Raw genomic sequence first — 111,682 nt, 5'->3', positions numbered from 1 at the left:
ATCAGCTCGGCGTTCTTGCTGCGTAAGTTCCCGCGCATTCTCAAACCGCTGGAATTAAATGTTGTGCCATACAGTGTGACCAGATCCTGCGACGTCACGTCCTGAGTAACCAGGTTGATCTGGGCATTATCCGTCGTAATTTTTCGCAGTTGCGAGTCAGCGGTCAGGGCGTTGACTTCAACGTGGCCGTACAGATAAAGCATACGGTCATTTGTCAGTTTGGCCCGATCTGACTTAATTGACCACGTCGGCACTTTGTCTTTATCGAATGTGGTCATCACAGGTTGGGTAAACCACGAAATACCGTCATCTGAAAAATATTCAACATGCTGGGCAATCAGGCGATAGTTCAGCGCGCCTTCCGGGCTGTAGACCACTGTTTCGCTGTGATCGCTTTTATAGGTTGGATCGGTATTGTTAACCACTTCCGTTTGCGTATCGTCGCGATCGGCAAGGTTCACGCCAATCAATACCAGTGCGACTAGCGAAAGCAAAATGATAATCCAGCGTCTGGTTTTACTCATATCGATTGCCCTTTGGCCTCATCAAGCTTGCCCTGCGCCAGCAAAAGCAGATCGCAGACTTCACGGACGGCACCACGGCCCCCGTTGATGTGGGTAACGTAGTCAGCGCGCGGGATCAGCAGCGGATGCGCATCGGCAACGGCGATGCTCAGCCCGATTTCAGCCATCACGGGCCAGTCAATCAGATCGTCCCCAACGTAGGCCACGTTTTCCGGTGCGATAGCCAGTTTACCCAGTAAATCCTTAAACGCCGCCATCTTATCGGACTGCCCCTGATACAGATGGGTAATTCCTAAGGTTTCACAGCGGTCTTCTACCAGTTTAGCTTTTCGCCCGGTGATGATAGCCACCTCAATACCCGAGGTGAGCGCACAGCGGATTCCATAGCCGTCGCGGACGTTAAATGCTTTCAGCTCTTCACCATTATTGCCCATGTAAATCAGGCCATCGGAGAGTACGCCATCCACATCCAGGATGAGCAGACGAATGTTTTTCGCCTTTGCCATCATCTGGGTACTGACCGGGCCATAACAGGTTGCAAGGGATGCACCCGCATTACTCATTGTCTTATCCTTCATTACACTACGCCTGCGCGCAGCAGATCATGCATATGTACCACACCCAGCAACTGGTCGCCATCGGCAACCATAACTGAGGTGATATGGCGGGACTGCATCAGGTTCAGCACATCCACGGCCAGCGTACCCGGACGCACGCGGATACCGCCCGGCGTCATCACGTCGGCAATGCCCAGGGTACGGACATCAACACCCATGTCGAAGACGCGGCGCAGGTCGCCATCGGTGAAGATCCCCTGAATTTTCATCAGATCGTCGCACACGACCGTCATACCCAGATTCTTACGGGTGATTTCCAGCAGCGCATCACGTAGGGAGGCCTCTTTGCTGACGTGAGGGATCTCATCCCCGGTGTGCATAATATCGTTTACCCGAAGCAGCAGCTTGCGCCCCAGCGCGCCGCCCGGATGGGAAAGCGCGAAATCTTCCGGCGTAAAACCGCGGGCTTCAAGCAGTGCGACGGCAAGCGCATCCCCCATGACCAGCGCTGCGGTGGTGCTGGACGTTGGCGCCAGGCCGAGCGGACAGGCCTCCTTGGGAACCTTCACGCACAGGTGAATATCGGCCGCACGCGCCATGCTACTTTCCGGACGGCTGGTCATGCAAATAAGCGGAACCTGCAATCGTTTCAGTACCGGGATCAGCGCCAGAATTTCATTGGACTCACCGGAGTTAGACAGTGCGATGACGATATCCTGCGGCGTGACCATACCCAGGTCGCCGTGCGCGGCTTCCCCCGGGTGTACAAAGAAGGAAGAGGTTCCGGTGCTGGCAAATGTTGCCGCCATTTTACGGCCAATGTGGCCGGACTTACCCATCCCCATCACCACGACTTTGCCGGCACAGTAGAACATCTTCTCACATGCCAGACTAAAATCCTGATTAATGTACCGATCTAACTGCGCCAGACCTTCACGTTCAATCTCCAGAACCTCTTTGCCTGCTTTCTGAAAGTCAAAACCCGGCTGCAATTCTATTTGCGACATAATGCGTTTCCGTTTACCCAGAGAGAAGAGGCGAGAGCCAGTACAGCATCGCCATCCATACGATAAATCCACCCGTCAGTAGCGCGCCTGCGCCTTTGCCGATCTGTCGTTGCCGCCGCCAGCAGAGCAGGGCAAATATCACGCTGACCAATAACATCACGCCGTAGTCACGCGAGAACGCCAGGGGATTAAAGGGCCCTGGCGTAATGAGGGCCGGAAGGCCCATCACAATGGCGATATTAAATATGTTGGAACCGATGATATTACCAATGGCAATGTCATCTTCACCTTTACGTGCCCCCGCAATGGCCGTGGCCAGCTCCGGCAGGCTGGTACCGATGGCAATCACCGTCAGACCAATGGTAAGTTCACTGATGGCGAAATAGTTCGCCAGCACCGTCGCGTTATCCACGACCATACGCGTTGCCATCGGCATGATGATCAGCGCAACGCCAAGCCAGAGCAGGGCAACAGGCAGCGTGCCTTCTCGCGGAAGTTCGGCGACCTGCTCACGCGTGAGGCTATCCTGACCCTGTTTTTCCGCCTGACGGGCGATTTTAACACTATACAGCAACCAAATGACGGCCAGCGCCAGCAGGAAAATACCGTCGCTGTAGCTCAGTACGCCATCGTAAAATACGCAGCCTGCCAACAGGCTTACGATTAACATTAGCGGCAATTCACGGCGCAGAACATCAGAATGCACGCGAAATGGATGGAGCAGTGCGGCCAGGCCTAAAATCAAGAGTATATTGACGATGTTAGAGCCAATCGCGGTGCCTACTGCAAGGTCTAACTGACCATGCAGCGATGCCGAGACAGAGACGATGATTTCAGGAAGTGACGTTCCGACACTGACCACGGTCATCCCGATGACGACAGGCGGTACGCCCGTCAGGCGACACAGGATAGATGCAGCAAATACTAAACGGTCAGCACTGTAGACGACCAAAAGTAAACCAATTATTAACAGTGCTGTTGCTAAAAGCATCAAAAGTCCTTTCTTCAGGTATACTCGTCGGTCCATCGCGCGTGAACGGCTGGACTGCATACAGTCTGAGGCGTAACGAATTCCTAATTTTGACTTTATGCGCCGGAAAAGTAAAACAAATGCCAGCTTTCGCTAACCTCTACGGTTATTATTCTGTAAAAATGCTGAGTTTAGGGCTGATTCAGGCTACATGCCTTAACGTGAGCAGGATAAGAAAGGAACTATAAATGAGCCAAACCATGGCGAATTTAGTCGATGTCCGCGGGTTGAGTTTTTCTCGCGCCAACAGATTGATATTTGATGATATTTCGTTGACCGTTCCGCGTGGCAAGATCACTGCCATTATGGGGCCGTCCGGGATCGGTAAAACGACCCTGCTTCGCCTTATTGGTGGGCAGATCCCACCGGATAGCGGTGAAATCCTCTTTGATGGCGAAAACATCCCGGAGATGTCGCGCTCGCGCCTGTATACTGTCCGCAAACGCATGAGCATGCTCTTTCAGTCGGGCGCCTTGTTCACCGACATGAACGTCTTTGATAACGTGGCTTATCCGCTGCGCGAGCATACCAGTCTGCCACCTGAACTGCTGAAAAGCACGGTGATGATGAAGCTCGAAGCCGTTGGCTTGCGGGGTGCTGCGAAGCTGATGCCTTCGGAGCTGTCCGGCGGCATGGCGCGCCGCGCCGCGCTGGCGAGAGCCATTGCATTAGAGCCTGATTTAATCATGTTCGACGAACCGTTTGTTGGACAGGATCCCATTACGATGGGCGTGCTGGTGAAGCTCATCTCTGAACTGAACAGCGCGCTTGGTGTCACCTGCATTGTGGTGTCTCACGATGTACCGGAAGTATTGAGCATTGCCGATTACGCCTATATCGTGGCGGACAAAAAGATCGTCGCACACGGTAGCGCTCAGGCGCTGCAGGAAAATTGCGATCCGCGTGTTAGACAGTTCCTCGACGGTATTGCTGATGGCCCTGTGCCGTTCCGCTACCCGGCAGGCGACTATCGTGACGATTTACTGGGAATAGGGAGTTAAGCCACTCATGCTGTTAAATGCGTTGGCCGCTCTCGGACACCGTGGCATAAAAACCATCAGGACGTTCGGGCGTGCCGGATTGATGTTATTCAACGCCCTGGTTGGCAAGCCGGAATTCCGTAAGCACGCGCCGCTATTGGTGCGCCAGCTTTATAATGTCGGCGTGCTGTCGATGCTCATCATCATTGTCTCCGGTCTGTTTATCGGTATGGTGCTTGGGCTGCAGGGCTATCTTGTTCTGACAACCTACAGTGCGGAAACTAGCCTCGGGATGCTGGTGGCGCTCTCGCTGCTGCGCGAACTGGGGCCCGTCGTGGCGGCGCTGTTGTTCGCCGGGCGCGCGGGGTCGGCATTAACAGCTGAGATTGGCCTGATGCGTGCGACCGAGCAGCTTTCCAGCATGGAGATGATGGCGGTCGATCCGCTGCGTCGCGTGATCTCGCCGCGTTTCTGGGCTGGGGTGATCTCTTTACCGTTACTGACTATTCTGTTTGTCGCCGTGGGTATCTGGGGCGGCTCGCTGGTTGGCGTGCACTGGAAAGGCATCGATGCCGGTTTCTTCTGGTCCGCGATGCAGGACGCCATTGACCTGCGAATGGATCTGGTTAACTGCCTGATTAAAAGCGTGGTATTTGCCATTACGGTCACCTGGATTGCATTGTTCAATGGTTACGATGCCATCCCGACGTCGGCGGGCATTAGCCGCGCAACTACACGTACAGTCGTTCATTCGTCGCTGGCCGTACTGGGTCTGGATTTTGTGCTCACCGCACTGATGTTTGGGAATTGAGTTCATGCAAACGAGAAAAAATGAAATTTGGGTCGGTGTATTCCTGCTGCTGGCGCTGCTGGCCGCACTGTTTATCTGCCTGAGAGCGGCGGATATCACGTCTGTGCGCACCGAGCCGACGTATCGCATCTATGCCACCTTCGATAACATCGGCGGACTGAAGGCGCGTTCACCGGTCCGTATCGGCGGCGTGGTGATCGGGCGCGTATCCGATATTACGCTTGATGAGAAAACCTATCTGCCGCGCGTCGCGATGGATATCGAAGAGCGTTACAACCACATTCCGGACACCAGCTCCCTGTCTATCCGGACTTCCGGTCTGCTGGGCGAACAATATCTGGCGCTTAACGTTGGCTTTGAAGATCCCGAGCTGGGAACGACTATCCTTAAAGACGGTAGCGTCATTCAGGATACGAAATCCGCGATGGTGCTGGAGGATATGATTGGTCAGTTCCTTTACAACAGTAAAGGAGATGAGAAAAAATCTGACGCTGCCCCTGCGCAGAGCGAAGACCATACCAATGCCGCGCCGACCCCAGGTGCTGCGAATTAATATCAGGAGAAGTCATTCATGTTTAAACGACTGTTAATGGTTGCCATGCTGGTCATCGCCCCTCTTACCGCCGCCCACGCTGCGGATCAGAGTAACCCGTACAAACTGATGGACGAAGCGGCGAAGAAGACATTCGACCGTCTTAAAAACGAACAGCCTAAGATTCGTTCTAATCCTGATTACCTGCGTGATGTGGTTGACCAGGAGCTGCTGCCGTACGTGCAGATCAAATATGCGGGTGCGCTGGTGCTGGGCCGCTATTACAAAGACGCGACTCCTGCGCAGCGTGAGGCCTACTTTGCCGCGTTCCGTGAATACCTGAAACAGGCTTATGGCCAGGCGCTGGCGATGTACCACGGTCAGACCTATCAGATTGCGCCCGAGCAGCCGCTGGGCGATGCGACCATCGTCCCTATCCGTGTGACGATCAACGATCCTAACGGTCGTCCGCCGGTTCGTCTGGATTTCCAGTGGCGTAAAAACAGCCAGACCGGTCACTGGCAGGCGTATGACATGATCGCCGAAGGTGTAAGCATGATCACCACCAAACAGAACGAATGGAGCGATCTGCTGCGCACCAAAGGCATTGATGGCCTGACCGCTCAGCTGCAGTCCATTGCTCGTCAGAAAATCACGCTGGACGAGAAGAAGTAATGTCACAGCAACTCAGTTGGTCGCGTGAAGGCGAGACGTTAAAGCTGTCCGGTGAACTGGATCAGGATCTTCTGAACCCACTGTGGGACAAACGCCATGAAGTGATGCAGGGCGTGACGCTTATCGACTTAACCGAGGTCACGCGGGTGGATACGGCCGGGGTTGCGCTGCTTGCCCATCTGATTGCTGTAGGGAAAAAGCTGGGGGCTAGCGTCACGCTTCGCGGCGCGAGCGAGAATGTCGTGACCCTTGCTCAGCTCTACAATCTTCCTCAGGACGTATTGCCTCGTTAATATTTTCAGTGCGTTACTTCCGAAAGCCCTGACAGTTTCATCGTCAGGGCTTTTTGCTTGTTTAAGACAACGCCACTTTGCTCTAAGATGTTGGGCTTGTTTTCACTATCAGATGATTAAGAACCCATGGAAAATCATGAAATCCAGACAGTGCTGATGAATGCACTCTCCCTTCAGGAAGCCCACGTCACTGGCGATGGCAGTCACTTCCAGGTTATTGCTGTGGGTGAGATGTTCGACGGTATGAGCCGCGTGAAGAAACAGCAGGCTGTGTACGCGCCGCTGATGGAATATATTGCGGATAACCGCATCCACGCCCTGTCGATTAAAGCGTTCACCCCGCAAGAGTGGGCACGCGATCGCAAACTAAACGGTTTTTGAGCTGAGGGCGACAGGCCCGCAGCACGGTTGAATTTATAAGAGAGCACACAATGGATAAATTTCGTGTACAGGGGCCAACGCGTCTCCAGGGCGAAGTCACAATTTCTGGCGCGAAAAACGCCGCGCTGCCAATCCTCTTTGCTGCGCTGCTGGCTGAAGAGCCGGTAGAAATTCAGAACGTACCGAAGCTGAAAGATATCGACACCACCATGAAGCTGCTCACCCAGCTGGGCACGAAAGTTGAGCGTAACGGTTCCGTCTGGATCGACGCCAGCAAGGTGAACAACTTCTCAGCACCTTACGATCTGGTGAAAACCATGCGTGCATCCATCTGGGCGCTTGGCCCGCTGGTGGCGCGTTTTGGTCAGGGTCAGGTTTCTCTGCCGGGCGGTTGCGCCATCGGTGCGCGTCCGGTTGACCTGCACATCTTTGGTCTGGAAAAACTGGGCGCAGAGATCAAGCTGGAAGAAGGTTACGTTAAAGCGTCCGTTAATGGTCGTCTGAAAGGCGCGCACATTGTCATGGACAAAGTGAGCGTGGGCGCAACGGTCACCATTATGTCTGCGGCGACGCTGGCAGAAGGCACCACCATCATCGAAAACGCCGCGCGTGAACCGGAGATTGTGGATACCGCCAACTTCCTCGTGGCGCTGGGGGCGAAGATCTCCGGCCAGGGTACCGACCGTATCACCATCGAAGGCGTTGAGCGTCTGGGCGGTGGTGTCTATCGCGTTCTGCCGGACCGTATCGAAACCGGTACATTCCTGGTCGCAGCGGCGATTTCTGGCGGTAAGATTGTTTGTCGCAACGCGCAGCCAGATACCCTGGATGCGGTGGTGGCGAAACTGCGCGATGCGGGTGCGGATATTGAAGTCGGTGAAGACTGGATCAGCCTCGATATGCATGGCCAGCGTCCAAAGGCAGTCAATGTGCGTACGGCGCCACACCCGGCGTTCCCAACTGACATGCAGGCGCAGTTCACCCTGTTGAACCTGGTCGCCGAGGGTACTGGCTTCATCACAGAAACCATTTTCGAGAACCGCTTTATGCACGTACCGGAGCTGATCCGTATGGGTGCACGTGCTGAGATCGAAAGTAATACCGTGATTTGCCATGGCGTTGAGACGCTGTCCGGCGCTCAGGTGATGGCAACCGATCTGCGTGCGTCTGCAAGCCTGGTGCTGGCGGGTTGTATCGCGGAAGGTACAACGATTGTGGATCGTATCTATCACATCGATCGTGGCTATGAGCGTATCGAAGATAAACTGCGCGCGCTGGGTGCCAACATCGAGCGTGTGAAGGGCGAGTAATCGTTCCGGCAGCCCCCTGCCAGAAATGACCGGGGGGTTGCTGTTCCTGTCAAAAAACGCGTTATTCCTGCGGTTCTCTTTTTACTCTTCTCTGGCGAATCATGCGCGATCTGTCGATAAATTCATGGGTAATGGGATCGTGGTAGCGTGAAGGCCAAATCACCCACGGATGCGTATCCAGCGCCGTTGCGATAATTAATTCTCCTTTGGGCCAGGGGCGGGTGAGGGCGTTTGCCAGAGTTGAAGAACTCAGTCCATGGCGGCGGGACTCTGCTGCCAGTGAAGTGCCTTTTTTGCGCAGTGCGGCAATAATATCAGCCGTGTGCCAGTCGATAAATTTCGTATCCATAACGCTGTCCTTAAGTTCGGATTCACCTACGCCGTTTCTTCTGAAACGACGGGGTTTACTATACCCATTTCAACTTCTTGTTCTAAAAAGTTCGCGTTACTTGATGGGATATTCAGAATAAGACACGGCTTTATTCATGCGGTCTCTAAACCGATGAATTTACATGAACACGGAATTTACAGGCGTGTACAGGAACTCCCCGCTATCGCTGCGGGGAGATACAAGGGGATTAACGGTCGCGCTGGACGGCGATGTGGGCAAGACCAATCAGTGCCTCGCGCCACGGACTGTCTGGAATAACCTGAAGCGCTTCGATGGCTTTGTCGGCTTCTTCTTCCGCACGCTGACGCGTCCATTCCAGCGATCCGCAGATAGCCATGGTTTCCAGTACAGGTTCCAGAAGATGGCGACCATTTCCCTGCTCAATCGCTTCGCGGATCATTTTCGCCTGGTCGGCTGTTCCGTTCCGCATAGCATGAAGCAGCGGCAGGGTCGGTTTGCCTTCGTTCAGGTCATCGCCCACGTTTTTGCCGAGCGTCTCGCCGTCCGCACTGTAGTCCAGTAAATCATCGATCAGCTGGAATGCCGTACCCAGATAGCGGCCATAGTCCTGCAGGCCCTTTTCCTGTGCTTCGGTACAGTCAGCCAGAATGCCGGAACACTGGGCCGCCGCTTCAAACAGGCGCGCGGTTTTGCTGTAGATCACGCGCATGTAGTTTTCTTCGGTGATGTCAGGATCGTTCACGTTCATCAGCTGCAGCACTTCGCCTTCAGCAATGACGTTTACGGCTTCGGACATTACTTCCAGCACTTTAAGGGAGCCCAGACTGGTCATCATCTGGAAGGCGCGGGTATAAATAAAATCTCCCACCAGGACGCTGGCTGCGTTCCCGAAAGCGGCGTTTGCCGTGGCTTTGCCACGACGCATATCCGATTCATCCACCACATCGTCATGCAGAAGCGTCGCCGTGTGGATAAATTCGATGAGCGCTGCGATAGTGATGTGGGCATTTCCCTGATAGCCAACGGCTCTGGCAGCCAGAATGGCAATCATCGGACGAATGCGTTTACCGCCGCCGCTGACGATGTAATAACCCAACTGATTGATCAGTTGAACGTCAGAGTTGAGTTGCTCCAGGATTGCTGCATTCACACCCGCCATATCTTGCGCGGTTAACTCGTTGATTTTTTCTAAATTCATCGCAAAAGCCGGGCTTTTTATCCTGTTGATCCCATCTTCAATGGGGTAACGAAGGGTTTCGGTTTATCAATAGTAGTGCTGATTGTACTGAAAAAACGGCTCAGATAAACGTTACCGTACGTGTTGTGTTTTTTTTCTTCATGTATTGACGGTAGCACTTGTCAAAGGCTCGCGTTTTGCGTAATATTCGCGCCCTATTGTGAATATTTATAGCGCACTCTGATTCATACGAGGACGTGCGCGGAAGCGGAGTTTATATGTACGCGGTTTTCCAAAGTGGTGGTAAACAACACCGAGTAAGCGAAGGTCAGACCGTTCGCCTGGAAAAGCTGGACATCGCAACTGGCGAATCTGTTGAGTTCGCTGAAGTTCTGATGATCGCAAACGGTGAAGAAGTCAAAATCGGCGTTCCTTTCGTTGATGGCGGCGTTATCAAAGCTGAAGTTGTTGCACACGGTCGTGGCGAGAAAGTTAAAATCGTTAAGTTTCGTCGTCGTAAGCACTACCGTAAGCAGCAGGGCCACCGTCAGTGGTTCACTGATGTGAAAATTACTGGCATCAGCGCCTAAGACCTGAGGAGAGATTTAAATGGCACATAAAAAGGCTGGCGGCTCCACACGTAACGGTCGCGATTCAGAAGCTAAACGCCTGGGCGTTAAGCGTTTCGGTGGCGAATCCGTTCTGGCGGGTAGCATCATCGTTCGTCAACGTGGTACCAAATTCCACGCTGGCAACAACGTAGGTTGCGGTCGTGACCACACTCTGTTTGCTAAGGCAGACGGTAAAGTGAAATTTGAAGTTAAAGGCCCGAACAACCGTAAATATATCAGCATCGTTGCTGAGTAAGGTTTTCTCGGTCCGGTAACGGATTAAAGCCCCGCAACCTGTTGCGGGGCTTTTTACATTGGAAACCCGGTAATTTTTTCTGTAGGGAAAACGGGCATGAAGCAGCAGGCCGGCATTGGTATTCTTTTGGCGCTCACTACCGCAATGTGCTGGGGTGCGCTGCCAATTGCAATGAAGCAGGTACTGGAAGTGATGGAGCCGCCTACGGTGGTTTTTTATCGCTTTCTGATGGCAAGCATCGGCCTCGGGGCCATTCTGGCAATCAAAGGTAAGCTTCCACCCTTGCGGCTCTTCCGTAAACCGCGCTGGCTGGTATTGCTGGCTATCGCGACGGGCGGTCTGTTCGGTAACTTCATCCTGTTCAGCTCTTCCCTGCAATATCTCAGCCCCACGGCGTCGCAGGTGATAGGTCAGCTTTCACCGGTTGGCATGATGATCGCCAGCGTCTTTATCCTCAAGGAAAAGATGCGTGGTACGCAGATTATCGGGGCGAGCATGCTGCTGTGCGGTCTGGTGATGTTCTTCAACACCAGTCTGATTGAGATTTTCACTCGCCTGACGGATTACACATGGGGTGTAATTTTCGGTGTGGGGGCAGCAACGGTCTGGGTGAGCTATGGCGTCGCACAAAAGGTGTTATTGCGTCGTCTTGCCTCACAGCAGATCCTCTTTTTGCTGTACACTTTGTGTACAATAGCATTGCTGCCATTAGCAAAGCCGGGAGTGATTTCCCAGCTTAGCGACTGGCAACTGGCGTGCCTCATTTTTTGTGGGCTGAACACGCTGGTCGGTTATGGCGCGCTGGCCGAAGCGATGGCGCGCTGGCAGGCAGCACAGGTGAGCGCGTTAATTACGCTTACTCCGCTGTTTACGCTGTTATTTTCAGATTTGTTATCAATGGCCTGGCCCGATGTCTTCGTCAGACCGATGCTCAACCTGTTGGGTTATCTCGGTGCGTTTGTCGTGGTTGCGGGCGCGATGTATTCCGCCATTGGTCATCGTCTTTGGGGACGTTGGCGCAAAAATGAAGCGGTTGTAGTAGTCCCCCGCTCAGGCGAATGAGTTACGGAGAGTAAAATGAAGTTTGTTGATGAAGCGACGATCCTGGTCGTGGCTGGTGATGGCGGCAACGGTTGCGTGAGCTTCCGCCGTGAAAAGTATATCCCACGTGGCGGTCCTGATGGCGGCGACGGCGGGGATGGTGGTGACGTGTGGCTGGAGGCGGATGAGAACCTCAACACGCTGATCGACTACCGTTTCGAAAAATCCTTCCGCGCTGAACGTGGCCAAAACGGCCAGAGCCGTGACTGTACCGGGAAACGCGGTAAAGACGTCACCATTAAAGTTCCGGTCGGTACGCGCGTGATTGACCAGGGGACCGGTGAAACCATGGGTGACATGACCAAACACGGTCAGCGCCTGATGGTGGCGAAAGGCGGCTGGCACGGTCTGGGTAACAGCCGTTTCAAATCTTCCGTTAACCGTACGCCGCGTCAGAAAACGATGGGTACGCCGGGCGATAAGCGCGACCTGCAGCTGGAGCTGATGCTTCTGGCAGACGTGGGCATGCTGGGTATGCCAAACGCCGGTAAATCGACGTTCATTCGCGCCGTCTCTGCGGCCAAGCCAAAAGTGGCAGACTATCCGTTTACCACGCTGGTACCAAGCCTGGGTGTTGTCCGTATGGATAACGAGAAGAGCTTCGTGGTTGCCGATATCCCGGGTCTGATTGAAGGCGCCGCGGAAGGGGCCGGTCTGGGGATTCGCTTCCTGAAGCACCTTGAGCGCTGCCGCGTGCTGCTGCACCTTATCGATATCGATCCTATCGACGGTTCCGATCCGGTTGAAAACGCCCGTATCATCGTGGGCGAGCTGGAAAAATACAGCGAAAAACTGGCTAATAAACCGCGCTGGCTGGTCTTCAACAAGATCGACCTGATGGATAAAGCCGAAGCGGAAGCAAAAGCGAAAGCCATTGCTGAAGCGATGGGTTGGGAAGATAAGTATTACCTGATCTCTGCGGCAAGCCAGGTCGGCGTGAAGGATCTATGCTGGGATGTGATGACCTTCATCATTGAGAACCCAATTGTTCAGGCGGAAGAAGTCAAACAGCCAGAAAAAGTCGAATTCATGTGGGATGACTACCACCGCCAGCAGCTCGAAGAGCTGGAAGCGGAAGAAGACGATGAAGACTGGGACGATGACTGGGATGAAGACGACGAAGAAGGCGTCGAGTTCATCTACAAGCATTAATATCTGTTCAAAGCCCCCATTATGGGGGCTTTTTTATTGAAGCGTTGTGGGCAGCCAGCAGCTGGCGATTAAACCGCCTTCAGCGCCATTTTCAAGGGTCAGCCTGCCGTGGTGTAGCTGGACGATGCGCTGCACGATACTCAGGCCCAGACCGCTCCCTCCGTAGCGCTGGTCAAGACGGCGGAATGGCTCGGTGATTGACACTCGGTGCGCTTCATCAATCCCTGGACCCTGATCGATAACGCTGATCTGCGTCCCCCCGTCGACCTCGGTTAATGTCACTGTAATCGTTGTCCCTGCCGGGCTGTAGCGCCCTGCATTCTCCAGCAGGTTGCGCAGCATCAGGCGCAGGAGCACGGCATCTCCCTGAACCGTGAGCGCGCTTTTAGCGGGCCAAATCACCGTATGCTCTTTGGCTTCATGCCCCAGGCCGAGAGGTTCAATGATATTTTCCGTCCAGTTCACGGTTTCGTAGTGCCCGCTCGCCATTGCCTGTCCGGCACGGGCCAGCATTAGCAGCTGTTCGACGGTATGCATGAGCTGATCGATACGGCTAATTAACGTCGCGGCCTGTGGCGCGCCTGACTGCGCCATGAGCTCAAGATGGAGCCGGATGCCGGCCAGAGGCGTTCTCAGCTCGTGTGCGGCGTCTGCGGTGAAGAGACGCTCCTGCTGAATGGTGCTATCCAGTCGTGCCAATAGCTGGTTCAGGGAGGTCGTCACCGCGCCAATTTCTTCCATGTCGGAATACATAGGAAGCGGGGTTAAGTTATCGGCCGAACGGTTAGCGAGACTGTCGCGGAGTTTATTCAGCGGTCGGGTTATCCAGGTGACCGCCCAGAAGGAGAAGAGCAGGGTAAAGCCGACCATCACCAGGGAAGGAACCAGCAGCGAGGCAATCGCTTCACGGATCTCTTTCTCAACGTGATTATTGCGCGCTTTTGCTGACAGCGTTTCGTTGACCAGAAAACCAATCTGTTCACGGCTTTCATGCCATAGCCAGATAACGCTTATTAGCTGGAAAAACAGGAGAATCACCGCCAGCAGCACCATCAAACGCCGACGCATGCTGTTCATTTCTGGCTCTCCAGACGATAGCCGACGCCGCGAACGGTTTTGATCCTGTCTTTGCCGAGTTTACGCCGCAGGTTATGGATGTGGACCTCAAGGGTATTTGAGCCGGGATCGTCCTGCCAGGAGTAAATATCCTGCTGGAGCGTTTCTCTGTGTACCGTTTGCCCGCTCCGCATGATCAGACGCGTAAGCAAGGCGAACTCTTTTGGCGTCACCTCTACGGCCTGATCCTGGCGCAGCACCTGCTGGGTTTGCAAATTCAGCGTAATATCGCCGTCGGTCAATAAGTTATCACTATGGCCCTGATAGCGGCGAATTAACGCTCGCACCCGAGCCTGCAGCTCCGCGAGCGCAAAAGGCTTCACCAGGTAATCATCAGCGCCTGCATCGAGGCCAGTGATACGGTCTTCAATGGCATCTCGTGCCGTCAGGATCAATACCGGGTTGGCGATGCCGCGACGTCGCCACTGGCCGAGCAGCGTGGCGCCATCTTTATCAGGCAAGCCCAAATCGAGGATCACCAGGCTGTATTCGCCGCTCTGAATCAGAGAGTCCGCCTCCGCTGCGGTGCCAGCACAGTCGAGGGCGTACCCTTCATTGGCCAGACCTAGCGCCAGCCCTTCCTGCAATAACAGATCGTCTTCAACTATGAGTAGTTTCATCGCTAGTTATTCTGATAGATGTCCTTATAAAGCCTGCTTTCGAAGCGAACAAGCGGAATACGACGATTGCGCTGGTCGGTCGGTTCGACGGCATAGCCGGAAAGATACTGCACGAATGCCAGGCGTTGTCCGCTGGCGGTAGTGATGAAGCCTGCAAGGTTGTAAACCCCCTGCAGTGAGCCTGTTTTCGCAGAGACTTTGCCATCCACACCGGCAGCGTGAAGCCCGGCACGGTACTGCAGAGAACCGTCATGCCCGGCCAGCGGCAGCATTGAAATAAAGTTTAGCTCAGTGTCGTGCTGTGCAATGTACTGAAGCACCTGCATCATCGTGGCCGGAGAGATCAAATTATGACGAGATAGTCCGGAGCCATCGACGGCGATGGTATTACCCAGATCGATCCCGGCCTGCTGGCGCAGGATCTGCCGAACCGCGTCTGAACCCGCGCGCCAGGTTCCCGGCACGCCGAAACGCGCGTGACCAATCATGCGAAACACCGTATCGGCAATCATGTTGTCCGACTTTTTCAGCATGATTCGCAGTAAATCGTGCAGCGGAGGAGACTGTTTGCTGGCAATGACTGTGCCGGGCTGGTTGACCTGCGTCTGACGAAGCAGTGTGCCGGTATAAGTTATGCCCGCTTGCTTCAGTTCATCTTTCAGAATGGCACCCGCATAGCTTGCCCCATCCTGTATCGCAAAGGCCAGGGGCAGTGGATCGGCGCGCTGCGTCAGGCAGCCGGTAAGGGTGAAGCGGTTAAGATCGCCGGGCACGACGTCCAGCTCACAATATTGCGCATCCGGGGAGCCTTTCGCCAGCGTGCGAACCTGGCTAAACATGGTGACCGGGTAGTAGGATGCTATGCGGATAAATGCTAAATCATCTGGCTTTGGCGCGCTGTAAAGTGAAACCGAGAAGCAGTTACGGTCAACAATCGCGGCGGCGGGTGGGGCGCTAAAGCACTGGGTCATGTCGTTCCACGGCCAGCCAGGAGCTTTATCGTGGCTGGCAAAGATGGACGTGTCAATCAGTACATTGCCATCAATTTTCTGCACGCCAGATTTTTTCAGTACCGCAACCATATTGCGGATATCCTGGCGCTTAAAGGTCGGATCGCCGCCAAAACGGGCGATAAGATCGCCTTTCAGTTCGCCACCCTCGACGTTACCTTTGGTCTCGAGTGTGGTAGTAAAACGGAAGTCAGGACCGAGCTGGAGCAAGGCGGCGAGGGCAGTGATCACCTTTTGGGTACTGGCAGGCAGCGCCATCTGTTGACTGTGATAGTCAATCTCGGGAGCCTGTGCGCCAACCTTCTGCACCATCAGGGCAAGGTTCGCGCCTGCGGGGAGCTGATTAATGTACTCATCAACATTCGCGGCCTGGGCAGTGAACGTTAAACTGGTAGTCAATCCGATGATAAATCTGGAAAATCGCATAATCTCGCGCTAACAACCCGAAAACAAACCGTCATACTACGGTGCATAGCACTGCAAAGTAAACGATGACCCATAGTGAACTTCGCGGTAAAATGCATATCAAATTGAAAAATTGCTGCTGACCTGGGGCATTGCTCCCGGGTCGGTTTTCTTTTTGCTTCTTGCCCGCTTAGGTGGGCAGGAGCAGGGAACACTGCTCCCAACAGGAATGTTTAAGAGGTATAACAAATGCAAGCTATTCCGATGACCTTACGTGGTGCCGAAAAACTGCGCGAAGAGCTGGATTTCCTGAAATCCGTGCGTCGTCCTGAAATCATCGCCGCTATCGCGGATGCGCGCGAGCATGGCGACCTGAAAGAGAACGCTGAATACCACGCCGCGCGTGAGCAGCAGGGTTTCTGTGAAGGGCGTATTAAAGATATCGAGGCAAAACTGTCCAATGCACAGGTCATCGATATCACCAAAATGCCTAACAATGGGCGTGTGATCTTTGGTTCCACTGTGACCGTTCTGAACCTGGACAACGACGAAGAGCAGACCTATCGCATCGTCGGTGATGATGAAGCAGACTTTAAACAGAACCTGATTTCAGTAAACTCTCCGATTGCTCGCGGCCTGATTGGCAAAGAGCAGGACGATGTTGTCACCATCCGCACCCCTGGCGGTGAAGTGGAATACGAAATTATTAAGGTTGAATACCTGTAATTCGCTTCTCTACTAAGATGTTGATACATTGTAAAGAAAAGAAAAAGGCCGCATAGCGGCCTTTTATCAACTCAAGGAGCATGGCATTTTGCTCGCCTGCTGACAGAAATCCCTCGTTTCACACAGAAAATGTGTTTAATTCAGGATATCCTTAGCGTGGCAGCGAGATTTTACGCTCTTTAGATGGGCGGTAGAGCACCAGCGTTTTACCGATGACCTGTACATTACAGGCGCCGGTTTCGCGCACGATGGCTTCCACGATCAGGTTTTTAGTGTCTCTGTCTTCAGAGGCGATTTTCACCTTGATCAGCTCGTGGTGTTCCAGCGCTTGTTCAATCTCGGCAAGCACCCCTTCGGTCAAACCATTGTTGCCAAGCATCACTACAGGCTTGAGCGGATGTGCCAGACCTTTAAGGTGCTGTTTTTGTTTAGTACTAAGATTCATCGTATATTTTTGCTTACGTTGGGATTGAAAACGGTTCATTCTACCGCCATCTCCCTTATATCGCCAAATAGCTGCGTAGAAATTTACGTCACAGGCAGGTAACGATGAACCAGGACGGAAATGTTAAATGACAGGTAAAAAGCGTTCTGCCAGCTCCAGTCGCTGGCTTCAGGAACACTTTAGCGATAAATATGTTCAACAGGCACAGAAAAAGGGGTTGCGTTCCCGTGCCTGGTTTAAACTTGATGAAATACAGCAAAGTGACAAACTTTTTAAGCCGGGGATGACGGTTGTAGACCTCGGTGCGGCACCTGGCGGATGGTCCCAGTATGCGGTAACGCAGATCGGCGGAACGGGCCGAATCATCGCGTGCGATCTTTTACCAATGGATCCCATCGTCGGTGTCGACTTCCTTCAGGGCGACTTTCGTGATGAATTAGTGCTGAAAGCGTTACTTGAGCGTGTAGGTGACAGTAAGGTCCAGGTTGTCATGTCAGATATGGCACCAAATATGTGCGGAACACCGGCGGTGGATATCCCCCGCGCCATGTATCTGGTGGAGCTAGCGTTAGAAATGTGTCGTGATGTACTAGCGCCTGGTGGTAGTTTTGTTGTGAAGGTGTTTCAGGGCGAAGGTTTCGAGGAGTATCTTAAGGAAATTCGCTCCCTGTTTGCGAAGGTTAAAGTTCGTAAGCCGGACTCTTCCCGGGCCCGTTCCCGAGAAGTGTATATTGTAGCGACCGGGCGAAAATGATAACCGGTAGATTTCAGGCGAAAGTTTGAATGAAACTGGATATAGAGTATCCTGACGCTGTTTTTAACACAGTTGTAATATGAGGTTAATCCCTTGAGTGACATGGCGAAAAACCTAATACTCTGGCTGGTCATTGCCGTTGTGCTGATGTCAGTATTCCAGAGCTTTGGGCCCAGCGAGTCGAATGGCCGCAAGGTGGATTATTCTACCTTCCTGCAGGAGGTCAATCAGGACCAGGTTCGCGAAGCGCGTATCAACGGACGTGAGATCAACGTTACCAAGAAAGATAGTAACCGTTACACGACTTACATCCCGGTGAACGATCCTAAGCTGCTTGATAACCTTCTGACTAAAAACGTCAAGGTGGTAGGTGAGCCGCCAGAAGAACCAAGCCTGCTGGCTTCTATCTTCATTTCCTGGTTCCCGATGCTGCTTCTTATCGGCGTCTGGATCTTCTTTATGCGCCAGATGCAGGGCGGCGGTGGCAAAGGTGCCATGTCGTTCGGTAAGAGCAAGGCGCGTATGCTAACGGAAGACCAGATCAAGACCACGTTCGCTGACGTCGCCGGTTGTGACGAAGCGAAAGAAGAGGTCGGTGAACTGGTTGAATACCTGCGTGAACCGAGCCGTTTCCAGAAGCTGGGCGGTAAGATCCCGAAAGGGGTGCTGATGGTTGGCCCTCCGGGTACCGGTAAAACCCTGCTGGCGAAAGCCATCGCGGGCGAAGCGAAGGTGCCGTTCTTTACTATTTCAGGTTCTGACTTCGTTGAAATGTTCGTGGGTGTCGGTGCATCTCGTGTGCGTGACATGTTCGAGCAGGCCAAGAAGGCAGCACCGTGCATTATCTTCATCGATGAAATCGACGCCGTAGGCCGCCAGCGTGGCGCAGGTCTGGGCGGTGGTCACGATGAACGTGAACAGACGCTGAACCAGATGCTGGTTGAGATGGACGGCTTCGAAGGTAACGAAGGTATCATCGTTATTGCGGCGACTAACCGTCCGGACGTACTTGACCCTGCGCTGCTGCGTCCAGGCCGTTTCGACCGTCAGGTTGTTGTGGGTCTGCCGGACGTTCGCGGTCGTGAACAGATTCTGAAAGTTCACATGCGTCGCGTACCGCTGGCGCCAGATATCGATGCGGCAATCATTGCGCGCGGTACCCCAGGCTTCTCCGGTGCGGACCTGGCTAACCTGGTCAACGAAGCTGCTCTGTTTGCCGCTCGCGGTAACAAGCGCGTCGTATCGATGGTGGAGTTTGAGAAAGCGAAAGACAAAATCATGATGGGTGCGGAACGTCGCTCCATGGTGATGACGGAAGCGCAGAAAGAGTCCACGGCATACCACGAAGCGGGTCATGCGATTATTGGTCGCCTCGTGCCGGAACACGATCCGGTGCATAAAGTGACGATTATTCCGCGCGGTCGTGCGCTGGGTGTGACCTTCTTCCTGCCTGAAGGTGACGCGATCAGCGCCAGCCGTCAGAAACTGGAAAGCCAGATTTCTACCCTCTACGGTGGTCGTCTGGCAGAAGAGATTATCTACGGTGTGGAACATGTTTCTACCGGTGCGTCCAACGACATTAAAGTGGCGACAAACCTGGCGCGTAACATGGTGACTCAGTGGGGCTTCTCCGACAAACTCGGTCCGCTGCTGTATGCAGAAGAAGAGGGTGAAGTATTCCTGGGCCGTTCTGTGGCTAAAGCGAAACATATGTCCGATGAGACGGCACGTATCATCGACCAGGAAGTTAAATCTCTGGTAGAGCGTAACTATGCGCGTGCGCGCCAGATCCTGAACGACAATATGGACATCCTGCATTCGATGAAAGATGCGCTCATGAAATATGAGACCATCGATGCACCGCAGATTGACGACCTGATGGCGCGCCGCGAAGTACGTCCGCCAGCAGGCTGGGAAGACCCAGGCACTTCCAATAATTCTGACAACAATGGCACCCCGCGTGCGCCGCGTCCGGTTGATGAACCGCGTACGCCAAATCCGGGCAACACCATGTCAGAACAGTTGGGCGATAAGTAAGCCACTGCTGTTGACGCGTTTGTCTGTACCTCAAACCCTGGAGCTTGCTCCGGGGTTTTTCATTTCTGTTTAACCATATAGATACCAGGGATTTCGCCATGAAATTATTCGCTCAGGACTCGCATCTCGATCTTTCACATCCCCACGTGATGGGGATCCTGAATGTTACCCCTGACTCCTTCTCTGACGGCGGTGCGCATAACACGCTTATCGAGGCGGTTAAGCACGCGAATTTAATGATTAATGCGGGTGCCACCATCATTGACGTTGGCGGCGAATCGACGCGTCCAGGCGCGGCGGACGTGTCTGTGGAAGAAGAGCTGGCGCGCGTGGTGCCGGTCGTTGAAGCTATCGCGCAGCGGTTTGAAGTGTGGATCTCCGTTGATACTTCCAAACCGGAGGTGATCCGTGAAGTGGCGAGAGTAGGCGCTCACATTATCAATGATATCCGTTCACTTACCGAACCGGGGGCGATTGAGGCGGCTGCGGAAACGGGGCTGCCGGTTTGCCTGATGCATATGCAGGGCCAACCGAAAACTATGCAGGACGCGCCGAAGTATGACGATGTCTTTGCCGACGTAAATCGCTTCTTTATTGAGCATATCAAACGCTGTGAACGTGCAGGTATCCCAAAAGAGAAATTGCTGCTCGACCCGGGGTTCGGTTTCGGTAAAAATCTCTCACACAATTATGCGTTGCTTGCGCGCTTATCGGAATTCCATCATTTTGACCTGCCGTTACTGGTAGGGATGTCCAGAAAGTCGATGATTGGGCAGTTGCTGAACGTGGGGCCGAGCGAACGCCTGAGCGGCAGCCTGGCCTGCGCGGTGATTGCGGCGATGCAGGGCGCGCACATTATTCGTGTCCATGACGTTAAAGAAACAGTAGAAGCCATGCGTGTGGTGGAAGCCACACTGGCAGCGAAGGAAAACAAACGCTATGAGTAATCGTAAATATTTTGGTACCGACGGTATCCGTGGGCGCGTAGGCGATGCTCCCATCACCCCTGATTTTGTCCTGAAGCTCGGTTGGGCTGCTGGTAAAGTGCTTGCGCGTCATGGCTCACGTAAAATTATCATCGGTAAAGACACCCGTATTTCGGGCTATATGCTGGAGTCCGCGCTGGAAGCGGGGCTGGCGGCTGCGGGACTGTCCGCCTCCTTTACGGGCCCAATGCCAACGCCTGCGGTCGCGTATCTGACGCGCACCTTCCGTGCGGAAGCGGGAATTGTCATTTCAGCTTCTCACAACCCGTTCTACGACAACGGCATTAAATTCTTCTCCATTGATGGCACCAAGCTGCCGGATGACGTGGAAGAAGCTATTGAAGCTGAGATGGAAAAAGAGATTACCTGTGTTGATTCCGCAGAGCTGGGTAAAGCGAACCGCATCGTTGATGCGGCGGGTCGCTATATCGAATTCTGTAAAGGTACCTTCCCGAATGAGCTGAGCCTGGCCCACCTCAAAATTGTGGTGGACTGTGCGAATGGCGCGACCTATCACATCGCCCCGAATGTCTTCCGCGAACTGGGTGCGAAAGTAATCACCATTGGCTGCGAGCCGGATGGTCTGAACATTAACGAGCAGGTGGGGGCAACTGACGTTCGTGCCCTGCAGGCGCGTGTTCTGGCAGAAAAAGCCGATCTGGGTATTGCGCTGGACGGCGACGGTGACCGCGTGATCATGGTTGACCACGAAGGTAATAAGGTCGACGGCGATCAGATCCTCTACATCATTGCCCGTGAAGGCCTGCGTCAGGGCCAGCTGCGCGGCGGTGCGGTGGGCACGCTGATGAGTAACATGGGCCTGGAACTGGCCCTGAAACAGCTCGGTATTCCGTTTGTCCGCGCGAAGGTGGGTGACCGCTATGTGCTGGAAAAACTGCAGGAGAAGGGCTGGCGTATCGGTGCAGAAAACTCGGGTCACGTGATCCTGCTCGACAAAACCACCACCGGTGACGGTATCGTGGCCGCGCTGCAGGTGGTTGCCGCTATGGCGCGCAACCATATGAGCCTGCACGATCTGTGCAGCGGCATGAAAATGTTCCCACAGATCCTGGTAAACGTACGTTTCACTGCCGGCAAAGGCGATCCGCTGGAAAATGAGAACGTCAAAGCGGTGATGGCTGACGTTGAAGCGGCCCTCGGCAATCGTGGACGCGTGCTGTTGCGTAAGTCCGGTACTGAACCGCTGATCCGCGTGATGGTGGAAGGTGAAGACGAAGCGCAGGTAACCGAATTTGCGCACCGTATTGCGGATGCCGTAAAAGCTGCATAATCTTGCACGCTAAATGTTTAAAAAGGCGGCGTTTGCCGCCTTTGTTTTAAGCAATTAATGGCTTTTTGCTGTTTTTTTCCGCAGTTGATACAATGCGTCAAAAATGCCCTTGCGAAGGTGATTCGCTTTGGTTAGTATTCACACCCGCTTCAGTGGGAAACAAAAATCCTGCTAATTGGTCGAAGCATTGGTATGCGGCAAATCCGCAAGGAACAGGTTGATTATGTACGAAGCTCTTTTAGTTGTTTTCCTTATTGTAGCCATCGCTCTCGTAGCGCTGATTATGCTGCAGCAAGGTAAAGGCGCTGATATGGGAGCCTCCTTCGGAGCAGGCGCTTCCGGTACGCTGTTCGGTTCAAGTGGTTCTGCGAACTTCATGACCCGTACTACGGCAATTCTGGCTACGCTGTTCTTCATCATCAGCCTGGTGCTTGGCAATATCAACAGCAACAAGACCAGCAAAGGAAGCGAGTGGGAAAATCTGAGCGCGCCAGCGAAAACTGAGCAGACTCAGCCAGCTGCACCGGCTAAGCCAACCAGCGATATCCCGCACTAAGTATTCTGTACCGAGGTGGTGGAATTGGTAGACACGCTACCTTGAGGTGGTAGTGCCCTAACGGGCTTGTGGGTTCGAGTCCCATCCTCGGTACCAATATTCCAGAAAAAAGACGTCGAAAGACGTCTTTTTTTCGTCTGTATATTATGTGGTGATTTTGTAGGGCGGGTAGGGTAAACGCAGCGCCACCCGCCGTTTTGCCCGGTGGCGCTGCGCTTACCGGGCCTACGAAGACCATAAAAAAGGCACCCTTAGGGTGCCTTCTACATTTCTGAATAGCGATTACTTCTTATCGCTATGCTCCAGGTTTTCAACCTGAGGCAGGCCGTTACCGGAATTCGCGGAGAGCAGGCCATTCTCAACATAGTTGAACAGCTTCTCGCGGGTATCGGTAATGTCCAGATTACGCATGGTCAGCTGTCCAATACGATCGTCCGGTGAGAACACGGATTCACCTTTCTCCATGGTCAGACGCTCTGCTTTATAGGTCAGGTTGTCAGACACCGTATTCAGAATGGAGTAGTCGTTACCGCGACGCAGTTCCAGGGTCACCTCACCGGTGATCGCGCTTGCCACCCAACGCTGCAGGGCATCACGCAGCATCAGTGCCTGAGGATCGAACCAGCGGCCCTGATACAGCAGTTTACCCAGCTGACGGCCATGAGAGTGATACTGCTCAATGGTATCTTCGTTGTGGATACCGGTCAGCAGGCGCTCGTAAGCGATGTGCAGCAGTGCCATACCCGGGGCTTCATAGATGCCACGGCTTTTCGCTTCGATGATACGGTTTTCAATCTGATCGCTCATGCCCAGACCGTGACGACCGCCAATCCGGTTAGCTTCCAGCATCAGCTCAACATCGTCTGAGAAGGTTTTACCGTTCAGCGCAACCGGATGGCCGCGTTCGAAACGTACGGTAACTTCTTCAGCCTGGATTTTGACGTTCTCGTCCCAGAACTTCACGCCCATGATCGGGTTAACGATCTTCACGCTGGAGTTCAGGAATTCCAGGTCTTTCGCTTCGTGCGTCGCTCCCAGCATGTTGGAGTCGGTGGAGTAGGCTTTCTCGACTGACATCTTATAGTCAAAACCGCAGGCGATCATAAACTCGGACATCTCATGGCGTCCACCCAGCTCGTCGATGAAGTCGGTATCCAGCCACGGTTTGTAAATCTGCAGTTCGGCGTTGGTCAGCAGGCCATAACGATAGAAACGTTCGATATCGTTTCCTTTATAGGTGCTGCCGTCACCCCAGATGTTGACGCCGTCTTCTTTCATCGCCGCAACCAGCATGGTGCCGGTAACCGCACGGCCCAGCGGAGTTGTGTTGAAATAGGTCAGACCGCCGGTGGTGTTATGGAATGCACCACACTGAATAGCTGCGATACCTTCCGCGACCAGTTGCTTACGGCAGTCAATCAGGCGCGCGTTCTCTGCACCATACTCTTTAGCGCGACGAGGAATAGCATCATAGTCGTCCTCATCCGGCTGACCCAGGTTCGCAGTATAGGCATACGGAACCGCTCCCTTCTGGCGCATCCACAGCAGTGCAGCGCTGGTATCCAGGCCGCCTGAGAAAGCGATGCCAATACGTTGTCCTACCGGAAGATGCTTGAGAATCGTCGTCATAGAATAAAACCCTGCTTGATTGACTGATTAGAGACCGCTTTCGCTCTCTTGTGCATTTTTATGCAAAATAAGTGAGTATTCATTTAATCATCTTTTGGCGAAGACCGGAAGAGACTCGTGCGTTTTTTGTAAAAATTTTGGTCCGATTGATCTGGCTGAAGTCGCCTTGACAGGTAGGGTCAACTATCAATATACTAAACGCCGATTTTACGTCCCGTCTTCGGTACCAAATCCCAGCATTATTTGCAAATTCTGTCCAAAACGCGTAGAATTTGCCACGTTTCAGGCGCGGGGTGGAGCAGCCTGGTAGCTCGTCGGGCTCATAACCCGAAGGTCGTCGGTTCAAATCCGGCCCCCGCAACCACTTTCCCATAAAGTTCTTTTTCAAATATACTGTGAAGACTTAGAGCCTTCGTAGCTGGATTTGAAAAAATTCTTTAGGAAAGTGCTCCAGGCCACAGTTGTGGCTATAGGGTTCAGTTATCTAAAGCCCCGATTTATCGGGGTTTTTTGTTATCTGACTACAGAATAACTGGGCTTTACGCCCTTTTTTTATGTCTTGGGGGTGGGCTTGTCCACATTAGAGCAAAAATTAACAGAGATGATTACTGCACCGGTCGAAGCACTGGGCTACGAACTGGTCGGCATCGAATTCGTTCGCGGCCGTACATCGACGCTGCGCATCTATATTGATAGTGAAGATGGCATCAATGTTGATGATTGTGCTGATGTCAGCCACCAGGTGAGTGCGGTTCTTGATGTTGAAGACCCAATTACCGTTGCGTACAACCTGGAAGTTTCCTCACCTGGCCTCGATCGCCCGATGTTCACGGCCGAGCACTATGTGCGCTTTACCGGTGAAGAAGTGGCTCTCGTTCTGCGTATGGCCGTACAGAACCGCCGTAAATGGCAGGGAATTATCAAAGCCGTTGATGGTGAAATGATCACGGTGACAGTCGAAGGCAAAGATGAAGTGTTCGCGCTGAGTAATATCCAGAAGGCGAACCTGGTTCCCCACTTTTAACAGTCTGGATTGAGGTGAAAAGCCCGCGATGAACAAAGAAATTTTGGCTGTTGTTGAAGCCGTCTCCAATGAGAAATCACTGCCGCGTGAGAAGATTTTCGAAGCGCTGGAAAGTGCACTGGCTACAGCAACCAAGAAAAAATACGAACAAGAGATCGATGTTCGCGTAGAAATCGATCGTAAAAGCGGTGACTTCGATACATTCCGTCGTTGGGTAATCGTTGAAGAAGTGACCCAGCCGACCAAAGAGATCACGCTGGAAGCCGCCCGTTTTGAAGACGAAAGTCTGAACGTGGGTGACTACGTTGAAGATCAGATTGAATCTGTGACCTTCGACCGTATCACCACCCAGACCGCTAAACAGGTTATCGTGCAGAAAGTGCGCGAAGCCGAGCGCGCGCTGGTTGTCGATCAGTTCCGCGATCAGGAAGGCGAGATCATCACCGGTGTGGTGAAGAAAGTGAACCGCGACAACATCTCTCTGGAGATCAAATCCGAAGGGTTGCCGGGTAACGCTGAAGCCGTGATCCTGCGTGAAGATATGCTGCCACGTGAAAACTTCCGTCCAGGCGACCGTATTCGCGGTGTTCTGTACGCCGTTCGCCCTGAAGCGCGTGGTGCACAGCTCTTCGTGACCCGTTCTAAACCAGAAATGCTGGTAGAACTGTTCCGGATTGAAGTACCGGAAATCGGTGAAGAAGTTATTGAGATTAAAGCGGCGGCTCGCGATCCGGGCTCCCGTGCGAAAATTGCGGTGAAAACCAACGACAAGCGTATCGACCCGGTCGGTGCTTGCGTCGGTATGCGCGGTGCGCGTGTCCAGGCTGTTTCTACTGAGCTGGGCGGTGAACGAATTGATATCGTTCTGTGGGATGACAACCCGGCGCAGTTCGTGATCAACGCAATGGCTCCAGCTGATGTGGCGTCTATCGTTGTTGACGAAGACAAACACACCATGGATATCGCTGTTGAAGCGGGCAACCTGGCGCAGGCAATCGGCCGTAACGGTCAGAACGTACGCCTGGCGTCACAGCTGAGCGGCTGGGAACTCAACGTCATGACCGTTGATGACCTGCAGGCTAAGCATCAGGCTGAAGCCCATGCGGCGATCGATACCTTCACCAAATACCTGGATATTGACGAAGATTTCGCCACTGTTCTGGTAGAAGAAGGTTTCTCTACGCTGGAAGAACTGGCCTATGTGCCAATGAAAGAGCTGCTGGAAATTGACGGTCTGGATGAACCAACCGTTGAAGCCCTGCGTGAACGCGCTAAAAACGCACTGACCACCCTGGCACTGGCTCAGGAAGAAAGCCTTGGCGATAAGAAGCCGGCTGATGACCTGCTGAATCTGGAAGGTCTTGATCGTGCGATTGCGTTCAAGCTGGCTGCCCGTGGTGTTTGTACGCTGGAAGATCTCGCTGAGCAAGGCGTTGATGACCTGGCTGATATCGAAGGTTTAACCGACGAGAAAGCCGGCGAGCTCATCATGGCCGCACGTAATATTTGCTGGTTCGGCGACGAAGCGTAATAAACTGTAGCAGGAAGGAACAGCATGACTGATGTAACTGTAAAATCGCTGGCTGCTGAGATTCAGACCTCCGTGGACCGCCTGGTACAGCAATTTGCTGATGCAGGGATCCCGAAGTCCGCTGATGACTCGGTGACCGCGCAAGAAAAACAAACCTTGTTAACGCACCTGAACCGTGAACACGGTTCTACGCCTGACAAGTTAACGCTGCAGCGCAAAACGCGTAGCACGTTAAACATCCCTGGTACCGGTGGTAAAAGCAAATCGGTACAAATTGAAGTCCGCAAGACGCGCACCTTTGTAAAACGTGATCCGCAAGAGACAGAACGCCTTGCCGCGGAAGAGCAGGCACAGCGTGAAGCGGAAGAACAAGCTCAGCGTGAGGCGGAAGCAGCCGCCAAACGTGAAGCAGAATTAAAAGCTGAACGTGAGGCCGCAGAAAAAGCGAAACGCGACGCAAGTGATAAAGTGAAGCGTGACGCTGCGGAAAAAGACAAAGTGAGCAATCAACAGACAGACGAAATGACCAAAACCGCCCAGGCTGAAAAAGCCCGCCGTGAAAATGAAGCTGCCGAGCTGAAGCGTAAAGCGGAAGAAGAAGCCCGCCGTAAGCTGGAAGAAGAAGCTCGCCGCGTCGCCGAAGAAGCGCGTCGTATGGCTGAAGAAAATGAGAAGAACGGTGTTGATACCGTTGAGCAGTCTGAAGACACCAGCGACTATCACGTGACCACTTCTCAGCATGCGCGTCAGGCTGAAGATGATAACGATCGTGAAGTTGAAGGCGGTCGTGGCCGTGGTCGTAATGCAAAAGCAGCGCGTCCGGCGAAAAAAGGCAACAAGCACGCTGAATCTAAAGCTGACCGTGAAGAAGCACGCGCGGCTGTTCGCGGCGGTAAAGGCGGCAAGCGTAAAGGTTCCGCTCTGCAGCAGGGCTTCCAGAAGCCAGCTCAGGCCGTTAACCGTGACGTTGTGATCGGCGAAACCATTACCGTTGGCGAACTGGCGAACAAGATGGCGGTTAAAGGCTCTCAGGTCATCAAAGCGATGATGAAGCTGGGCGCTATGGCAACCATCAACCAGGTGATCGATCAGGAAACTGCACAGCTGGTTGCGGAAGAAATGGGTCACAAAGTTATCCTGCGTCGTGAAAACGAGCTGGAAGAAGCGGTAATGAGCGACCGTGACACAGGTGCTGCGGCAGAACCGCGCGCACCGGTAGTGACCATCATGGGTCACGTTGACCACGGTAAAACCTCTCTGCTTGACTACATTCGCTCTACCAAGGTTGCCTCTGGCGAAGCGGGTGGTATTACCCAGCACATCGGTGCATACCACGTAGAAACTGACAACGGTATGATCACCTTCCTGGATACCCCAGGTCACGCCGCGTTTACCTCAATGCGTGCTCGTGGTGCTCAGGCGACGGATATCGTTGTTCTGGTTGTTGCTGCAGACGACGGCGTCATGCCGCAGACCATCGAAGCTATCCAGCACGCGAAAGCAGCGGGTGTGCCGGTTGTGGTTGCAGTGAACAAGATCGATAAGCCAGAAGCGGATCCCGATCGTGTTAAAAACGAACTTTCCCAGTACGGTATTCTGCCGGAAGAGTGGGGCGGCGAAAGCCAGTTCGTACACGTGTCTGCGAAAGCGGGTACCGGTATCGACGAACTGCTGGACGCGATCCTGCTGCAGGCCGAAGTTCTGGAGCTGAAAGCCATCCGTAACGGTATGGCGAGCGGTGCGGTTATCGAATCCTTCCTGGATAAAGGACGTGGCCCGGTTGCTACCGTTCTGGTTCGCGAAGGTACGCTGCATAAAGGCGATATCGTTCTGTGCGGTTTCGAATACGGTCGCGTTCGTGCGATGCGTAACGAACTGGGTCAGGAAGTGCTGGAAGCAGGTCCGTCCATTCCAGTTGAAATCCTGGGTCTGTCCGGTGTTCCGGCTGCTGGTGACGAAGTGACCGTGGTGCGTGACGAGAAGAAAGCGCGTGAAGTGGCACTGTATCGTCAGGGTAAATTCCGTGAAGTTAAACTGGCTCGTCAGCAGAAATCTAAACTCGAGAACATGTTTGCCAACATGACCGATGGCGAAGTTCACGAAGTGAACATCGTTCTGAAAGCCGACGTTCAGGGTTCTGTGGAAGCGATCTCCGACTCCTTGCTGAAACTGTCTACCGACGAAGTGAAAGTGAAGATCATCGGTTCTGGCGTAGGTGGTATCACCGAAACCGACGCGACTTTGGCTGCTGCGTCCAACGCTATCCTGGTTGGCTTCAACGTTCGTGCGGATGCGTCTGCGCGTAAAGTGATTGAAGCCGAAAGCCTGGATCTGCGTTACTACTCCGTCATCTATAACCTGATCGACGAAGTGAAAGCAGCGATGAGCGGCATGCTGTCTCCTGAGCTGAAACAGCAGATCATCGGTCTGGCTGAAGTACGTGACGTGTTCAAATCACCGAAATTCGGTGCAATCGCGGGCTGTATGGTTACCGAAGGTAACATCAAGCGTCACAACCCAATCCGCGTACTGCGTGACAACGTGGTTATCTACGAAGGCGAGCTGGAATCCCTGCGCCGCTTCAAAGATGACGTTAACGAAGTCCGTAACGGCATGGAATGTGGTATCGGCGTGAAGAACTACAACGACGTTCGCGTTGGCGATATGATCGAAGTGTTCGAGATCATCGAAATTCAGCGTACCATCGCTTAATTTTCGATTGTAAGCTGGGATCGCCTCGCGCCACCCGGCAATAATTTCAAAAAGGGGCTTTAGCCCCTTTTTTGTCTGGAGAATTTATTATGGCGAAAGAATTTGGTCGCCCTCAGCGCGTAGCGCAGGAAATGCAGAAAGAGATCGCGCTCATTCTGCAACGTGAAATCAAAGACCCGCGCGTCGGCATGATGACCACCGTTTCCGGTGTCGAAATGTCCCGCGATTTGGCCTATGCAAAAGTGTTCGTTACTTTCCTGAACGATCAGGACGAAGCGGCAGTGAAAAACGGCATTAAAGCGCTGCAGGAAGCGTCTGGTTTCATCCGCTCTCTGCTCGGCAAGGCGATGCGCCTGCGTATCGTGCCTGAACTGACCTTCTTCTACGACAACTCGCTGGTTGAAGGTATGCGTATGTCCAACCTGGTGACCAGCGTGGTTAAACATGACGATGAGCGTCGTGTTAACCCGGCGGACGACAGCAAGGAGGACTGATGAGTCGTCCTCGTCGTCGTGGTCGCGACGTGCATGGTGTGCTGCTGCTGGATAAACCCCAGGGCGCTTCCAGCAACGACGTGCTGCAAAAAGTTAAGCGTATTTATAACGCCAACCGTGCGGGCCACACCGGCGCGCTCGATCCGCTGGCAACTGGCATGCTGCCGGTCTGCCTGGGAGAGGCGACAAAGTTTTCCCAGTACCTGCTCGACTCCGATAAGCGTTACCGCGTTATCGCTAAGCTGGGCCAGCGCACGGATACCTCCGACGCGGATGGTCAGGTAGTTGAAGAGCGACCGGTGACGTTCAGCGCGGAACAGCTTGATGCTGCGCTGGAGAGTTTCCGTGGTGACACGATGCAGGTGCCGTCGATGTATTCGGCGCTGAAGTATCAGGGAAAAAAACTCTACGAATATGCGCGCCAGGGCATTGAAGTCCCGCGTGAAGCCCGTCCGATTACCGTGTATGAGCTGCTGTTTATTCGCCACGAAGGTGATGAGCTGGAGCTGGAAGTACACTGTTCGAAAGGGACCTATATTCGCACCATCATTGACGACCTCGGTGAAAAGCTGGGCTGCGGCGCGCATGTGATTTACCTGCGCCGTCTGGCGGTGAGCAAGTACCCGGTGGAGCGGATGGTGACCCTGGAACATCTGCGCGAGCTGGTAGAACAGGCGGAAGCGCAGGGGATCGCGCCGGCAGATTTGCTGGATCCACTGCTAATGCCGATGGACAGTCCGGCAGCGGACTTCCCGGTCGTTAATCTTCCTTTAACATCGTCCGTTTACTTTAAGAACGGCAACCCGGTTCGTACGGCGGAAGCGCCGCTGGAAGGCCTGGTACGTGTGACCGAAGGTGACGAAGGGAAATTCATCGGTATGGGCGAAATGGATGGCGAAGGGCGCGTTGCGCCGCGTCGTCTGGTCGTCGAATATCCGGTCGACGCGTGACGGTGATAACGGCTCACCTTGCGATAAGCAGGGGAGACGAGTAGAATATTGCCGCTTAACGCCTGGTAAATTGTTTAACAATCTGCGGGGCGTACATGGGATCGCTGAATTAGAGATCGGCATCCTTACATTCTTTATACTTTGGAGTTTGAAAATGTCTCTAAGCGTTGAAGCTAAAGCTAAAATCGTTTCTGAGTTTGGTCGTGGTACTAACGACAGCGGTTCTACCGAAGTTCAGGTTGCACTGCTGACTGCACAGATTAACCACCTGCAGGGTCACTTTGCAGAGCACAAAAAAGATCACCACAGCCGTCGTGGTCTGCTGCGTATGGTTTCTCAGCGTCGTAAACTGCTCGACTACCTGAAACGTAAAGATGTTGCACGCTACACCGCGCTGATCGAGCGTCTGGGTCTGCGTCGCTAATTCTTGCGAGTTTCAGAAAAGGGGGCCTGATGGCCCCTTTTTTCAACCAGACGGCAGCAATTCACTGGAAACTATTGTATTGTTGCTATAAATGATCTTCATTGCAGAGGTTCGCGCGGCTAATGAGAGGCTTCACCCATGGGGGTGTTGGTTGTCATTAGTCGCGAGGATGCGAAGAAGGTCGGGTTAAAACGACAGCACACCGGTGGTGTGCTTTCAAACATTTAAGAAAGGACAGAACTTTGCTGAATCCGATCGTTCGTAAATTCCAGTATGGTCAACATACCGTCACGCTGGAAACCGGCATGATGGCTCGTCAGGCTACTGCTGCCGTTATGGTAAGCATGGATGACACTGCGGTATTCGTTACCGTTGTTGGCCAGAAAAAAGCTAAACCAGGTCAGGACTTCTTCCCGCTGACCGTTAACTACCAGGAGCGTACCTACGCTGCCGGTAAAATCCCGGGTGGCTTCTTCCGTCGTGAAGGCCGTCCAAGCGAAGGCGAAACCCTGATCGCGCGTCTGATTGACCGCCCGGTTCGTCCGCTGTTCCCGGAAGGCTTCGTTAACGAAGTACAGGTTATCGCGACCGTTGTTTCCGTTAACCCACAGGTTAACCCGGACATCGTTGCCATGATTGGCGCATCCGCTGCCCTGTCACTGTCTGGTATTCCATTCAATGGCCCAATCGGTGCCGCGCGCGTTGGCTACATCAACGACCAGTACGTGTTGAACCCAACTCAGGAAGAGCTGAAAGAAAGTAAGCTGGACCTGGTTGTTGCGGGTACTGAAGCAGCTGTGCTGATGGTTGAATCCGAAGCTGAACTGCTGAGCGAAGACCAGATGCTGGGTGCTGTGGTCTTCGGCCATGACCAGCAGCAGATCGTTATCCAGAACATCAACGATCTGGTGAAAGAAGCCGGTAAACCACGTTGGGACTGGCAGCCAGAAGCGGCAAACGACGCGCTGAACGCACGCGTTGCAGCTCTGGCAGAATCTCGTCTGAGCGATGCGTACCGCATCACTGACAAGCAGGAGCGTTACGCTCAGGTTGACGTGATAAAATCTGAAGTAACCGCGACCCTGGTTGCCGAAGACGAAACGCTGGACGCTAACGAAATTGGCGAAATCCTGCACGCAATCGAGAAAAACGTTGTTCGTAGCCGCGTTCTGGCAGGCGAGCCGCGTATCGATGGCCGTGAAAAAGACATGATCCGCGGCCTGGACGTGCGTACTGGCGTTCTGCCTCGTACTCACGGTTCCGCGCTGTTTACCCGTGGCGAAACGCAGGCACTGGTTACTGCGACCCTGGGTACTGCACGTGACGCACAGATCATCGACGAACTGATGGGCGAGCGCACTGACAGCTTCCTGTTCCACTACAACTTCCCTCCGTACTCCGTAGGCGAAACCGGTATGGTTGGCTCGCCGAAGCGTCGTGAAATTGGTCACGGTCGTCTGGCGAAGCGCGGCGTGCTGGCAGTAATGCCAGAAGCTGACAAATTCCCGTACACCGTACGTGTGGTGTCTGAAATCACCGAATCCAACGGTTCCTCTTCCATGGCTTCCGTATGTGGTGCTTCTCTGGCGCTGATGGATGCAGGCGTGCCAATCAAAGCCGCCGTTGCGGGTATCGCAATGGGCCTGGTGAAAGAAGGCGACAACTTCGTTGTTCTGTCTGACATTCTGGGTGACGAAGACCACCTGGGCGACATGGACTTCAAAGTGGCGGGTTCCCGCGACGGTATCTCTGCGCTGCAGATGGATATCAAAATTGAAGGTATCACCAAAGAGATCATGCAGGTTGCTCTGAACCAGGCTAAAGGTGCGCGTCTGCACATCCTGGGCGTGATGGAACAGGCGATTAACGCGCCGCGTGGCGACATTTCTCAGTTCGCTCCACGTATCCACACCATCAAGATCAATCCAGACAAGATCAAAGATGTTATCGGTAAGGGCGGTTCCGTAATCCGTGCGCTGACCGAAGAGACTGGCACCACCATCGAAATCGAAGATGACGGTACTGTGAAGATCGCAGCAACCGACGGCGAGAAAGCGAAATTCGCGATCCGTCGCATCGAAGAAATCACTGCAGAGATCGAAGTGGGCCGCGTCTACGCAGGTAAAGTGACCCGTATCGTTGACTTTGGCGCGTTCGTTGCCATCGGTGGCGGTAAAGAAGGTCTGGTTCACATTTCTCAGATCGCTGACAAGCGCGTTGAGAAAGTGACCGATTACCTGCAGATGGGTCAGGAAGTACCGGTTAAAGTTCTGGAAGTTGATCGCCAGGGCCGTATCCGTCTGAGCATTAAAGAAGCAACCGAGCAGTCTCAGCCAGCTGCTGCGCCAGAAGCACAGGCAGCAGAACAGCAAGGCGAGTAAGTTGCCATTTGCCCTCCGCTTTGCGGAGGGCCTATTATCAGGCAGGACGCCTTGTTAAGCCGCCGGGGGACAGGACGTTCATCCAATAGTTGTCTTCGGGAGTGGGAAATGAAGCCTTTTTTGCGCTGGTGTTTCGTTGCGACAGCTTTAACGCTGGCAGGATGCAGCAACTCTGCCTGGCGTAAGAGCGAAGTCCTCGCAGTGCCATTGCAACCGACTTTGCAGCAGGAAGTGATTCTGGCACGCATGGAACAAATACTTGCCAGTCGGGCTTTAACCGATGAAGAACGCGCACAGCTTTTATATGAGCGCGGAGTGTTGTATGATAGTCTTGGTCTGAGGGCACTGGCGCGAAATGATTTTTCACAAGCGCTGGCTATCCGACCTGATATGCCTGAAGTATTCAATTACTTAGGCATTTATTTAACGCAGGCAGGCAATTTTGATGCTGCCTATGAAGCGTTTGATTCTGTACTTGAGCTTGATCCAACTTACAACTACGCGCACTTGAATCGCGGTATCGCATTGTATTACGGCGGTCGTGATAAGTTAGCGCAAGATGATCTGCTGGCGTTTTATCAAGACGATCCTAATGATCCTTTCCGTAGCCTGTGGCTTTACATCGTTGAGCGGAAGCTCGATGAGAAGCAGGCAAAAGAGGCACTGAAACAGCGCTTCGATAAATCGGACAAGGAACAGTGGGGATGGAACATTGTCGAGTTCTACCTGGGCAACATTAGCGAAGCAACGCTGATGGAACGCCTCAAGGCGGACGCAACGGATAACACCTCGCTCGCTGAGCATCTCAGTGAAACCAACTTCTATTTAGGTAAGTACTACCTAAGTCTGGGGGATATGGACAGCGCTACGGCACTGTTCAAATTAGCGGTTGCTAACAACGTACACAACTTCGTTGAGCACCGTTATGCATTGTTGGAATTATCGCTCTTGGGCCAGGAGCATGACGACCTGGCAGAATCGGACCAGCAATAGCTGACGACATAAACATCAGCCCGTAATCTTTTGATTGCCATCACCTTAACTGGTGAGGGCGTTGTTGTTCGTCAATACACCTACTTTGAGCCGGTTCACACTTTTCAATGAAAATTGCTAATCATTTTCACGATGAGCTAAGTAGACTGGCCGCCATTGACATTGAGGCACTCGTACTACATGGCTGAATTCGAAACCACTTTTGCAGATCTGGGCCTGAAGGCTCCTATCCTTGAAGCCCTTAACGATCTGGGTTACGAAAAACCATCTCCGATCCAGGCTGAGTGTATCCCACACCTGCTTTCTGGTCGTGACGTGCTGGGCATGGCCCAGACTGGTAGCGGTAAAACTGCAGCATTCTCGCTGCCGCTGCTGAACAATATTGATCCGGACCTGCGTGCACCGCAGATCCTCGTCCTGGCTCCAACCCGTGAACTGGCTGTTCAGGTTGCAGAAGCAATGACGGAATTCTCTAAACATATGCGCGGCGTAAACGTGGTAGCCCTGTACGGCGGCCAGCGTTATGACGTGCAGTTACGCGCCCTGCGCCAGGGTCCACAGATTGTTGTCGGTACGCCGGGCCGTCTGCTGGATCACCTGAAGCGCGGTACTCTGGACCTCTCTAAACTGAGCGGCCTGGTGCTGGATGAAGCAGATGAAATGCTGCGTATGGGCTTCATCGAAGACGTCGAAACCATCATGGCGCAGATTCCGGACGGTCATCAGACCGCGCTGTTCTCTGCCACCATGCCAGAAGCGATTCGTCGTATCACCAAACGCTTCATGAAAGATCCGCAGGAAGTGCGTATTCAGTCCAGCGTAACCACTCGCCCGGACATCAGCCAGAGCTACTGGTCTGTGTACGGCATGCGCAAAAACGAAGCGCTGGTACGTTTCCTGGAAGCGGAAGATTTTGATGCGGCGATTATTTTCGTTCGTACCAAAAACGCGACCCTGGAAGTGGCTGAAGCCCTGGAGCGTAGCGGCTACAACAGCGCAGCGCTGAACGGCGACATGAATCAGGCTCTGCGTGAGCAGACTCTGGAGCGTCTGAAAGACGGTCGTCTGGATATCCTGATTGCAACCGACGTGGCAGCACGTGGTCTGGACGTTGAGCGTATCAGCCTGGTTGTTAACTATGACATCCCGATGGATTCCGAGTCTTACGTTCACCGTATCGGTCGTACCGGTCGTGCGGGTCGTGCTGGCCGTGCGCTGCTGTTCGTTGAGAACCGCGAGCGTCGTCTGCTGCGTAACATCGAACGCACCATGAAGCTGACCATTCCAGAAGCGGACCTGCCAAACGCAGAGCTGCTGGGCAAACGCCGTCTGGAAAAATTCGCCGCTAAAGTACAGCAGCAGCTGGAAAGCAGCGATCTGGATCAGTACCGTGCGCTGCTGTCGCAGATTCAGCCTGTTGCTGAAGGCGAAGAGCTGGACATGGAAACCCTGGCCGCAGCACTGCTGAAAATGGCTCAGGGCGAACGTAGCCTGATCGTGCCACCAGATGCACCGATGCGTCCTAAGCGTGAATTCCGTGACCGTGACGATCGCTTCGAACGTCGTGGCGACCGTAACGATCGTGGCCCACGTGGTGACCGTCCAGAGCGTGGTGGTGAAGACCGTCCACGTCGTGAACGTCGCGACGCAGGTGACATGGAACTGTACCGCATTGAAGTGGGCCGTGATGATGGCGTTGAAGTTCGTCACATCGTTGGCGCGATCGCTAACGAAGGCGACATCAGCAGCCGTTACATTGGTAACATTAAGCTGTTCGCATCCCACTCTACCATCGAGCTGCCAAAAGGCATGCCGGGCGAAGTGCTGCAGCACTTTACGCGTACCCGCATCCTGAACAAGCCGATGAACATGCAGCTGCTGGGTGATGCGCAGCCACGTCCTGATCGTGGCGGCGAACGTCGTGGCGGTGGTCGCGGTTTCGGCGGTGAACGTCGTGAAGGCGGTCGCAGCGAAGGTCGCGGAGGTGAAGGTCGTCGTTTCTCCGGCGAGCGCCGCGAAAGCCGTGGCCCGCGTCGTGAAGAAGGCACCAGCCGTCGTCGTTTCGGTGACGCGTAAGCCTTACGCTTCTGTTGTAAAGTAAAATATACAGCCCCGATTCATGCGATCGGGGCTTTTTTTATTCCTTTTGTACTCTTGTACTGGTACAGTGCGTCACATTAAAATGCAGAACCGTATGATTGACTGGAGAAAAGGCTGTATGGCGACACTAACCACCACCCAAACGTCACCTTCGCTGCTTGGCGGCGTGGTGATCATCGGCGGAACCATTATAGGTGCCGGGATGTTCTCCCTGCCCGTGGTCATGTCCGGTGCGTGGTTCTTCTGGTCGCTGGCCGCGCTGGTCTTTACCTGGTTCTGTATGCTCCATTCCGGGCTGATGATCCTCGAGGCGAACCTGAACTACAGGATTGGCTCCAGTTTCGACACCATCACCAAAGATCTGCTGGGCAAAGGCTGGAATCTGGTGAACGGGCTGTCCATCGCGTTTGTGCTGTATATCCTCACCTACGCGTATATTTCAGCGAGCGGCTCGATTCTGCATCACACCTTCTCGGAGATGTCGCTGAACGTTCCGGCGCGTCTGGCGGGGCTATGTTTCGCGCTGGCTGTGGCGTTTATCGTCTGGATGAGTACCAAAGCGGTGAGCCGCATGACGGCAATCGTGCTGGGCGCGAAGGTCATCACCTTCTTTCTGACCTTCGGCAGTCTGTTGGGGCACGTGACGCCCGCCACGCTGTTTAACGTCGCCGCAGTGAACACCTCCTACACGCCTTACCTGCTGATGACCCTGCCGTTCTGTCTGGCGTCGTTCGGCTACCACGGTAACGTGCCGAGCCTGATGAAGTACTACGGCAAAGATCCGCGCACCATTGTGAAGTGTCTGGTCTACGGCACGCTGCTGGCGCTGGGGCTGTATGTGATTTGGCTGCTGGGGACGATGGGCAACATCCCGCGTCCGGAATTTATCGGCATCGCCCAGAAGGGCGGTAACATTGACGTGCTGGTGCAGGCGCTGAGCGGCGTGCTGAACAGCCGCAGCCTGGATCTGCTGCTGGTTATCTTTTCTAACTTTGCGGTGGCGAGCTCTTTCCTCGGCGTGACGCTGGGCCTGTTTGACTACCTGGCGGATCTGTTTGGCTTTGATGATTCTGCGATGGGGCGCTTCAAAACCGCGCTGCTGACCTTCCTGCCGCCGATTGTGGGTGGCCTGCTGTGGCCGAACGGTTTCCTGTACGCCATCGGCTATGCAGGGCTGGCGGCAACCATCTGGGCGGCAATTGTGCCCGCGCTGCTGGCACGTAAATCACGTAAACGCTTCGGCAGCCCGAAATTCCGCGTCTGGGGCGGCAAGCCGATGATTGCGCTGATTCTGGTATTCGGCGTTGGTAACGCTCTGGTACACGTGCTGTCGAGTTTTAATCTGTTGCCCGTTTACCAGTAAAACGTGCTGTTTGAACCCCTCACCCCGGCCCTCTCCCATAGGGAGAGGGTGAAAAGCAAAAACTACCCCACCAACTCCTCTTTCACCTGCATCGCCAGCTCAAACGAGTGCAAACGCGCCTGGTGATCGAAAATCTGGCCGTTAACCATAATTTCATCCGCCTGCGTTTCGCGCAGCACCGCCTCCAGCCCGTGACGCACTTTCGCTTTATCGCCTACCAGCGACATGCTCAGCGCCTGCTGCACGCCATACTGTTCGGAGGCTGACCACAGCTGATGCATATTCTCCACCGGTGGCGGAAGCTGGCCCGTTTCACCGCGACGCAGCTTCACAAACGCCTGCTGTATGGAGGTAAACAGGAATTCCGCGTCGCGATTGCTGTCGGCGGCAACGATGTTGATACACACCATTGCGTACGGCTTCTCCAGACGCTCGGACGGTTTGAAGTTCGTGCGGTAGAGATGCAGCGCCTGATGCAGCATATCCGGCGCGAAGTGCGAGGCAAATGCAAACGGTAGCCCCAGTTGGGCGGCAAGCTGCGCGCTGTAGAGGCTCGAGCCCAGCAGCCACACCGGGATCTTCTCGCCGTAGCCCGGTACCGGACGCACGTGCGGGTTCGGATCGCGCGCGTCGAACCAGTCCACCAGTTCGGCCACGTCGCGCGGGAAGTTGTCGATATCGCCGCTCATATGGCGACGCAGGGCACGCATAGTCGGCTGGTCGCTGCCCGGCGCACGGCCAAGCCCTAAATCGATACGGCCCGGATAGAGGGTATTCAGGGTGCCAAACTGCTCGGCGATCACCAGAGGAGCGTGGTTTGGCAGCATCACGCCGCCGGATCCCAGGTGCAGTGTGGTAGTGTTTGCCGCCAGATAACCAATCAGTACCGAGGTGGCGGCACTGGCGATGCCCACCATGTTGTGGTGTTCGGCCAGCCAGTAGCGGTGATAGCCACGCTTTTCGGCCAGCTGAGCCAGATCCAGAGAGTGCGAAAAGGCTTCTCTTGCCGAGGAGCCTTGTGGGATCGGCGCCAGGTCCAGCACCGAAAACGGAATGGTTTTGTCAGTCATAACAGCTCACTTTGTCGACGGTGAATCTTTAATACTGCATTAAAAAATGATAACCGTTGTTAACAAAGTGAGCCTTTTTTAGGCCTGAAGTTCCAGTCCTGCGAGCCGTCGCCAGTAGCCGTTACAGTCGCTGTTTGCCGTAAGCGGCAGCGGAGCAGCACCGTTTTCGTTGGCGCGGAAGGCATCCAGCATCGCAAACACGCCGTTATCAAGCGGTGACAGGCGCACCATATCCACCAGCCCGTCCATCGACGCCAGCTCGTTGCCGAGGTTATAGACATAGCCGCTCATGGTCTGAATGCCGTTGAGAACAAACACCTGCTGGTTCTCCTGGGACAGCATGCTGCGTCCGTTTGGGTACTTAATACAGCAGGTTTCGCACTCGTCTTTTGGACGGTCTTCCGAGCGTGCGGTAAAGCAGCGGGCGGAATAGGCCAGCGGCAGATGCCCGTAGCTCAGCACTTCCACTTCAAACTTGTTACGAATGCCCAACTCTTCGCACTGGGTCAGCAGGTTTGCCAGCCAGTCGCGGGAGAGCTCAACAGGCATACACCAGCGCGTCATCCCCTGTTTGAGCAGCAGGCGCAGGGTCACGGCGTTATAACAGTTCAGGGCATGGCCCGCGACAAACGGCAGCCTGCGTTCGGCGCACATGTTCACCACGCCGAGATCGCTCGCCTCCAGCAGGAACTCGCCGTTCTCTACGTAGCGTTTCAGCTCGCCCAGTTCAGAAGAGGCCTGCACCAGCGCGAGCGTGGAGAGCACGACCTGTTTGCCGCTGCCGGCCAGGTTTTTCGCCATATCAAGCCAGTCGCCCACTTTGGTGGCGCGGCGTTTGCTACACACCGCTTCGCCGAGGTAAATCACATCGGCGCTGCTGGAGGCAGCCTGTTGGTAAAAATCTTCCAGCGTCTCTTTTGGCCAGTAATAAAGCACCGGCCCTAATGAATATTTCATGATTTTCTCACTGCCATTTACGGTGATACGCGCCCAGCGTGGTTTGCGTGCCTTCGGACATCGATCCGAGCGTTTCCATCCAGGCCTGCTGCGGGGCGTAGTTCTGCGGGTCCGCTATGCAGCGGTCGATGGCCTGACGCCACACTTTCGCCACCTGGCTCACGTAGGCCGGGCTGCGCTGGCGACCTTCGATTTTCACCGAGGCAATATTGGCCGCCAGCAGTTCAGGCAGCAGCTCGAGCGTATTAAGGCTGGTAGGCTCTTCGAGCGCGTGGTAGCGCTCGCCGTCGACCAGATAGCGGCCTTTACACAGCGTCGGATAACCGGCGTTTTCACCATCCTGATAGCGGTCAATCAGTACCTCATTCAGACGAGATTCCAGCCCCTGCGGCGTTTGCTGCCAGCGAACGAAGCGGGCAGGGGAGCAGGCCCCGACGGTATTCGGTGACTCTCCGGTCAAATACGAGGAAAGATAGCAACGGCCTTCGGCCATAATGCACAGGCTGCCAAAGGCAAAAACTTCCAGCGGCACTGGCGTGACGCGCGCGAGTTGCTTAACCTGATGAATAGAGAGCACGCGCGGCAGCACCACGCGGGCCACGTCAAAGTTTCGGTGATAAAAACGCACGGCCTCTTCGTTGGTGGCAGATGCCTGAACAGAGACGTGGCGCTCAATATGGGGATAGCGTTCTGCCGCATACTCAAGCATAGCGAGGTCGGCCAGAATCAGCGCATCGGCACCCAACTGTGCCGCCATATCCACCGCGCGCTGCCAGCGGGCGTAGCCGTCAGGATGAGCAAAGGTATTGATGGCGATATGCAGCTTGCGGCGGTGCTGGTGAACGAAGTTAACGGCTTCCTGAAGCTTTTTCTCCGTAAAGTTGAGGCCAGCAAAATGGCGGGCGTTGGTGTCATCTTTCAGCCCGATATAGACCGCATCGGCCCCATTTTCGATGGCCGCCTTAAGCGCCGGAAGATTTCCGGCTGGGCAGAGCAGCTCCATAATTTATCCTGATGTTGTCGATCGCAAAAATGTTAACGAGCTGGGATTTTAATTAACCCATACGCGACAATTTTTGATTTAAGGCAGCTAATGGCGTATTGATGGCACCAATAATGAGGTACGACGGACGATGGTTTGTTGATTTACGCCGCTATGTTGCGCTTCGGATATGGCAAAATAGCAGGACTATAGATATCAGGGAGTAAAGCTCGTGCTGGATAAACTGCGTTCACGTCTCGTACAATTTGGTCCATCAATGCTGAGCGTGCCGGTCAAGCTGGCGCCGTTCGCGCTTAAACGCCAGGTGCTGGAGCAGGTCCTGAGCTGGCAGTTCCGCCAGGCGCTGCAGGATGGTGAGCTGGAGTTCCTGGAAGGACGCTGGTTAAGCATTGAGGTGCGTGACATCGGGCTGCGCTGGTTTACCTCCGTTGAGAATGACCAGCTCATCGTCCGCGAAACCGCCGAGGCGGATGTGAGCTTTAGCGCCAATGCCAGCGATCTGCTGATGATCGCCGCGCGCAAGCAGGATCCGGACACGCTCTTCTTCCAGCGCCGTCTGGTGATTGAAGGCGACACGGAGCTGGGCCTGTACGTGAAGAATTTAATGGATGCCATTGAGCTGGAGCAGATGCCGAAAGCGCTGCGCGTGATGCTAATGCAAATGGCAGATTTCGTTGAGGCCGGGCTGAAAACCCCGCCGGACGGTAAACACACTTCAGTAGGTGAGCCATGCTGATTCGAGTCGAAATTGGGATTGATGCGCCGGGGATCGATGCGTTGTTGCGCCGAGCCTTTACGAGCGATGCCGAAGCCCAACTGGTCCACGATCTTCGCGAAGACGGCCTGATTACGCTGGGGCTGGTTGCCACCGATGATGAAGGTCAGGTGGTGGGCTATGTAGCCTTCAGTCCGGTAACCGTTCAGGGCGAAGAGCTGCAGTGGGTCGGTATGGCGCCGCTGGCGGTGGATGAAAACTATCGCGGGCAAGGGCTGGCGCGTCAGCTGGTCTATGAAGGGCTGGATTCGCTCAATGAGTTCGGCTATGCGGCCGTTGTAACGCTGGGCGATCCGGCGTTCTATGGCCGTTTAGGCTTCGAGCAGGCCGCGCGTTACGATCTGCGCTGCCGCTGGCCGGGTACGGAATCCGCTTTCCAGGTACACCGTCTGGCGGACGACGCGCTTAACGGCGTCAATGGGCTTGTCGAGTACCACGACCATTTCAACCGCTTTTAATCAGGCTCTCGCGTAGCGCCTCAAAGGAGCCGTCTCCGGTCACGAGGCGCTCTTTCTGGCGCTTCGTCAGCTGCTTGATGCGGTATTCCAGCCTGAGTGCCAGCGATCGGTCGCCGACCGCTGCTGAGAAGGCGAGCTGTAATTCTCCTTTTCCCCGCAGCGCTTTTGCCCCTTTCCCCGTTTGATGTTGTAAAAAACGCCGCCCCACATCGGTGGTGATCCCGGTGTAGAGTGCGTTATCAGCGGTTCGGACAAGATAGAGAAACCAGCACACGGTAAACAGATTCAGTATGTTAAGGTGAACGCACCATAGCATGAGAGAGAACGAAAATGGAAACACTGGCCGCCATTAACCGCTGGCTGGCGAAGCAGCACGTCGTCACCTGGTGCGTCTACAGCGAGGGTGAGATGTGGTGCGCAAACGCGTTTTACTACTACGATCCTGAGCGCGTCGCGTTTTATGTTATGAGCGAAGACAAAACGCGCCATGCGCAGATGACCGGCCAGCAGGCTAAGGTCGCGGGCACGGTGAACGGCCAGCCGAAAACGGTCGCGCTGATCCGCGGCGTGCAGTTTAAAGGGGAGATCCGTCGTCTGGACGGAGAAGAGAGCGACGCGCGTCGTAAGCATTACACGCGCCGCTTTCCGGTTGCCGCTGCGCTAAAAGCCCCGGTGTGGGAAATCCGCCTCGATGAGCTGAAATTTACCGACAACACCCTGGGCTTTGGCAAGAAGCTGCACTGGTTACGCGCCGAGCAGGCGTAGCGCTTCGCGGTTAAACGCCGGGAGATCGTCCGGGGTCCGGCTGGTGATCAGCTGGTCTTTGTCGTTGACCACCTCCTGATCGTAAAACTCAGCACCCGCGTTTTTGAGATCGATAACGATCGGTTTCACCGCCGTAAGCTTACGCCCTCGGACCACTTCTGCGCTGATGAGCAACTGCGGGCCGTGGCAGATGGCAAAGACCGGTTTGCCGGTAGAGACAAAGTCCCGGGTAAAGGTCACGAAACGCTCGTCCCCGCGCAGGGAATCCGGTGAGTGGCCGCCGGGTAACAGCAGGGCGTCGAAATCTGAGGGGCTAACGTTGTCGATGGTCTCGTCGATGGTCACGCTGGCCTCGCCCTTATGGCCTGTCACCGTTTTGCCCGCCTCTCTTTCAATGGTGATGACCTCATGTCCCGCCTTGCGGAACGCCTCTGCAGGAGAGGTGAATTCTGAATCTTCAAACTCGTCGGTAATCAAGACTGCGATTTTCTTGCCCATGCTTCCTCCGTTGTTTTGGCTTCAGACTGATTTTTCTCCGCTTGTGGTAAATACTTACCTGTAACAGACTTCTAAGTGTGGTCGACGACGCTGAGTTCGCAAACGGACAATTCTGTAAAGGGGATAAGATGAGTCAGGTATTGATTACGGGTGCTACCGGGTTAGTGGGCGATCACCTGCTGCGGCTGCTGATTCAGGATCGCCGCGTGAACTACATCGCCGCCCCGACGCGTCGACCGCTGGCGGACATTTCCGGCGTCTTTAACCCGCACGATCCTCAGCTGACGGATGCTCTGGCGCAGGTGCAGGATCCGATTGATATCGCCTTTTGCTGTCTGGGCACCACGCGGCGGGAGGCGGGGAGCAAAGAGGCATTTATCCACGCCGACTACACGCTGGTGGTAGACACCGCGCTCACGGCGAAAAAGCTGGGGGCCAGACATTTTCTGGTGGTCAGCGCGCTGGGCGCCAGTGCCGGATCGCCTTTCTTCTACAACAAGGTGAAGGGTAAGATGGAGGACGCGCTGATTGCGCAGAAATGGGAGCAGCTGACGATTGTGCGCCCCTCGATGCTGATCGGCCACCGGGACGAGCGCCGCTTTAACGAGTCGATCATGGCCCCGCTGTTTCGCATCCTTCCCGGCAACTGGAAAGCCATCGAGGCGCGGGACGTCGCGCGTGCGCTGTTAAAAGAGGGACTGGCCCCGTCGAAAGCGGGCGTAAACATTATCCCTTCGGCAAAACTGCGTGAAATCGCGCAGGGCGAGGCGTAAACTCCCCCGGCTAATAACTCATACTCTCCGGGGAATGCTATGACTGGTCAGTCTTCATCTCAGGCGGCAACACCTGTTCAATGGTGGAAGCCCGCACTCTTTTTTCTCGTGGTCATTGTTGGCCTCTGGTACGTGAAATGGCAGCCGTACTACGGTAAAGCCTTCACCGCCGCCGAAACGCACAGCATCGGTAAATCTATTCTCGCTCAGGCTGATGCCAGCCCGCTTCAGGCGGCGTGGGACTATGCCATGGTCTACTTTCTTGCCGTCTGGAAGGCCGCGGTCTTAGGCGTGATCCTCGGCTCACTGATTCAGGTGCTGATCCCGCGCAACTGGCTGGTGAAAACCCTTGGACAGCCGCGCTTTCAGGGTACGCTGCTGGGAACGATCTTCTCCCTGCCGGGGATGATGTGCTCCTGTTGCGCCGCGCCTGTGGCTGCCGGGATGCGTCGCCAGCGCGTGTCGATGGGCGGCGCGCTGGCGTTCTGGATGGGCAACCCGCTGCTCAACCCGGCAACGCTGGTGTTTATGGGCTTTGTACTGGGCTGGCATTTTGCGTTCATTCGTCTGGTGGCCGGACTGCTGACCGTGCTGGTGGTGGCGACGCTGGTGCAGAATCTGGTGAAGGATAAGGCGCCAGAGTCCGCGTCTGTTGAGCTGGACGTTAGCGAGCCGCAGGGCGGTTTCTTCGCACGCTGGGGCAAGGCGCTATGGCAGCTTTTCTGGAGCACCATCCCGGTCTATATCCTGGCGGTACTGGTTCTCGGGGCGGCGCGCGTCTGGCTCTTCCCGCATGCGGATGGCGCTATCGATAACACGCTGTTGTGGGTCATTGCGATGGCCGTTGCAGGCTGCCTGTTTGTGATCCCTACAGCCGCAGAAATTCCCATTGTTCAGACCATGATGCTGGCCGGTATGGGCACCGCGCCGGCGCTGGCATTGCTCATCACGCTGCCTGCCATCAGCCTGCCGTCGCTGATTATGCTGCGTAAGTCATTCCCGGCGAAAGCGCTGTGGCTGACCGCAGGGCTGGTGACGTTGAGCGGGGTGATAGTGGGGAGTATTGCGTTGATGTGAAAAAAAGCCCGGTGGCGCGAGCGCTCACCGGGCTTACAGTCGGGTGTAGCTTACTTGATGTAAGTAAACGCAGTAGTGACGTGCTTCACGCCGCTCACCCGGCTGGCGATATCGGCCGCCGCTTTCCCTTCACGTTCGGTCACCAGACCCAGCAGGAACACTTCACCGTTTTCTGTCGTCACCTTCACGTTGGAGGATTTCACCTGGTCCGAGCCCAGCAGCTGGGAGCGTACTTTGGTGGTGATCCAGGTATCGGAAGAGGCATCACCCAGGCCAATTGGCTTGCCCTGACGCACTTCGTTAAACACCTCAGTGGTCCCTTCTACGCCCATCGCAATCTGTTTCGCACGAGAGGCGAGCTCCAGATTCGGTGCCTGACCTGCCAGCAGCACTTTGCCCTGATAAGCCGTCACGTTGATACGCGCTTCTTTCTTGATTTGTTCGTCTTTCGACAGCGCACTGTTGACGCGCAGCTCCAGCGTACCGTCATCCACCTGCGTTCCGACGGTTCGCGGATCGGTTGCCGCTTTGGTGCCTACCGCGGCGGTACCCACAACGGCCGCAGCGATACATCCCTGAAGCAGTAATGCAGACATAAGGACTGCGAGGGTCGATAAAGCCTTCATAAGAACTCCTTAATCATCCTGGTGAGGGAAAAGCGTGTTATCGATCAAGTCACATAAGCAGTTCACCGTGAGCATATGCATCTCCTGAATACGTGCGCTCCGGTGAGAAGGAATGCGGATTTCCACATCCTGCGGCCCAAGCAGACCCGCCAGCTCACCCCCGTCATAGCCGGTTAAGGCCACGATTGTCATGTCGCGGGTGACGGCAGCTTCAACGGCTTTGACAATATCCCGGCTATTGCCGCGCGTGGAGATGGCCAGCAGCACATCTCCGGCGTGACCCAGGGCTCGCACCTGCTTTGCGTAAATTTCGTCATGCAGACGATCGTTAGCAATCGCCGTTAAGACCACATTATCGGTATTAAGTGCAATGGCGGGTAAACTCGGGCGTTCTGTTTCAAAGCGATTGATCATGCTGGCAGCAAAATGCTGTGCGTTGGCGGCTGACGTGCCGTTGCCACAACAGAGGATTTTGTTGCCGTTAAGCAGGGATTGCACCAGCGTCATTGCGGCACGCGAGATAGCATCCGGAAGGGCTTCCGCCGCGGCAATCTGAGTCTGGATGCTTTCTGTGAAGCACACTTTAATTCTTTCGAGCACGTTATCCCTTTTAAATCTTAATTATGCGTCTTCGCCAAAAGCGTTTTTAAGCCATTCGATCTCATTTCCGGTGAAGGCTATCACATCGAACCGGCAATCCACAGTATCAAAACTCCCATTATGGCGGGCAAGCCACAAGTGGGCAGTCTGTAATAATTTATGTTGTTTGGCGAGCGTCACGCTGGCGGCAGCACCGCCAAAACGAGAGGACTGTCGAAAGCGGACTTCTACAAACACGGTGACCTGACCGTCTTTCATGATCAGGTCGATTTCGCCGCCGCGCCCGCGGACGTTGGCGGCGATAAAACGCAGTCCTTTGCCTTCAAGCCAGCGACGCGCCTTTAATTCCCACGCATCGCCGGTCTCTTTTCGGCTTAACTGGCCGGGACGATCTGCCCCTGCTGGTATTTGAGCCATGATAACTTCCTGTTGATCACGCAGTCCTGGGTGGCGGTCAGATCGCCGGTATTGCCGTTAAGCTCAAAGCCCGGCACCTGGCGCATCTGGGTAAAGTGGTTCGCCAGCGCCCATGCATCGACACCCATCGCATACAGACGCGCCAGAGAATAATCGTTACGTACGGCACTCAGCGCCTGCTGCATCAGCGCCGGATTGCTGCCAGCCAGCATCGGGATTTCGCTGTACTGCAGACCGTCCATTTCCAGACGGAAATCCGGGCCGGCGGTGCCCTGCGCGCTGCGTGAGCTGGCGTAGAGCGTTGCGCCGCTCTGGCTGCCGTTACGCATCGCGATCATCGGTTTGATAAAGGCGATCTCCTGCGGCGTGGCAACGATATAGGCCGCATCCACTTTACCGCCACCGCTAATCTGTGCGTCGGTAGGCGGGGCCGGGATCGTCAGGCCGCCAATCGTCACGCCCTGCTGCTGCGGCAGGCTCGCGGTGACAGGACTGCCGTTAAGCGCGATACCCGCTCCACCGTTTACGCCCGCACGCAGTTCAGAGACGGAGCCGAATTTCTGCTGCAGCACGACGCCGCCGCCCAACTTCTGCCACTCATCGGCAAAGGCATTCGCCACGCGATCGCCCAGCGCGCTGCGTGGGATGAGCAGCAGCGGAGCCTGCTTACCTTGCTCGTGAATATGACGCGCCGCATCGCGGGCTTCATCTTCAGGGGAAAGCGCGAAGTAGCAGATATTGGCCCGGTTCTGAACCTGCTCAGGCTGGTTGAGCGCCAGCACGTTCAGCGTGGTATTGCTCTTCATCAGCTCTTCCACGTTGTTTTTCAGCAGCGGACCGACAACGATGCTCGCCCCGTCCTGTTGAACCTGAGCCAGAACCTGGTCAAGCGGCTGCGAGCTGGTGTCGTAAATTTTCACCTCAGCGCCCGGGTTGGCGCTGGTGGTTGCTACGGCCTGCGGCTGATCGGCAGGCTGGGCCGCGGGTTGTGCAGTCTGCTGCTGAGGCTGTTCTGCCGTTGCGTCAGGTGCTGGTGCCGCTTGGGTCTCGGCCGGAGCCTGGGGCGCAGGTGCTGCCGTAGCTGGTGTTGTTGTAGCCGGTGCAGCTGTAGCCTGAGGCGTCGTCGGGGCCGTCACCGGGTTTTGCATCGTGCCCTGCGCCGGAGCTTGCGCTGTGGTCAGGTCGCTGGTCTCGGCGGCGGATGGGCTGACAACATCACTCACGTTAGCCGCCTGGGCTGCCTGAGCGGGAACTGCGCTGCCGGTTACCGACGTAGTACCGTTTTTCGCTGCTTCAAAGCCCTGCTGAATGGTACGGCCAAACACCGCCGCCTGGCCGTTGAGCGGCAGAAGCAGGGCGATTTTGCTGGTGGACGCTGGCTTAAAGTTCTGTACGTTCACCAGCTGGGTTGGCAGCATTTTCGCACCCGGGTTTTGCGGGTAGCGTGTCTGCCAGTCCGTAATACCGGCTTTCAGCATCTTTGGATCGCTGCGGTTGTTAAACCACATCTGCTGCAGATCCAGCCAGCCCTGAAGAACGTTTTCATCGGCGTTGATGACCAGAGCCTGCGCCTGTTCCTGCGTCATCGAAGCCAGCGCTTGCCAGGTGGCATCAATATTTTTCTGCTTTTCGGCACCGCCGAGCAGCGGCTCTTGCGCGATGAGGGCGCGGAGCAGCGTCAGGGAAGGGCGCCCCTGCTCAGCGGTAATGCCCGCCTGCCAGAAGCGAGCCTGCTGGTTTTTATCCAGCGCGCTCACGTCAATGTCCCCGAGGATCTTCTTCGCGGCGGCGTAATCTTTCAGCGCGACCTTCAGCTCGGCAGAGAGCAGGCTCTGCTCGCGACGCTGGGCGTCGTTAAGATCTTTCGGCAACTGGTTAAACAGTTCGGCAGCCTGCTGGGTTTTACCCTCTTTCAGCAGTGCACGAATGGCGAGTAATTGCCAGTTGGTCTTGGTATCATTTGAACTCTGCGACATTTGCTGCAGATAAAAGCCAGAATCAGCCTGAGCAGAACCCTGAAGATGGGCGGTGCTCTGGTCAGGTGCCTGGGTGCCACAGCCTGCAAAGATCAGGGCTGCCAGCAGAAGCGGCACGCTGCGCGTGGCTTTTTTTCGAAGAAACGTTAACGGTACCATACTGTATCCAGTGATTTTTTTTACGCAATGCTCAATATTAAATCGGCAATACGGACGAAACAATGAAACAACACGAAACGGCAGATAATTCTCAAGGCCAGCTTTATATTGTACCTACTCCTATCGGGAATTTGTCTGATATTACCCAACGTGCGCTCACCGTACTGCAAGCTGTTGATTTAATTGCTGCTGAAGATACCCGCCACACCGGCCTGCTGCTGCAACATTTCGCGATTAACGCCCGTTTGTTTGCTCTGCACGATCACAATGAGCAACAAAAAGCCGAAACGCTGGTGGCGAAGCTGAAAGAGGGGCAGAACATTGCTCTGGTCTCCGACGCCGGTACGCCGCTGATCAACGATCCCGGCTATCACCTGGTGCGTACCTGTCGCGAAGCCGGTATTCGCGTTGTGCCGCTGCCCGGGCCGTGCGCCGCGATTGCTGCATTAAGCGCTGCAGGTCTGCCGTCTGACCGTTTCTGCTATGAAGGCTTCCTGCCTGCCAAATCCAAAGGCCGCCGCGACGTCTTAAAAGACCTGGAAGCGGAACCGCGCACCCTGATTTTCTACGAATCCACGCACCGCCTGCTGGAGAGCCTGGAAGATATGGTGACCGTCTGGGGAGAAGGCCGTTACGTGGTGCTGGCGCGCGAGCTGACTAAAACCTGGGAAACCATCCACGGCGCACCGGTGGGCGAACTGCTGGCGTGGGTGAAGGAAGACGAAAACCGCCGCAAGGGTGAAATGGTGCTGATTGTCGAAGGGCACAAGGCGGAAGAAGACGCGCTTCCTGCCGACGCGCTGCGCACGCTGACGCTGCTGCAGGCGGAACTGCCGCTGAAGAAAGCCGCTGCGCTGGCGGCAGAAATTCACGGCGTGAAGAAAAATGCGCTGTATAAGTATGCGCTGGAGCAGCAGGGGGAGTAAGGCATCCCCTGCCGGTTTTTGCCGGGTGGCGGCTACGCCTTACCCGGCCTACGGATCGTTATGTGTCTTTTAGCTAGCAGGTATCGCCTCAACCTGGAAGGTTTGCGGCTTGTCCGACGGGTTACCTCAATGCGGGATAGATGTGGGACGGAAAATCACGTCACCGGTGCCGGGTTGAACACCGCCAGTTGGTTATGTAATCCCCATTGATCGGAGAAGGTTTTCTTCCGCCCGCTGGCGACATCCAGAATGAAGTGGAACAGCTTCCAGCCCACGTCCTCAATACTCTCTTCTCCGGTCGCGATAGTACCCGCGTTGATGTCCATTAAGTCATACCAGCGGTTTGCCAGCTCGGTGCGTGTCGCCATCTTGATCACTGGTACCGCCATCAGGCCGTACGGCGTGCCGCGCCCGGTGGTAAAGACCTGCACCGTAATGCCGGACGCGACCTGCTGCGTGCCGCAAACGAAATCGCTGGCCGGCGTTGCCGCGTAAATCAGGCCGCGTTTCGTCGGGCGCTGGCCCGGAGAGAGCACTTCCACAATCGCGCTCTGCCCGGATTTGGCAATCGAACCAAGGGCTTTTTCCACCACGTTTGCCAGGCCGCCTTTCTTGTTGCCTGGAGACGGGTTGGCGCTGCGGTCGGTTTTGCCCATCTCGAGATAGCTATCGTACCAGGCCATCTCCTCAAGCAGACGCTTGCCGACCTCTTCATTAACGGCGCGCGGCGTCAGCAGATGGATGGCGTCACGCACTTCGGTCACCTCGGAGAACATCACCGTTGCGCCGCAGCGAACAAGCAGATCGGACGCAAAGCCCACCGCCGGGTTGGCCGTCACGCCGGAGAAGGCATCGCTGCCGCCGCACTGGGTTCCGACCACCAGCTCCGACGCCGGACACGTTTCGCGCTGGCGGCGGTTGAGTTTGTCCAGATGTCGCTCTGCCACCTGCAGAATGTCATCGACCATTGAGCGGAAACCCACGTGGCGCTCGTCCTGCAGGCGCACGATGCTGGCCTCGTCTGCCGGGATGGCTTTGACATCCTCGGTCCCCTGAAGCAAGCGTTCTGGCTGCAATTTTTCACAGCCGAGGCCAATGACCATCACCTCACCGCCAAAGTTCGGGTTCAGGGCGATATTGTGGATGGTCCGGATAGGCACCACGGCAGCGGGCGCGTTAATCGCCACGCCGCAGCCATAGAGGTGGTTCAGGCCAACCACGCCGTCGACGTTCGGATATTTCGGCAGCAGATCGCGTTCGATGATTTTCACCACGTAATCCACTACGCCCGCCACGCAGTGTACGCTGGTGGTAATGCCGAGCAGATTTTTAGTGCCGACGCTGCCGTCCGCGTTGCGGTAGCCTTCGAAGGTATAGCCCTCCAGCGGAGGAAGCGGTTCCGGCACGCGGGTCGCCAGGGGCAGCGTATTCAGCGGCGGTGCTTCCGGAAGCGCCACCAGCGACTCCTCAACCCAGCTCCCCTGTGGTATAGAGCGAACGGCATAGCCGATGACTTCACCGTAACGTACGATTTCGCTGTTAGCAGGGATATCCACCAGGGCGACTTTATGTCCCTGCGGAACATGCTCAATCAGTTCCAGCCCGTCCGGAAAGCGGGTTCCCGCTTTTAAGCCATTGTCGTTGACGATAATCGCCACGTTATCGGCGTCGTGAACTTTTATATAAAACGCCGTCGGCGGTGCCTGTCGAATTTCAATGTCGGCCATTGTTCAGTATTCTCCAGCAAAAAGTCTGATAATAAATTCAGCCATTTTTCTAATGGTAGAAATAAATACGCGGCTTTCAGAAATAAAGCATGTCAGTAGAATGAATAGCAAAATGTGATCCCGATCGCTTCAGAACCCGTAATCCTTGATTCTGTGCATTAGCGCCCAGTGCTTTGTGCATATGCAAAAATTTTTATCAAAAAATAGCGTAATACCTGAGCATTAAAACAATGTGCGGTCGTGGATTGCATCTTATACTGAATGACGATTTTATTACGCCAGAATATGTCCGAATAATAAATATCATGATGGCGCGGTGTCTGAATAAATAAAATGATGCTGAAAAAGGCTGCGGAATTAAAAAGGTAAATACGATGAATAACGCTATCTTCCCGAATAAATTTAAAGCGGCCCTCGCGGCACACCAGATTCAGATTGGCTGCTGGTCCGCGCTGGCAAATCCTATCAGCACCGAAGTGCTGGGCCTGGCTGGTTTCGACTGGCTGGTGCTGGACGGCGAACATGCGCCGAACGATATCAGCACCTTTATTCCGCAGCTGATGGCGCTTAAAGGCAGCCACAGCGCCCCTGTAGTGCGTGTCCCCACCAACGAGCCGGTGATTATCAAGCGCCTGCTGGATATCGGCTTCTATAACTTCCTGATCCCGTTTGTGGAGACGGAAGAACAAGCGGCACTGGCCGTAGCCTCTACGCGCTATCCGCCAGAAGGGATTCGCGGCGTTTCCGTTTCGCATCGCGCCAATATGTTTGGCACCGTGCCGGACTACTTCGCGCAGTCCAACAGCAACATCACCATTCTGGTTCAGATTGAGAGCCAGCAGGGCGTTGATAACGTCGATGCGATTGCAGCCACCAACGGCGTGGACGGTATCTTCGTTGGCCCAAGCGATCTGGCTGCCGCCTTTGGCCATCTGGGTAATGCCAGCCACCCTGACGTGCAGCGCGCGATCCAGCACATTTTTGCCCGTGCTAAAGCACACTGCAAACCGTGCGGCATTCTGGCACCGGTTGAGGCTGACGCCCGTCGCTATCTGGAGTGGGGAGCCACGTTTGTTGCCGTCGGTAGCGACCTCGGCGTATTCCGCTCGGCCACGCAGAAATTAGCCGACGCTTTTAAAAAATAACCATCATTGAGGAAACAGATTATGACGCTGAAAGTGGGTTTTATTGGCCTGGGCATCATGGGTAAACCAATGAGTAAGAACCTCATCAAAGCGGGTTACTCACTGGTGGTATCCGATCACAATCCGCAGGCCGTGGCAGAGGTGATAGCGGCTGGCGCTGAAACGGCCACCACCGCTAAAGCCATTGCCGAGCAGTGCGATGTCATCATCACCATGCTGCCTAACTCCCCGCATGTCAAAGAGGTTGCGCTGGGTGAAAACGGCATTATCGAGGGCGCGAAGCCTGGCCTGGTGCTGATCGATATGAGCTCTATCGCACCGCTTGCAAGCCGTGAAATCAGCGAGGCGCTAAAGGCAAAGGGTGTCGATATGCTGGATGCGCCGGTCAGCGGCGGTGAGCCGAAAGCGATCGACGGCACGCTGTCGGTGATGGTCGGCGGTGATAAAGCCGTTTTCGATAGATACTACGACCTGATGAAAGCGATGGCGGGCTCCGTGGTGCACACGGGAGAGATTGGGGCGGGTAACGTGACCAAGCTGGCAAACCAGGTGATTGTGGCACTCAACATTGCCGCCATGTCTGAAGCACTGACGCTGGCAACCAAAGCGGGCGTCAATCCGGACCTGGTCTACCAGGCTATTCGCGGTGGTCTGGCGGGCAGCACCGTGCTGGATGCCAAAGCGCCAATGGTCATGGATCGCAATTTCAAACCCGGTTTCCGCATTGACCTGCATATCAAAGATCTGGCGAACGCTCTTGATACCTCCCACGGCGTGGGCGCGCAGCTGCCGCTGACCGCGGCGGTCATGGAGATGATGCAGGCGCTGCGTGCCGATGGCCTGGGCACGGCAGATCACAGCGCGATTGCATGCTATTACGAAAAACTGGCGAAGGTGGAAGTGGCGCGTTAATCACGGCTTTCCCATACCTGAGGGTGACAGCGGCGTGCAAACCCTCTATACTGCGCGCCGAAGCTGACCAGACAGTCGCCGCTTCGTCGTCGTCCCTTTCGGGGGAGACGGGCGGAGGGGAGGAAAGTCCGGGCTCCATAGGGCAGGGTGCCAGGTAACGCCTGGGGGGGAAACCCACGACCAGTGCAACAGAGAGCAAACCGCCGATGGCCCGCGCAAGCGGGATCAGGTAAGGGTGAAAGGGTGCGGTAAGAGCGCACCGCGCGGCTGGTAACAGTCCGTGGCACGGTAAACTCCACCCGGAGCAAGGCCAAATAGGGGTTCACATGGTACGGCCCGTACTGAACCCGGGTAGGCTGCTTGAGCCAGTGAGCGATTGCTGGCCTAGATGAATGACTGTCCACGACAGAACCCGGCTTATCGGTCAGTTTCACTTCTTAAAAAACCCCGCTTCGGCGGGGTTTTTGCTTTCTGAATGTTGCTGGTCGGGTAAGCGCTGCGCCGCCCGGCAACCGAACAAACGACATCAATTCTCATATTTGCGACATTAAGCACATTTCACTGTTTTTATCCCCACAGTATCGCTCCTGCGTCTATAGACGATCGCCATCACAAAATTTCACGCTAAAGAATGCACGATTTTCAGTATTGAAAATTTGTTATGATTGTTATCTTAATGATCGCGAAACTTTTCTCGTTTGATATGCATATATTTAAATCAAATACATTTCTCCCGTGAATATGTGACGTATTCCACTCTTTTCCGCAAGCCTGAAAATTCGCGTTAGAAAAACTTGATAAATTGAAAGAATGTTTCAAACAAATAGCGGTTATTTATTGGCCTTTAATTGCCTGAAATATCGTCTTTATTGATTTTTTCCGGACGGCAAAATTTATCCGGGTTATCGCCATAAAATTAATTTATTACCGCTATTTTTGTTGATCAATATCAGCGTAGTAGCATATTTATATCGTTGTATGCTAATGAAATATAAAGATTTTATTTTGTTTTTGGTGTGTGGGTTAAAGGGTCGGGAAAGCAAATTGTGAGTAACAGCACATACCCCTTTAAAGATTATTGAGTAGAATTCACCCCGTCATAGGGAAATAAGCGCAGAATATTATGAACACTATTATTCTACCGAAAACACAGCACCTCGTGGTATTTCAGGAAGTCATTAAAAGTGGCTCCATAGGTTCTGCAGCAAGACAGCTGGGCCTGACGCAACCTGCCGTCAGCAAAATCATCAGCGATATTGAGACCTACTTCGGCGTGGAAGTGATGGTGCGTAAAAACACCGGCGTAAAACTCACTGCCGCGGGCCAGGTTCTGCTCTCGTACTCAGAGTCGATCACCCGCGAAATGAAAAACATGGTGAGTGAAATTAACAGCCTGAGCTTCAGCACCGTTATGGACGTCTCCTTTGGTTACCCGTCGCTAATCGGCTTTACCTTCCTGTCTGAGATGATCAAAAAATTCAAGGAAGTGTTCCCGAAAGCACGCGTCTCGATGTATGAAGCCCAGCTCTCATCTTTCCTTCCGGCCATTCGCGACGGTCGTCTGGATTTCGCTATTGGCACCCTTAGCGATGAAATGTTGCTTCAGGATTTGCACGTCGAACCGCTGTTTGAGTCCGAATTTGTGCTGGTCGCCAGTAAAACGCGAACGTGCACCGGCCCGACGACACTGGCATCGCTCACGCATGAGCAGTGGGTGATGCCGCAAACCGATATGGGCTACTACAAAGAACTTCTGACCACCCTGCAAGACAACCACATCAGCATCGAAAGCATCGTCCAGACCGATTCGGTCGTCACCATTTATAACCTTGTCCTGAATGCCGATTATCTGACGGTGATTCCCCGCGACATGATTGCGCCATTCGGGTCCGATCAATTTATTGTGCTGCCTGTGGAAGATGAATTACCCGTGGCGCGTTATGCCGCCGTGTGGTCAAAAAATTACAGGATTAAAAAATCGGCGTCAGTATTAGTTGAGCTTGCAAAACAGTATTCGTCGATGAATATCGAAAGACGACGATGAATAATTAGTATCTATTTTAAAACACCCAGCGCGTTAACGTGTTAACGCGCTGACACCCTTGCTTTGCCTGAAAAAGAATGAATTATTATAACGAGGATATTATGCATATTACCTACGATCTCCCTGTAACCATTGAAGATATTCAGGACGCCAGAAAACGACTGGCAGGAAAAATATATAAAACCGGTATGCCGCGCTCGAATTATCTCAGCGAACGCTGTAAGGGCGAAATATTCCTGAAGTTCGAGAACATGCAGCGTACCGGCTCGTTTAAGATCCGCGGCGCGTTTAACAAATTAAGCTCACTGACCGACGCTGAAAAACGTAAAGGCGTTGTCGCCTGCTCCGCGGGGAACCACGCGCAGGGGGTGTCTCTCTCCTGCGCCATGCTTGGCATCGACGGCAAAGTGGTGATGCCGATGGGGGCGCCGAAGTCTAAAGTGGCCGCGACGCGCGACTACTCGGCGGAAGTCGTGCTGCACGGCGAGAACTTCAACGACACCATCGCCAAAGTCAGCGAAATCGTCGAGATGGAAGGGCGTATTTTTATTCCCCCTTACGACGATGCCAAAGTCATCGCCGGGCAGGGCACCATCGGTCTGGAAATTCTTGAAGATTTATATGACGTGGATAACGTCATTGTGCCTATCGGCGGCGGTGGACTAATTGCTGGGATTGCAACGGCAATTAAATCCATCAATCCCACCATTAATATCATCGGCGTACAGTCTGAAAACGTGCACGGAATGGCGGCCTCCTGGCATGCCGGAGAAATAACCAACCATCGCGTTACCGGCACGTTAGCCGACGGTTGCGATGTCTCTCGTCCGGGGAAATTAACCTTTGAGATCGTTCGTGAACTGGTCGATGACATTGTGCTGGTGAGCGAAGACAACATTCGCGACAGCATGATCGCGCTTATTCAGCGAAATAAAGTGGTGACAGAAGGTGCCGGCGCGCTGGCCTGTGCCGCGTTATTAAGCGGCAGGCTTGATCACTATATTCAGGGTCGTAAAACCGTCTGCATTATTTCCGGCGGCAATATCGATCTCTCCCGTGTTTCCCAAATTACCGGCTTCGTTGACGCATAAAGGTGACCTATGAGCAACACAGAAAGCATTATCGTTGGCCAGACAAAAACGTCCTCCTGGCGTAAGTCTGATACCACCTGGACGCTTGGCCTGTTTGGTACCGCCATTGGCGCAGGCGTGCTGTTCTTCCCCATCCGCGCGGGCTTTGGCGGATTAATCCCCATCCTGCTGATGCTGGTTCTCGCGTTCCCGATTGCGTTTTACTGCCACCGCGCGCTGGCGCGTTTGTGTCTTTCCGGCAGCAACGTCTCAGGCAACATCACCGAAACTGTGGAAGAGCACTTTGGTAAGACGGGTGGGGTGGTCATTACGTTCCTCTACTTCTTCGCCATTTGCCCGCTACTGTGGATTTACGGCGTCACCATTACCAACACCTTTATGACCTTCTGGGAAAACCAGCTCCAGCTGCCTGCGCTGAACCGCGGCGTGGTGGCGCTGTTCCTGCTGCTGCTGATGGCCCTTGTTATCTGGTTTGGTAAAGACCTGATGGTGAAGGTAATGAGCTTCCTGGTGTTCCCGTTTATTGCCAGCCTGGTGCTGATTTCCCTGTCGCTGATCCCTTACTGGAACTCAGCGGTGATCGACCAGGTCAACCTGAGCGATATCGCCTTCACCGGCCATGACGGCATTCTGGTCACGGTGTGGCTGGGGATCTCCATCATGGTCTTCTCCTTCAACTTCTCGCCTATCGTCTCCTCTTTCGTGGTCTCCAAGCGCGAAGAGTACGAGCCTGAGTTCGGAAAAGAGTTCACCGAGCAGAAATGTTCCAAAATCATCGGCCGCGCCAGCCTGTTGATGGTGGCCGTGGTGATGTTCTTCGCCTTTAGCTGCCTGTTTACGCTCTCTCCGCAGAACATGGCGGACGCCAAGGCGCAGAACATTCCGGTGCTCTCTTACCTGGCGAACCACTTTGCGTCAATGTCCGGGACAAAATCGACGTTCGCGACGGTGCTGGAATACGGTGCCTCCATCATCGCGCTGGTTGCTATCTTCAAATCTTTCTTCGGTCATTACTTGGGCACGCTGGAAGGGCTGAATGGCCTGATCCTCAAGTTCGGCTACAAGGGCGACAAGAAGAAAGTCTCTGTTGGCAAACTGAACACCATCAGCATGGTGTTCATCATGGGCTCCACCTGGGTTGTGGCCTACGCCAACCCGAACATTCTCGACCTTATTGAAGCCATGGGGGCACCAATCATCGCCTCTCTGCTGTGCCTGCTGCCGATGTATGCCATCCGCAAAGCACCGGCGCTGGCAAAATACAAAGGGCGTACCGAGAACGTCTTCGTTACCGCGGTCGGCCTGCTGACCATTCTGAATATCGTTTACAAACTGTTCTAAACCATTGCTCAGGAAGAGCGGAGTCACATAATGATTGAGTTTCCGGTTGTACTGGTTATTAACTGCGGATCGTCCTCTGTTAAGTTTTCGGTGCTCGACGCCAACAGCTGCGATGCCCTGATGACGGGCATTGCAGAGGGGATCAACACCGAGAAGGCCTTTATTTCCGTGAACGGGGGTGAGCCGGTCAGGCTGGCTCACCAGGACTACGAAGGGGCGCTGGCTGCCATCGCCCTTGAGCTGGAGAAGCGTAACCTGATGAGCAGCGTGGCCTTAATTGGCCACCGTATTGCGCACGGGGGAAATCTCTTTAGCGAGTCGACCCTGATCACGGAAGAGGTGATTGAGCAGATCCGCCAGGTCTCCCCGCTGGCACCATTGCATAACTACGCCAACCTGAGCGGTGTGGAAGCCGCAGAGCACCTGTTCCCGGGCGTGCAGCAGGTGGCGGTATTTGATACCAGCTTCCACCAGACGCTGCCGCCGCAGGCGTATCTGTACGGATTGCCGTACCGCTATTTTGAAGCGCTGGGCGTGCGCCGCTACGGCTTCCACGGCACATCTCACCGCTACGTGGCCGCGCAGGCGCATACGCTTCTCGGGCTGTCCCCCGATGACAGCGGCCTGGTGATTGCCCATCTCGGCAACGGGGCGTCCATCTGCGCGGTGCGCAACGGCGAAAGCGTCGACACCTCGATGGGGATGACGCCGCTGGAAGGGCTGGTAATGGGGACGCGCTGCGGCGACGTGGACTTCGGTGCGATGGCGTGGATTGCCCAGCAGACCGGCCAGTCGTTAGAGGATCTGGAGCGCGTGGTCAATAAAGAGTCGGGATTGCTTGGGATCTCCGGCATCTCCTCCGATTTACGCGCGCTGGAGAAAGCCTGGCACGAAGGCAATGAGCGGGCGCAGCTGGCAATACACACCTTTGTTCACCGCATTGCGCGACATATCGCCGGGCACGCGGCGTCGCTGCACCGCCTGGATGGGGTAGTCTTTACCGGCGGCATTGGTGAAAACTCGAAGCTTGTCCGCGCGCTGGTGGCGGAACATCTGAAAGTCTTCGGCATCATCCTCAACGACGCTAAAAATGCCCTGCCTGGCAGCGCGGGTGAGCGCGTGATCTCCACCGAATCGTCCCGCGTGGCCTGCGCGGTGGTCCCTACCAACGAAGAAAAAATGATCGCGCTGGACGCCCTCCGTCTTGGGAAGGTTACCCCGGCTGCGGCTTACGCCTGATAAAGCGAGAATCACATGAAAGTAACAATCGATACGGGCGTCGCGCCCTACAGCGACGCATGGGCCGGGTTTCGCGGTGAAGAATGGAAAAACGCCGTCAACGTCCGCGATTTTATTCAGCATAACTACACCCCTTATGAAGGCGATGAAGCTTTCCTCGCGCAGGCGACGCCAGCAACGACGGCGCTGTGGCAGAAGGTAATGGTCGGCATTCGCCAGGAGAACGCCACCCACGCCCCGGTGGATTTTGACACCAACATTGCCACCACCATTACGGCCCACGGGCCGGGCTATATCGACCAGGATCTGGAGACGATCGTCGGCCTGCAAACCGATAAGCCGCTCAAGCGCGCGCTGCACCCGTACGGTGGGATCAACATGATCCGCAGCTCGTTCGAAGCCTATGGCCGGGAGATGGATCCGCACTTCGAATACCTGTTTACCGACCTGCGCAAAACCCATAACCAGGGCGTGTTTGACGTCTACTCCCCGGAGATGATGCGCTGTCGTAAATCCGGCGTGCTGACCGGTTTGCCGGACGGCTACGGGCGCGGACGCATCATCGGTGATTACCGCCGCGTGGCGCTCTACGGCATCAGCTATCTGGTACGCGAACGTGAACTTCAGTTTGCCGATCTGCAGGGCAGGCTGGAGCGCGGCGAAGATCTGGAGGCAACGATCCGCCTGCGCGAAGAGCTGGCGGAACACAAGCGCGCGCTGCTGCAGATCCAGCAGATGGCGGCGAACTACGGGTTTGATATCTCTCGTCCGGCTATGGGCGCTCAGGAAGCGGTGCAGTGGGTCTATTTTGCCTACCTGGCAGCGGTGAAATCCCAGAACGGCGGGGCGATGTCGCTGGGGCGCACGGCCTCGTTCCTCGATATCTACATCGAACGCGACATGCAGGCGGGGCGGCTGAGCGAGGTGCAGGCGCAGGAGCTGATCGACCACTTCATCATGAAGATCCGCATGGTGCGCTTCCTGCGCACGCCGGAGTTCGACACGCTCTTCTCCGGCGATCCGATCTGGGCGACGGAAGTGATCGGCGGCATGGGGCTGGACGGACGCACGCTGGTGACCAAAAACAGCTTCCGCTATCTGCATACCCTGCACACCATGGGACCCGCGCCGGAGCCGAACCTGACGATCCTCTGGTCAGAACAGCTGCCGATCGCGTTCAAGAAATACGCCGCGCAGGTATCGATCGTCACCTCTTCTCTGCAGTATGAGAACGACGATCTGATGCGTGCGGACTTCAACAGCGACGATTATGCCATTGCCTGCTGCGTCAGCCCGATGGTGATCGGCAAGCAGATGCAGTTCTTTGGCGCGCGCGCCAACCTTGCCAAAACGCTGCTGTACGCAATCAACGGTGGGGTGGACGAAAAGCTGAAGATCCAGGTCGGGCCAAAAACCGAGCCGCTGCTGGACGACGTGCTGGATTACGACACCGTGATGGCGAGTCTCGATCACTTTATGGACTGGCTGGCGGTGCAGTACATCAGCGCCCTGAATCTCATTCACTACATGCATGATAAGTACAGCTACGAAGCCTCGCTGATGGCGCTGCACGACCGGGATGTCTATCGCACCATGGCCTGCGGCATTGCCGGGCTGTCGGTGGCGGCGGATTCCCTGTCGGCGATTAAATACGCTACGGTGAAGCCGGTGCGCGACCATACCGGCCTGGCGGTCGATTTCGTGATTGAAGGGGACTATCCGCAGTACGGCAACAACGACGACCGTGTGGACAGCATTGCCTGCGACCTGGTGGAGCGCTTTATGAAGAAAATTCAGGCGCTGCCAACCTATCGCAACGCGGTGCCGACCCAGTCGATCCTGACCATCACCTCCAACGTGGTTTACGGCCAGAAGACCGGGAACACGCCGGACGGACGCCGCGGCGGCACGCCGTTTGCGCCAGGCGCAAACCCGATGCATGGCCGCGACAGAAAAGGGGCGGTGGCCTCGCTAACATCGGTTGCCAAGCTGCCATTTACCTATGCGAAAGATGGCATCTCCTACACCTTCTCTATCGTGCCGCAGGCGTTGGGTAAGGACGAGCTGGTGCGCAAAACCAACCTGGTGGGGCTGCTGGACGGGTACTTCCATCACGAAGTATCTATTGAGGGCGGGCAGCACCTGAACGTTAACGTGATGAACCGGGAGATGCTGCTGGATGCCATTGCGCATCCGGAGAATTACCCGAATCTGACCATCCGCGTTTCAGGCTATGCGGTGCGGTTTAATGCGCTGACGCGGGAACAGCAGCAGGACGTGATTTCTCGAACGTTTACCCAGTCAATCTAAATGTGAGTGCTCATGCCCCCTCAACCCAGGGGGCATGTTTTTGCCCGCGAAACATACAAAATTGTTTATATAATTACTCACACATATTCATCCGCTCTTGAAAAACAATGCCCGCTTTTCCTATCACAGCATGTAAGGACAGTAAGATGATGAAAATGACCCGTATTGCGCTGGTCGCCGCCTCGCTGGCAGTGTGCAGTTTTACGGCACAGGCCGCGAACGTTGAGGCTGCTCCGTCTCCATCGCAGGATCCGCTGGTACAGCACCTGAAGCTCAGCAATGAGCAGGTTAAGAAGATTGAAGAGCTGCATAAGCAGCTGGAACAAAATGTCAGCAAGATCCCGATGACGGGCGTGAAGGACGGCGCGCTGGTCGACATGTTCCAGGCGGGTAAATGGGACGAAAGCACGGTCAAAAGCCAGCTTGCCGCCTTTAGCAAAATTGAAGAGCAGACCCGTTATTACCGCGTGAAATATTACTTCGACGTCAGCCAGGTATTAACGCCGGAACAGCGTAAACAGATTAGAACTGATATGGCTAACGCGCTGGCAGAGTGATTTCGTCGTCGCGTACGGCGCCGGATAATTCTGCCGAGGCTCGATCGGTTCCCTCTCCCGTTGGGAGAGGGTTAAGGTGAGGGCATTCTCTAAACCGGCAAATCAATTAGCAGCGCGCGCAGCGGCGTATCTGCCACCAGCGTGATATTCGCTTCATCACGAATAAACGCCCCGTCGCCGCAGGTGAGTGCTTCTTTCTCTTCCGCGTGCGTCACCGCATGCACCGTACCGTGAATAGACTGCAGATAGGCGCGCGGACCGTGAAGCTGGAAGCTCGCCTGTTCACCTTTCTTCAGTTCGATATGATGCAGCCACACCTGCTGGCGCAGCTGCAGGCTACCTTTACTGCCGTCCGGCGATGCAATCAGCTGCTGCTTATCGCCCGTTAAATCTAACTTCTGGACCAGCGGATTTTCCCGCTCAGGGCAGGCGTCCAGCCATAGCTGCATGCGGGTCAGCGTTTTGTCTTTGCTGAGGTTATGTTCGCTGTAGCTGATGCCCGGCTGTGTGGAAATTAACAACGCTTCGCCAGCCTTTGCCTGGACATGATTGCCCTCGCTATCGCGGTATTCTGCCTCGCCTTCCAGGATCAGGTTCAGGATATCGACTTTCGGGTACGTACGCGGCTGGAAGGATGCGCCCGGGGCGAGCACTTCCTGGTTCAGCACGCGCAGTGAAGCGTAACCGAGGAGTTTAGGGTCAAAGTAGTGTCCAAAGGAAAAGGTGTAGCGGGCCTGCAGCCAACCGAAATCGGCTTGTCCGCACTGTTTAGCTGTTCTTGTCGTAATCATAAACTTGACCTCTCTTTACACTAAAACAATGGTAAAGGTATGGACGCTTCATTGTTAGCCAGATATTCTGCCCGGTATGTTCAAATTTCCTGAATGAGAACGAGATGGCTAAAGAGAGAGCATTGACGCTTGAGGCGCTTCGCGTCATGGACGCGATTGACCGGCGCGGCAGTTTTGCGGCAGCGGCCGATGAACTGGGGCGCGTTCCGTCTGCGCTGAGCTACACCATGCAAAAGCTGGAAGAAGAGCTGGACGTGGTGCTTTTTGACCGCTCCGGTCATCGAACAAAATTCACCAACGTCGGTCGAATGCTGCTGGAGCGCGGCCGCGTACTGCTGGAAGCGGCGGACAAGCTGACGACAGACGCCGAAGCGCTGGCGCGCGGCTGGGAAACCCATCTCACGCTCGTGACCGAAGCGCTGGTGCCGACCGAAGCGCTGTTCCCGCTGGTGGACCGCCTGGCGGCGAAGGCCAATACGCAGCTGTCCATCATCACCGAGGTGCTGGCAGGGGCGTGGGAACGTCTGGAGACGGGCAGGGCAGATATCGTTATTGCGCCGGACATGCACTTCCGCTCATCGTCGGAAATCAACTCGCGCAAGCTCTACAGCGTGATGAACGTTTACGTTGCCGCCCCCAACCACCCGATTCATCAGGAGCCCGAGCCGCTCTCTGAAGTGACGCGCGTGAAGTATCGCGGCGTGGCGGTAGCGGATACCGCGCGCGAGCGTCCGGTGCTGACGGTGCAGCTGCTGGATAAACAGCCTCGTCTGACGGTGACCTCGCTGGAGGACAAACGGCAGGCACTGCTGGCCGGTCTGGGCGTGGCGACGATGCCGTACCCGTTTGTGGAAAAAGATATTGCGGAAGGACGACTGCGGGTTGTGAGCCCGGAGTACACCAGCGAAGTGGATATCATTATGGCGTGGCGTCGCGACAGCATGGGCGAAGCCAAATCGTGGTGCCTGCGAGAAATTCCAAAGCTCTTTGCGCACCACAACAAATAAGCGTACAGGCCCGGTAAGCGTAAGCGCCACCGGGCAGTAATTTACGCGCCGATCTTAGGATCGGGACCAAAACGGTTTTCGCCCGGCGTTCCGCTCTGACAGTTGAAAATCAAAATCACGATCCAGCCCACGATCGGGATCAACAGCAGCAATAACCACCACGCCGAACGATCGGTATCGTGCAGCCGACGGAACAGTACCGCCCACGATGGCAGTAGGACTAACAGGCCATAAATGGTGGTCAGCACGCCTTCACCGCCAGCCCGCTCCCAGCCAAGAATTTTATCCACAATACCCAGCACCATGATGAGGATGAAGTTCACCAGAACGAACATCCAGTACTCTTTGCGGCGGGCGCGGCCACCAAATCCAATGTAGTTGCGCAGTACTTTCAGATACCAGTCCATTTTCCTTGCCTCAATAATCGGTCAATCACTTGTTTTCTAAGCAATCAAAGTAAGGATAGATGGAGATTGTGAATTAAAAAAGGGCATCTATTGATGCCCTTAATATTTATCCAAATCGGACGTCGCGCCCGTGCGGTTCATCCAGGTTCTGCCACGGACCGATGGAGATAATACCCGTCGGGTTGATGGTCTTGTGGCTGCGGAAATAGTGGGTGCGAATATGGTCGAAGTCGACCGTTTCCGCGATGCCCGGCATCTGGTAGATGTCGCGCAGGAAACCATACAGGTTCAGGTAGTCGCTGATGCGGTGTTTATCGCACTTAAAGTGGGTGACATAGACCGGATCAAAGCGAACCAGCGTGGTCCACAGGCGAATGTCCGCTTCCGTCAGGCGATCGCCCGTCAGGTAGCGATGCTGGCCCAGGATCTGCTCCAGGCGTTCCAGTGATTCAAACACCTTCCCGACCGCTTCGTCATACGCTTCCTGGCTGGTGGCGAAACCGGCCTTGTAGACACCGTTGTTGACGTTGTCGTAAATCCAGCCGTTCAGCTCGTCAATCTTATCGCGCAGTTCAACCGGGTAATAATCTCCGGCGCGGGCGCCGTGCGCATCAAATGCGGTATTGAACATGCGGATGATCTCCGCAGACTCATTGCTGACAATCGTCTGGTTTTTCTTGTCCCACAGCACAGGCACGGTCACGCGACCGGTGTAGTGCGGATCGGCGCGCAGATAGAGCTGGTACAGGAAATCGTGGTGATACAGTTCGTCGCCGGTTGCCGCAGGGAAATCACTGTCGAACGTCCAGCCGTTTTCCAGCATCAGTGGGTTGACCACCGAAACCGGAATTAAGGATTCGAGACCTTTGAGCTTGCGCACAATTAGCGTGCGGTGCGCCCACGGGCAGGCAAGGGAAACATAAAGATGATAACGGTCTTTCTCAGCCGCGAAGCCGCCTTCGCCGCTCGGGCCGGGGGCACCGTCGGCGGTCAGCCAGTTACGGAAGGCCGAAACTGAGCGCTTGAAGCGACCTCCGGTGGATTTGGTGTCATACCAGACATCCTGCCATACGCCGTCTACGAGTTGTCCCATTTTTTCTCCTCCGTCAGATAGCAAAAGCGAGGAGATGTCTCCTCGCTTTGAGTTCATTCAGTATAGCGTGCTTACCATTTCTTATTCAGAACGCGGTCGATGCTGTATGCGCCCGGGCCAGTGACGGCCAGCAGCAGGAAGCCACCCGCGATGGTCAAGTTTTTCATGAACATCAGAGAGTTCACGCCTTCCGCAAAGTTGCTGTGGAAGATGAACGCCGTCAGTACGGTGAAGCCTGCAGTAAACAGCGCGGTAGTGCGGGTCAGGAAGCCGAACAGGACTGCCAGGCCGCCGCCGAACTCAAGAAGAATAGTCAGTGGCAACAGGAATCCCGGAACGCCCATGGCTTCCATATACTGCTGGGTACCCGCATAACCGGTGATTTTTCCCCAACCAGCTACGATGAACAGAATTGGCATCAGAATACGCGCTACCAGTACACCAACATCTTCTAATTTTTTCATTTTACTCTCCAGAAAACCACATCAGCGGCTGAACGTTATTTGTCTGCAATTCCGGGTAGATACCGCGTCGTTGCTGTCGATGGAGAGGATAATAAACGGGGCGGGTGACAATTGTTAGCAAGGAAAACTGTCAATCTTCTTCAAAGATATTGAGTAAGGGAGGGGGAGGATTTTGCCGGGTAAGCGCAGCGCCACCCGGCGAGAAGGCTAGCGTAATTGCTGCTGCCGCAACGTTGCTTTCACCAGACGCCAGGCGCTCCAGGCACCAAACCCACGGCGCGCCCAGCGGATGAGCATATTTGGATGACGAACCGTCCAGATAGCCATCACGCTGCTGCCGACCAGCGCCCATGAACGCAGGCTCAGGAAGGTGTTCCAGCCTCGGTCAAACCGTCGCGTCGCGTCAATCCAGTCGCGACGGCTGGCCGATAGATCCAGCCGTTGCTGCTGGATCTGGCTTAGCAGGTACGCTTTTCGCTTTTGACGTTCGGCTTTACCGCTCACGGCTTGTCATCCTCCAGCAGGGCGCGATCGTTAGCCAGCTCCTGACGCGTATGGCGCAGGAACGTGGACTTACGCGCTTTACGCAGCGTCCAGATGCCGCCAATCAACGCTGCTACCAGCAGAACGACGGTGGTGGCAATCATGGCGTTAAGACGATACTGCGGGTCAATGGCCCAGATGATTAACACCATCAGGCTCATCAGACCAAACGCGGCGAAGAGCATGGTCAGTCCGAGCATCAGCAGCATCTGGAAGAGGTTGGCTTTCTCCTCTTCCAGCTCAACTACTGCCAGCCGGACGCGCGTTTCGGCAATCCCGACCAGCGTTGTTAAAATACGCTGGCCGATGCCGAGGACGTTGTTAGCAGGCCCTTGTGCGTGACGAGGATCTTCCATATCAACGACGCGTCAGAAGGACACCCAGTACCACACCCACTGCGGCACCAATTCCTACACCCGTCCATGGATTATCACGCACGTATTCGTCCGCGCGGGCAGCCGCTTCGCGGGTCTGTTTCGCCAGTGCATCACCGGTTTCACCCAGGCGATAGCGGCTCTCTTTCAGCGCCTGCTCCGCCTTGCTGCGCAGCTTGCTGACCTCTTCTTTTGACTTATCAGCAGAGGAGTTCAGCACCTCTTCAAGGGTATCGGCCAGGGATTTCAGTTCAGCGCGCAGATGTTCAGACGTCGTATCTTTTGACATGATTCTCTCTCCTGTTGAGATTTCCGTTAACTCAATAATCGCGAGCTTCCAGCGCTTTCAGGTCGTCCTGCGCTTCTTTCAACTTCTTCTCGCGCTTAGCAATTTTTTCCGCATCTCCTTTCTCTTTCGCTTCCTGCAGGTCGCGACGGCGCTCGGCTATCTCGTCCTTCTGTTCAGCGATTTTCTTCTTGTGGTCGGCACGAAGCTTGCTGTCTGAACAGTTCGCTTTCACTTCGCTCAGCGCTTTTTTAAGACCGTCAACACGGTGCTGATTGTTATGCTTTTCGGCATAACCGATCTCACGCTGAATATCCTGTTCTTTCTCCTGACAAAGAGAGTTTGCGAAGGATGCTGTGCTTAAAGAAAAAAGGGCCAGAGCCAGAGTCATGCGGAATTTCATTATCGAAACCTTCCATTGTGTTGCGGCGTAAGCCGCTATCCAAAGTTATGCGGAGTACAGTCGAGGGGTGCTCCGCGTACTTAAGCATAGTAAGTAAACGGGGGATTCACCAAAGTGAGTGAAAAGATTCGGAATCCTGGAAGTTATCCAAACCGATGCGACGTATCGCGAATCAAAGAGAGCCAGGCTGCAGGCTGGCTCTCATCTTCCTGCTGGGCAATGATATACCCGTGCGGCAGCGTACGGTCGAGAACCACTTTCGCGGCGGCACTTTGCGCACGGGAATCAAACTTGATCAGTAAAACGTCGTCCTGCGGAGTGATGCTTTTAAAGCGGATCCCGTTCGCATCCAGATGATGCCAGACAGAAAAACCGTCAGGCACGCTGGCACCCTGGTTCACCGGGCGAATGGCAAGCGTGGATTCCTGGTGCGAAAGCGCGCTCCATGCCAGCAGCATGGCGCTGAGCACCACCAGTGTCATCACGGCGCAGGCAAAACGGCGCAGGGCAAGCGGTGAGATAGCCATCGTTAGCCTCTGGCTCCGTATTTCTTTTTCCACAGCACGACCAGAGAGCCGATCAGGCCGAAGACCAGCAGAACCACAGGCAGCAGCATCAGGCAGGACATCAGCTGGTCTTCATATTTCATAAACACCGGCGTTTTACCCAACGCATAGCCGAGCGTTGTCAGAATAAGCACCCATAACAGACCGCTCATCCAGTTAAAGAACTGGAAGCGGGCGCTGCTCAGCCCCGACAGACCGGCAATGGTCGGCAACAGCGTACGTACAAACGCGATAAAGCGGCCAATCAGCAGTGCGGAAAGCCCGTGCTTATGAAAAAGGTGGTGCGCCCGCTGATGATAATGTGCAGGCAGGTGCGAGAGCCAGTTCTGGACGATCCGGGTATTGCCCAGCCATCTACCCTGGATGTAGCTCACCCAGCAGCCGAGGCTGGCCGCGACGGTCAGTAATAAAATAGTTTGCGGAAACGCCATCGCCCCTTTGGCACACAGCACGCCGACGAGCACCAGCAAACTGTCACCAGGCAGGAAGGCAGCAGGCAGCAAACCGTTCTCAAGGAACAGGATCATAAACAAGACGAAATAGAGCATGCCAATCATGGAAGGGTTGGCCAGCGTTTCAAAATCCTGCGCCCAAAGGGCATGCAGTAGTTGGGTCAAAAGTTCCATTCAGTGTTCCTGGAAATCGGTTAACGTCACGCCTGTTATCCGGGGCAAACAGCACGGCGACATTGTTGTGATTTCATTATGGTCGCTCGCGGACACATTACGGTGTGGCCAACACGTTTCCCTGTTAATTGGCTGGTTAGCAAGCACTAACTTACAAAATAACGAAGTGAATCCAATTGTAACAAAGCCCAACGTTCTGCGTCACAGAATTTGCAGGCGTGAGTTGATTTTGGCGTAAGCCCAGGAAGTGAGCGAGGGGATTTACAAAGGCTGACACTATATATGTTTTGCTTACCCACTGGAGCCAGCAGGCGCAGCAAGGCACCTGCCAGCGGGAAGGTCATCTATTTTGCGGCACTGGGGGCCGTATCGAGATGAACAACGGGATTATCGGCGAAAAGATAGCGGTCAGCGTTAAATTCGAAGTCGTCGCTGGTTTCATTGAACAGCATCTGCTTGGTGTTTTCCAGATGCTGCCACATCGCCAGCTTAGCGGCATGGGGATCTTTACGAATCAGCGCCTTAAGGATTTGATCGTGATCGTCACACCAGTTGTCGACGGTACGGGAATCGATATGATCGTGCAGTTTCTTCCAGTACGGGTTATGAACGCGCTGAGTCCACATTTTCTCAACAATTGCCGCCAGCGCCGTATTTTGGGTTGCCAGGGCGACCTGGACGTGAAACTGCAGATCCCACTCTGAATCGCGGAAACATTTTTCCTTACGGGCATTCTCCTGGATTTCCATCAGCTTCATGATGTCCTGCTTGGTCACCTGCGTCGCCGCAAACTCAGCAATATTGCTTTCGATCAGTTGGCGAGCCTGGAGCAGCTCAAACGGACCGTAGCTGGCGAATTCCAGACTTTCGTCCGCGACGGGAGAGTGTTTCGGCAGATTAGAAATCACGTGAATGCCGGAGCCTTTGCGTACCTCAACATAGCCTTCCACTTCCAGCATGATGATGGCTTCGCGCACCACGGTGCGGCTGACGCTTTTTTCATCCGCAATGAAGCGCTCGGCGGGAAGTTTATCACCGACAAGATAGACTCCTTGCTCGATGCGATCTTTCAGCTCGGCAGCAAGTTGTTGATATAAACGACGTGGTTCGGTGATTTCCATATGCGCTCCAGGCAGGGTAAGGCAGATGATTTGTTATACCACTTTTGCGTGCCACTCTCCAGATTTTGCCATTAAAAAAGCCGCCTGGAGGCGGCTTAGGGGAAATGCATTTTCGCTAACTTTGCGTAGCCGGTTTCCCAAGGGACTCTTTTGCCAGCTCCTCTGCCGATTTGCTTTTCAGCACCGTCCAGATCACCACCGCGCCCAGCAGGTCGAAGATCGCCAGCACGGCGAACAGCGGGCTGAAGCCGATGGTATCCGCCAGTGCGCCGACCACCAGCGCAAACATCGTACTCGCGGTCCAGGCTGCCATCCCGGTCAGGCCGTTGGCGGTGGCCACTTCGTTACGGCCAAAGACGTCAGAGGAGAGCGTAATCAGCGCGCCGGACAGGGACTGGTGAGCAAATCCGCCGATGCACAGCAGGGCGATAGCCACATACGGGCTGGTGAACAGGCCGATCATGCCCGGGCCAATCATCAGCAGCGCGCCCATGGTCACCACCATCTTACGGGAAACGATCAGGTTCACCCCAAACCAGCGCTGGAACAGCGGTGGCAGGTATCCGCCCACAATACAGCCCAGGTCAGCGAACAGCATGGGCATCCAGGCGAACATCGCGATCTCTTTCAGGTTAAAGCCGTAGACTTTAAACATGAACAGGGGGATCCACGCGTTGAAGGTACCCCATGCCGGCTCGGCCAGGAAACGCGGCAGGGCGATACCCCAGAACTGACGGGTGCCCAGGATCTGCCAGACGGTCATTTTTTTGCCGTTGTTGGTCTGATGCTGCGCTTCCTGACCACCAATGATGTACTCGCGTTCTTCTTCAGACAGTTTTTTCTGATCGCGCGGATGTTTATAGAAAATCAGCCACGCCATGGCCCACGCAAAGCTCAGCACGCCAGATATGATGAACGCCATCTGCCAGCTGTGCATCACGATAGCCCACACCACCAGCGGTGGTGCAATCATCGCCCCGATGGATGAGCCGACGTTGAAGTAGCCGACCGCAATGGAACGCTCTTTTGCCGGGAACCACTCGGAGCTGGCTTTCAGCCCTGCGGGGATCATGGCGGCTTCAGCTGCACCTACCGCGCCGCGCGCCAGCGCCAGGCCGCCCCAGCTTCCCGCCAGCGCGGTGGCTCCGCAGAACACCGCCCAGGCGATGGCGAAGAAGGCATAACCGATTTTGGTACCGAGAATGTCCAGCACATAGCCAGCAACAGGCTGCATGATGGTATAAGCCGCGGAATAGGCGGCAATGATGTAGGAGTATTGCTGCGTGGAGATATGCAGCTCTTCCATCAACGTTGGCGCTGCTGCTGCCACGGTGTTACGCGTCAGGTAGCCCAGCACGGTGCCTAACGTCACCAGTGCGATCATATACCAACGTAACCCTTTAATTTTACGCATCTAAAACCTCATCGTTATGTTATTTCCGCGCCAGAACGCGGCAACCTCTCAACCGTTTCCGGGAGCAGTTGTGTAACGGGAGGGGCGTAGCCGGGAGCATGTCCCGGAACGGCCCGAACCTTGCCATAAGTAAGCGTGCATAAGTCGGTATCCGTACCGTTAAACCCGATGTCTCTCACACCAGTAATGCATTCCGTCGGCTGAGTGTTTGCGACGGCGAAAAGATAACTTGTCATACAACTTTAAAAGGTGAGTGACATCACAAATGTATGATTCTTTGTGGGGACATTAATTGCTGAGCGCAAAGCCAGTAATGATGCGGCTTGTAGAAGGGTTTACTCCATTGAGGGTAATTTATTTGTTGACGTTTATTGATCTCACTCACGAAAAAAGCTTCGGTGGGTGGAAATTGGTGTGATAACTTTGCAGCATATGAACATACGCTTTCTGACGCTCCTGTAATGAGGAAGACGATAATGACGCCGTTTATGACCGACGATTTTCTGTTAGATACCGAATTTGCTCGCCGCCTGTACCACGACTACGCAAAAGACCAGCCGATTTTCGACTACCACTGCCATCTGCCGCCGCAGCAGGTTGCCGAAAATTACCGTTTCAAAAACCTGTATGACATCTGGCTGAAGGGTGACCACTACAAATGGCGCGCCATGCGCACCAACGGCGTCGCTGAGCGCCTGTGTACCGGCGATGCGACCGACCGCGAGAAGTTTGACGCCTGGGCGGCGACCGTTCCGCACACCATCGGCAACCCGCTTTACCACTGGACGCACCTTGAGCTTCGCCGTCCGTTTGGCATCACTGGCAAACTGCTCTCCCCAACGACCGCCGATGAAATCTGGGAGCGCTGCAACGCCCTGCTGGCGCAGGATAACTTCTCCGCGCGCGGCATCATGAAGCAGATGAACGTGAAGATGGTGGGCACCACCGACGATCCGATTGACTCTCTGGAGCATCATGCGGTTATCGCCAAAGACACCTCTTTTGATATCAAAGTGCTGCCAAGCTGGCGCCCGGATAAAGCCTTCAACATTGAGCAGGCTACCTTCGCCGACTACATGGCGAAGCTGGCGGAAGTGTCCGATACCGACATCCGTCGTTTCACCGATCTGCAAACCGCGCTGACCAAACGTCTGGATCACTTCGCGGCGCACGGCTGTAAAGTCTCTGACCACGCGCTGGACGTGGTGCTGTTTGCAGAATCAAACGAGGCCGAGCTGGACAGCATTCTGGCACGTCGTCTCTCCGGTGAATCGCTTAGCGAGCACGAAGTGGCGCAGTTCAAAACGGCGGTACTGGTGTTCCTCGGTGCCGAATACGCGCGTCGCGGCTGGGTACAGCAGTACCATATCGGTGCGCTGCGCAATAACAACCAGCGCCAGTTTAAGCTGCTTGGTGCGGATGTAGGCTTCGACTCCATCAACGACCGTCCGCTGGCACAAGAGCTGTCCAAACTTCTGAGCAAACAGAACGAACAAAATCTGCTGCCTAAAACCATCCTTTACTGCCTGAACCCGCGCGATAACGAAGTGCTGGGTACCATGGTCGGCAACTTCCAGGGCGAAGGGATGCCGGGCAAGATGCAGTTCGGCTCCGGCTGGTGGTTCAACGATCAGAAAGACGGTATGGAACGTCAGATGACGCAGCTGGCGCAGCTTGGCCTGCTAAGCCGCTTTGTCGGCATGCTGACCGACAGCCGCAGCTTCCTGTCCTATACCCGTCATGAATATTTCCGCCGCATTCTGTGCCAGATGATTGGCCGCTGGGTGCACGCAGGCGAAGCGCCAGCGGATATCCAGTTGCTGGGCGAAATGGTGAAAAACATCTGCTTTAACAATGCGCGTGACTACTTCGCCATTGAACTGAACTAGGGCCGTTTGAGGTTGATATGCAATACATCAAAATCCATTCGCTGGATAATGTGGCCGTCGCGCTGACGGACCTCGCTGAAGGCGACGTGGTGACCGTTGATAGCCAGAGCGTCACCCTGCGTCAGGCGATTGCTCGCGGACACAAGTTTGCCGTGAAGCCTCTCGCTAAAGGGGACAACGTCATTAAGTACGGTCTTCCGATTGGGCATGCGTTAGCGGATATCGAGCCGGGTGAACATATTCATTCTCACAATACCCGCACCAATCTGAGCGATCTGGACGAGTACAGCTATCAACCTGATTTACCCGCGGAAGAGCGCCAGGCTGCAGATCGTGAAGTACAGATCTACCGTCGCGCTAACGGTGAGGTGGGGATCCGCAACGAGCTGTGGATCCTCCCGACCGTCGGCTGCGTCAACGGCATCGCGCGGCAGATCCAGACGCGCTTCCTGAAAGAGACCAACAGTGCCGAAGGCACTGACGGGGTACATCTGTTCAGCCACACCTACGGCTGCTCCCAGCTGGGTGACGACCACATCAATACCCGCACCATGCTGCAAAACATGGTGCGCCACCCGAACGCGGGGGCGGTGCTGGTGATCGGCCTGGGCTGCGAGAACAATCAGGTGGACGCCTTCCGCGAGACGCTGGGCGAATTCGATCCTGCGCGCGTGCATTTTATGGTGTGTCAGCATCAGGACGACGAAGTGGAAGCGGGCGTTGAGCAGCTTCATCAGCTGTATAACGTGATGCGCCACGACAAGCGCGAGCCGGGCAAGCTGAGCGAGCTGAAGTTTGGTCTGGAGTGCGGCGGGTCTGACGGTCTGTCCGGCATCACTGCCAACCCGATGCTGGGTCGCTTCTCTGATTACGTCATTGCCAACGGCGGCACCACGGTGCTGACTGAAGTGCCGGAGATGTTCGGCGCGGAACGTATTCTGATGAGCCACTGCCGCGACGAAGAGACGTTTGAGAAGACCGTCACCATGGTGAACGACTTCAAACAGTATTTCATCGCCCACAATCAGCCCATTTACGAGAACCCGTCTCCGGGTAACAAAGCGGGCGGGATCACCACGCTGGAAGAGAAATCCCTTGGCTGCACCCAGAAAGCGGGCGCCAGCCAGGTGGTGGATGTTCTGCGCTACGGCGAGCGCCTGAAAACGCACGGTCTGAACCTGCTGAGCGCGCCAGGGAACGATGCGGTTGCCACCAGCGCGCTGGCGGGAGCCGGCTGCCATATGGTGCTGTTCAGCACCGGTCGCGGTACGCCGTACGGCGGTTTTGTGCCGACGGTGAAAATTGCCACCAACAGCGAGCTGGCGTCGAAGAAAAAGCACTGGATCGACTTTGACGCGGGCCAGCTGATCCACGGCAAGGCGATGCCGCAGCTGCTCGATGAATTTGTTGATGTCATCGTGGAAATTGCCAGCGGCAAGCAAACCTGTAACGAGAAGAACGACTTCCGCGAGCTGGCGATCTTTAAGAGTGGTGTGACGCTTTAAGTACTTTGTCGGGTGGCGCTAGCGCTTACCCGACCTACTAAACCCTGTAGGCCCGGTAAGGCGTAGCCGCCACCGGGCTTTTGTTTTTAACTGCGCAGGGCGTTCTTCGCTAAACGCGCGTCTTCCGCCTGACAGGCCGCTGCGGTAAACAGCACGTCGGTAGAGGAGTTCAGCGCGGTTTCGCAGGAGTCCTGCAGCACGCCGATGATAAAGCCGACGGCTACCACCTGCATGGCGATTTCGTTCGGGATACCGAACATATTACACGCCAGCGGGATCAGCAGCAGGGAACCGCCCGCCACGCCCGATGCGCCACAGGCACACAGCGACGCCACGACGCTCAACAGCAGCGCGGTTGGCAGATCCACCGGAATGCCCAGCGTATGCACCGCCGCCAGGGTCAGCACAGTAATGGTGATTGCCGCACCCGCCATATTCACGGTTGCACCCAGCGGGATCGAAACGGAATAGGTGTCGCGGTCCAGGTTCAGCTTCTCCGCCAGCGCCATGTTAACCGGAATGTTCGCCGCCGAGCTGCGGGTGAAGAAGGCGGTTACGCCGCTTTCGCGCAGGCAGGTCAGCACGAGCGGATACGGGTTGCGGCGGATCTGCCAGAACACCAGCAGCGGGTTGATCACCAGCGCCACCAGCAGCATACAGCCGACCAGCACAACCAGCAGCTGCGCGTAACCCCACAGTGCGTCAAAACCGGTAGTTGCCAGCGTGGAGGAGACCAGCCCGAAAATACCGATTGGCGCAAAGCGAATTACCAGCTTCACCATAAAGGTCACAGCGTTGGACAAATCGTTGACCAGGTTTTTCGTTGTCTCGTTGCCGTGGCGCAGCGCGAAGCCCAGACCAATCGCCCAGACCAGGATACCAATGTAGTTTCCGTTCATCAGCGCGGTGATGGGGTTAGAGACCATGCTCATCAGCAGGCCCCGCAGGACTTCGACAATCCCGGACGGCGGCGTGATATCACCGGCCGCGCTGGTCAGGTGCAGCGTGGACGGGAACAGGAAGCTAAACACCACGGCCGTTAAGGCAGCCGAGAAGGTTCCCAGCAGATAAAGGAACAGAATGGGGCGAATGTTGGTTTTTTGTCCGTGCTGGTGGTTGGCAATTGACGCCATGACCAGCATCAGAACCAGTACCGGCGCGACGGCTTTCAGTGCACCTACGAACAGCGTCCCGAGCAGCCCCATGGCTTCCGCGGCAGGTTTTGAAACCATCGCCAGCAGAATACCCAGCACCAGCCCGACCAGAATTTGTTTAACGAGGCTGCCCTGCGCCAGGCGCGCGAACAGACCGCTTGATTGTGTGCTCATACATATTTCCTGAGTGAAATTGCGTTCCATCCCGGATGTGCTCTTAGTCACATTTATGTCCGGATGTAAGTAAATGTTTGCCTGGTCGAGTATAGGGAATGTGCCAAAGGAGGGAAGCGTAAAATGCTGGATTTTACGTGTTGCATCATATTTTTTAACTACTGCGTTACAAAAGTGTGTTCACCCTCTCCCTGTGGGAGAGGGCTGGAGTGAGGGGATTACTCCACCTGCTGCTTCTTATCGTGCTGGCGGTTAACCCAGGTATTGATAATCAGCGTCACGATCAGAATGCCAAATACCACGCCGAGCGAAATAGCGATCGGGATATGGTAGAAATCGACGATTAGCATTTTGATACCGATAAACACCAGAATCACCGACAGGCCGTACTTCAGCATGGAGAAACGCTCCGCCGCGCCTGCCAGCAGGAAATACATGGCACGCAGGCCGAGAATGGCGAAAAGGTTAGAGGTCAGGACGATGAACGGGTCGGTGGTTACCGCGAAGATCGCCGGAATGCTGTCCACGGCGAAAATCACGTCGCTCAGCTCAACCAGAATCAGCACCAGCAGCAGCGGGGTGGCAAACAGCAGGCCGTTCTTGCGCACGAAGAAGTGCTCGCTCTCGATCTTGTCGGTCATGCGCAGATGGCCGCGGATCCACTTCACCAGCGGGCGATCGCCAATCGCGGAGCCGTCCTCTTTCGCCAGCGCCATTTTGACCCCGGTGAAGAGCAGGAACGCGCCAAAGACGTACAGCAGCCATTCGAACTGGGTAATCAGCCAGCTGCCAGCGAAGATCATGATGGTACGCAGGATAATCGCGCCCAGCACGCCGTACACCAGCACGCGACGCTGCAGGGCAGCAGGTACGGCAAAGTAGCTGAACAGCATCAGCCAGACGAAGACGTTATCGACCGCCAGGGCTTTTTCAATCAGATAACCGGTGAGGAAGGCGAGCGCCTGAGGGTCGGCAACTGCGCGGCCTTCAGTCGAGGCCAGGTACCACCAGAAGGCAGCGCAGAAGAGCAGAGAGAGGGTGACCCACACCAGCGACCAGGCGGCGGCCTGTTTCATGGTCATGCCGTGCGCGCCGCGACGTCCCTGCAAAAAGAGGTCGATCGCCAGCATGATGAGCACGACAACCGCGAATCCGCCCCACAACATTGGAGTGCCGACAGAATGCATACTATTTTCCTTACACATAAAAAACAAAAACGGCCATGGTCAGAAGACGATAGCCGTTAGCTTTTTATGCATAGACCTCGCCTTCCGGCAAGGTCTCACTTACAACCACGAAGGTTGCCCGGCGACCGGATGCGGTATTGTACGCATCGTAATGACGATCCACCGACGAAGAAGTTACTCCCCTTTGCAGGTAACAAAATATGTCAGACCATTGGTTTCGTCAATGGTCTGCGCCGTTTCATTACACAGCTTTACGCGATAACTTCCGCGCCCACGCCGTCTGCAGGGAATACCACGCCGGTCTGGCGGCGGATCTCCGTTTGCAGCTTCGCCGTGGTGCGGCTCACCGCAAGGCCTGGGTGATTCACTTCGTTGTCTTCCACCAGACGGGCGAAGACCTCTGCCTCATAGAGCATAGTGTTAATATGCTGAGGCTGCGTCAGCTCCTGGGCTTTGCCACCTCGCGGGACAAAGCTCACCTTCTGGCACTCGGAGATCTTCTCGATGACCAGCGAGCCCGCTTCGCCCTGAATTTCGCTCGGCAGCACGGAATCGCTCACCTTGGAGTGCTGCAGCGTCACGCTGAAATCACCGTAATCCAGCACCGCGACACCGTGCGCATCCACGCCGCTCTCCAGCAGGCTGGCGGTAGCCGTGACGCCGTGCGGTTCGCCCCACAGGGCCACGGCAGAGGCCAGGCAGTAGAATCCGATATCCATTATCGAGCCGTTCGAGAACGCCGGGTTAAAGGTGTTCGGGTTCTCGCCGTCCAGATAGCGCTGGTAGCGCGACGAGTACTGGCAGTAGTTAATAAAGGCTTTGCGCACCTTGCCGATTTTCGGCAGGGACTGCTGCAGCAGCAGGAAATTCGGCAGGCTGGCGGTTTTGAACGCTTCGAAAAGAACCACCTGGTTTTCGCGGGCAAGCGCAATGGCCGCCTCCACTTCCTCAATATTTGATGCCAGCGGCTTCTCGCAAATCACATGCTTTTTATGGCTGAGGAACAGCTTCGTTTGCGGGAAGTGCAGGGAGTTCGGGCTGGCGATATAGACCGCGTCAATGGCGTCGCTTTGCGCCATCTCATCAAGCGAGGTGAAGAGATGCTCAACGAGGTAATCGTTGGCAAAACTCTGCGCCTGCTCAAGGCTGCGGGAATAGACTGCGGTAAGTTTCAGTTTGCCGGTTTCGTGGGCGGCGTCGACGAACTGGCGCGTGATCCAGTTCGTTCCAATGACTGCGAAACGTATCATAAACGTTTACGTACTCCGTAGCGGGGAACCTTTAGCCACTGTAGCACGTCATCATGACAATTCGCGTGCGCTATTCCGCATTACCATTTAACGATAAATGCGTAAGCCACAAGCGGGTATCAAACTCCAGCTGGTGGTACTGCGGCTCCATGTGGCAGCACAGGGAGTAGAACGCTTTGTCGTGCTCTTTCTCCTTCAGGTGCGCCAGCTCGTGGACGACGATCATCCGCAGAAACGCCTCCGGCGCGTTACGGAAAACCGTCGCGACGCGGATCTCCGCCTTGGCCTTCAGCTTGCCGCCCTGCACGCGGGAGACGGCGGTGTGCAGGCCGAGCGCGTTTTTCAGCACGTGGATCTTGTTGTCGTACATCACCTTGTTGATCGGCGGCGCGCTCTTCAGATACCGGCTTTTCAGATCCTGCGTATACTGCCAGAGGGCCTTATCGGTCGCGAAATCGTGCGTGCCGGGATAGCGTTTTTCCAGCACTGCGCCGAGCTTCTGCTCGGCAATCAGGCTGCGAACCTGAGTCAGTAAATGCTCCGGATAGCCCTGGAGATAAGTAAGTTGGTTCATCAAAAGCCCAAATTAATGCGAAAACGGGTATACTCACGCACCCTTTTCAGGGATACGCCAAATTTTACCATTCAGGAGGGCCGATGAGCCACTTAGACAACGGTTTCCGTTCACTCAACCTTAAACGTTTCCCGGAAACGGACGACGTTAACCCGCTTCAGGCGTGGGAAGCGGCGGATGAATATCTGCTGCAACAGTTGGATGAGACTGAAATCCGCGGCCCGGTTTTGATCCTGAATGACGCCTTCGGCGCGCTGGGCTGCGCCCTGGCGGAGCACACGCCGTACAGCATCGGCGATTCCTACTTAAGCGAGCTGGCGACGCGTGAAAACCTGCGCCATAACGACATCGAAGAGTCCAGCGTGAAGTTCCTCGACAGCACCGCGGACTACCCGCAGGCGCCGGGCGTGGTGCTGATCAAAGTGCCAAAAACCATGGCGCTGCTGGAGCAGCAGCTGCGCGCGCTGCGTAAGGTCGTGACGCCTGAAACGCGCATTATCGCGGGCGCCAAAGCGCGCGATATTCACACCTCGACGCTGGAGCTGTTCGAGAAGGTCCTCGGCCCGACCACCACCACGCTGGCCTGGAAAAAAGCCCGCCTGATCAACTGCACCTTCAGCGCGCCGGAGCTGGCCGACGCGCCAGAGACCCTGAGCTGGACGCTGGAAGGGACCGACTGGACCATCCACAACCACGCGAACGTCTTCTCCCGCACCGGTCTGGATATCGGCGCGCGCTTCTTTATGGAACATCTGCCGGAAAATCTGGAAGGAGAGATTGTCGACCTGGGCTGCGGCAACGGCGTGATTGGCCTGACGCTGCTGGCGAAGAACCCGGAGGCCAGCGTGGTGTTCAGCGACGAATCGCCGATGGCGGTGGCCTCCAGCCGTCTGAACGTTGAAACCAATATGCCGGACGCGCTGGACCGCTGCGAGTTTATGATCAATAACGCGCTGTCGGGCGTAGAGCCTTTCCGCTTCAACGCCGTGTTCTGCAACCCGCCGTTCCACCAGAAGCACGCCCTGACGGATAACGTCGCGTGGGAGATGTTCCACCACGCGCGCCGCTGCCTGAAGATCAACGGCGAGCTGTACATCGTGGCCAACCGCCACCTGGACTACTTCCACAAGCTGAAGAAGATTTTCGGTAACTGCGTTACCGTTGCGACGAACAATAAGTTTGTGGTGCTGAAGTCGGTGAAGCTGGGACGTCGTCGGTAAGTTTGAGAGCGTCGCGGCTTGATGCCCTCACCCCAACCCTCTCCCACAGGGAGAGGGAGCAAACGCTAAAAACGGCAACTGGGTTGCCGTTTTGCTTTTACCCAGGCCACCGGGCAATGCTCTAGATCTCCAGAGCTAATTTCGTCCCCTGCGCAATTGCGCGCCGCGCGTCCAGCTCCATCGCCACGTCGCACCCGCCAATCAGATGCACTGTTTTACCGGCCTCGCGCAGCGGATCGGCCAGATCGCGCTTTGGCTCCTGCCCGGCGCACAAAATGACATGATCCACGCGCAGCAGCTGCGGCTCGGCGCCGATCGTGACGTGCAGACCCTCGTCGTCGATCTTCTCGTAGCTTACCGCCGGGATCATCTTCACCCCACGCGAGAGTAGGGTAGCGCGGTGGATCCAGCCGGTCGTTTTGCCCAGCCCTTCACCCGGCTTGCTGGCCTTACGCTGCAGCATCACGATCTGGCGCGGGCTTTTCGGCAGTTGCGGCCCTTCCGGGCGTAATCCGCCGGACTGGCTGAGGCTGGTATCAATACCCCATTCGACGCAAAACTCGGCAATGTTCTGGCTGGTCGCCTCGCCCGGCTGGCTCAAATACATGGCGGTATCAAAGCCGATCCCGCCGCAGCCGATAATCGCCACCTTCTCGCCAACCGGTACTTTGTCACGCAGCACGTCGAGATAGCTCAGCACTTTTGGATGATCGATACCCTCGATCGCAGGCGTGCGCGGTACGATCCCGCTCGCCAGAATCACCTCATCGAAATCAGTCAGATCCGCCGCGCTGACAAACTGGTTAAGCCGCAGCTCGACGCCCGTCAGTTCGATCATCCGGCGGTAGTAGCGCAGCGTTTCATAAAACTCCTCTTTGCCCGGGATCTGTTTGGCGATATTAAACTGCCCGCCGATCTCCCCGGCTGCATCAAACAGCGTCACGCTGTGCCCGCGCGAAGCGGCATTCACCACAAACGCCAGCCCCGCCGGGCCAGCGCCCACGACGGCCAGGCGTTTTTTATTGACCGCCGGAACGATCGGCATTTTTGTTTCATGGCAGGCGCGCGGGTTGACGAGGCAGGAGGTGACCTTGCCGACGAAGATCTGATCCAGACAGGCCTGGTTACAGCCGATGCAGGTGTTGATCTCATCCGCGCGGCCGCTTTGCGCTTTGGACAGCAGTTCGGCATCGGCGAGGAACGGGCGCGCCATTGAGACCATGTCGGCATCGCCGCGCGAAATCACATCGTCCGCCACCTGCGGATCGTTAATGCGGTTGGTGGTGACCAGCGGAACAGACACTTTCCCTTTCAGCCTGCGCGTTACCCAGCTGAACGCCGCGCGCGGCACCGGCGTGGCGATGGTCGGAATGCGCGCCTCGTGCCAGCCAATCCCTGTGTTGATAATCGTCGCACCTGCGGCTTCAATCGCCTGCGCCAGCTGCACGGTTTCGTCAAACGTGCCGCCGCCCTCCACCAGGTCGAGCATCGACAGGCGGAAGATGATAATAAAATCCGCGCCCGCAAGTTCGCGCACGGCGCGCACGACTTCTACAGCAAAGCGCATCCGGCGGGCATAGTCGCCGCCCCATTCGTCGTCGCGCTGGTTGGTGCGGGCCGCGAGGAACTCGTTAATCAGATAGCCTTCTGAGCCCATTACCTCCACGCCGTCGTAGCCCGCCTCACGCGCCAGCGCCGCACAGCGGGCGAAGTCGTCAATCAGCGCCAGGATCTCGTCGTGGCTCAGAGCATGCGGAGTGAAGCGGTTAATCGGTGCCTGAATGGCCGATGGCGCAACCAGATTCGGCTGGTAGCTGTAGCGTCCGGTGTGCAGAATTTGCAGGGCGATTTTACCGCCCTCGTTGTGTACCGCGTCGGTCACAATGCGGTGATGCGGCAGCTGTGCTGCATCGTTCAGGACCGCACCGCCCTCCATGCCGACGCCGGAAGGGGAAGGGGCCACACCGCCGGTGACAATCAGCGCCACCCCGTGGCGGGCGCGTTCGGCATAGAAGGCCGCCAGACGCTCGGCCCCGTCCGGATGCTCCTCCAGCCCGGTGTGCATCGAGCCCATCAACACGCGGTTTTTAAGGGTGGTAAACCCCAGATCGAGGGGGGCGAATAACGACGGGTAGCGGCTCATAGTCTCTTCCAGTGTAAAATTATTGTTATGTGGTCGGATGAGTTACTAATTTAGCCAGCGGCAGCGGAAAGGTAAAAGCGGGATCGAATGATTGTGATAGATCTCAAAGAACTTCCCCGGTGGCGCTGCGCTTACCGGGGCTACAAAACCCCAGAACAGATAAGCGTAGCGCCATCCGGCGTTATTTACGGCGCCGCTGCCCGCACCAGCCCCGGAGCCTGCCACATCGAGGTCGTCAGCCCGCTGTCCACCAGCCCGAGCTGGTCGGCGTACACTGCCTGCCATTTCTGCATCATGCCGTCGTACAGCTCCCGGTGTTGCGGGTTCGGCGTGAACTCGCGGCTCCACTTCACCAGCCGTTCGCCCGTTGAGGCCATATCGGCAAACAGCCCCGCGCCAGCACCTGCCGCAATCGCGCAGCCGAGCGCCGTCGCCTCTTTCACTTCCGGCACGCGCACCGGCAGGCCGGTTACGTCGCTTAAGATCTGGCTCCACAGAGCGCCTTTGGAACCGCCGCCCGCAAACACCAGGCTTTCAAACGTTACGCCGGAGAAGCGCGAAATCTGCGCCAGGTTGCAGGCCGAGACGATCGCCGCATTCTCCTCCAGGGCGCGGAACAGCGTCGCTTTGTTGCATTTTTCCGGGTCGATGGAGAGGTTAATAAACGACGGCGCGGCGTGGTACCACTGCTTAAAATGCATCGCGTCGGAGAAGATCGGCATCACCCCGTGGGAACCCGCCGGCACGCGGCTCGCCATCTCTTCCAGCAGGGAGTAGGTGTCCATCCCCATACGATCGGCAATCAGCTTTTCCTCCGCGCAGAAGGCGTCGCGGAACCAGCGCATGGTCAGCCCGGTAAAGAAGCTGATCGACTCCGCCTGCGCCATGCCGGGAATGACGTGCGGGTTCACGCGGATGTTCATCTCAGGATCGGTGCGCACCTGCGGCAGGTTGACCACCTGCTGCCAGAAGGTACCGCCCAGTACCGCCGTTTGTCCGGCGCGGACCACGCCCAGCCCCAGGCAGCCCAGCTGCACGTCGCCGCCGCCCATCACCACCGGCGTGCCTTCGCGCAGGCCGCTCTGCAGCGCGGCCTCCCGGTTTATAGCACCCAGTACGGTGCCGGTCTCTTTCACCGGGGAGAGGATATCGGCGCGCAGCCCGGCCATGTCGAGCAGCGCCGGACGCCAGTTGCGGGAAAACAGATCCAGCATGCCGGTGGTGCCCGCGTTAGACGGGTCGACCGCCAGCTCGCCGGAGAGCTTCGCCGCCAGCCAGTCGCTGATCATGGTGATGGTCGCGGCGTTGCGGTAAATATCCGGACGATGGTGCGCCAGCCACAGCAGGCGCGGCATGGCGCTCAGCGCCAGCGTCTGGCCGGAGACGTCATATACTTCGGATTCAAAACGGTCATCGTGGATCTCTTTGAGTTCGGCCACTTCGCGGCTGGCGCGGGCGTCGACGTTAGCGCAGGCCCAGATGGCCTCGCCGTTGCGGTCATACAGCACGATCCCTTCGCGCATTGAACAGCAGGCAACGGACTGAATATCTGCCGCGGTCAGATTCGCGCGCGACAGCGCCTGATGAATGCACCGGCAGGCCAGCTGCCAGTTGGTCTCGAGGTCGAACTCCATCGACCCCGGCACGTTCTCAACGCTCAGGTGCTTCCACTCGGCCTGACCGACGGCAATCTGGTTGCCCTGTAAATCGAAAATAACGGCGCGAACGCTGCCTGTCCCTGCATCTAACGCTAAAAGGTAACTCATGAGCTTGCCTCGCTGTTAGCGCAGGGCGAGCTCTCATTTGGCCAGAGCCAGCACCGCGCGGGCTGTCGTCTCCTCCGTCACCAGGCCATTGATACGTCGACCCTTCAGTGCGGCATAAATCGCATCGGCTTTCTCTTCCCCTCCGGCTACGCCAACGATGGTGGGCAGCTGCGCCAGCTCATCAAGCGAGACGCCGAGTAATTCTTTATGGATCTCCAGCTCCTCAACGCATTCACCTTCGGCATTGAGGAAATAGCCGAGAATGTCGCCGACCGCGCCTTTGCGGGCATACATCAGCTGTTCACCTTCGCTGATATAGCCGGATCGCAGTATCGTAGCGTCGCGGCGCTGGTTCACCGAACCAATGCCAACCACCGCGACGTCGGCGGCGGTGGCGGCGAGGATCACGTCCCGCACGCTGGTTTCGCGTTTTAAGATCCCGGCGACTTCAGCGGATGACACGCGAAGCGGGGCGGGGATCATGCTGACGCTGCAGGCCGCGTCCAGCTGGCCGATACCGGTCATATATGGCCCGACGCCGCCGGAGAGCGTCACGAGGCGGATCTGCTGCGAGCTGATAAAGCCGCTCAGGTGCTGCAGGCTGCTCATGGTGGTTTCACCGAACCCCACCGCCAGCAGCTGGCCGGGTTCCAGCACGCCCATCAGCGACTGCGCCGCGCCAATGCCTAACCGCACGTTCATCGGCGGCGTATTTAAGGCGGGCATCACGCGTACCAGCTTCAGGCCAAAGCGCTGCTGTAGCTCGGTTTCCAGCGACAGGCAGCCCTCGTAGCGGGAGTTAATCTGCACGCGGATCACCCCTGACTGACGGCCTTTTTCCAGCAGGCGAGAAATCTTCAAACGCGGCAGCCCGAGCCGCTCGCCGATATCGTTCTGGGTCAGCCCGTCGTGGTAGTAGCACCAGGCTACGCGCGCCACCAGCTCTTCTTCCGCCAGCGCCAGCCCGGCAAACCGTCCTTCTTCCGCAGTGCGTTTATCGCTCATAGTTGAACTCTTATAAAAATTTAGATCATATGTTCGTGATGACGCGGAGGGAAAGTGTGAGCCACGCGACAAAACGGATCATTTCGATCGTTTCTGGTTTATCTGAATCTCAATCGATAAAACTGTGATCCCTGCACGGTTGTAAATATAGTTCACCGTCTACGCTTTTGAACATTATTAAATCTAAAAATCATTTGTTCAATAGCGGAGCGATGATGACACCACTTCTCGACGCGCGGAATATCAGCAAGCAGTTCTCAGGCGTGCCGGTTCTGAAAGGCATTGATTTCACGCTGCTTGCGGGCCAGGTGCACGCGCTGATGGGCGGAAACGGCGCGGGAAAATCGACGCTGATGAAGATCATCGCCGGAGTCGAGACGCCGGACAGCGGTGAACTTTCCGTCGAGGGGCAGTCATATGCGCGGCTGACGCCCGTGCAGGCGCACAGGCTCGGCATTTACCTGGTGCCGCAGGAGCCGCTGCTGTTCCCCAACCTTACGGTGCGGGAAAACATCCTGTTCCGCCTGCCGCGCGAACGCGATCGGGAAAAACGGCTGGAGGAGAAGCTTGAGCAACTGCATTGCCAGCTCAACCTCGACGCCGCCGCCAGCACCCTGGAAGTGGCGGATCAGCAGATGGTGGAGATCCTGCGCGGATTAATGCGCAACGCCAGGATCCTGATCCTCGACGAGCCCACGGCCTCCCTCACGCCGGGCGAAACCGAACGGCTGTTCCGCCAGATCCGCGCCCTGCAGGCACTCGGCGTCGGGATCGTGTTTATCTCCCATAAGCTGCCGGAAATTCGCATGCTGTCGAGCCACGTCTCGGTGATGCGCGACGGCGCGGTGGTGCTGAGCGGCGAAACCGCGCAGTTTGACGATAGCGCACTGATCGCCGCCATGACGCCGGTGAGCCGCGAGAAATCCCTGAGCGATACGCAAAAGCTGTGGCTGGCACTGCCGGGCAACCGCCGCACCCAGCCGCAGGATTTTCCGGTGCTGCGGGTAGAGGACCTGACCGGAGAAGGGTTTATCGATCTGAGCCTTGAGATCTACGCCGGGGAGATCGTCGGCCTGGCCGGGCTGGTCGGATCCGGACGTACCGAGTTTGCCGAAACCCTTTACGGCCTCCGGCCGGTACGCGGGGGCCGCATCTGGCTGGAAAATCAGGAGATCACCGGCGAGCCGGTGCGTTTGCGACTGGAAAAAGGCCTGGTTTACCTGCCGGAAGACAGGCAGGTATCCGGCCTGTTCCTCGACGCGCCGATCCGCTGGAACACCGTGGCGCTGAACGAGCCGTCGCTCTGGCAGCAGCGGAAAAGAGAGTCCGCGGTGGTGGAGCGCTATCACCGGGCGCTGGGGATCAAGTTCAACCATGCGGATCAAACCGTGCGCACGCTCTCCGGCGGCAATCAGCAGAAGGTGCTGCTTGCACGCTGTCTGGAGGCCAACCCGTTATTGCTGATCGTCGACGAGCCGACGCGCGGCGTGGACGTCTCGGCGCGCGCCGATATCTACCAGCTTATCAAAAGCGTGGCGGCGCAGAACGTGGCGGTGCTGATGATCTCAAGCGATCTCGATGAGTTTCCGGGCCTCGCGGACCGGGTGCTGGTGATGCACCAGGGCGTGCTCAGCGGCGAACTACCGCGCCATGCCGTCAGCCTCGATCGCATGATGGCGCTGGCGTTCGGGGGACAATCATGAAGACCTTACTGAAAAACCGCGAGCTAAGCGCGTTTCTCGCCATTCTGGCGCTGTTCGCCGTGCTGGTGGCGCTTAATCCCTCTTACTTCAGCCTGCAGACGCTGGGGATGATTTTCGCCAGCTCGCAGATCCTGATCCTGCTGGCTATCGGCGCGGCGCTGGTGATGCTGACCCGCAATATCGACGTTTCCGTGGGTTCAACCGTCGGGCTGTCCGCCATCGCCGTCGGCGTGGCGCTGAACGGCGGCTACAGCCTGCCCGTTTCCATTCTCTTCGCACTGTCGATCGGGGCGCTGGCCGGGGCGTTCAACGGTTTTCTGGTGGTGGGGCTGCGCATTCCGGCGATTGTCGCGACCCTCGGCACGCTGGGGCTGTACCGCGGGGCGATGCTGCTCTGGACGGGAGGAAAGTGGATTGAAGGGCTGCCGCCGGGGTTGAAATCCCTCTCTGAGCCTGCCGCCGTCGGCGTGTCGCCCCTTGGCATGGTGGTGTTGACCATCGCGGCCACAGGCGCGTGGACGCTGTCGCGCACCGCGTTCGGGCGTGATTTCTACGCGGTGGGGGATAACCTTGCCGCCGCACGCCAGCTGGGCGTGGCGGTGAACCGGACCCGCATGATCGCCTTCACCCTCAACGGCATGCTGGCGGCCTGCGCCGGGATCGTCTTTGCCGCGCAGATTGGCTTTGTGCCCAACCAGACCGGCAGCGGGCTGGAGATGAAGGCCATCGCCGCCTGCGTGCTCGGTGGCATTTCGCTGCTGGGCGGCACGGGCACGCTGATCGGCGCGTTGCTCGGTGCGTTCTTCCTGACGCAAATCGACACCGTGCTGGTGCTGTTCAGGCTTCCTGCCTGGTGGAACGACTTTATCGCCGGGCTGGTGCTGCTGGGCGTGCTGGTGCTCGACGGGCGTCTGCGCCAGGCGCTGGCGCGGCATCAGCGGGCGCTGAAGTACGGTCGTTTCCAGCCGGGTAACAGAGGGGGAAAGCACGTCACCCCCTTTCCCAAACGTAAAAAAGAGGTGGCGTAAATGAGGCTTAACTGGGAAAGCGCGCTGCTCATTTTGCTGGTGCTGGAGATCCTGCTTTTCGGGGCCATCAACCCGCGCATGCTCGATATCAACATGCTGCTTTTCAGCACCAGCGACTTCATCTGCATCGGCATTGTGGCGCTGCCGCTCACGCTGGTGATTATCAGCGGCGGGATCGACATCTCCCTCGGCTCGACCATCGGCCTGTGCGCCATCGCGTTGGGGGTGATGATGCAGGCGGGCTGGCCGATGGCGGTCACCATTCCGCTGACGCTGCTGCTCGGCCTGCTGTGCGGGCTGGTGAATGCGGCGCTGATCCACTACACCGGCATCAGCCCTTTGGTTATCACCCTCGGCACGCTCTACCTCTACGGCGGCGGGGCGCTGCTGCTCTCCGGCATGGCGGGGGCCACGGGCTACGAGGGAATCAGCGGTTTCCCGGACGGCTTCACGGCGTTCGCTAACCTCACGGTGTTGGGCCTGCCGATCCCATTGGTCTTGTTCGCGGTAATCACCGTCTTCTTCTGGCTCATTACCCACCGGGGGCGCTTTGGCCGTCATCTGTTCCTGATTGGCCAAAATCCGCGTGCGGCACGCTATGCGGCGCTGTCGGTGAACGGCATGCCCTACGCGCTGTACGGCCTGGTGGGCGTTGCCTCCGCGATTGCCGCGCTGGTCATGGTCTCCTATTTCGGCTCCGCACGTTCGGATCTTGGGCGCGATTTACTGATGCCCGCGCTCACCGCCGCCGTGCTCGGCGGAGCCAATATCTACGGCGGTTCAGGTTCGGTTGTCGGTACGGCGCTGGCGGCGCTGCTGGTGGGCTATCTGCAGCAGGGTTTACAGATGGTCGGTATCCCCAACCAGGTGTCGAGCGCGCTGTCAGGGGCGCTGCTGGTTGTGGTGGTGATGGGACGTTCGCTGAGTCTGCACCGCGAGTGGGTGCGTTCTCTCTTTAGAAAACTATCCGGAGCGTAAGATGAAAACAAAACTGCTCGTCCTGGCAATGGCCCTCAGCTTCGCTTCGGCGCAGGCGGCGGACCGCATTGCCTTTATCCCGAAGCTGGTGGGCGTGGGCTTCTTCACCAGCGGCGGCAACGGCGCGAAAGAGGCGGGGAAAGATCTTGGCGTGGATGTGACCTACGACGGCCCGACCGAGCCGAGCGTTTCCGGCCAGGTGCAGCTCATCAATAACTTCGTCAACCAGGGCTATAACGCCATTATTGTCTCCGCCGTGTCGCCGGACGGGCTGTGTCCGGCGCTTAAGCGCGCGATGCAGCGCGGCGTCAAGGTTCTAACCTGGGATTCCGACACCAAGCCGGAGTGCCGCAGCATCTACATCAACCAGGGGACGCCGGAACAGCTGGGCGGCCTGCTGGTGGAGATGGCGGGCAAGCAGGTCACCAAACCGAATGCCAAAGTGGCGTTCTTCTACTCAAGCCCCACCGTCACCGACCAGAACCAGTGGGTGAAAGAGGCGAAGGCCAAAATCGAGAAAGATCATCCCCAGTGGCAGATCGTAACGACCCAGTTTGGCTATAACGACGCCACCAAATCGTTGCAAACCGCCGAAGGGATCTTAAAAGCCTACCCGGATCTGGATGCGATTATCGCCCCGGACGCCAACGCGCTGCCGGCGGCGGCGCAGGCGGCGGAAAACCTGAAGCGGGAAGGGGTGGCGATTGTCGGGTTTAGCACGCCAAACGTGATGCGCCCGTACGTTGAGCGCGGCACGGTGAAGGCCTTCGGCCTGTGGGACGTGGTGCAACAGGGCAAAATTGCGGTCAATGTCGCCGATCGTTTGCTTAAAAAAGGCGATCTTAACGTCGGCGACAGCGTGGACGTAAAAAACATCGGGGCGCTGAAGGTCGAGCCGAACAGCGTGCAGGGCTACCAGTATGAGGCGAAGGGCAACGGCATCGTGCTGCTGCCGGAACGCGTGGTGTTCACCAAAGAGAACATCAGCAAATACGATTTCTGACGGGGGAGCAAATGGCTGATTTAGACGACATCAAAGACGGCAAGGATTTTGGCATCGGCACGCCGCAGCAAAATGTGCCGTTCACCCTGAAGGGCTGCGGCTCGCTGGACTGGGGTATGCAGTCGCGGCTGGCGCGCATCTTCAATCCGCAGAGCAACCGTACGGTGATGCTGGCCTTTGACCACGGCTACTTTCAGGGGCCGACTACCGGTCTTGAGCGTATCGATCTCTCCATCGCGCCGCTGTTTGGTGAAACCGACGTGCTGATGTGCACCCGCGGCATCCTCAGGAGCCAGGTACCCGCCGCGACGAACAAACCGGTGGTTCTGCGCGCCTCCGGCGGTAACTCGATTCTGGGCGAACTCTCCAACGAGTGCGTGGCGGTGGCGATGGAAGACGCGTTGCGCCTGAACGTCTGCGCGGTGGCAGCGCAGGTCTATATCGGAAGCCCGTTTGAGCATCAGTCGATTAATAACATCATCAAGCTGGTGGACGCTGGCGCGCGCTACGGCATGCCGACGCTGGCGGTGACGGGCGTCGGCAAAGAGATGGCGCGCGACGCGCGCTATTTCTCGCTGGCCAGCCGCATTGCCGCCGAAATGGGGGCGCAGTTCGTTAAAACCTATTACGTGGACGAGGGCTTTGAAAAAGTGACCGCCAGCTGCCCGGTGCCGATCGTCATCGCCGGGGGCAAAAAGCTTCCTGAGCACGAGGCGCTGGAGATGTGCTGGCGCGCGATCGACCAGGGGGCATCCGGCGTGGACATGGGGCGCAACATCTTCCAGTCCAGTGCGCCGCTCGCCATGCTCAAGGCGGTGAAAAAAGTGGTTCACGAGAGCTGGAATGCCCGCGATGCGTTCCAGTTCTGGCAGGAAGAGAAACAGGGAGAAGCAAAATGAACGTGACGCTGGTAGAGATCAACATTAAGCCAGAGCGGGTGGACGAGTTTCTGGAAGTGTTTCGCGCCAACCACGAGGGCGCAATCCAGGAGCCGGGGAACCTGCGTTTTGACGTATTGCAGGACCCTAGGGTAAAAACCCGGTTCTTTATCTACGAAGCCTATAAAGACGAAGAGGCGGTGCTGGCTCACAAGCAAACCCCGCACTATCTGGCGTGCGTGGAGAAGCTTGAGGAGCTGATGTCGGAGCCGCGTAAAAAGCGCAGCTTTGTTGGGTTGTTGCCGGAGTAACAGGCGTTATAAAAGTGTTGTAGGCCGGGTAAGCGCAGCGCCACCCGGCATTTTTCAAACCAGCTCCAGATGGGCAAGTAATCTCGCGAGCGCTTCACGCGGCTCACCCTGAACCGCCTGCAAGGGGAACGGCAACGCGGGTGCAGCCACTTTTCCCATCATCTCTGCCGCCGCCGCGATAACCCGTAAGCTGCCATAGCGACGGAACAATTCCCACAGTGGCTCTAACCGCTCGGATTGGGCAGTCTCTTTCGAACGCGCAATCGCCAGCGCTGTTTGCGGGAACAATCCGCCGAGCACCGAGTACCAGACGTCAAACCCTGCCTGCAGGGCAGAGGCCGCTCGCCAGTCGCCGGCGATGCCCAGCGTGACTGTCTCAGGAAGACGGTCGCGTACCTGCGACAGGTCTTCCGGCACGCGACCAAGCTTAATGGATCCTACATTCGGCAGGCCCGCGACGGCAAATAACAATTCATCGCTAAACGCAAACCCGGTGGTGGCCGGATTATCGTAAATGCACAACGGTATGGAGAGCTGGCGGGTCACCGTTTCATAGAGATTAAACACTTCGTCTTCCGTTAATCGCTGGTAGGACACGGGGGCCATCAGCACGCCGGAGACACCTGCCGCCTGCGCGTCGTCAGCCAGACGCAGTATATCGTCCAGCCGGAGTGCGCCAATGCTGACGATGACCGGAATATCATCAGCATGCGCCACCGCGCAGCGTGCGATCCGACCGCGCTCTTCTACGGTCAGATAGGCATAGCTTCCCGTTGAGCCGAGAATGCCCAGAGAATCCACGCCAGCGTCGACCACGGGGCGCAGAAGATTGATGAAGGATTGCTCGTCAAACGTCCCCTCTTTCAGGGGCGTTAACGGAAAAGCGCTTAACCCGTAAAACATCGTGTTGTCCTCTTACAGCGTCAGCATCTGAACCTGAGCCGTGGCCCCCGGCATCAGCCGCTGCAGGTTGTTGACCAGCTCATCTCCCGCCTCATCCAGCGCCGCAAGCGGCATCGACGGCAGGCTTTCAAGAATAAACCACATGGATTGCGCCTGGCTATCGAGGCGCGTCCGTATCCCCTGGCGCCAGTTCCAGCGGCGGCAGGTGACGCCAGTATCGTCGCGCCAGATAACCTCGCCCGGTTCCGGATGTTCCACCACCGGTTGTCCCTCTTTGAAGGTATCAAATGGCTCGCTGCCGTCGGCAAGCGTCAGACGCGGCGTGCCCGAATAAGCCGCGAGATTTTCTCCGCCGACCGGAATGGCGTAGCGAATACTCACCGCGTTATAGATATCCACCACCGGATCCAGCGGCGGCAGCGAGCCATCTTTCAGGACCCGCTTACGCAGGGCGGATGCCGAGCAGGGCGTGCGTTTCGGTTTCGCGCCGAAGGCTTTAAACACTTCATCCCAGCCTGAAAGGTGCGCATCAGCCCAGGGCACATCATCATTAATCATCTGCTGGCAGGCCTGCGCCAGCGCGGCAGCCGCCACCTCCGGGTGGGTAATTGGCGCAGCTTCAACCAGAATGCTCAGCGCCCGAAAGCCTGGGGCAATCCCGGCAAGACGCGAGTCTATTGACGGCGTAACGAGAGACATAAATAATCCTGTATTGACTGTTTTATACCATGGTAGTGACCAATGACTGATAAAGTCAATATAATGACTGCGCACGGGGCCGATGTTGCCCAGGTAAGCCTGGCCGTGGCGAACCGCATACGCAACTGGCGCAAAGAGAAAAAGCTATCTCTGGACGAGCTGTCCCGCCGCGCAAGCGTCAGCAAAGGCATGCTGGTAGAGATCGAAAAGGGCGCAGCCAACCCCAGTATCGCCATCTTGTGCAAACTGGCTGCCGCGCTCGGTATCTCAGTGGCGGATATCGTTAACGTCTCCAGCGAGCCGCTGGTGCATGTTATCGAAGAAGAGACTATTCCGGTGCTGTGGCAGGGCGAACAGGGTGGACGCGCCAGACTGCTGGCGGGAACGGCAGGCCCGGATATGATTGAGTTATGGCAATGGAAGATGCAGCCGGGGGAGCGTTTTACCTCTCCGGGGCACCCGGCGGGAACCTTTGAGCTGTTGCACGTGAACGAAGGCGTTTTAACGCTGACGGTGGATGAGACGGTAACCCAGGTTAACGCTGGCGCATCGGCTGTGGCGAAAACGGAAGCGGCGCACGGCTACGCCAATGAGGGCGATACCGTGCTTCGCTTCACCATGACGGTGGCGGAATTTCACCGCTAAAAAACCGGGCCTACAAACGCCTGTAGGCCCGGTGATTTTTTACGCCTCTTCCACGCTCACCCGCAGCGCTGCCAGCGCTTTACGCGCCGCTTTCAGCACCTGCTCGCACTGCTCAATCGTCAGAGTTAGCGGCGGTTCAATGCGGATGGTTTTCGAGTTGTTGAGCGTTCCGGCCACCAGCACCCGCTGGCGGAACATCTCGCTCGCAAAGCTATAGCCGATTTCGTTGTCGACAAACTCAATTGCCATCAGCATCCCTTTACCACGCGCATCCTGCACCAGATCCGGATACTCCCGGCCTAGCTGACGGAAGCCGTCCAGCAGCATGTCGCCTTTCTGCTCCGCCTGCGCGGGCAGGTTTTGCTCCAGCAGCACGTTGATGGTCGCAAGAGCCGCCGCGCAGGCCAGCGGGTTACCGCCAAAGGTGGTGGTATGCAGGAACGGGTTGTCGAACAGCACCGAGAACACCTCTTCAGTAGCAACCGTCGCGCCAATCGGCATCACGCCGCCGCCAAGCGCCTTCGCCAGGCACAGTATGTCCGGCTGCACGTTCTCGTGCTCGCAGGCAAACATCTTGCCGGTGCGCCCCATCCCGGTCTGAACTTCGTCGAGGATCAGCAAAGCGCCAAACTCATCGCACAGCTGACGCACGGCAGGCAGATAGCCCTGAGGAGGGAGGATCACGCCGCCTTCACCCTGAATCGGCTCCAGGATCACCGCCGCCACGTCATCGCCGGTTTTACGGCATTCACTGAGCACGGTGCGCATGGCGTTAATGTCGCCGAACGGCACGTGGCGGAAGCCCGGCAGCAGCGGCATAAACGGTTTGCGGAAGGTGGATTTGGCGGTAGCGGACAGTGCGCCCAGGGATTTACCGTGGAACGCGCCGCTGGTAGCGATAAAGGTGAATTTCCCGCGCGGCGACTGGTACGCTTTGGCGAGCTTTATCGCCGCTTCGACCGATTCCGTGCCGCTGTTGCTAAAGAAGCTGTATTTCAGTTTGCCGGGCGTTAAGGCCGCCAGCGTTTTCGCGAGCATGGCGCGAAGCGGGTCGAGCAGTTCCTGGCTATGGAGAGGTTGTTTCGCAAGTTGATTCTGTACGGCGGAAACCACAACTGGATTACGGTGCCCCACGTTGAAGATACCAAAACCACCAAGGCAATCGATAAACTCCTGTCCCTGGGTGTCGACAAGCGTGTTAAGACTCCCCGCTTGCCACTCTACGGCTCCGTAATCCCCGCCGGCGGTAACAGATTTGCGATACTCCAGAAACCCTGGATTGACGTGTTCTTTAAAGTAATCGATGACCTCTCGGTTAAGTTGTTTCATCTCCTCATGATCAAGCGTTCGCTTCTCAATGAGATTCAGTGCGTGCGCGGTACAGGCAAGAGCCGAGGCGCTGGAAGGTAACCTGTTCAAAATGTGCTCCCGGGGATCGCGTATCACATGATACTGGTTTAAGTATTGCAGGGATTACGCCACTTCAGATGCCTTAACGAAAATCGGGATAAACGCCAGGTTAAAATAATGTTGCACAATATTTAATCATGCCGAAGCAACCGAAACGGGATTTAGCGGTACAGGACAGATAAAGATAATTGGGGGCGAAAAAGCGCAACTGCACTAAAGAAGTGCATTCGGTGCAACTTAAGTGGGCGTTAACTGGTCATGCTTTATAGGTAATTTCTTTGCGAAAGTATTTGAAATCAATGAATTATAAAATCGTACAAAAAGTATGGTTTAAGTGAAATCTGCGATCTTCATCAAGTTTAACAACTAAAGATAAATTGTTTACCGCCGAAAAAACATTGACCCACAAAATTAACATTCAAATAACCTGCAAGGGATGCCCACGATGTCCTCTCCAACCTATGTCACCCAGAATGAATATTCACTGGACGATGACACCACCTTAATGTCTACCACAGACGTCCACAGCTACATCACGCACGCCAACGACACTTTTGTGCAGGTGAGCGGCTACCAGCTTGATGAGCTGACGGGCCAGCCGCACAATCTGGTACGCCACCCCGACATGCCAAAAGCCGCGTTTGCCGATATGTGGTACACGCTGCAGCAGGGCGAACCGTGGAGTGGGATTGTCAAAAACCGGCGCAAAAACGGCGATCACTACTGGGTGCGTGCTAACGCAGTGCCGATGGTGCGCCACGGGCAGGTCACGGGCTATATGTCCATCCGCACCAAAGCCACGGCGGAAGAGATTGCCACCGTGGAACCGCTCTACCGGGCGCTCAACGACGGGAGCTGTAAGAAACGTGTGTACAAGGGGCTGGTGGTTGGAAAAGGCTGGCTGGGCAAACTGCCTGCTATGCCGCTGCGCTGGCGCGTGCGCAGCGTGATGGCGGTGCTCTTTGCCCTACTCGCCTCCACCCTGGCGGTGACCTCCGCCGGGTGGATGCCGCTCGTTGCTGCTGCGGTGGTGATGCTGCTGGGGACGCTGCTCTTTGAGCAACAAATTGTCCGCCCGGTAGAGAATGTGGCGCGACAGGCGCTGAAGGTCGCAACCGGTGAGCGCAACAGCGTGCAGCATCTGAACCGCAGCGACGAGCTGGGGCTGACGCTGCGCGCGGTAGGGCAGCTTGGCCTGATGTGCCGCTGGTTGATTAATGACGTGTCGAGCCAGGTGGTTAGCGTCCGCGACGGCAGCGACAGGCTGGCGCAGGGAAATGAAGATCTGAACGATCGGACGCGTCAGACCGTAGCGAACGTGCAGCAGACCGTCGCGACAATGAACCAGATGGCCGCATCCGTTCAGAGTAACTCCGAAACCGCCGCCGAGGTGGACAAACTCTCCGTGGCCGCGAGCAGCGCGGCGACAAAAGGAGGCAATGCGATGCAGACCGTCGTTAAAACGATGGATGATATTGCCGACAGCACGCAGCGAATTGGCTCAATTACCTCCCTGATTAACGACATCGCTTTCCAGACCAATATTCTGGCGCTGAACGCGGCGGTTGAAGCGGCTAGGGCAGGCGAGCAGGGCAAAGGTTTTGCCGTGGTCGCGGGCGAAGTCCGCCATCTCGCCAGCCGCAGCGCCAGTGCCGCGAATGATATTCGTAAACTCATTGATGCCAGCGCCAGCAAGGTGCAGTCCGGCTCTGAGCAGGTGCATGCCGCAGGCCGTACGATGGATGATATTGTGGTACAGGTGAAAAACGTGACGCAGCTTATCGCCCAGATCAGCCACGCGACCTCCGAGCAGGCAACCGGACTCTCTGAGCTGACCCGCGCGGTGGCTGAACTCGACAGCATTACGCAGAAAAACGCCGACCTGGTCGAGGAGAGCGCACACATTTCTGCGATGGTGAAGCATCGCGCCGGACGTCTCAAGGATGCGGTGACTGTGCTTCATTGAGCCAGTAATGTTCCAAAAAAAGCCGTTTATTTCGTAAGGAATAAACGGCTTTTTATTTTCTGCTTGTGACTATTAATGTATTTTATTGTTAATCTAATATTAAATAACTAAAGAAAGTACCTCAGTTATTTATCCCTGCCTAAGTCAATTATCCAGAAGGCTATTTTGAAAAATGCCTCTCTGGTGGTCTGGTAACGATCAATGGGGCAATATTAATAGTCTCTACCTATCCATTGTGTGGGTTATGAAATAAAAAAACGATCAAACTCATAAAGTTAGCGAAATCGTTACCGATAACAGCGATCGTCTGAGAAATAATCACATCGATGGAGAAAATATGTTCTTACATGACGTAAAGATCGGCACGAAATTATTTCTGGCGTTTGGGTTCTTTATTGTCCTGATGGCGATCAGCGCGAGCCTGTCTCTGCTGAGTCTGAACCGGGCTAATAACGGGATGCAATCCATTATTACCAGTGATTATCCGACCACGGTAAAAGCGAACCAGTTAATTGATAACTTCCAGGAATTTATTAGCACTCAACAGCTGATGCTGCTGGACGAGCAGGGCACCTACACTGGGCAATCTCAGCAGCGCCTGAAAGAGATCAGCGAGCATATCACGGTGATCCTGGGAGAGCTGAACACCGCGTTGCAGGATCAAAAGTCTCAGCAGGTGCTGGCGGAGATCCGCAGCGTGCGTCAGCAGTATCTGGACTCGCGCTACCGCATTTTGCAGGCGGTGCAGAACAACAATCGTGCGGGCGCCATTCAGGAGATGATGACCACCACCCTCGCCGTGCAGCAGGCTTATAAAGCGAAGGTGAAGGAGCTGATTACCATTCAAAACAGCGAGATGCAGAGCGCTGGCGCGCAGGTGGAAGGGGATTTCCGGTCTAACCGCCTGCTGCTGATACTGATCACCCTCTTTAGCGTCGCGGTCGGCAGCCTGATTGGCTGGTTCATCGTGCGTGCTATCACCCGCCCGCTCGGCGAGGCGGTGCATTTTGCTAAAGCGATTTCAGAGGGCGACCTGACCGGCAGCATCACGCCGCACGGCAAAGACGAAACGGGTCTGCTGCTGCACGCGCTAATGGAGATGAAAACGCGACTGCTGGACATCGTGCAGCAGGTGCAAACCGGCTCGGAGAATATCTCCAGCGCCGCCGCGCAGATTGTCGCCGGGAATCAGGATCTGGCTGCGCGCACGGAAGAGCAGGCAAGTTCCGTTGAACAGACCGCCGCCTCGATGGAGCAGATTACCGCGACGGTGAAAAATACCGCCTCGCATACCGGGGAAGCGACCAACCTCTCGGCTGATGCCGCCACGGTGGTCAAAAACAACGGTGAGATGATGAAGCAGGTGACCAGCAAAATGCGCCTGATTAACGAGACGTCCAACCGGATGTCCGACATTATCGACCTGATCGACGCCATTGCTTTCCAGACCAACATTCTGGCGCTCAACGCGGCGGTGGAAGCGGCGCGCGCCGGTGAGCACGGTCGCGGTTTTGCGGTGGTGGCCGGTGAAGTGCGTCAGCTTGCCCAGAAGAGCGCGTCGTCTGCCAGCGAAATCCGCGAGCTGATTGAGAGCTCTACCAGCCAGACCCAGGACGGGATGAACCTGGTTGAAAAAGCGAGTGCGTTGATCAACGGGATGGTCGGCAACGTAGAAGAGATGGACGTGATTCTGAGGGAAATCCGCCAGGCTAGCCACGAGCAGACGGAAGGTATCTCGCAGATTAACAGCGCGATTGGCCTGATTGATGCCACCACCCAGCAGAACTCCGCGCTGGTGGAGGAGTCCGTCGCGGCGGCGGCATCGCTTAATGAACAGGCGATGCACCTGAAAGAGCTGGTACGCGTCTTCCGCGTGAGCGAGCACGCTCCGGCTTAATCCAGCTGGGAGATCTCCAGCGCCGCGCGGTCAATCACGCCGATAATCTGCTTGAGCTGCGCGTCGCTGAGCTCTCCCTGATTCACCTTCAGGTCTAACACCGCTTTGAAGTTATCCAGCGCCCGCTTCATCTGCGGGTTTTTGCGTAGCTGAAAACCGACAGAACGCGCTTTGATACGCACCTGGATCTGTTCCAGCTGTTCCCGGTTTTCGTCCAGCCAGCGTTGTCCTTCAGCGGTAATCGCAATCTTCTTACGACCGTTCTCTTCTTCCGTAATGGTGATAAACGTCTGATCCTGAAGATAATCCAGGGTTGGATAGATGACCCCTGGGCTCGGGGTGTAATTCCCTTGGGTCAGGTTCTCAATCTCTTTGATCAGCTCGTAGCCGTGGCTCGCGTTGCGGGTCAGGATATCCAGAATCACCAGCCGCAGATCGCCGTGGCCGAAAAAGCGCGGCCGCCGCCCGCCGCCCTCATGTTCGTGTCGCATAGTATGCCCTTCATTTTGATATATCTAAAGTGTATCTAAGATATATTCAGATGCAATCTAAAAGATCTTGCATTTTTACTTATTAGTAATCATTATCATTTGAAAATTGATTTAGATATATCGTATTCACCAGAGAAGGGGCTAAAAATGGCAACTACCCGTTACCCACAGCGCGTTCGTAATGACCTGCGTTTTCGCGAGCTGACGGTACTCCGCGTTGAGCGCGCCAGCGCGGGTTTCCAGCGCATTGTTTTAGGCGGCGAGGCGCTGGAGGGCTTTAGCTCCCGCGGTTTCGACGACCATACCAAAGTCTTTTTCCCGGCACCCGGGGCGACGTTCGTGCCGCCGGTGGTTACCGAAGAAGGCATCGACTGGGGCGACGGCGTGCGTCCGCAGGCGCGCGACTATACGCCGCTCTACGACGAGGCAAATCATGAGCTGGTTCTCGATTTCTTCATTCATGACGGCGGCATTGCCAGCAGCTGGGCGATTGAGGCGAAAGCGGGAGACAAGCTGACCATCGGCGGCCCGCGCGGCTCGCTGGTGGTGCCGGAGGATTACGCCTGGCAGCTGTACGTGTGCGATGAGTCCGGTATGCCCGCGCTGCGTCGACGCTTAGAGAGCATTGCGCAACTGCCGGTTCGCCCGGACGTTCACGCGGTCGTGACGGTTGGGGATGAATCCTATAAGGACTATCTGGCGCACCTGAGCGAGTTCAACATCACCTGGGTGGTGGGCCACAGCGAGCAGGCAGTCGCAGATCATCTGGCTGCGCTGACCGTTCCGGGGGACGATTACTTTATCTGGCTGACCGGGGAAGGAAAGGTGGTGAAAAGCCTGAGCCGTCAGTTTGAAACCGACGGCATTGACCCACAGCTGGTGCGTGCCAGCGCATACTGGCACGCCAAATAGTCACGCGGCGGAATCCAGCTGCGCTTCGCTCACCTGATGTTCGAGCGAGGCGCGGACCTCGTGCAGCGCTTTCTCCTGCTGAGCGAAGTACGCTTCCATATTGCTCAGCGACGAGACCAGAAGCCAGGACTCCTCTTTCTCCAGCTCCGCCAGCTCATTTACTAAAATGTCGATCTGCTCGCGGACCTGCGCCATTTTTTTGCGGATACGTTCCAGATCGTTCAGCCTGTCGCTTGCCATCAATGGCTCGAAGCCCTGCTGCAGGCGGGCCACCAGCGAACGAATGGCTTTCACATCGCCGCGCTGCTTCGCCTGGTTAAGCTGTACCATCATGTTGTTGGCTTCTTCTTTCAGATCGTCTGCCACCAGATCCGGGTGGCAGAGCTTGCTCGCCTGCCGCCAGAGACGCTTGAGTTCGTTCTGATCTTCTTCCGAAAGATGCTTTCCTTTACGCAGCCGCACTTCGGCATCGTGATGCTGTTCGCGATACTTCTCGTACTCTTCGTTGGCCTCGTCGCGAGCCTGACGCGCAGGCTCTTCTTCACGCGTTAAGCCGCTCTCCAGCTCCAGCGCTTCGGCCAGCAGGTTGGCGATGAGATTACTTTGCTGCTCCAGATGTTTACGCGCCTCGGCTGCCTGCACGGAGTCGGCCGGGAGATCGCGCCAGCGCTGGGTAAGCGTCGCCAGTACTTCTACCGCCTGCGCCATATAGCGCTGGCAGCGACGGTAATCTTCCTCGCGACGACGCGCTTCCGCCTGCTGACGACGCAGGTTAAGCTCGGCCAGGGTTTTACGCAGGGCGAGGATCTGCTGCATCAACGGCCCGAGGCGGGAGAAATAGAGATCGTTGAATTCATCAAGCTGCTGCACGCGGGCGTTGCGGCGGTCAATCAGATCGCGCAGGCGCTCTTCCAGCGCCTTCAGCTCGAGCTTGCTGGCCGCCACCTGCGGATCGCGCCACTGGGTCACGGCGCGCTGGCCCTGCAGCCAGGCGGTAATGGCCGCCATAGCCTCGGTGTAGTTTTTTCCCTCAAGCGCCACGACGATTGCCTGTAGCTCATCGTCAAACGCTTCATTTTTCAGGCGTGTCAGCTGGCTCTGGATGATGTCGTCATCTTCCAGCTCAATGGCATTTTTAATGATTTCTAGCCGTTTGATCGGTGTGCTCATGATGCCTTTCGCTTTCGCGCTTAAGTATTTGAGTTAAGGTTAGTTGTTGTAAAAGCTACAGGAAATAATACACACGGATGATGATCGGCGCGATGGGGGATTTCTTTAATTAGCTGATGGATGTTGCTCCACTATGGGGTAAACCCAATAGAACGTAATACCACACGTTCACCAGCCCTGTTAATGTGCATCGATCCTCTTTTTCCCCTGCCACGGGTTTTACCGTGTCCTACCCGAAAGCAAGCGCCTCATCTTTGGTGGCGAATGCAACCGACCCGGCCTCAGCTAACCTCGCAGTAAATTCCCACCACGCGACCCACTGTTTTTATCTCGTCGATGCCGCATTCAAACGGAACCTTGCCGCCCGCCACGTGAAGTTTTTTCCCCGGCAGCAGCGTCAGGTCGCGGATGCTCGCGGTGCCTTCAATCTCAACCAGCCACAGGCCGTCGGTTAACGACGCCTCTTTTTCGATAAAGTGCAGCTTCCCCTCCGCGCGGACGGCGATTCCGCGTGCCAGCGGTTTGCTAAAGAAAGCAGAGTCGATACTCAAAATGGAATTTTCTTCCAGCCTCCCGTCACTGAGTGTGAATGTCGAAACCGAAACGGGATCGCCCGGGGCGGGGTTTCCTGCAAACTGCGCACCCTGGCCGGTCATCAGCCAGAGGAGGCTGGCGCCAGTGTCCAGCGCACACTGAACCGCAAAGTCGTAAGAGATGGTACCGCGCGCGTAGCGGTTCTGAAGCGAGCTGGCGGCGATATTAAAGTGTCGGGCCAGCTGGATTTTCTGCGTAAAACCATATACCTGACAGATTCTATCGAGCAATTCTTCATTATTCACTTGAGAATCTAATATCAAAATATATTCCTTTGGGTGTTTACTAATACTCATTTGGGTATTAGTATCATTGCAAATTCGGGCAATCAGTGGCAGACGTTGGCAAACTGAGGCTAATGATTGCAGGTATTATCAAAATGGGAATCATGCAGCATGGCTTCCGAAATCGCAATCCTCAAACGGCGGAAAAAGCCGTGCTCTGCCCGTTTTGAACGCATTAGCGTGCATACATTTATGCGAGGGGAGATATGGCGATAGAAGCTGCCAGTGAAAGGGTTCCACTAAGCGTGGGGGCGCGTCTTAGCGGGCTTAACCACATCGCTGAACTGCGCGCCCGCTACGGGAGCGATAGCGGGAAAGAGCTGGCGCGGTTTATGGCTGACATGCGCGATAAGCGCGATCCCTTTTTTGAGGAGAACAGCAGGGCGCTGGCCGCTCTCTTTTTCCTGGCGAGATTACCCGTCACCCGTCATGAGTGCGATATCAGCGAGCTGACCACAGACGAGAAAAGAGCGCTAATTACCGCGATGAATCACTTTCGCGCTGTTGTGAGTTTATTTCCTGAACGGCTGACCATGCCGTTGTAACCCAACCAAAAAACGAATGGCGTAAACCCGCCGGGCACCCTGTTGCCTGAAATTAAGGAGAACGCGTGATGCGACACAGTGAAAACCGCCCTTATCCAATCGGAAGTGAAGAACTGAAACGCCTGCTTGCTGAGGCAAAAACAGAGGAACGATGCGCGCGAGCCCTCGCGGTCTCCCTGCGTCTGGAAGCGCTGGCGAGCCATATCTACAAAACCGGCATGAGCGGAGAAGACGTTGCCGAACTGCTGTGCCACGAGGCGGCTCGCTACGAGCGTGAATCCCAGGAGCTGCACTGATGGCCGATTTTATCGATCTTGCCCAAGCGCGCGAGCAGGAAGACAGAGAGCGATACATTAATTGCGCCCGCAGACGACCCGCATCGCCTTCGCGTTTCCTCTGCGAGGACTGCGAGGCGCCGATACGGGAGGCGCGCCGAATAGCGGTGCCTGGCGTAGCCCTGTGCGTAACCTGCCAGGAGATCGCGGAGATGAAAAATAAACACGTCCGGGGAGGATAAGTTGGCTACATCATTTGCTTATCCGTGGAATGCCCCACGGTCGGCCATTGCCAGCCCTTATCTCACCCATGCCCAACAGCAGCGCCGCGATCGCCTTTTCGCGGCGCTGCAGCAGGCAAGAATTGCCCTTTCACAGCAGCCCGACTGCGTACGCTTCGAAATCTGGCGCACGGTTGACGCCCTCGAACAGCATCGGGGCAGCCCGCAGGCTAACGCCTTTTTGATCCGCTTCTGCAAAAGGATGTTACCTCGCCTGCGGCGGGTCTCCGATCGCTATGCCTGCACAGGCCTGCACGACGAAGTCTCCAGGGCCGTGTTCGACGGCCATTTCGACACTCAGCTTTTGCAATACCTCGCCTCGCGGATGGTCGAGCTGGTGGCCCGCTATAACCGCCTTCCGGATATGTCCCGCGCGGACATCGACCTGCTGGCCGCAGATATCGCCAGCTTTATTCGCGGCGAGCTGGCGAATATTAACGATGCTGAAATGGGCGAATACCAGACGCTGTACGTCTGGTATCAGCGCGCCGGACTGATCGCCCGACAGTTCAACGTGTCGCCTCCCCACTGGGAGCGGGTGTCGAAGACATTTTTCAACAAAGACGATGTTGCCGCCGCGGTGATCCGCATGTTTTCCGAGGCGTGGTGGCGCGGGCGTTTACGTCGGATCGCGGCTGCCTGGCGCGAGCATTTGCAGATTGCCCTTGGCAACGTCAGCAAAAAGAGAACGGCGTATGCGAGCAAACGCTGCGTGACCGAGTGGCGCGAACAGAAGCGCCGCACCCGCGAATTTCTCAAGGGCGTGGAGCTGGAAGATGAAGAGGGCAACCGCATCAGCCTGATTGAAAAATTCGATAGCTCGGTGGCCAACCCGGCGATACGCCGCTGTGAACTGATGACCCGCATTCGCGGGTTTGAAAATATCTGTGAGGCGCTGGGCTATGTGGGCGAGTTCTATACCTTAACCGCGCCCGCGCAGTATCACGCGACGCTGAAATCAGGTTACCCCAACGCGAAGTGGAACGGGGCCAGTCCGGCGGAGACGCAAGGCTACCTCACCCGGCTGTGGGCGCGCATCCGCGCAAAGCTCCACCGTGATGGGATCCGTATTTTCGGTATCCGCGTTGCGGAACCCCATCATGACGGTACGCCCCACTGGCACATGCTGATGTTTATGCTGCCGGAAGACGTCGAATGCGTTCGCCGGATTATCGGGGACTACGCGCGGCAGGAGGATGCCGCTGAGCTGCAGAGCGAAAGCGCCAGACAGGCGCGCTTTCACGCGGACGCGATCGATCCGCAGAAAGGCAGCGCTACCGGCTATATCGCCAAATACATCTCAAAGAATATCGACGGCTATGCGCTCGATGGTGAGACCGATAACGAAAGCGGCGGGCTGCTGAAGGAGACGGCGTCCTCTGTATCGGCCTGGGCGGGGCGCTGGCACATTCGCCAGTTTCAGTTCATCGGCGGCGCGCCGGTAACGGTCTACCGCGAGCTGCGCCGACTGGCAGACGCTGAGGCCGCGCGCGGTCTGAGCGTCGAGTTTGCTGCAGTCCATGAGGCTGCCGACGCCGGTGACTGGGCGGGTTACGTCACTGCACAGGGCGGTCCGTTTGTGCGTCGCGATGATTTACAGGTGCGCACGCTGTATGAGCCGGGTACCGGGTTTAACCAGTACGGCGAAGAAACGGTCCGCATCCGCGGCGTGTACGATTCCGCCGTCGGCGCGGGCAGCCCGGTTTTAACCCGCCTGACGCAGTGGAAAATTGTGCCGAAGCGGGCCCAGGAGCCTGAGAATGTAACTGCGCCTTCTCGGAGTTCTGTCAATAACTGTACGCTGAGCGATCTCTCTCAACCCCTTAACCGGCGTGCGAGACGGGCATTAACCGAGCGCATCAGGCACATACGACCCGGCGCAGCGGCGCCCTTTGTCTACGAGCGGGATCCGCAGAACGGGGTCCCGGAGAAAGTGATTGATGAGGTTTGGCTCGCCACCGGAATCGCCATCAGCCGCGCAGAGGCCCTGCATCTTATGGCGGGCGGCGTTAGCCGCTTTAACGACAAATGGTGCAGAGGCGCAGCTGACGGAACGCTCTTTCCGGCAGCGCGTTCTTATCAGCACAAGGCGCGGAAAATCCTTGAACGTATTGGGCATTTATCAGATCTGTTCGCTCTGAGATCACGCTAATCTCCATCGATATCATGCACATACCGTGAGTAGTTCTGATTTTTCGCTTCACTCTTTTTATGAATACGTGATACTGTATGTTTATACAGTATCTCGTGGTGGAGGTTGTGTGGACAGAGAGTTGAACGAGCAGGTCATGATTGAACGTGTCGAGATGATTGCTCGACTGACGACAGAAGGAACATGTCAGGAAAGAGATCGTGAGATTGCCCTGAATTTGATTGCTGAGATTGCGCGGGGAAATTTAATCAAAAACAACGCATTTACCGTTGTTTTCTCAGCATCGCCTGTTCCGGAACGAATCAAAAAAGAGGGTAACATTCGGGTGAATATTACGCTCGATAAAGACCAGCTGATTGGCCATGGCGTCGTCGAGGCCTTCCAGAACGAACTGACCCGCCGAATAAGGTCCCTGTTCCCGTCATCGCGAGTGACCGTGAAAATAGGATCGATGACGGGAGTAGAGCTCCAGGGGCTTGAAGGAGAAGCCGATCGTGAGATGCTGGATAATATTCTCCGGGAAGTCTGGGAAGACGAGAGCTGGCGCTAACCATGCGTCATTACCCGAATGCACACCCTCATTCAGATTTTATGCTTTCGTCGACCCACGCTTCGCTGCTTGTGGACGGTCTGTTGTGTCCGAGATTGTCCATCCGTCAGCGATAGCGAAAAGACCGCCGGCCCGGGAAACTCTACAGTACCTGGTAACCGGATGTTGGGAGCGTCTGATGAAGATCTATGCAATGCAGGGGGACACGCTTGATGCCGTTTGCGCCCGCTATTATGGGCGCACGGCTGGCGTCGTAGAAGCCGTTCTGAAGGCCAATCCTGGCCTCGCGGAGTCAGGCGTTATTTTGCCTCACGGCACGCCGGTAGAGATGCCGGAGGTGAATAGCGCCCCCACCAAAGAATCCGTAAACCTATGGGACTGAGCCTGGAGAAAATCACCACGGTTATCGCCTACTGGCTGGCCGTGGCGCTGGCCTGGTTCGGGGCGATGTCTCCTGAAAAGGTTGCGCTGTACGTGGGGAGCCTTTGCGCCATTTTTACCGCGCTGACGAATTACTGGTTTAAGCGCAAAACCTGGCGCTACCTCCAGTCTCTGGGCCTCGATAAGAAGAGCATTCGTGAACTCAATCATTAAGCGTTGCAGCGTCGCCGGCGTGCTGGCCCTGGCGGTGCTGATGCCTGACTTTCGATTACTGAAAACCTCCCCGGAGGGGCTGGCGCTGATTGCCGATCTCGAAGGATGTCGCCTCTCGCCCTACCGGTGCAGCGCTGGCCTATGGACGTCAGGCATTGGCCACACGGCAAACGTCGTGCCGACGCGGGACATTACCGAGCGTGAGGCCGCGGTAAATCTGGTCGCTGATGTGCTCAACGTTGAGCGTCGTCTGGCGGCGTGCGCGCCGGTGGAGATGCCGCCGCGGGTCTACGACGCGCTGGTGAGTTTTTCCTTTAACGTCGGCGCAGGCGCCGCCTGCCGCTCGACTCTGGTCTCCTTTATCAAACGTAAACAGTGGTCGCAGGCGTGCGGGCAGCTTACCCGCTGGGTATACGTCAACGGCGTCAAAAATACCGGGCTGGAAAATCGTCGTGTCCGCGAGAAGGCCTGGTGCATGAAGGGGCTGCCATGAGAGTCCTCATGCTGATGCTGGCCGGACTGCTGGCGATCGCGCTGTGGCTTCGTCATGACAACCAGACCCTGTCCCGTTCTTTAGCCACGGCCAACCGGGTCGCCAGCGAGCAAAAAACGGCCCTCGCCACGCTTAACCAGCAGCTGTCCCTGTCGCAGCGGATGGCCAGAGCAAATGGAAACGCCCAGGTCAGACTCCGTGAGGAGCTTGTTACTGCGGGCGAGGAGAGGGCAAGACGGGAAGCGACTATCGGGAGATTACTCAATGAAAATGAAGCGTTACGCCGCTGGTATACCGCTCAGCTGCCTGATGCTGTCCGCAGGTTGCACACCCGCACCGCCTGTGCCTCCGCAGCCCATTGTTTACAACGCCTGCCCGAAGGTGAGCCGCTGCCCGATGCCGGGAAGCGAACCCGCCACTAACGGCGATCTCAGCGCGGATATTCGCAGGCTTGAATACGCCCTTATCGCCTGCGCGCTGCAGGTTGAAACCATTAAAGACTGTCAGGATAAACTCGATGCACAAACTCAAGAGCCTGCGTCAGGCATTAATTGACGCGATCCCCCAACTGAATGCCAACCCGGAGCGCCTGCAAATGTCGGTCGGCAGCGGCAATATAGACGCCCGCCTGACCTCCTCGCTCTCCTTTGAAAAACGGTATGCGCTGAACGCGAAGGTCAACGGTTTCACCGGCGACAGCGAGGGATTTTTTGTCCCGGTACTGGCCTGGCTGCGGGAAAACCAGCCGGACATTTTTACCCTCGATGACGGACGCAAAAACGGATATACCTTCGCGATCGTCTTAAACGATGACGCTACGATGGATATCAGCATCAGCATGCAATTAACCGAGCGCATTCTTGTTTCCGAGGAACAGGGCGTTCTGCACGCGACCTATTCCCCGGAGCCGCCGCTGCCGGAGCTCGTCACGCGTCCGAAGGCGTTGTACATCAACGGTGAGCTGGTCAGCCAGTGGGAGGACTAAGCTCCCCACGCTGAAGGCCGCCAGCCGCCTGCCGTCTGGACCGCTTGTTGTATCATCCCGCAGAAAACCCCGTCTCGTTGCTGCCGTTCCTCCTGAACGGCATTCTCTTCTCATGAATACATTAACTTCCATGCACGGTATCGCTCGCGCGATCCGCAATCTGATTCGTATCGGTGTTGTGACCGACGTTGACCTCAATAGAGGGCTTTGTCGTGTCCAGACCGGCGGGATGAAAACCACCTGGCTGAACTGGCTAACCTGCCGTGCAGGACGTTCGCGCGTGTGGTGGGCCCCTTCCGAGGGAGAGCAGGTGCTGCTGCTGGCCATCGGCGGTGAGCTGGATACTGCCTTTGTGCTGCCCGGCATTTTCTCTGACGACCATCCGGCGCCGTCCGGGTCGCCTGACGCGTTCCACGTCTCGTTTCCTGACGGCGCGGTGATCGAGTACGAACCCGGACGCGGGGCGCTGACGGTGTCAGGTATTAAAACGGCCGACATTTCCGCTTCTGAATCGCTGACTGCCACCGTGCCGGAGGTGCGGGTGATCTCAACGTCCCGCATCACGCTGGATACGCCTGAAGTGGTGTGTACTAACAAGTTAATTACCGCCTCGCTGGAAGTGCAGAAGGGCGGGGTGATGAGCGGAAATATTGAGCACTCCGGCGGTAAATTGACCTCCAACGGAGTGCAGGTGGACAACCACGCGCACGGCAGTGTGCAAAGCGGCGGAAGCTGGACTAAGGGGACACAATGACGGTGCGTTACAGGGGAATGAACAGGCAGACCGGGCTAAGCCTTTCAGAGGCTGACCACATCCGGCAGAGCGTGCGCGACATTCTGGTTACGCCGATTGGCTCGCGGGTCATGCGCCGGGATTACGGCTCGCTGCTGGCGGCGATGATAGACAGGCCGCAGAGCCCGGCGCTGCGCCTGCAGATCATGGCCGCCTGTTATTCCGCCATCCAGAAATGGGAGCCGCGGATAAGCCTGACGGCCATCACTTTCGAACGTTCGGAGAACGACGGGACGTTGTATGTCGATATCACCGGCACGCGTCCGACCTCCGGACAATCCTTTTCTATCACCATTTCACTGAGTTAAACGCTATGGCTATTGTTGATCTGAGCCAGCTCGCCGCGCCTGATGTCGTGGAGGAGGTGGATTATGAAACGCTGTTGGCAGAACGAAAGGCCACCTTTGTCTCCCTCTATCCGGAAGAGGAGCGAGAGGCGATCGCACGGACGCTGACGCTGGAATCCGAGCCGATTGTGAAGCTTCTGCAGGAGAACGCCTACCGGGAAGTTATCTGGCGCCAGCGCGTTAATGAGGCTGCGCTGGCCGTGACGCTGGCCTATTCTTCCGGTCACGATCTGGACGTTATTGCGGGAAACAATAATACCGAACGCCTGACCATCACCCCGGGCGATGACACTACCATTCCGCCAACGGCTGCCGTCATGGAGTCTGATGCTGACCTGCGACTGCGTGCGCAGCAGGCATTTGAAGGGTTGAGCGTCGCGGGGCCGGTTGGAGCCTATGAATATCATGGTCGAAGCGCCGACGGACGGGTCGCTGACGTTTCGGTTGAAAGCCCTCAGCCTGCGTATGTGACGATTTCGGTGTTATCCCGTGAGGGTGATGGTACCGCTCGTCCTGAACTACTGGCGGTTGTTGAAAAAGCGCTTAACGCTGAAACCGTCCGCCCGGTCGGCGATCGTGTGACTGTTCAGTCAGCAGAAATCGTGCCTTACAAGATAAACGCAACGCTCTACGTTTATCCCGGACCAGAGTCTGAACCTATCAGGCAGGCAGCAGAGCAGAAGCTGCAAAATTATATCAGCGCGCAGCATCGCCTTGGACGCGATATCCGTCTGTCGGCCATCTATGCAGCACTTCACGTTGAAGGTGTGCAGCGCGTTGAACTGGAGTCTCCCCACTCTGACATTGTACTGAGTAAGTCGCAGGCATCGAACTGTACCTCGTATCAGATAGCGATCGGGGGTTCGGATGAGTGAAAGGTTATTACCCGTTGGGTCCTCACCGCTGGAAATCGCTGCTGCCGCTGCGCTCTCGAATATTGAGCGTGTGCCGGTACCGCTACGCACGTTATGGAACCCCAGCGCGTGCCCGGTGAATTTACTTCCCTACCTGGCATGGGCGCTGTCGGTAGACCGTTGGGATGAGGCGTGGCCGGAGAGCACCAAACGCAGCGTCATTATGTCCTCATTTTTCGTCCATCAGCACAAAGGAACCATCAGCGCATTGCGTCGTGTGGTGGAACCGCTTGGCTTTTTGATTGAGGTGCGCGAGTGGTGGCAGCTCGGTGAGGAGCCTGGCACATTCCGTCTGGTTGTCGGTGTGCTTGATAACGGCATCACTGACGAAATGTATCAGGAGCTTGAACGTCTCATTGAGGATGCCAAACCGGCAAGTAGACACATGACCGGGCTGGCTATCAGCCTGAGCTCGACGGGAGAGTTTTATGTCGGCGCAGGATGCTATCACGGCGATGCGCTGGCTGTTTACCCCTACACCACTGAGGAACTTATTGTCGGTGGTGATTATTACCCGGCCTCGGCCATCCATTTGATTGATAACCTGAGAGTGAACGCATGACCGCAAAATATTTTGCCATACTGACGAATCAGGGCGCTGCGCGGCTAGCTAACGCGACGGCACTTGGTACGCAACTCAACCTGACGCAAATGGCGGTAGGCGATGCCAACGGAACGTTGCCAACCCCCGATCCGGCGCAGACGAAGCTCGTCAACCAAAAACGCATAGCGCCGCTGAACCTGCTCGCTGTTGACCCAAATAATACCAGCCAGATCATCGCTGAACAGATAATTCCCGAGAACGAGGGCGGTTTCTGGATCCGAGAGATCGGTCTCTATGACGACGACGGCATTCTGATCGCCGTAGCTAACTGCCCGGAAACATACAAGCCTCAGCTGCAGGAAGGAAGTGGCCGCACGCAGACCATTCGCATGATTCTGATTGTGTCGAGCACATCGTCAATTTCCCTGAAAATTGATCCATCAGTTGTGCTGGCAACGCGCCAGTATGTTGACAATAAAGTTATTGAGGTTAAGGGCTACGCTGACGATCAGATGAAAAAGCATATTGCTGCTGATAATCCGCATAAACAGTATCCCTTAATTGCCAATGCGTTAAAAGAAATTGCCGATGCGGGGTTGAGTGCTGAGGTTCTCAAAAACCTTGGTTTGGGAG

At 56.1% G+C, this 111,682-nt stretch carries 118 protein-coding genes, 2 tRNA genes and 1 other RNA gene (1 of these 121 cut by a window edge); 75 read left to right on the top strand and 46 right to left on the bottom strand.

Features of this window, described 5'->3' with window-relative positions; genetic code table 11:
• The 4 genes in view from lptC to USH94_RS15850 are tightly spaced (at most 14 nt apart) and all read right to left on the bottom strand, a layout consistent with a single transcriptional unit that may run on beyond the window.
• Positions 1 to 524: the 5' portion of an LPS export ABC transporter periplasmic protein LptC gene (gene lptC / locus USH94_RS15865; protein ID WP_111964973.1), read on the bottom strand. Its footprint begins 52 nt before the window's first position; only the first 524 of its 576 coding nucleotides appear in the window; it begins with the start codon at positions 522 to 524; its stop codon lies beyond the left edge, outside the window.
• On the bottom strand, positions 521 to 1,087 hold the full coding sequence (gene kdsC, locus USH94_RS15860; protein WP_111964972.1) for a 3-deoxy-manno-octulosonate-8-phosphatase KdsC: 567 nt from the start codon (positions 1,085 to 1,087) through the stop codon (positions 521 to 523). Before kdsC ends, lptC begins: the two co-directional genes overlap by 4 nt.
• A gap of 14 nt (positions 1,088 to 1,101) precedes the next feature.
• Positions 1,102 to 2,088, bottom strand: a complete 987-nt coding sequence (gene kdsD / locus USH94_RS15855; protein WP_032659705.1) for an arabinose-5-phosphate isomerase KdsD — start codon at positions 2,086 to 2,088, stop codon at positions 1,102 to 1,104.
• A 13-nt stretch (positions 2,089 to 2,101) separates the two neighbouring features.
• Positions 2,102 to 3,079 carry a calcium/sodium antiporter gene (locus USH94_RS15850; RefSeq protein ID WP_039260412.1) on the bottom strand — a complete coding sequence of 326 codons (978 nt, stop codon included), beginning with the start codon at positions 3,077 to 3,079 and terminating at the stop codon, positions 2,102 to 2,104.
• Between the two features lie 227 nt (positions 3,080 to 3,306).
• Here USH94_RS15850 and mlaF point away from each other — a divergent pair, with 227 nt between their 5' ends.
• The 7 genes from mlaF to murA all read left to right on the top strand — a co-directional run bounded on the left by mlaF (position 3,307) and on the right by murA (position 8,100).
• Complete coding sequence (gene mlaF, locus USH94_RS15845; protein ID WP_111964971.1) at positions 3,307 to 4,119, top strand: phospholipid ABC transporter ATP-binding protein MlaF; 813 nt, start codon at positions 3,307 to 3,309, stop codon at positions 4,117 to 4,119.
• A gap of 7 nt (positions 4,120 to 4,126) precedes the next feature.
• The gene (mlaE, locus tag USH94_RS15840) at positions 4,127 to 4,909 is read left to right on the top strand and encodes a lipid asymmetry maintenance ABC transporter permease subunit MlaE (RefSeq protein WP_010436044.1); all 783 of its coding nucleotides are present in this window, start codon (positions 4,127 to 4,129) and stop codon (positions 4,907 to 4,909) included.
• A gap of 4 nt (positions 4,910 to 4,913) precedes the next feature.
• Complete coding sequence (gene mlaD, locus USH94_RS15835; RefSeq protein WP_111965012.1) at positions 4,914 to 5,462, top strand: outer membrane lipid asymmetry maintenance protein MlaD; 549 nt, start codon at positions 4,914 to 4,916, stop codon at positions 5,460 to 5,462.
• Positions 5,463 to 5,480: 18 nt separating this feature from the next.
• A complete protein-coding gene (mlaC, locus tag USH94_RS15830; RefSeq protein ID WP_045403542.1) occupies positions 5,481 to 6,116 on the top strand; it encodes a phospholipid-binding protein MlaC in 636 nt (211 codons plus the stop codon).
• Complete coding sequence (gene mlaB / locus USH94_RS15825) at positions 6,116 to 6,409, top strand: lipid asymmetry maintenance protein MlaB (protein ID WP_111964970.1); 294 nt, start codon at positions 6,116 to 6,118, stop codon at positions 6,407 to 6,409. The genes mlaC and mlaB overlap by 1 nt, the downstream gene beginning before the upstream one ends.
• A gap of 126 nt (positions 6,410 to 6,535) precedes the next feature.
• Positions 6,536 to 6,790: a BolA family iron metabolism protein IbaG gene (gene ibaG, locus USH94_RS15820; RefSeq protein WP_008501458.1), complete on the top strand. Its 255-nt coding sequence runs from the start codon at positions 6,536 to 6,538 to the stop codon at positions 6,788 to 6,790.
• 50 nt (positions 6,791 to 6,840) lie between these two features.
• Positions 6,841 to 8,100 (top strand): UDP-N-acetylglucosamine 1-carboxyvinyltransferase, encoded by a 1,260-nt coding sequence (murA, locus tag USH94_RS15815; protein WP_111964969.1) that lies wholly within the window; start codon positions 6,841 to 6,843, stop codon positions 8,098 to 8,100.
• A 61-nt stretch (positions 8,101 to 8,161) separates the two neighbouring features.
• Here murA and sfsB read toward each other — a convergent pair whose 3' ends face one another.
• Complete coding sequence (gene sfsB / locus USH94_RS15810; RefSeq protein WP_111964968.1) at positions 8,162 to 8,449, bottom strand: DNA-binding transcriptional regulator SfsB; 288 nt, start codon at positions 8,447 to 8,449, stop codon at positions 8,162 to 8,164.
• 229 nt (positions 8,450 to 8,678) lie between these two features.
• The gene (gene ispB / locus USH94_RS15805) at positions 8,679 to 9,650 is read right to left on the bottom strand and encodes an octaprenyl diphosphate synthase (RefSeq protein WP_024906360.1); all 972 of its coding nucleotides are present in this window, start codon (positions 9,648 to 9,650) and stop codon (positions 8,679 to 8,681) included.
• A gap of 257 nt (positions 9,651 to 9,907) precedes the next feature.
• Between ispB and rplU the strand changes: the two genes are divergently transcribed.
• The 4 genes from rplU to cgtA all read left to right on the top strand — a co-directional run bounded on the left by rplU (position 9,908) and on the right by cgtA (position 12,749).
• Complete coding sequence (gene rplU / locus USH94_RS15800; RefSeq protein WP_003025032.1) at positions 9,908 to 10,219, top strand: 50S ribosomal protein L21; 312 nt, start codon at positions 9,908 to 9,910, stop codon at positions 10,217 to 10,219.
• A 19-nt stretch (positions 10,220 to 10,238) separates the two neighbouring features.
• Positions 10,239 to 10,496, top strand: a complete 258-nt coding sequence (gene rpmA, locus USH94_RS15795) for a 50S ribosomal protein L27 (RefSeq protein ID WP_004385076.1) — start codon at positions 10,239 to 10,241, stop codon at positions 10,494 to 10,496.
• A 96-nt stretch (positions 10,497 to 10,592) separates the two neighbouring features.
• Complete coding sequence (locus USH94_RS15790) at positions 10,593 to 11,558, top strand: DMT family transporter (protein WP_111964967.1); 966 nt, start codon at positions 10,593 to 10,595, stop codon at positions 11,556 to 11,558.
• A gap of 15 nt (positions 11,559 to 11,573) precedes the next feature.
• The gene (cgtA, locus tag USH94_RS15785; protein WP_021242261.1) at positions 11,574 to 12,749 is read left to right on the top strand and encodes an Obg family GTPase CgtA; all 1,176 of its coding nucleotides are present in this window, start codon (positions 11,574 to 11,576) and stop codon (positions 12,747 to 12,749) included.
• Positions 12,750 to 12,782: 33 nt separating this feature from the next.
• Here the strand turns inward: cgtA and pmrB are convergent, their stop codons facing one another.
• The 3 genes from pmrB to dacB are packed head-to-tail and all read right to left on the bottom strand — an operon-like array spanning position 12,783 to position 15,921.
• Complete coding sequence (pmrB, locus tag USH94_RS15780; protein WP_111964966.1) at positions 12,783 to 13,826, bottom strand: two-component system sensor histidine kinase PmrB; 1,044 nt, start codon at positions 13,824 to 13,826, stop codon at positions 12,783 to 12,785.
• Entirely contained in the window at positions 13,823 to 14,485 is a 663-nt protein-coding gene (gene pmrA, locus USH94_RS15775) for a two-component system response regulator PmrA (protein ID WP_111964965.1), read from the bottom strand. The genes pmrB and pmrA overlap by 4 nt, the downstream gene beginning before the upstream one ends.
• A gap of 2 nt (positions 14,486 to 14,487) precedes the next feature.
• Positions 14,488 to 15,921 (bottom strand): serine-type D-Ala-D-Ala carboxypeptidase, encoded by a 1,434-nt coding sequence (gene dacB / locus USH94_RS15770; protein ID WP_111964964.1) that lies wholly within the window; start codon positions 15,919 to 15,921, stop codon positions 14,488 to 14,490.
• A 228-nt stretch (positions 15,922 to 16,149) separates the two neighbouring features.
• Between dacB and greA the strand changes: the two genes are divergently transcribed.
• Positions 16,150 to 16,626: a transcription elongation factor GreA gene (greA, locus tag USH94_RS15765; RefSeq protein ID WP_014171793.1), complete on the top strand. Its 477-nt coding sequence runs from the start codon at positions 16,150 to 16,152 to the stop codon at positions 16,624 to 16,626.
• 151 nt (positions 16,627 to 16,777) lie between these two features.
• On the opposite strand, the gene yhbY is transcribed toward greA, so the two are convergent.
• Positions 16,778 to 17,071: a ribosome assembly RNA-binding protein YhbY gene (gene yhbY / locus USH94_RS15760; protein WP_003861814.1), complete on the bottom strand. Its 294-nt coding sequence runs from the start codon at positions 17,069 to 17,071 to the stop codon at positions 16,778 to 16,780.
• 127 nt (positions 17,072 to 17,198) lie between these two features.
• Between yhbY and rlmE the strand changes: the two genes are divergently transcribed.
• The 6 genes from rlmE to USH94_RS15730 all read left to right on the top strand — a co-directional run bounded on the left by rlmE (position 17,199) and on the right by USH94_RS15730 (position 22,791).
• Positions 17,199 to 17,825 carry a 23S rRNA (uridine(2552)-2'-O)-methyltransferase RlmE gene (rlmE, locus tag USH94_RS15755; RefSeq protein WP_014171792.1) on the top strand — a complete coding sequence of 209 codons (627 nt, stop codon included), beginning with the start codon at positions 17,199 to 17,201 and terminating at the stop codon, positions 17,823 to 17,825.
• Positions 17,826 to 17,927: 102 nt separating this feature from the next.
• Complete coding sequence (gene ftsH, locus USH94_RS15750) at positions 17,928 to 19,862, top strand: ATP-dependent zinc metalloprotease FtsH (RefSeq protein ID WP_111964963.1); 1,935 nt, start codon at positions 17,928 to 17,930, stop codon at positions 19,860 to 19,862.
• 98 nt (positions 19,863 to 19,960) lie between these two features.
• The gene (gene folP, locus USH94_RS15745; RefSeq protein WP_111964962.1) at positions 19,961 to 20,809 is read left to right on the top strand and encodes a dihydropteroate synthase; all 849 of its coding nucleotides are present in this window, start codon (positions 19,961 to 19,963) and stop codon (positions 20,807 to 20,809) included.
• On the top strand, positions 20,802 to 22,139 hold the full coding sequence (gene glmM, locus USH94_RS15740) for a phosphoglucosamine mutase (RefSeq protein WP_023309339.1): 1,338 nt from the start codon (positions 20,802 to 20,804) through the stop codon (positions 22,137 to 22,139). Before folP ends, glmM begins: the two co-directional genes overlap by 8 nt.
• 223 nt (positions 22,140 to 22,362) lie before the next feature.
• Positions 22,363 to 22,695, top strand: coding sequence for a preprotein translocase subunit SecG (secG, locus tag USH94_RS15735; RefSeq protein ID WP_023309338.1), 333 nt, complete (start codon positions 22,363 to 22,365; stop codon positions 22,693 to 22,695).
• Positions 22,696 to 22,704: 9 nt separating this feature from the next.
• Positions 22,705 to 22,791 (top strand) — tRNA-Leu (locus tag USH94_RS15730).
• Positions 22,792 to 22,977: 186 nt separating this feature from the next.
• Here the strand turns inward: USH94_RS15730 and argG are convergent.
• Positions 22,978 to 24,324: an argininosuccinate synthase gene (argG, locus tag USH94_RS15725; protein ID WP_023309336.1), complete on the bottom strand. Its 1,347-nt coding sequence runs from the start codon at positions 24,322 to 24,324 to the stop codon at positions 22,978 to 22,980.
• Between the two features lie 287 nt (positions 24,325 to 24,611).
• Between argG and USH94_RS15720 the strand changes: the two genes are divergently transcribed.
• The 12 genes from USH94_RS15720 to mtr all read left to right on the top strand — a co-directional run bounded on the left by USH94_RS15720 (position 24,612) and on the right by mtr (position 38,296).
• Positions 24,612 to 24,688: transfer RNA gene (locus USH94_RS15720), tRNA-Met, on the top strand.
• A 207-nt stretch (positions 24,689 to 24,895) separates the two neighbouring features.
• A complete protein-coding gene (rimP, locus tag USH94_RS15715) occupies positions 24,896 to 25,348 on the top strand; it encodes a ribosome maturation factor RimP (protein ID WP_014833432.1) in 453 nt (150 codons plus the stop codon).
• Positions 25,349 to 25,376: 28 nt separating this feature from the next.
• Positions 25,377 to 26,879: a transcription termination factor NusA gene (nusA, locus tag USH94_RS15710; protein WP_003861798.1), complete on the top strand. Its 1,503-nt coding sequence runs from the start codon at positions 25,377 to 25,379 to the stop codon at positions 26,877 to 26,879.
• A gap of 24 nt (positions 26,880 to 26,903) precedes the next feature.
• Positions 26,904 to 29,591, top strand: coding sequence for a translation initiation factor IF-2 (infB, locus tag USH94_RS15705; RefSeq protein ID WP_111964961.1), 2,688 nt, complete (start codon positions 26,904 to 26,906; stop codon positions 29,589 to 29,591).
• 89 nt (positions 29,592 to 29,680) lie between these two features.
• Positions 29,681 to 30,085, top strand: coding sequence for a 30S ribosome-binding factor RbfA (rbfA, locus tag USH94_RS15700; protein ID WP_003024988.1), 405 nt, complete (start codon positions 29,681 to 29,683; stop codon positions 30,083 to 30,085).
• Complete coding sequence (truB, locus tag USH94_RS15695) at positions 30,085 to 31,035, top strand: tRNA pseudouridine(55) synthase TruB (RefSeq protein WP_069719909.1); 951 nt, start codon at positions 30,085 to 30,087, stop codon at positions 31,033 to 31,035. The genes rbfA and truB overlap by 1 nt, the downstream gene beginning before the upstream one ends.
• A gap of 154 nt (positions 31,036 to 31,189) precedes the next feature.
• Entirely contained in the window at positions 31,190 to 31,459 is a 270-nt protein-coding gene (gene rpsO, locus USH94_RS15690; protein ID WP_003861789.1) for a 30S ribosomal protein S15, read from the top strand.
• Positions 31,460 to 31,701: 242 nt separating this feature from the next.
• Positions 31,702 to 33,840, top strand: a complete 2,139-nt coding sequence (pnp, locus tag USH94_RS15685; RefSeq protein WP_111964960.1) for a polyribonucleotide nucleotidyltransferase — start codon at positions 31,702 to 31,704, stop codon at positions 33,838 to 33,840.
• A 108-nt stretch (positions 33,841 to 33,948) separates the two neighbouring features.
• The gene (nlpI, locus tag USH94_RS15680; RefSeq protein ID WP_023309331.1) at positions 33,949 to 34,833 is read left to right on the top strand and encodes a lipoprotein NlpI; all 885 of its coding nucleotides are present in this window, start codon (positions 33,949 to 33,951) and stop codon (positions 34,831 to 34,833) included.
• Positions 34,834 to 34,940: 107 nt separating this feature from the next.
• A complete protein-coding gene (yrbN, locus tag USH94_RS22555) occupies positions 34,941 to 35,021 on the top strand; it encodes a protein YrbN (RefSeq protein ID WP_100122156.1) in 81 nt (26 codons plus the stop codon).
• Positions 35,014 to 36,909 carry a DEAD/DEAH family ATP-dependent RNA helicase gene (locus USH94_RS15675; RefSeq protein ID WP_111964959.1) on the top strand — a complete coding sequence of 632 codons (1,896 nt, stop codon included), beginning with the start codon at positions 35,014 to 35,016 and terminating at the stop codon, positions 36,907 to 36,909. The genes yrbN and USH94_RS15675 overlap by 8 nt, the downstream gene beginning before the upstream one ends.
• A gap of 142 nt (positions 36,910 to 37,051) precedes the next feature.
• Complete coding sequence (mtr, locus tag USH94_RS15670) at positions 37,052 to 38,296, top strand: tryptophan permease (protein ID WP_111965011.1); 1,245 nt, start codon at positions 37,052 to 37,054, stop codon at positions 38,294 to 38,296.
• Positions 38,297 to 38,358: 62 nt separating this feature from the next.
• Here the strand turns inward: mtr and USH94_RS15665 are convergent, their stop codons facing one another.
• The 3 genes from USH94_RS15665 to ubiU form a co-directional block, all read right to left on the bottom strand.
• Positions 38,359 to 39,366, bottom strand: a complete 1,008-nt coding sequence (locus USH94_RS15665; protein WP_111964958.1) for a luciferase-like monooxygenase — start codon at positions 39,364 to 39,366, stop codon at positions 38,359 to 38,361.
• 78 nt (positions 39,367 to 39,444) lie between these two features.
• Complete coding sequence (locus USH94_RS15660) at positions 39,445 to 40,323, bottom strand: U32 family peptidase (protein ID WP_111964957.1); 879 nt, start codon at positions 40,321 to 40,323, stop codon at positions 39,445 to 39,447.
• A 7-nt stretch (positions 40,324 to 40,330) separates the two neighbouring features.
• A complete protein-coding gene (gene ubiU, locus USH94_RS15655) occupies positions 40,331 to 41,326 on the bottom strand; it encodes a ubiquinone anaerobic biosynthesis protein UbiU (protein ID WP_111964956.1) in 996 nt (331 codons plus the stop codon).
• A 211-nt stretch (positions 41,327 to 41,537) separates the two neighbouring features.
• Between ubiU and ubiT the strand changes: the two genes are divergently transcribed.
• Positions 41,538 to 42,062 carry a ubiquinone anaerobic biosynthesis accessory factor UbiT gene (gene ubiT / locus USH94_RS15650; protein ID WP_024906374.1) on the top strand — a complete coding sequence of 175 codons (525 nt, stop codon included), beginning with the start codon at positions 41,538 to 41,540 and terminating at the stop codon, positions 42,060 to 42,062.
• Positions 42,056 to 42,559, top strand: coding sequence for a GNAT family N-acetyltransferase (locus USH94_RS15645; protein WP_111964955.1), 504 nt, complete (start codon positions 42,056 to 42,058; stop codon positions 42,557 to 42,559). The genes ubiT and USH94_RS15645 overlap by 7 nt, the downstream gene beginning before the upstream one ends.
• Here USH94_RS15645 and USH94_RS15640 read toward each other — a convergent pair.
• Complete coding sequence (locus tag USH94_RS15640) at positions 42,546 to 42,875, bottom strand: GIY-YIG nuclease family protein (RefSeq protein ID WP_111964954.1); 330 nt, start codon at positions 42,873 to 42,875, stop codon at positions 42,546 to 42,548. The genes USH94_RS15645 and USH94_RS15640 overlap by 14 nt on opposite strands.
• A 14-nt stretch (positions 42,876 to 42,889) precedes the next feature.
• Here USH94_RS15640 and USH94_RS15635 point away from each other — a divergent pair, with 14 nt between their 5' ends.
• Positions 42,890 to 43,324 carry a YhbP family protein gene (locus tag USH94_RS15635; protein WP_008501485.1) on the top strand — a complete coding sequence of 145 codons (435 nt, stop codon included), beginning with the start codon at positions 42,890 to 42,892 and terminating at the stop codon, positions 43,322 to 43,324.
• Here the strand turns inward: USH94_RS15635 and USH94_RS15630 are convergent.
• Positions 43,304 to 43,822: a type 1 glutamine amidotransferase domain-containing protein gene (locus USH94_RS15630; protein WP_111964953.1), complete on the bottom strand. Its 519-nt coding sequence runs from the start codon at positions 43,820 to 43,822 to the stop codon at positions 43,304 to 43,306. The two genes, USH94_RS15635 and USH94_RS15630, sit on opposite strands and share 21 nt — an antisense overlap.
• A gap of 128 nt (positions 43,823 to 43,950) precedes the next feature.
• Here USH94_RS15630 and USH94_RS15625 point away from each other — a divergent pair, with 128 nt between their 5' ends.
• The gene (locus tag USH94_RS15625; RefSeq protein ID WP_111964952.1) at positions 43,951 to 44,595 is read left to right on the top strand and encodes an NAD(P)H-binding protein; all 645 of its coding nucleotides are present in this window, start codon (positions 43,951 to 43,953) and stop codon (positions 44,593 to 44,595) included.
• Positions 44,596 to 44,634: 39 nt separating this feature from the next.
• On the top strand, positions 44,635 to 45,672 hold the full coding sequence (locus tag USH94_RS15620; RefSeq protein ID WP_111964951.1) for a permease: 1,038 nt from the start codon (positions 44,635 to 44,637) through the stop codon (positions 45,670 to 45,672).
• A 50-nt stretch (positions 45,673 to 45,722) separates the two neighbouring features.
• Here USH94_RS15620 and dolP read toward each other — a convergent pair whose 3' ends face one another.
• From dolP to USH94_RS15600, 4 genes are read right to left on the bottom strand one after another with little or no spacing between them, the layout of a single operon-like run.
• Positions 45,723 to 46,298 (bottom strand): division/outer membrane stress-associated lipid-binding lipoprotein, encoded by a 576-nt coding sequence (gene dolP, locus USH94_RS15615; RefSeq protein WP_111964950.1) that lies wholly within the window; start codon positions 46,296 to 46,298, stop codon positions 45,723 to 45,725.
• A 9-nt stretch (positions 46,299 to 46,307) separates the two neighbouring features.
• Positions 46,308 to 46,898, bottom strand: coding sequence for a DnaA initiator-associating protein DiaA (gene diaA, locus USH94_RS15610; RefSeq protein WP_003861754.1), 591 nt, complete (start codon positions 46,896 to 46,898; stop codon positions 46,308 to 46,310).
• Between the two features lie 21 nt (positions 46,899 to 46,919).
• A complete protein-coding gene (locus USH94_RS15605) occupies positions 46,920 to 47,315 on the bottom strand; it encodes a YraN family protein (RefSeq protein ID WP_111964949.1) in 396 nt (131 codons plus the stop codon).
• A complete protein-coding gene (locus tag USH94_RS15600) occupies positions 47,273 to 49,450 on the bottom strand; it encodes a penicillin-binding protein activator (protein ID WP_111964948.1) in 2,178 nt (725 codons plus the stop codon). The genes USH94_RS15605 and USH94_RS15600 overlap by 43 nt, the downstream gene beginning before the upstream one ends.
• 62 nt (positions 49,451 to 49,512) lie before the next feature.
• On the opposite strand from USH94_RS15600, the gene rsmI reads away from it, so the two are divergent.
• Positions 49,513 to 50,376, top strand: a complete 864-nt coding sequence (gene rsmI / locus USH94_RS15595; protein ID WP_111964947.1) for a 16S rRNA (cytidine(1402)-2'-O)-methyltransferase — start codon at positions 49,513 to 49,515, stop codon at positions 50,374 to 50,376.
• 155 nt (positions 50,377 to 50,531) lie between these two features.
• Here the strand turns inward: rsmI and garD are convergent, their stop codons facing one another.
• Entirely contained in the window at positions 50,532 to 52,103 is a 1,572-nt protein-coding gene (gene garD / locus USH94_RS15590; protein ID WP_111964946.1) for a galactarate dehydratase, read from the bottom strand.
• Positions 52,104 to 52,477: 374 nt separating this feature from the next.
• Here garD and garL point away from each other — a divergent pair, with 374 nt between their 5' ends.
• From garL to USH94_RS15545, 9 genes are all read left to right on the top strand, one after another.
• Complete coding sequence (garL, locus tag USH94_RS15585) at positions 52,478 to 53,248, top strand: 2-dehydro-3-deoxyglucarate aldolase (protein ID WP_111964945.1); 771 nt, start codon at positions 52,478 to 52,480, stop codon at positions 53,246 to 53,248.
• A 21-nt stretch (positions 53,249 to 53,269) separates the two neighbouring features.
• A complete protein-coding gene (gene garR / locus USH94_RS15580; protein WP_111964944.1) occupies positions 53,270 to 54,160 on the top strand; it encodes a 2-hydroxy-3-oxopropionate reductase in 891 nt (296 codons plus the stop codon).
• 59 nt (positions 54,161 to 54,219) lie between these two features.
• An RNA gene (gene rnpB, locus USH94_RS15575) (RNase P RNA component class A) lies at positions 54,220 to 54,596 on the top strand.
• Positions 54,597 to 55,283: 687 nt separating this feature from the next.
• Entirely contained in the window at positions 55,284 to 56,204 is a 921-nt protein-coding gene (gene tdcA / locus USH94_RS15570) for a transcriptional regulator TdcA (protein ID WP_111964943.1), read from the top strand.
• Positions 56,205 to 56,305: 101 nt separating this feature from the next.
• Complete coding sequence (gene tdcB / locus USH94_RS15565; protein WP_111965010.1) at positions 56,306 to 57,295, top strand: bifunctional threonine ammonia-lyase/L-serine ammonia-lyase TdcB; 990 nt, start codon at positions 56,306 to 56,308, stop codon at positions 57,293 to 57,295.
• Between the two features lie 9 nt (positions 57,296 to 57,304).
• On the top strand, positions 57,305 to 58,636 hold the full coding sequence (gene tdcC / locus USH94_RS15560) for a threonine/serine transporter TdcC (protein ID WP_111964942.1): 1,332 nt from the start codon (positions 57,305 to 57,307) through the stop codon (positions 58,634 to 58,636).
• Between the two features lie 30 nt (positions 58,637 to 58,666).
• A complete protein-coding gene (tdcD, locus tag USH94_RS15555) occupies positions 58,667 to 59,875 on the top strand; it encodes a propionate kinase (protein WP_111964941.1) in 1,209 nt (402 codons plus the stop codon).
• Between the two features lie 15 nt (positions 59,876 to 59,890).
• The gene (gene pflB, locus USH94_RS15550) at positions 59,891 to 62,185 is read left to right on the top strand and encodes a formate C-acetyltransferase (protein WP_111964940.1); all 2,295 of its coding nucleotides are present in this window, start codon (positions 59,891 to 59,893) and stop codon (positions 62,183 to 62,185) included.
• 146 nt (positions 62,186 to 62,331) lie between these two features.
• On the top strand, positions 62,332 to 62,742 hold the full coding sequence (locus tag USH94_RS15545) for a Spy/CpxP family protein refolding chaperone (RefSeq protein WP_111964939.1): 411 nt from the start codon (positions 62,332 to 62,334) through the stop codon (positions 62,740 to 62,742).
• Positions 62,743 to 62,831: 89 nt separating this feature from the next.
• Here the strand turns inward: USH94_RS15545 and USH94_RS15540 are convergent, their stop codons facing one another.
• Positions 62,832 to 63,533, bottom strand: a complete 702-nt coding sequence (locus tag USH94_RS15540) for a pirin family protein (RefSeq protein WP_023294637.1) — start codon at positions 63,531 to 63,533, stop codon at positions 62,832 to 62,834.
• A 104-nt stretch (positions 63,534 to 63,637) separates the two neighbouring features.
• On the opposite strand from USH94_RS15540, the gene yhaJ reads away from it, so the two are divergent.
• Complete coding sequence (yhaJ, locus tag USH94_RS15535) at positions 63,638 to 64,540, top strand: DNA-binding transcriptional regulator YhaJ (protein ID WP_008503135.1); 903 nt, start codon at positions 63,638 to 63,640, stop codon at positions 64,538 to 64,540.
• Positions 64,541 to 64,581: 41 nt separating this feature from the next.
• On the opposite strand, the gene USH94_RS15530 is transcribed toward yhaJ, so the two are convergent.
• The 11 genes from USH94_RS15530 to USH94_RS15480 form a co-directional block, all read right to left on the bottom strand.
• On the bottom strand, positions 64,582 to 64,947 hold the full coding sequence (locus USH94_RS15530) for a DUF805 domain-containing protein (RefSeq protein WP_023294635.1): 366 nt from the start codon (positions 64,945 to 64,947) through the stop codon (positions 64,582 to 64,584).
• Positions 64,948 to 65,053: 106 nt separating this feature from the next.
• Complete coding sequence (locus USH94_RS15525) at positions 65,054 to 66,040, bottom strand: glutathione S-transferase family protein (protein ID WP_111964938.1); 987 nt, start codon at positions 66,038 to 66,040, stop codon at positions 65,054 to 65,056.
• 71 nt (positions 66,041 to 66,111) lie between these two features.
• On the bottom strand, positions 66,112 to 66,504 hold the full coding sequence (locus USH94_RS15520) for a DoxX family protein (protein ID WP_023309292.1): 393 nt from the start codon (positions 66,502 to 66,504) through the stop codon (positions 66,112 to 66,114).
• A 207-nt stretch (positions 66,505 to 66,711) separates the two neighbouring features.
• Positions 66,712 to 67,008, bottom strand: coding sequence for a YqjK-like family protein (locus USH94_RS15515; protein WP_111964937.1), 297 nt, complete (start codon positions 67,006 to 67,008; stop codon positions 66,712 to 66,714).
• Entirely contained in the window at positions 67,005 to 67,403 is a 399-nt protein-coding gene (locus USH94_RS15510) for a phage holin family protein (RefSeq protein ID WP_014885329.1), read from the bottom strand. Before USH94_RS15510 ends, USH94_RS15515 begins: the two co-directional genes overlap by 4 nt.
• Before the next feature lies 1 nt (position 67,404).
• Entirely contained in the window at positions 67,405 to 67,710 is a 306-nt protein-coding gene (locus USH94_RS15505; protein WP_008503141.1) for a DUF883 family protein, read from the bottom strand.
• A gap of 31 nt (positions 67,711 to 67,741) precedes the next feature.
• The gene (locus USH94_RS15500) at positions 67,742 to 68,110 is read right to left on the bottom strand and encodes a DUF1090 domain-containing protein (RefSeq protein WP_023309291.1); all 369 of its coding nucleotides are present in this window, start codon (positions 68,108 to 68,110) and stop codon (positions 67,742 to 67,744) included.
• Between the two features lie 143 nt (positions 68,111 to 68,253).
• Complete coding sequence (gene mzrA / locus USH94_RS15495) at positions 68,254 to 68,637, bottom strand: EnvZ/OmpR regulon moderator MzrA (protein WP_023344960.1); 384 nt, start codon at positions 68,635 to 68,637, stop codon at positions 68,254 to 68,256.
• 2 nt (positions 68,638 to 68,639) lie between these two features.
• A complete protein-coding gene (yqjA, locus tag USH94_RS15490) occupies positions 68,640 to 69,302 on the bottom strand; it encodes a DedA family general envelope maintenance protein YqjA (RefSeq protein WP_008503144.1) in 663 nt (220 codons plus the stop codon).
• Positions 69,303 to 69,646: 344 nt separating this feature from the next.
• Positions 69,647 to 70,423 carry a transcriptional regulator ExuR gene (gene exuR, locus USH94_RS15485; RefSeq protein WP_023615584.1) on the bottom strand — a complete coding sequence of 259 codons (777 nt, stop codon included), beginning with the start codon at positions 70,421 to 70,423 and terminating at the stop codon, positions 69,647 to 69,649.
• A 115-nt stretch (positions 70,424 to 70,538) separates the two neighbouring features.
• Entirely contained in the window at positions 70,539 to 71,837 is a 1,299-nt protein-coding gene (locus USH94_RS15480) for an MFS transporter (protein ID WP_024906406.1), read from the bottom strand.
• 476 nt (positions 71,838 to 72,313) lie between these two features.
• On the opposite strand from USH94_RS15480, the gene uxaC reads away from it, so the two are divergent.
• Entirely contained in the window at positions 72,314 to 73,726 is a 1,413-nt protein-coding gene (uxaC, locus tag USH94_RS15475; protein WP_111964936.1) for a glucuronate isomerase, read from the top strand.
• Positions 73,727 to 73,743: 17 nt separating this feature from the next.
• A complete protein-coding gene (locus USH94_RS15470) occupies positions 73,744 to 75,231 on the top strand; it encodes a UxaA family hydrolase (RefSeq protein ID WP_111964935.1) in 1,488 nt (495 codons plus the stop codon).
• A gap of 86 nt (positions 75,232 to 75,317) precedes the next feature.
• Here the strand turns inward: USH94_RS15470 and sstT are convergent, their stop codons facing one another.
• The 4 genes from sstT to USH94_RS15450 form a co-directional block, all read right to left on the bottom strand.
• Positions 75,318 to 76,559 carry a serine/threonine transporter SstT gene (sstT, locus tag USH94_RS15465; protein WP_111964934.1) on the bottom strand — a complete coding sequence of 414 codons (1,242 nt, stop codon included), beginning with the start codon at positions 76,557 to 76,559 and terminating at the stop codon, positions 75,318 to 75,320.
• A gap of 218 nt (positions 76,560 to 76,777) precedes the next feature.
• Positions 76,778 to 77,746 (bottom strand): TerC family protein, encoded by a 969-nt coding sequence (locus USH94_RS15460; protein ID WP_023309283.1) that lies wholly within the window; start codon positions 77,744 to 77,746, stop codon positions 76,778 to 76,780.
• A gap of 251 nt (positions 77,747 to 77,997) precedes the next feature.
• On the bottom strand, positions 77,998 to 78,996 hold the full coding sequence (locus USH94_RS15455; protein WP_111964933.1) for a Gfo/Idh/MocA family protein: 999 nt from the start codon (positions 78,994 to 78,996) through the stop codon (positions 77,998 to 78,000).
• Positions 78,997 to 79,066: 70 nt separating this feature from the next.
• Entirely contained in the window at positions 79,067 to 79,570 is a 504-nt protein-coding gene (locus USH94_RS15450; protein WP_023309281.1) for a YgjP-like metallopeptidase domain-containing protein, read from the bottom strand.
• Positions 79,571 to 79,653: 83 nt separating this feature from the next.
• Here USH94_RS15450 and rlmG point away from each other — a divergent pair, with 83 nt between their 5' ends.
• Positions 79,654 to 80,790 carry a 23S rRNA (guanine(1835)-N(2))-methyltransferase RlmG gene (rlmG, locus tag USH94_RS15445; RefSeq protein ID WP_111964932.1) on the top strand — a complete coding sequence of 379 codons (1,137 nt, stop codon included), beginning with the start codon at positions 79,654 to 79,656 and terminating at the stop codon, positions 80,788 to 80,790.
• A 121-nt stretch (positions 80,791 to 80,911) separates the two neighbouring features.
• Here rlmG and USH94_RS15440 read toward each other — a convergent pair whose 3' ends face one another.
• From USH94_RS15440 to lsrR, 3 genes are all read right to left on the bottom strand, one after another.
• Positions 80,912 to 82,933 carry an NADPH-dependent 2,4-dienoyl-CoA reductase gene (locus USH94_RS15440; protein ID WP_111964931.1) on the bottom strand — a complete coding sequence of 674 codons (2,022 nt, stop codon included), beginning with the start codon at positions 82,931 to 82,933 and terminating at the stop codon, positions 80,912 to 80,914.
• 185 nt (positions 82,934 to 83,118) lie between these two features.
• Positions 83,119 to 84,699: an autoinducer-2 kinase gene (gene lsrK, locus USH94_RS15435; protein WP_111964930.1), complete on the bottom strand. Its 1,581-nt coding sequence runs from the start codon at positions 84,697 to 84,699 to the stop codon at positions 83,119 to 83,121.
• Positions 84,700 to 84,732: 33 nt separating this feature from the next.
• A complete protein-coding gene (lsrR, locus tag USH94_RS15430; RefSeq protein WP_008503156.1) occupies positions 84,733 to 85,704 on the bottom strand; it encodes a transcriptional regulator LsrR in 972 nt (323 codons plus the stop codon).
• Between the two features lie 215 nt (positions 85,705 to 85,919).
• Between lsrR and lsrA the strand changes: the two genes are divergently transcribed.
• Genes lsrA through lsrG form a run of 6 tightly spaced genes read left to right on the top strand, consistent with a single transcriptional unit; the run spans position 85,920 to position 91,605 of the window.
• On the top strand, positions 85,920 to 87,407 hold the full coding sequence (gene lsrA, locus USH94_RS15425) for an autoinducer 2 ABC transporter ATP-binding protein LsrA (RefSeq protein ID WP_111964929.1): 1,488 nt from the start codon (positions 85,920 to 85,922) through the stop codon (positions 87,405 to 87,407).
• Positions 87,404 to 88,435, top strand: coding sequence for an autoinducer 2 ABC transporter permease LsrC (lsrC, locus tag USH94_RS15420; protein WP_111964928.1), 1,032 nt, complete (start codon positions 87,404 to 87,406; stop codon positions 88,433 to 88,435). The genes lsrA and lsrC overlap by 4 nt, the downstream gene beginning before the upstream one ends.
• Positions 88,436 to 89,413, top strand: a complete 978-nt coding sequence (gene lsrD / locus USH94_RS15415) for an autoinducer 2 ABC transporter permease LsrD (RefSeq protein ID WP_111964927.1) — start codon at positions 88,436 to 88,438, stop codon at positions 89,411 to 89,413.
• A 1-nt stretch (position 89,414) separates the two neighbouring features.
• Positions 89,415 to 90,416: an autoinducer 2 ABC transporter substrate-binding protein LsrB gene (gene lsrB, locus USH94_RS15410; protein WP_111964926.1), complete on the top strand. Its 1,002-nt coding sequence runs from the start codon at positions 89,415 to 89,417 to the stop codon at positions 90,414 to 90,416.
• An 11-nt stretch (positions 90,417 to 90,427) separates the two neighbouring features.
• Positions 90,428 to 91,315 (top strand): 3-hydroxy-5-phosphonooxypentane-2,4-dione thiolase, encoded by an 888-nt coding sequence (gene lsrF / locus USH94_RS15405; protein ID WP_111964925.1) that lies wholly within the window; start codon positions 90,428 to 90,430, stop codon positions 91,313 to 91,315.
• The gene (lsrG, locus tag USH94_RS15400; RefSeq protein WP_111964924.1) at positions 91,312 to 91,605 is read left to right on the top strand and encodes a (4S)-4-hydroxy-5-phosphonooxypentane-2,3-dione isomerase; all 294 of its coding nucleotides are present in this window, start codon (positions 91,312 to 91,314) and stop codon (positions 91,603 to 91,605) included. The genes lsrF and lsrG overlap by 4 nt, the downstream gene beginning before the upstream one ends.
• 54 nt (positions 91,606 to 91,659) lie before the next feature.
• Here lsrG and USH94_RS15395 read toward each other — a convergent pair whose 3' ends face one another.
• Together USH94_RS15395 and USH94_RS15390 are read right to left on the bottom strand one after the other, a co-directional pair.
• Positions 91,660 to 92,508 carry a dihydrodipicolinate synthase family protein gene (locus tag USH94_RS15395; RefSeq protein WP_111964923.1) on the bottom strand — a complete coding sequence of 283 codons (849 nt, stop codon included), beginning with the start codon at positions 92,506 to 92,508 and terminating at the stop codon, positions 91,660 to 91,662.
• Between the two features lie 12 nt (positions 92,509 to 92,520).
• Positions 92,521 to 93,207 (bottom strand): B3/4 domain-containing protein, encoded by a 687-nt coding sequence (locus USH94_RS15390; RefSeq protein WP_111964922.1) that lies wholly within the window; start codon positions 93,205 to 93,207, stop codon positions 92,521 to 92,523.
• A 42-nt stretch (positions 93,208 to 93,249) separates the two neighbouring features.
• Here USH94_RS15390 and USH94_RS15385 point away from each other — a divergent pair, with 42 nt between their 5' ends.
• A complete protein-coding gene (locus USH94_RS15385) occupies positions 93,250 to 93,852 on the top strand; it encodes a helix-turn-helix domain-containing protein (protein WP_111964921.1) in 603 nt (200 codons plus the stop codon).
• A 39-nt stretch (positions 93,853 to 93,891) separates the two neighbouring features.
• On the opposite strand, the gene ygjG is transcribed toward USH94_RS15385, so the two are convergent.
• On the bottom strand, positions 93,892 to 95,271 hold the full coding sequence (gene ygjG, locus USH94_RS15380) for a putrescine aminotransferase (RefSeq protein WP_168708009.1): 1,380 nt from the start codon (positions 95,269 to 95,271) through the stop codon (positions 93,892 to 93,894).
• Between the two features lie 436 nt (positions 95,272 to 95,707).
• On the opposite strand from ygjG, the gene USH94_RS15375 reads away from it, so the two are divergent.
• Positions 95,708 to 97,228 (top strand): PAS domain-containing methyl-accepting chemotaxis protein, encoded by a 1,521-nt coding sequence (locus USH94_RS15375; protein WP_111964920.1) that lies wholly within the window; start codon positions 95,708 to 95,710, stop codon positions 97,226 to 97,228.
• Between the two features lie 337 nt (positions 97,229 to 97,565).
• Entirely contained in the window at positions 97,566 to 99,125 is a 1,560-nt protein-coding gene (locus USH94_RS15370) for a methyl-accepting chemotaxis protein (protein ID WP_111964919.1), read from the top strand.
• Here the strand turns inward: USH94_RS15370 and USH94_RS15365 are convergent.
• On the bottom strand, positions 99,122 to 99,616 hold the full coding sequence (locus tag USH94_RS15365; RefSeq protein WP_111964918.1) for a PadR family transcriptional regulator: 495 nt from the start codon (positions 99,614 to 99,616) through the stop codon (positions 99,122 to 99,124). The genes USH94_RS15370 and USH94_RS15365 overlap by 4 nt on opposite strands.
• A gap of 147 nt (positions 99,617 to 99,763) precedes the next feature.
• On the opposite strand from USH94_RS15365, the gene USH94_RS15360 reads away from it, so the two are divergent.
• Entirely contained in the window at positions 99,764 to 100,528 is a 765-nt protein-coding gene (locus USH94_RS15360; RefSeq protein WP_111964917.1) for a siderophore-interacting protein, read from the top strand.
• On the opposite strand, the gene USH94_RS15355 is transcribed toward USH94_RS15360, so the two are convergent.
• Together USH94_RS15355 and USH94_RS15350 are read right to left on the bottom strand one after the other, a co-directional pair.
• Positions 100,529 to 101,698: a DNA repair protein gene (locus USH94_RS15355; protein ID WP_111964916.1), complete on the bottom strand. Its 1,170-nt coding sequence runs from the start codon at positions 101,696 to 101,698 to the stop codon at positions 100,529 to 100,531.
• Between the two features lie 281 nt (positions 101,699 to 101,979).
• The gene (locus USH94_RS15350; protein WP_111964915.1) at positions 101,980 to 102,555 is read right to left on the bottom strand and encodes a phage repressor protein CI; all 576 of its coding nucleotides are present in this window, start codon (positions 102,553 to 102,555) and stop codon (positions 101,980 to 101,982) included.
• Between the two features lie 227 nt (positions 102,556 to 102,782).
• On the opposite strand from USH94_RS15350, the gene USH94_RS15345 reads away from it, so the two are divergent.
• From USH94_RS15345 to USH94_RS15270, 16 genes are all read left to right on the top strand, one after another.
• Positions 102,783 to 103,121, top strand: a complete 339-nt coding sequence (locus USH94_RS15345; RefSeq protein ID WP_111964914.1) for a DUF5347 domain-containing protein — start codon at positions 102,783 to 102,785, stop codon at positions 103,119 to 103,121.
• Positions 103,122 to 103,189: 68 nt separating this feature from the next.
• Positions 103,190 to 103,417: a DUF2732 family protein gene (locus USH94_RS15340; RefSeq protein WP_111964913.1), complete on the top strand. Its 228-nt coding sequence runs from the start codon at positions 103,190 to 103,192 to the stop codon at positions 103,415 to 103,417.
• Positions 103,417 to 103,638, top strand: a complete 222-nt coding sequence (locus USH94_RS15335) for a TraR/DksA family transcriptional regulator (protein ID WP_111964912.1) — start codon at positions 103,417 to 103,419, stop codon at positions 103,636 to 103,638. Before USH94_RS15340 ends, USH94_RS15335 begins: the two co-directional genes overlap by 1 nt.
• Position 103,639: 1 nt before the next feature.
• Complete coding sequence (locus USH94_RS15330) at positions 103,640 to 105,829, top strand: replication endonuclease (RefSeq protein WP_111964911.1); 2,190 nt, start codon at positions 103,640 to 103,642, stop codon at positions 105,827 to 105,829.
• Between the two features lie 109 nt (positions 105,830 to 105,938).
• Positions 105,939 to 106,379, top strand: coding sequence for a DinI-like family protein (locus USH94_RS15325; RefSeq protein ID WP_111964910.1), 441 nt, complete (start codon positions 105,939 to 105,941; stop codon positions 106,377 to 106,379).
• A 178-nt stretch (positions 106,380 to 106,557) separates the two neighbouring features.
• A complete protein-coding gene (locus USH94_RS15320; RefSeq protein ID WP_024906438.1) occupies positions 106,558 to 106,761 on the top strand; it encodes a tail protein X in 204 nt (67 codons plus the stop codon).
• Positions 106,752 to 106,973 (top strand): HP1 family phage holin, encoded by a 222-nt coding sequence (locus tag USH94_RS15315; protein ID WP_023309247.1) that lies wholly within the window; start codon positions 106,752 to 106,754, stop codon positions 106,971 to 106,973. The genes USH94_RS15320 and USH94_RS15315 overlap by 10 nt, the downstream gene beginning before the upstream one ends.
• Complete coding sequence (locus tag USH94_RS15310) at positions 106,957 to 107,466, top strand: lysozyme (RefSeq protein ID WP_111964909.1); 510 nt, start codon at positions 106,957 to 106,959, stop codon at positions 107,464 to 107,466. Before USH94_RS15315 ends, USH94_RS15310 begins: the two co-directional genes overlap by 17 nt.
• The gene (lysB, locus tag USH94_RS15305; RefSeq protein WP_111964908.1) at positions 107,463 to 107,888 is read left to right on the top strand and encodes an Rz-like lysis system protein LysB; all 426 of its coding nucleotides are present in this window, start codon (positions 107,463 to 107,465) and stop codon (positions 107,886 to 107,888) included. The genes USH94_RS15310 and lysB overlap by 4 nt, the downstream gene beginning before the upstream one ends.
• Entirely contained in the window at positions 107,776 to 108,021 is a 246-nt protein-coding gene (gene lysC / locus USH94_RS15300) for an Rz1-like lysis system protein LysC (protein ID WP_230581841.1), read from the top strand. Before lysB ends, lysC begins: the two co-directional genes overlap by 113 nt.
• Complete coding sequence (locus USH94_RS15295) at positions 107,984 to 108,451, top strand: phage tail protein (protein WP_111964907.1); 468 nt, start codon at positions 107,984 to 107,986, stop codon at positions 108,449 to 108,451. Before lysC ends, USH94_RS15295 begins: the two co-directional genes overlap by 38 nt.
• Before the next feature lie 112 nt (positions 108,452 to 108,563).
• Positions 108,564 to 109,205 (top strand): phage baseplate assembly protein V, encoded by a 642-nt coding sequence (locus USH94_RS15290; protein ID WP_111964906.1) that lies wholly within the window; start codon positions 108,564 to 108,566, stop codon positions 109,203 to 109,205.
• Positions 109,202 to 109,552 carry a GPW/gp25 family protein gene (locus USH94_RS15285; protein ID WP_023616182.1) on the top strand — a complete coding sequence of 117 codons (351 nt, stop codon included), beginning with the start codon at positions 109,202 to 109,204 and terminating at the stop codon, positions 109,550 to 109,552. Before USH94_RS15290 ends, USH94_RS15285 begins: the two co-directional genes overlap by 4 nt.
• A 5-nt stretch (positions 109,553 to 109,557) precedes the next feature.
• Positions 109,558 to 110,466 (top strand): baseplate assembly protein, encoded by a 909-nt coding sequence (locus USH94_RS15280; RefSeq protein WP_111964905.1) that lies wholly within the window; start codon positions 109,558 to 109,560, stop codon positions 110,464 to 110,466.
• A complete protein-coding gene (locus USH94_RS15275; RefSeq protein ID WP_111964904.1) occupies positions 110,459 to 111,067 on the top strand; it encodes a phage tail protein I in 609 nt (202 codons plus the stop codon). Before USH94_RS15280 ends, USH94_RS15275 begins: the two co-directional genes overlap by 8 nt.
• On the top strand, positions 111,064 to 111,682 hold a 619-nt coding region (locus tag USH94_RS15270; RefSeq protein ID WP_181574033.1), incomplete at its 3' end, for a phage tail protein. The genes USH94_RS15275 and USH94_RS15270, both read left to right, overlap by 4 nt.

This window comes from Enterobacter sp. 148H3 (genome assembly GCF_034107425.1).
GTDB lineage: Bacteria > Pseudomonadota > Gammaproteobacteria > Enterobacterales > Enterobacteriaceae > Enterobacter > Enterobacter vonholyi.
Note: the sequence above shows the minus strand (reverse complement) of the source record. Positions and strands in the feature narration are given on the sequence as shown.

Coding starts and splice junctions, on each gene's coding strand:
- ispB (WP_024906360.1), bottom strand. CDS start 9,650: ATGAATTTAGAAAAAATCAACGAGTTAACCGCGCAAGATATGGCGGGT.
- lsrB (WP_111964926.1), top strand. CDS start 89,415: ATGAAAACAAAACTGCTCGTCCTGGCAATGGCCCTCAGCTTCGCTTCG.
- USH94_RS15790 (WP_111964967.1), top strand. CDS start 10,593: ATGAAGCAGCAGGCCGGCATTGGTATTCTTTTGGCGCTCACTACCGCA.
- USH94_RS15540 (WP_023294637.1), bottom strand. CDS start 63,533: ATGATTACGACAAGAACAGCTAAACAGTGCGGACAAGCCGATTTCGGT.
- USH94_RS15365 (WP_111964918.1), bottom strand. CDS start 99,616: ATGCGACACGAACATGAGGGCGGCGGGCGGCGGCCGCGCTTTTTCGGC.
- pflB (WP_111964940.1), top strand. CDS start 59,891: ATGAAAGTAACAATCGATACGGGCGTCGCGCCCTACAGCGACGCATGG.
- USH94_RS15280 (WP_111964905.1), top strand. CDS start 109,558: ATGGCTATTGTTGATCTGAGCCAGCTCGCCGCGCCTGATGTCGTGGAG.
- USH94_RS15460 (WP_023309283.1), bottom strand. CDS start 77,746: ATGCATTCTGTCGGCACTCCAATGTTGTGGGGCGGATTCGCGGTTGTC.
- greA (WP_014171793.1), top strand. CDS start 16,150: ATGCAAGCTATTCCGATGACCTTACGTGGTGCCGAAAAACTGCGCGAA.
- kdsC (WP_111964972.1), bottom strand. CDS start 1,087: ATGAGTAATGCGGGTGCATCCCTTGCAACCTGTTATGGCCCGGTCAGT.
- rpmA (WP_004385076.1), top strand. CDS start 10,239: ATGGCACATAAAAAGGCTGGCGGCTCCACACGTAACGGTCGCGATTCA.
- USH94_RS15605 (WP_111964949.1), bottom strand. CDS start 47,315: ATGGCTCAAATACCAGCAGGGGCAGATCGTCCCGGCCAGTTAAGCCGA.
- ftsH (WP_111964963.1), top strand. CDS start 17,928: ATGGCGAAAAACCTAATACTCTGGCTGGTCATTGCCGTTGTGCTGATG.
- mlaC (WP_045403542.1), top strand. CDS start 5,481: ATGTTTAAACGACTGTTAATGGTTGCCATGCTGGTCATCGCCCCTCTT.
- murA (WP_111964969.1), top strand. CDS start 6,841: ATGGATAAATTTCGTGTACAGGGGCCAACGCGTCTCCAGGGCGAAGTC.
- USH94_RS15520 (WP_023309292.1), bottom strand. CDS start 66,504: ATGAAAAAATTAGAAGATGTTGGTGTACTGGTAGCGCGTATTCTGATG.
- lsrC (WP_111964928.1), top strand. CDS start 87,404: ATGAAGACCTTACTGAAAAACCGCGAGCTAAGCGCGTTTCTCGCCATT.
- uxaC (WP_111964936.1), top strand. CDS start 72,314: ATGACGCCGTTTATGACCGACGATTTTCTGTTAGATACCGAATTTGCT.
- USH94_RS15290 (WP_111964906.1), top strand. CDS start 108,564: ATGAATACATTAACTTCCATGCACGGTATCGCTCGCGCGATCCGCAAT.
- USH94_RS15320 (WP_024906438.1), top strand. CDS start 106,558: ATGAAGATCTATGCAATGCAGGGGGACACGCTTGATGCCGTTTGCGCC.
- dolP (WP_111964950.1), bottom strand. CDS start 46,298: ATGAAGGCTTTATCGACCCTCGCAGTCCTTATGTCTGCATTACTGCTT.
- mlaD (WP_111965012.1), top strand. CDS start 4,914: ATGCAAACGAGAAAAAATGAAATTTGGGTCGGTGTATTCCTGCTGCTG.
- USH94_RS15375 (WP_111964920.1), top strand. CDS start 95,708: ATGTCCTCTCCAACCTATGTCACCCAGAATGAATATTCACTGGACGAT.
- pmrB (WP_111964966.1), bottom strand. CDS start 13,826: ATGAACAGCATGCGTCGGCGTTTGATGGTGCTGCTGGCGGTGATTCTC.
- mlaF (WP_111964971.1), top strand. CDS start 3,307: ATGAGCCAAACCATGGCGAATTTAGTCGATGTCCGCGGGTTGAGTTTT.
- folP (WP_111964962.1), top strand. CDS start 19,961: ATGAAATTATTCGCTCAGGACTCGCATCTCGATCTTTCACATCCCCAC.
- pmrA (WP_111964965.1), bottom strand. CDS start 14,485: ATGAAACTACTCATAGTTGAAGACGATCTGTTATTGCAGGAAGGGCTG.
- USH94_RS15525 (WP_111964938.1), bottom strand. CDS start 66,040: ATGGGACAACTCGTAGACGGCGTATGGCAGGATGTCTGGTATGACACC.
- tdcB (WP_111965010.1), top strand. CDS start 56,306: ATGCATATTACCTACGATCTCCCTGTAACCATTGAAGATATTCAGGAC.
- nlpI (WP_023309331.1), top strand. CDS start 33,949: ATGAAGCCTTTTTTGCGCTGGTGTTTCGTTGCGACAGCTTTAACGCTG.
- lsrF (WP_111964925.1), top strand. CDS start 90,428: ATGGCTGATTTAGACGACATCAAAGACGGCAAGGATTTTGGCATCGGC.
- tdcD (WP_111964941.1), top strand. CDS start 58,667: ATGATTGAGTTTCCGGTTGTACTGGTTATTAACTGCGGATCGTCCTCT.
- ubiU (WP_111964956.1), bottom strand. CDS start 41,326: ATGGAGCTGCTCTGCCCAGCCGGAAATCTTCCGGCGCTTAAGGCGGCC.
- USH94_RS15360 (WP_111964917.1), top strand. CDS start 99,764: ATGGCAACTACCCGTTACCCACAGCGCGTTCGTAATGACCTGCGTTTT.
- infB (WP_111964961.1), top strand. CDS start 26,904: ATGACTGATGTAACTGTAAAATCGCTGGCTGCTGAGATTCAGACCTCC.
- tdcC (WP_111964942.1), top strand. CDS start 57,305: ATGAGCAACACAGAAAGCATTATCGTTGGCCAGACAAAAACGTCCTCC.
- dacB (WP_111964964.1), bottom strand. CDS start 15,921: ATGCGATTTTCCAGATTTATCATCGGATTGACTACCAGTTTAACGTTC.
- cgtA (WP_021242261.1), top strand. CDS start 11,574: ATGAAGTTTGTTGATGAAGCGACGATCCTGGTCGTGGCTGGTGATGGC.
- USH94_RS15665 (WP_111964958.1), bottom strand. CDS start 39,366: ATGACTGACAAAACCATTCCGTTTTCGGTGCTGGACCTGGCGCCGATC.
- USH94_RS15500 (WP_023309291.1), bottom strand. CDS start 68,110: ATGAAATTCCGCATGACTCTGGCTCTGGCCCTTTTTTCTTTAAGCACA.
- mzrA (WP_023344960.1), bottom strand. CDS start 68,637: ATGGCTATCTCACCGCTTGCCCTGCGCCGTTTTGCCTGCGCCGTGATG.
- secG (WP_023309338.1), top strand. CDS start 22,363: ATGTACGAAGCTCTTTTAGTTGTTTTCCTTATTGTAGCCATCGCTCTC.
- lysC (WP_230581841.1), top strand. CDS start 107,776: ATGCTGTCCGCAGGTTGCACACCCGCACCGCCTGTGCCTCCGCAGCCC.
- rsmI (WP_111964947.1), top strand. CDS start 49,513: ATGAAACAACACGAAACGGCAGATAATTCTCAAGGCCAGCTTTATATT.
- yhaJ (WP_008503135.1), top strand. CDS start 63,638: ATGGCTAAAGAGAGAGCATTGACGCTTGAGGCGCTTCGCGTCATGGAC.
- USH94_RS15600 (WP_111964948.1), bottom strand. CDS start 49,450: ATGGTACCGTTAACGTTTCTTCGAAAAAAAGCCACGCGCAGCGTGCCG.
- USH94_RS15470 (WP_111964935.1), top strand. CDS start 73,744: ATGCAATACATCAAAATCCATTCGCTGGATAATGTGGCCGTCGCGCTG.
- USH94_RS15450 (WP_023309281.1), bottom strand. CDS start 79,570: ATGAACCAACTTACTTATCTCCAGGGCTATCCGGAGCATTTACTGACT.
- lsrG (WP_111964924.1), top strand. CDS start 91,312: ATGAACGTGACGCTGGTAGAGATCAACATTAAGCCAGAGCGGGTGGAC.
- USH94_RS15385 (WP_111964921.1), top strand. CDS start 93,250: ATGACTGATAAAGTCAATATAATGACTGCGCACGGGGCCGATGTTGCC.
- USH94_RS15675 (WP_111964959.1), top strand. CDS start 35,014: ATGGCTGAATTCGAAACCACTTTTGCAGATCTGGGCCTGAAGGCTCCT.
- USH94_RS15295 (WP_111964907.1), top strand. CDS start 107,984: ATGCACAAACTCAAGAGCCTGCGTCAGGCATTAATTGACGCGATCCCC.
- USH94_RS15635 (WP_008501485.1), top strand. CDS start 42,890: ATGGAAACACTGGCCGCCATTAACCGCTGGCTGGCGAAGCAGCACGTC.
- argG (WP_023309336.1), bottom strand. CDS start 24,324: ATGACGACGATTCTCAAGCATCTTCCGGTAGGACAACGTATTGGCATC.
- yrbN (WP_100122156.1), top strand. CDS start 34,941: ATGAAAATTGCTAATCATTTTCACGATGAGCTAAGTAGACTGGCCGCC.
- USH94_RS15660 (WP_111964957.1), bottom strand. CDS start 40,323: ATGAAATATTCATTAGGGCCGGTGCTTTATTACTGGCCAAAAGAGACG.
- garD (WP_111964946.1), bottom strand. CDS start 52,103: ATGGCCGACATTGAAATTCGACAGGCACCGCCGACGGCGTTTTATATA.
- USH94_RS15275 (WP_111964904.1), top strand. CDS start 110,459: ATGAGTGAAAGGTTATTACCCGTTGGGTCCTCACCGCTGGAAATCGCT.
- USH94_RS15545 (WP_111964939.1), top strand. CDS start 62,332: ATGATGAAAATGACCCGTATTGCGCTGGTCGCCGCCTCGCTGGCAGTG.
- glmM (WP_023309339.1), top strand. CDS start 20,802: ATGAGTAATCGTAAATATTTTGGTACCGACGGTATCCGTGGGCGCGTA.
- sstT (WP_111964934.1), bottom strand. CDS start 76,559: ATGAGCACACAATCAAGCGGTCTGTTCGCGCGCCTGGCGCAGGGCAGC.
- exuR (WP_023615584.1), bottom strand. CDS start 70,423: ATGGAAATCACCGAACCACGTCGTTTATATCAACAACTTGCTGCCGAG.
- USH94_RS15335 (WP_111964912.1), top strand. CDS start 103,417: ATGGCCGATTTTATCGATCTTGCCCAAGCGCGCGAGCAGGAAGACAGA.
- USH94_RS15370 (WP_111964919.1), top strand. CDS start 97,566: ATGTTCTTACATGACGTAAAGATCGGCACGAAATTATTTCTGGCGTTT.
- ibaG (WP_008501458.1), top strand. CDS start 6,536: ATGGAAAATCATGAAATCCAGACAGTGCTGATGAATGCACTCTCCCTT.
- USH94_RS15440 (WP_111964931.1), bottom strand. CDS start 82,933: ATGAGCCGCTACCCGTCGTTATTCGCCCCCCTCGATCTGGGGTTTACC.
- USH94_RS15620 (WP_111964951.1), top strand. CDS start 44,635: ATGACTGGTCAGTCTTCATCTCAGGCGGCAACACCTGTTCAATGGTGG.
- garL (WP_111964945.1), top strand. CDS start 52,478: ATGAATAACGCTATCTTCCCGAATAAATTTAAAGCGGCCCTCGCGGCA.
- USH94_RS15285 (WP_023616182.1), top strand. CDS start 109,202: ATGACGGTGCGTTACAGGGGAATGAACAGGCAGACCGGGCTAAGCCTT.
- rlmE (WP_014171792.1), top strand. CDS start 17,199: ATGACAGGTAAAAAGCGTTCTGCCAGCTCCAGTCGCTGGCTTCAGGAA.
- lsrA (WP_111964929.1), top strand. CDS start 85,920: ATGACACCACTTCTCGACGCGCGGAATATCAGCAAGCAGTTCTCAGGC.
- sfsB (WP_111964968.1), bottom strand. CDS start 8,449: ATGGATACGAAATTTATCGACTGGCACACGGCTGATATTATTGCCGCA.
- USH94_RS15395 (WP_111964923.1), bottom strand. CDS start 92,508: ATGTTTTACGGGTTAAGCGCTTTTCCGTTAACGCCCCTGAAAGAGGGG.
- truB (WP_069719909.1), top strand. CDS start 30,085: ATGAGTCGTCCTCGTCGTCGTGGTCGCGACGTGCATGGTGTGCTGCTG.
- lsrR (WP_008503156.1), bottom strand. CDS start 85,704: ATGAGCGATAAACGCACTGCGGAAGAAGGACGGTTTGCCGGGCTGGCG.
- USH94_RS15510 (WP_014885329.1), bottom strand. CDS start 67,403: ATGGAAGATCCTCGTCACGCACAAGGGCCTGCTAACAACGTCCTCGGC.
- mtr (WP_111965011.1), top strand. CDS start 37,052: ATGGCGACACTAACCACCACCCAAACGTCACCTTCGCTGCTTGGCGGC.
- yhbY (WP_003861814.1), bottom strand. CDS start 17,071: ATGAATCTTAGTACTAAACAAAAACAGCACCTTAAAGGTCTGGCACAT.
- yqjA (WP_008503144.1), bottom strand. CDS start 69,302: ATGGAACTTTTGACCCAACTACTGCATGCCCTTTGGGCGCAGGATTTT.
- nusA (WP_003861798.1), top strand. CDS start 25,377: ATGAACAAAGAAATTTTGGCTGTTGTTGAAGCCGTCTCCAATGAGAAA.
- mlaE (WP_010436044.1), top strand. CDS start 4,127: ATGCTGTTAAATGCGTTGGCCGCTCTCGGACACCGTGGCATAAAAACC.
- USH94_RS15850 (WP_039260412.1), bottom strand. CDS start 3,079: ATGCTTTTAGCAACAGCACTGTTAATAATTGGTTTACTTTTGGTCGTC.
- lsrK (WP_111964930.1), bottom strand. CDS start 84,699: ATGAGTTACCTTTTAGCGTTAGATGCAGGGACAGGCAGCGTTCGCGCC.
- rlmG (WP_111964932.1), top strand. CDS start 79,654: ATGAGCCACTTAGACAACGGTTTCCGTTCACTCAACCTTAAACGTTTC.
- USH94_RS15315 (WP_023309247.1), top strand. CDS start 106,752: ATGGGACTGAGCCTGGAGAAAATCACCACGGTTATCGCCTACTGGCTG.
- USH94_RS15355 (WP_111964916.1), bottom strand. CDS start 101,698: ATGAGCACACCGATCAAACGGCTAGAAATCATTAAAAATGCCATTGAG.
- USH94_RS15630 (WP_111964953.1), bottom strand. CDS start 43,822: ATGGGCAAGAAAATCGCAGTCTTGATTACCGACGAGTTTGAAGATTCA.
- tdcA (WP_111964943.1), top strand. CDS start 55,284: ATGAACACTATTATTCTACCGAAAACACAGCACCTCGTGGTATTTCAG.
- USH94_RS15645 (WP_111964955.1), top strand. CDS start 42,056: ATGCTGATTCGAGTCGAAATTGGGATTGATGCGCCGGGGATCGATGCG.
- USH94_RS15345 (WP_111964914.1), top strand. CDS start 102,783: ATGGCGATAGAAGCTGCCAGTGAAAGGGTTCCACTAAGCGTGGGGGCG.
- USH94_RS15530 (WP_023294635.1), bottom strand. CDS start 64,947: ATGGACTGGTATCTGAAAGTACTGCGCAACTACATTGGATTTGGTGGC.
- USH94_RS15505 (WP_008503141.1), bottom strand. CDS start 67,710: ATGTCAAAAGATACGACGTCTGAACATCTGCGCGCTGAACTGAAATCC.
- USH94_RS15340 (WP_111964913.1), top strand. CDS start 103,190: ATGCGACACAGTGAAAACCGCCCTTATCCAATCGGAAGTGAAGAACTG.
- USH94_RS15480 (WP_024906406.1), bottom strand. CDS start 71,837: ATGCGTAAAATTAAAGGGTTACGTTGGTATATGATCGCACTGGTGACG.
- rplU (WP_003025032.1), top strand. CDS start 9,908: ATGTACGCGGTTTTCCAAAGTGGTGGTAAACAACACCGAGTAAGCGAA.
- lysB (WP_111964908.1), top strand. CDS start 107,463: ATGAGAGTCCTCATGCTGATGCTGGCCGGACTGCTGGCGATCGCGCTG.
- rbfA (WP_003024988.1), top strand. CDS start 29,681: ATGGCGAAAGAATTTGGTCGCCCTCAGCGCGTAGCGCAGGAAATGCAG.
- USH94_RS15625 (WP_111964952.1), top strand. CDS start 43,951: ATGAGTCAGGTATTGATTACGGGTGCTACCGGGTTAGTGGGCGATCAC.
- garR (WP_111964944.1), top strand. CDS start 53,270: ATGACGCTGAAAGTGGGTTTTATTGGCCTGGGCATCATGGGTAAACCA.
- USH94_RS15455 (WP_111964933.1), bottom strand. CDS start 78,996: ATGATACGTTTCGCAGTCATTGGAACGAACTGGATCACGCGCCAGTTC.
- USH94_RS15390 (WP_111964922.1), bottom strand. CDS start 93,207: ATGTCTCTCGTTACGCCGTCAATAGACTCGCGTCTTGCCGGGATTGCC.
- lsrD (WP_111964927.1), top strand. CDS start 88,436: ATGAGGCTTAACTGGGAAAGCGCGCTGCTCATTTTGCTGGTGCTGGAG.
- kdsD (WP_032659705.1), bottom strand. CDS start 2,088: ATGTCGCAAATAGAATTGCAGCCGGGTTTTGACTTTCAGAAAGCAGGC.
- mlaB (WP_111964970.1), top strand. CDS start 6,116: ATGTCACAGCAACTCAGTTGGTCGCGTGAAGGCGAGACGTTAAAGCTG.
- USH94_RS15640 (WP_111964954.1), bottom strand. CDS start 42,875: ATGCTATGGTGCGTTCACCTTAACATACTGAATCTGTTTACCGTGTGC.
- rpsO (WP_003861789.1), top strand. CDS start 31,190: ATGTCTCTAAGCGTTGAAGCTAAAGCTAAAATCGTTTCTGAGTTTGGT.